This window comes from Escherichia sp. WS2035, from assembly GCF_046487065.1.
In the GTDB taxonomy this organism is placed as follows: Bacteria; Pseudomonadota; Gammaproteobacteria; order Enterobacterales; family Enterobacteriaceae; genus Escherichia; species Escherichia coli.
Genome location: NZ_JBJQKD010000005.1, coordinates 1 through 115,343, shown reverse-complemented (window position 1 = coordinate 115,343; position 115,343 = coordinate 1). Strand labels below are relative to the sequence as shown.

Genomic DNA, 115,343 nt, shown 5'->3' with positions numbered 1-115,343 from the left:
CGCTGTCACTTTGAATATTGCAGTTACGCGTCCAGCCGGTGACGCCGTTTGCGTTATCCCAACCCGGTGTCATGACGACGCTTAGCCCATTGAGACTTTCTTGCCCGGTCAGCGACACCACGCCCTTTGCCACACTCATGGCTGAAACATAGCGGGTGGTGGTAGGCGAAGGAATGCCATTGCTGCCACCGTCGCAGGTATTTAATCCACCATGTTCCAGCGCGCACAACTCTACGGCGGTACGGTAAGGCACAAAGGTTTGTAGCATGTCGGTGAGTGCGGCTTTGCGCAGGTAGTTTTGATAAGCGGGAATACCAATGGCGCTTAAAATGGCAATGATGCCAATAACCACCATCAGTTCAATAAGTGTAAAACCGCGTTGCTTGTCCATCTGTTTCGCTCCTTGATTTGGTTGGCGCTACTTTGGCAAACGCCATCAGCACAAGCGAGGGGCAAAAAACGAAACGGGAAAGCAGCTTCCGAGGTTTTTTACTTCGTTGCAGCGAAAGACAAGAAATTTGCGAGGCGTTACGAAGAAAGTTGGGGAAGGGGAGATTTATCCGCCCGCGATGGAGCGGATAAATCTGTTAGCAATTAGCGAAAACGCATTGAAAGGTCGAGTGCCTGTACGTGTTTAGTTAGTGCACCAACGGAGATAAAGTCCACGCCCGTTTCGGCAAATTCGCGCAGTGTTTTGTCAGTGACGTTGCCAGACACTTCCAGTAGCGCCTTGCCGTTGGTGCGTTTGACGGCTTCGCGCATCTGTTCTGTTTCGAAGTTATCCAGCATGATGATATCGGCACCTGCTTTCAGGGCTTCATCAAGTTCTTCCAGATTCTCTACTTCGACTTCTACTGGCGCATCCGGGTGCAACCAGGACGCTTTTTCGACCGCCTGCCGCACTGAGCCGGAGGCAATAATATGGTTTTCTTTGATCAGGAAGGCATCAGAAAGCCCCAGACGGTGATTCGCTCCGCCGCCGCAAAGTACCGCGTATTTCAGAGCTGAACGCAGGCCGGGTAAGGTTTTGCGCGTATCCAACAGCTGCGTGTTGGTGCCTTCCAGTAATTCGACATAGTGGCGTACCTTACTGGCAACTCCTGAAAGGGTTTGCACAAAATTAAGCGCAGTGCGTTCGCCCGTTAACAGCACGCGAGATGGGCCTTCAAGTTCGAACAAGGGTTGATTGGCGTTGATGACATCGCCGTCATCCACATGCCAGATTATGGTGACATCGTCGCCTGCCAGTTGAATAAACACCTCTTCAACCCAGCGTTTGCCGCAAAATACGCCATTCTCGCGGGTGATCACTGTGGCATGAGAGCGAGAGTTTTCCGGTAAAAGTTTTGCCGTAATGTCATTGTTGGCATCGACTGTTCCGCCTAAATCTTCCCGCAGCGCCTGGGCCACCGCGCCGGGGATATCGAGATTAATGCGTTCCAGCAGCTCGTCACGTCGGGTGTCAGGGTTATAGCGGCGAGGCGGCATGTTAAAACTCCAGATAGCTAACGAATCATAAGGTAGAAACATGCTACTCTGAACCGGGTATTAGCACCACATATAAGGAGATCCTGCATGTTGTTAGAACAGGGGTGGCTGGCTGGCGCGCGCCGCGTTCCCTCACCACATTACGATTGCCGCCCGGATGACGAAACACCCACCCTGCTGGTGGTGCACAATATTAGCCTGCCGCCAGGCGAGTTTGGCGGTCCGTGGATCGACGCATTATTCACTGGAACTATTGATCCGCAGGCGCATCCTTTCTTTGCGGAGATCGCCCATTTGCGCGTCTCCGCTCACTGTTTGATTCGCCGTGATGGTGAAATAGTCCAGTATGTTCCTTTCGATAAACGAGCCTGGCATGCGGGAGTCTCTCAGTATCAGGGGCGCGAACGCTGCAATGATTTTTCTATTGGGATTGAGCTGGAAGGCACCGATACGCTGGCGTATACCGATGCGCAGTATCAACAGCTTGCGGCGGTTACACGGGCACTGATTGATCGCTATCCGGATATCGCTAATAACATGACGGGCCATTGTGATATTGCGCCGGATCGGAAAACCGATCCCGGTCCTGCATTTGATTGGGCACGGTTTCGTGCGCTGGTCAGCAAGGAGACAACATGACGCTATTTACAACCTTACTGGTGTTAATTTTCGAGCGCCTGTTTAAGTTGGGCGAGCACTGGCAGCTTGATCATCGTCTTGAAGCGTTCTTTCGGCGGGTGAAACATTTTTCTCTCGGGCGCACGTTATGCATGACCATTATTGCGATGGGCGTGACTTTTTTACTGTTACGCGCATTGCAGGGTGTATTGTTCAACGTTCCCACGTTGCTGGTGTGGCTGCTGATTGGTTTGCTGTGTATTGGCGCAGGTAAAGTTCGTCTTCATTATCATGCTTATCTGACAGCTGCTTCACGTAATGATAGCCATGCCCATGCCACGATGGCTGGCGAACTCACCATGATTCACGGCGTCCCGGCAGGCTGCGATGAACGTGAGTATTTGCGTGAGCTGCAAAATGCATTGCTGTGGATTAACTTTCGTTTTTATCTTGCTCCGCTGTTCTGGCTGATTGTGGGGGGAACCTGGGGACCCGTTACGCTGATGGGGTATGCGTTTTTGCGTGCATGGCAATACTGGCTGGCGCGATACCAGACGCCGCATCATCGTTTACAGTCCGGCATTGATGCCGTGCTTCATGCACTGGATTGGGTGCCGGTTCGTCTTGCGGGTGTGGTATATGCCTTGATCGGTCATGGTGAGAAAGCGTTACCGGCCTGGTTTGCTTCGCTGGGTGATTTCCATACTTCGCAATATCAGGTATTAACGCGTCTGGCACAGTTCTCTCTGGCGCGTGAACCGCATGTCGATAAGGTGGAGACGCCAAAGGCCGCGGTTTCAATGGCGAAGAAAACCTCGTTCGTGGTCGTGGTGGTAATTGCGCTACTGACGATTTACGGGGCGTTGGTGTAAAGATTATTGCCCTCACCCTGCACGGGTGAGGGCGTAGAGAGATTAATGCGCTTTTACGGCTTTGGCGGTTTTCTCTTTAAACAGATAGCCGATACCTAACACGATCAGCCATACCGGGATCAGGTATACCGAAATCGCCATTCCTGGGGTCATCAGCATAATCACCAGTACCGCCGCCATAAACAGCAGGCAGATCCAGTTACCCAGCGGATAAAGCAGGGCAGGGAAGCGAGTTACCACGCCTTGTTCTTGTTTGGCACGACGGAATTTCATATGCGCCAGACTGATCATCGCCCAGTTGATGACCAGTGCAGATACCACCAGCGCCATTAACAGTCCGAAAGCGGACTCTGGGGCAAGGTAGTTAATCAGTACGCACAATGCCGTAACCAGCGCAGACACCAGAATAGTGTTAACCGGTACGCCGCGTTTATCGACAGACGCCAGCGCTTTTGGCGCGTTCCCTTGTTGTGCCAGACCGAACAGCATACGGCTGTTGCAATATACGCAGCTGTTGTACACGGAGAGCGCAGCAGTCAGTACCACGATATTCAGCGCATTCGCTACAAAGGTATCGCCTAACTCGTGGAAGATCAGCACAAACGGACTGGTATCGGCGGTAACGCGGGTCCACGGCATTAGTGAGAGCAGAACGGCTAACGAGCCAATATAGAAAATCAGGATGCGGTAGATAACCTGGTTAGTTGCTTTCGGGATACTTTGCTCCGGGTTATCAGCTTCTGCTGCGGTGATCCCCACCAGTTCCAGACCACCGAAAGAGAACATGATAATCGCCATCATCATCACCAGACCGGTGAAGCCGTGTGGCAGGAAACCACCCTGATCCCACAGGTTGCTAACGCTCGCCTGCGGGCCGCCGTTGCCGCTGAATAGCAGCCAGGCGCCGAAGATGATCATCGCTACCACCGCGATAACTTTGATAATGGCAAACCAGAACTCCATCTCGCCAAACACTTTTACGTTTGTCAGGTTGATGGCGTTGATCACCACAAAGAACACGGCGGCAGAAACCCAGGTTGGGATTTCCGGATACCAGAACTGAATGTATTTACCCACGGCAGTCAGCTCTGCCATGGCAACTAAAACGTACAGTACCCAGTAGTTCCAGCCAGAGGCGAAACCGGCAAAACTGCCCCAGTATTTATAAGCAAAGTGGCTAAAGGAGCCTGCGACAGGTTCTTCGACCACCATTTCACCTAGCTGACGCATGATCAGAAAGGCGATAAAACCAGCAATGGCGTAACCCAGGATAATCCCTGGCCCTGCGGACTGTATTACGGAGGCGCTACCCAGGAATAGCCCTGTCCCTATCGCGCCACCCAGCGCGATAAGCTGAATATGGCGGTTTTTAAGGCCGCGCTTTAGCTGCTCGCCGTGCTGTTGACCTTCCATTATGAAACCTCGTGTTGTGTTGTTTTTTTGAACTACGCAGCAATGCGTGTGTAATTTTGTAATTCCGTTTGTTGTATTGGTTTCTTTACATTTTATGTAACTGAATTATGATGATAGTACTTTCAACTATCACAAGATAATGGTATACGCGCGAGAATGCACCTGCTTTATGTAGATGTGTTGATTTTCTGGATAAAAAAAAAGCAATTGTAAGTTTTTCATCACATTTAATAGATACTTTAAGTCTGATAACATACTGTTTTAACTAGCTATATACCGGATTTGTCTGCCTGCTGAACACCATGCCTTAGCCACCAGCACAATAATCTTACAAAAGGTCATATAAGAATAAATAGATGTTAATAATACAATGGGTTTGTAACGCGAGTATTTAAATATAATATTGCGAGCTAAGTGAAAACGTTAAGTAATTGAAATAATTTTTCATTAAAAGCGTTTCTTATTGATCGAGAAATAAGTTTTCTATTTAATGCAAATAAGTTAAGGATAAACGGGAATGAAATAAAGTGGGCGATATTGTTTACCTGAGAATAATCGGTGAGAAGCAGGGCGATATTTCTTCAGGCTGTGGGACGTATGCGTCGGTTGGTAATCGCTGGCAGGTTGGCCATGAAGATGAAATTTTTGCCTTTGCACTCACCAACGCCATTACCAGTACTGGTAATGGCGTTAATCTACAGGGGCTACAATTTTGCAAACTCATTGATAAAAGCTCACCGCTACTGTCTAATGCCATCAATCAGAATGAGCGGTTATTTATTGAAATCGATTTGTATCGTATAAATAAAAGCGGGCGATGGGAACGGTATTATTATATTCAGCTAAGAAATGCTTCATTAACTGCTATTCATGTAAACATTTCTGACAATAATCTTCCTACCGAATGTGTAACTGTCGATTATGACTACATATTATGTAAACATCTCATAGCCAATACGGAATTTGACTGGTTGGCCTTTCCTGCTGGCTATAATAGCTTATTTATTCCGCCTAAAAGTCCACCTGCCAGTAATCTTAAGCCTGAACCGCTACCAGTTGTTAACCTTCCACTCTCTTCACCAGCGGTTAACCCGGTCTATGCCAAATCCTGTCTGAAGGTGAAGGGATGTACAGATGCCGGAACGGCAGAAGAACCCGCTGAAAACTTCGGTCAAGTAGCGATTTTCGTTCAGCCAGTGGTTGATGACTGCTGTGGATACCACCATCCCGAGGCTAACGTTATCGGGGAACCCGCAGAAGCTCAAACCATGCTACTGTTCCCGAGTAGTGTGTTGGCGACTCAAATATGGGGAAAATGGTCGCTCAGTGGCGTACTCAGTGCAACCCGCGGCTCTTACATCGGTGCGTTGGCATCTGCTCTGTATATTCCCTCTGCGGGTGAGGGCAGTGCTCGTGTGCCTGGACGTGATGAGTTCTGGTATGAGGAAGAACTGCGGCAGAAAGCACTAGCAGGCAGTACCGCCACCACCCGGGTGCGTTTTTTCTGGGGAACTGACATTCACGGCAAGCCTCAGGTGTATGGTGTTCATACGGGTGAAGGTACGCCGTATGAAAACGTCCGCGTGGCGAACATGCAGTGGAACGAGCAGACGCAGCGTTATGAATTTACCCCCGCTCACGATGTCGATGGCCCCCTGATTACCTGGACGCCGGAAAATCCGGAACATGGGAATGTTCCGGGCCATACCGGTAACGACAGGCCGCCGCTGGAGCAGCCCACCATTCTGGTGACGCCGATTCCGGACGGCACCGATACCTATACCACGCCGCCATTCCCGGTTCCTGATCCGAAAGAATTCAACGATTATATTCTGGTTTTTCCGGCGGGATCCGGTATTAAGCCTATCTATGTTTACCTGAAGGAGGATCCGCGAAAGCTGCCTGGTGTTGTAACAGGGCACGGCGTCCCGCTTTCACCAGGAACTCGCTGGCTGGATATGTCGGTATCCAATAACGGCAACGGCGCACCAATCCCGGCGCATATTGTTGATAAATTGCGCGGACGGGAGTTTAAAACCTTTGATGAGTTTCGCGAGGCGCTGTGGCTGGAGGTGAGTCAGGAACCGGAGTTGATAGCGCAGTTTTCGGAAATTAATCAGTTACGTATTAGTCAGGGCTTTACACCTTTTGCCCCCGACGAAGGACACTATATTGGTCCTAAAGAAACACTTAAAAAATTTCAGATACATCATTTTATTGCTATTGAATATGGCGGCGGCGTATACGATATTGATAATTTACGAATTGTTACCCCCAGACTACACGATGAGATTCACTACAGGAGATAAATATGTTTAAAGAAAAGCTCGAAGATTATACCGAGGAGGAATTTCTTAATTTTTTAGGTGGATTGAGATCATCTATGAAAGATGGAAAGCCATTAAAAGGTAAGGAGCTAGAAATGTACTGGGATTCATTAGTAGATCATTTTATTGAAATTACACAGCATCCGTCAGGGAGCGATCTAATTTTCTACCCTAAAAGTCAAGGAGATGATAAGCCTGAAAACATCCTGAAAATTGTCAAAGAATGGCGGCGTTCACAGGGGTTACCCTTGTTTAAAGACTCTAAATAAAGTAGATAATAAAACTATATATGGAACATCATCGCATCTGGTTAATGCGATGATATTAATGACATAAAATAATAATGTGATTGCTCTTAAAAAACAGGTAAAAATACTGAAGCCTCATTAGGTTATTTTATCATTTTCCCGCTTTTACCGATACCCTTTGGCTGGAGGTGAGTCAGTATCCGGAGTTGATAGCGCAGTTTTCAAGCGGTAATCAAACACGTATAAAACAAGGGTTAATCGCAAAAGCACCACTTGAAGGTTGGCATTATGGCACTAAAGAAATCGTTAAAAAATTCCACATGTATCATCGTGTTGCGATTGAATATAGTGGCGGAATTTACGATATTGATAATTTAAGGAGGGCACACCTCATTTGCATGATGAAATTTATTACAGGAGATAGTTAAATGTATAATTTTAAAGATAAAATAGAAGATTACACAGAGCGGGAATTCATTGAGTTGCTTGGCGAGTTTACAAATCCAACCGGGGATAACGCTCAATTAAAAGGGGAAGAGCTTGACAAATATTGGGATGATCTAGAAGAACATCTTACCAGAATTACACAACATCCGTTGATGAGCGATCTTATCTACTATCCTGCAAAGAAGGGAGATGATGAACCTGAAAACATCCTGAAAATTGTCAAAGAATGGCGGCGTTCACAGGGGCTACCCTTGTTTAAAGACTCTAAATAAAGTAGATAATAAAACTATATATGGAACATCATCGCGTCTGGCTAATGCGATGATGTTAATAACATAAAATAATAATGTGGGTGCTCTTAAAAAACAGGTAAAATACTGAAATTTCATTAGGTTATTTTATCAATTTCCCGCTTTCACCGATACCCTTTGGCTGGAGGTGAGTCAGTATCCGGAGTTGATAGCGCAGTTTTCAACTGGTAACCAAACACGTATAAAACAAGGATTAATCGCAAAAGCGCCTCTTGAAGGTTGGCATTATGGCTCTAAGGAAATTGTTAAAGAATTCCATATATATCATAGTGTTGCGATTGAATGTGGTGGCGAAATTTATGATATTGATAATTAAAGGATTGTTACGCCTCGACTACATCATGAAATTCACTACAGGAGATAATGTATATGCATGATTTAAAATATAAAATATATTTTTACACAGAAGGTGAATTTCTTGAAATGCTTGAGGAGATAGTAAATGCAACTAGCAAAGATAAATCCCTAAAAGGGAAAAAATTAGAAAAATATCTCGATACCTTAGTGGATCATTTCATTAAAATTACTGAACATCCTAAAAAGGGAGATCTCATTTTCTATCCTAATTCCCAAGAAGATGGTGAACCTGAAAACATCCTGAAAATCGTCAAAGAATGGCGGCGTTCACAGGGGCTACCCTTGTTTAAAGACTCTAAATAAAGTAGATAATAAAACTATATATGGAACATCATCGCATCTGGCTAATGCGATGATATTAATGACATAAAATAATAATGTGATTGCTCTTAAAAAACAGGTAAAAATACTGAAGCCTCATTAGGTTATTTTATCATTTTCCCGCTTTTACCGATACCCTTTGGCTGGAGGTGAGTCAGTATCCGGAGTTGATAGCGCAGTTTTCAAGCGGTAATCAAACACGTATAAAACAAGGATTAATCGCAAAAGCACCACTTGAAGGTTGGCATTATGGCACTAAAGAAATCGTTAAAAAATTCCACATATATCATCGTGTTGCGATTGAATATAGTGGCGGAATTTACGATATTGATAATTTAAGGAGGGCACACCTCATTTGCATGATGAAATTTATTACAGGAGATAGTTAAATGTATAATTTTAAAGATAAAATAGAAGATTACACAGAGCGGGAATTCATTGAGTTGCTTGGCGAGTTTACAAATCCAACCGGGGATAACGCTCAATTAAAAGGGGAAGTGCTTGACAAATATTGGGATGATCTAGAAGAACATCTTACCAGAATTACACAACATCCGTTGATGAGCGATCTTATCTACTATCCTGCAAAGAAGGGAGATGATGAACCTGAAAACATCCTGAAAATCGTCAAAGAATGGCGGCGTTCGCAAGGATTGCCTTTGTTCAAAGATTCAGAATGAACTCTAAACAGAATCTGTCACCTGAAAATCATCACGTTCTGGTTAAGTGATGATTTTCGCTACGAGAAGGTTATGGTGGCGATTGCAGTGATAATAAGCAATGTAAAAAGAAAACATAGGTAAATACTACCTTTCTCTCCTTCCCTGAACATTCATTTTACATATTAATTCACATAATTGAATTGTTATGCGTTTTGTTGCTTGGTGAATCGGTTCAGAGGAAATATTTTTTCGTTTCAATTCTGTTAAGGTCACCCCTTGATGGGTAAATTTAACATTTGTGCATAGTTACAACTTTGAAACGTTATATATGTCAAGTTGTTAAAATGTGCGCAGTTTCATGATTTCAATCAAAACCTGTATGGACATAAGGTGAATACTTTGTTACTTTAGCGTCACAGACATGAAATTGGTAAGACCAATTGACTTCGGCAAGTGGCTTAAGACAGGAACTCATGGCCTACAGCAAAATCCGCCAACCAAAACTCTCCGATGTGATTGAGCAGCAACTGGAGTTTTTGATCCTCGAAGGCACTCTCCGCCCGGGCGAAAAACTCCCACCGGAACGCGAACTGGCAAAACAGTTCGACGTCTCCCGTCCCTCTTTGCGTGAGGCGATTCAACGCCTCGAAGCGAAGGGCTTGTTGCTTCGTCGCCAGGGTGGCGGCACTTTTGTCCAGAGCAGCCTCTGGCAAAGCTTCAGCGATCCGCTGGTGGAGCTGCTCTCCGACCATCCTGAATCACAGTATGACTTGCTCGAAACACGACACGCCCTGGAAGGTATCGCCGCTTATTACGCCGCGCTGCGTAGTACCGATGAAGACAAGGAACGCATCCGTGAACTCCACCATGCCATAGAGCTGGCGCAGCAGTCTGGCGATCTGGACGCGGAATCAAATGCCGTACTCCAGTATCAGATTGCCGTCACCGAAGCGGCCCACAATGTGGTTCTGCTTCATCTGCTAAGGTGTATGGAGCCGATGTTGGCTCAGAATGTCCGCCAGAACTTCGAATTGCTCTATTCGCGTCGCGAGATGCTGCCGCTGGTGAGTAGTCACCGCACCCGCATATTTGAAGCGATTATGGCCGGTAAGCCGGAAGAAGCGCGCGAAGCATCGCATCGCCATCTGGCCTTTATCGAAGAAATTTTGCTCGACAGAAGCCGTGAAGAGAGCCGCCGTGAGCGTTCTCTGCGTCGTCTGGAGCAACGAAAGAATTAGTGATTTTTCTGGTAAAAATTATCCAGAAGATGTTGTAAATCAAGCGCATATAAAAGCGCGGCAACTAAACGTAGAACCTGTCTTATTGAGCTTTCCGGCGAGAGTTCAATGGGACAGGTTCCAGAAAACTCAACGTTATTAGATAGATAAGGAATAACCCATGTCAGAACGTTTCCCAAATGACGTGGATCCGATCGAAACTCGCGACTGGCTCCAGGCGATCGAATCGGTCATCCGTGAAGAAGGTGTTGAGCGTGCTCAGTATCTGATCGACCAACTGCTTGCTGAAGCCCGCAAAGGCGGAGTCAACGTAGCTGCAGGCACCGGTATCAGCAACTACATCAACACCATCCCCGTTGAAGAACAACCGGAGTATCCGGGTAATCTGGAACTGGAACGCCGTATTCGTTCAGCTATCCGCTGGAACGCCATCATGACGGTGCTGCGTGCGTCGAAAAAAGACCTCGAACTGGGCGGCCACATGGCGTCCTTCCAGTCTTCCGCAACCATTTATGATGTGTGCTTTAACCACTTCTTCCGTGCACGCAACGAGCAGGATGGCGGCGACCTGGTTTACTTCCAGGGCCACATCTCCCCAGGCGTTTACGCTCGTGCTTTCCTGGAAGGTCGTCTGACTCAGGAGCAGCTGGATAACTTCCGTCAGGAAGTTCACGGCAATGGCCTCTCTTCCTATCCGCACCCGAAACTGATGCCGGAATTCTGGCAGTTCCCGACCGTATCTATGGGGCTGGGTCCGATTGGTGCTATTTACCAGGCTAAATTCCTGAAATATCTGGAACACCGTGGCCTGAAAGATACCTCTAAACAAACCGTTTACGCGTTCCTCGGCGACGGTGAAATGGACGAACCGGAATCCAAAGGTGCGATCACCATCGCTACCCGTGAAAAACTGGATAATCTGGTCTTCGTTATCAACTGTAACCTGCAGCGTCTTGACGGCCCGGTCACCGGTAACGGCAAGATCATCAACGAACTGGAAGGCATCTTCGAAGGTGCTGGCTGGAACGTGATCAAAGTGATGTGGGGTAGCCGTTGGGACGAACTGCTGCGTAAAGATACCAGCGGTAAACTGATCCAGCTGATGAACGAAACCGTTGACGGCGATTACCAGACCTTCAAATCGAAAGATGGTGCGTATGTTCGCGAACACTTCTTCGGTAAATATCCTGAAACCGCAGCACTGGTTGCAGACTGGACTGACGAGCAGATCTGGGCACTGAACCGTGGTGGTCACGATCCGAAGAAAATCTACGCTGCATTCAAGAAAGCGCAGGAAACCAAAGGCAAAGCGACGGTAATCCTTGCTCATACCATTAAAGGTTACGGCATGGGCGACGCGGCTGAAGGTAAAAACATCGCGCACCAGGTTAAGAAAATGAACATGGACGGCGTGCGTCACATCCGCGACCGTTTCAATGTGCCGGTGTCTGATGCAGATATCGAAAAACTGCCGTACATCACCTTCCCGGAAGGTTCTGAAGAGCATACCTATCTGCACGCTCAACGTCAGAAACTGCACGGTTATCTGCCAAGCCGCCAGCCGAACTTCACCGAGAAGCTGGAGCTGCCGAGCCTGCAAGATTTCGGCGCGCTGCTGGAAGAGCAGAGCAAAGAGATCTCTACCACTATCGCTTTCGTTCGTGCTCTGAACGTGATGCTGAAGAACAAGTCGATCAAAGATCGTCTGGTACCGATCATCGCCGACGAAGCGCGTACCTTCGGTATGGAAGGTCTGTTCCGTCAGATTGGTATTTACAGCCCGAACGGTCAGCAGTACACCCCGCAGGACCGCGAGCAGGTTGCTTACTATAAAGAAGACGAGAAAGGTCAGATTCTGCAGGAAGGGATCAACGAGCTGGGCGCAGGTTGTTCCTGGCTGGCAGCGGCGACCTCTTACAGCACCAACAATCTGCCGATGATCCCGTTCTACATCTATTACTCGATGTTCGGTTTCCAGCGTATCGGCGATCTGTGCTGGGCGGCTGGCGACCAGCAAGCGCGTGGCTTCCTGATCGGCGGTACTTCCGGTCGTACCACCCTGAACGGTGAAGGTCTGCAGCACGAAGATGGTCACAGCCATATTCAGTCGCTGACTATCCCGAACTGTATCTCTTACGACCCGGCTTACGCTTACGAAGTTGCTGTCATCATGCATGACGGTCTGGAGCGTATGTACGGTGAAAAACAAGAGAACGTTTACTACTACATCACTACGCTGAACGAAAACTACCACATGCCGGCAATGCCGGAAGGTGCTGAGGAAGGTATCCGTAAAGGTATCTACAAACTCGAAACCATTGAAGGTAGCAAAGGTAAAGTTCAGCTGCTGGGCTCCGGTTCTATCCTGCGTCACGTCCGTGAAGCGGCAGAGATCCTGGCGAAAGATTACGGCGTAGGTTCTGACGTTTATAGCGTGACTTCCTTCACCGAACTGGCGCGTGATGGTCAGGATTGTGAACGCTGGAACATGCTGCACCCGCTGGAAACTCCGCGCGTTCCGTATATCGCTCAGGTGATGAACGACGCTCCGGCAGTGGCATCTACCGACTATATGAAACTGTTCGCTGAGCAGGTCCGTACTTACGTACCGGCTGACGACTACCGCGTACTGGGTACTGATGGCTTCGGTCGTTCCGACAGCCGTGAGAACCTGCGTCACCACTTTGAAGTTGATGCTTCTTATGTCGTGGTTGCGGCGCTGGGCGAACTGGCTAAACGTGGCGAAATCGATAAGAAAGTGGTTGCTGACGCAATCGCCAAATTCAACATCGATGCAGATAAAGTTAACCCGCGTCTGGCGTAAGAGGTAAAAGAATAATGGCTATCGAAATCAAAGTACCGGACATCGGGGCTGATGAAGTTGAAATCACCGAGATCCTGGTCAAAGTGGGCGACAAAGTTGAAGCCGAACAGTCGCTGATCACCGTAGAAGGCGACAAAGCCTCTATGGAAGTACCATCTCCGCAGGCGGGTATCGTTAAAGAGATCAAAGTCTCTGTTGGCGATAAAACCCAGACCGGCGCACTGATTATGATTTTCGATTCCGCCGACGGTGCAGCAGACGCTGCACCTGCTCAGGCAGAAGAGAAGAAAGAAGCCGCTCCGGCAGCAGCACCAGCGGCTGCAGCGGCAAAAGACGTTAACGTTCCGGATATCGGCAGCGACGAAGTTGAAGTGACCGAAATCCTGGTCAAAGTGGGCGACAAAGTTGAAGCTGAACAGTCGCTGATCACCGTAGAAGGCGACAAGGCTTCTATGGAAGTTCCGGCTCCGTTTGCAGGTACCGTGAAAGAGATCAAAGTGAACGTGGGTGACAAAGTGTCTACCGGCTCGCTGATTATGGTCTTCGAAGTCGCGGGTGAAGCTGGCGCGGCAGCTCCGGCGGCTAAACAGGAAGCGGCTCCGGCAGCGGCCTCTGCACCAGCAGCTGGCGTGAAAGAAGTTAACGTTCCGGATATCGGCGGTGACGAAGTTGAAGTGACCGAAGTGATGGTGAAAGTGGGCGACAAAGTTGCCGCTGAACAGTCACTGATCACCGTAGAAGGCGATAAAGCTTCTATGGAAGTTCCGGCTCCGTTTGCAGGCGTCGTGAAGGAACTGAAAGTCAACGTTGGCGATAAAGTGAAAACTGGTTCGCTGATTATGATCTTCGAAGTTGAAGGCGCAGCGCCTGCGGCAGCTCCTGCGAAACAGGAAGCGGCAGCGCCGGCTCCGGCAGCAAAAGCTGAAGCCCCGGCAGCAGCACCGGCTGCGAAAGCCGAAGGCAAATCTGAATTTGCTGAAAACGACGCTTACGTTCACGCGACTCCGCTGATCCGCCGTCTGGCACGCGAGTTTGGCGTTAACCTGGCGAAAGTGAAGGGCACTGGCCGTAAAGGTCGTATCCTGCGCGAAGACGTTCAGGCTTACGTGAAAGAAGCAATCAAACGTGCAGAAGCAGCTCCGGCGGCAACTGGCGGCGGTATCCCAGGCATGCTGCCGTGGCCTAAAGTGGACTTCAGCAAGTTTGGTGAAATCGAAGAAGTGGAACTGGGCCGCATTCAGAAAATCTCTGGTGCTAACCTGAGCCGTAACTGGGTGATGATCCCGCACGTTACTCACTTCGACAAAACCGATATCACTGAGCTGGAAGCGTTCCGTAAACAGCAGAACGAAGAAGCAGCGAAACGTAAGCTGGATGTGAAGATCACCCCGGTTGTCTTCATCATGAAAGCCGTTGCTGCAGCTCTTGAGCAGATGCCTCGCTTCAACAGTTCGCTGTCGGAAGACGGTCAGCGTCTGACCCTGAAGAAATACATCAACATCGGTGTGGCGGTGGATACCCCGAACGGTCTGGTTGTCCCGGTATTCAAAGACGTCAACAAGAAAGGCATCATCGAGCTGTCTCGCGAGCTGATGACTATTTCTAAGAAAGCGCGTGACGGTAAGCTGACTGCGGGCGAAATGCAGGGCGGTTGCTTCACCATCTCGAGCATCGGCGGCCTGGGTACTACCCACTTCGCGCCGATTGTGAATGCGCCGGAAGTGGCTATCCTCGGCGTTTCCAAGTCCGCGATGGAGCCGGTGTGGAATGGTAAAGAGTTCGTGCCGCGTCTGATGCTGCCGATTTCTCTCTCCTTCGACCACCGCGTGATCGACGGTGCTGATGGTGCCCGTTTCATTACCATCATTAACAACACGCTGTCTGACATTCGCCGTCTGGTGATGTAAGTAAAAGAGCCGGCCCAACGGCCGGCTTTTTTCTGGTAATCTCATGAATGTATTGAGGTTATTAGCGAATAGACAAATCGGTTGCCGTTTGTTGTTTAAAAATTGTTAACAATTTTGTAAAATACCGACGGATAGAACGACCCGGTGGATAATGGGCGTCATAAAAAAAACGTCAGACCCGCCGGAGATAAATATATAGAGGTCATGATGAGTACTGAAATCAAAACTCAGGTCGTGGTACTTGGGGCAGGCCCCGCAGGTTACTCCGCTGCCTTCCGTTGCGCTGATTTAGGTCTGGAAACCGTAATCGTAGAACGTTACAACACCCTTGGCGGTGTTTGCCTGAACGTCGGCTGTATCCCTTCTAAAGCACTGCTGCACGTAGCAAAAGTTATCGAAGAAGCCAAAGCGCTGGCTGAACACGGTATCGTCTTCGGCGAACCGAAAACCGATATCGACAAGATTCGTACCTGGAAAGAGAAAGTGATCAATCAGCTGACCGGTGGTCTGGCTGGTATGGCGAAAGGCCGCAAAGTCAAAGTGGTCAACGGTCTGGGTAAATTCACCGGGGCTAACACCCTGGAAGTTGAAGGTGAGAACGGTAAAACCGTGATCAACTTCGACAACGCGATCATTGCAGCGGGTTCTCGCCCGATTCAACTGCCGTTTATTCCGCATGAAGATCCGCGTATCTGGGACTCCACTGACGCGCTGGAACTGAAAGAAGTACCAGAACGCCTGCTGGTAATGGGTGGCGGTATCATCGGTCTGGAAATGGGCACCGTATACCACGCGCTGGGTTCACAGATTGACGTGGTTGAAATGTTCGACCAGGTCATCCCGGCAGCTGATAAAGACATCGTTAAAGTCTTTACCAAGCGTATCAGCAAGAAATTCAACCTGATGCTGGAAACCAAAGTTACCGCCGTTGAAGCGAAAGAAGACGGCATTTATGTGACGATGGAAGGCAAAAAAGCACCCGCTGAACCGCAGCGTTACGACGCCGTGCTGGTAGCGATTGGTCGTGTGCCGAACGGTAAAAACCTCGACGCAGGCAAAGCTGGCGTGGAAGTTGACGACCGTGGTTTCATCCGCGTTGACAAACAGCTGCGTACCAACGTACCGCACATCTTTGCTATCGGCGATATCGTCGGTCAGCCAATGCTGGCACACAAAGGTGTTCACGAAGGTCACGTTGCCGCTGAAGTTATCGCCGGTAAAAAACATTACTTCGATCCGAAAGTTATCCCGTCCATCGCCTATACCGAACCAGAAGTTGCATGGGTAGGTCTGACTGAGAAAGAAGCGAAAGAGAAAGGCATCAGCTACGAAACCGCCACCTTCCCGTGGGCTGCTTCTGGTCGTGCTATCGCTTCCGACTGCGCAGACGGTATGACCAAGCTGATTTTCGACAAAGAATCTCACCGTGTGATCGGTGGTGCGATTGTCGGCACTAACGGCGGCGAGTTGCTGGGTGAAATCGGCTTGGCAATCGAAATGGGTTGTGACGCTGAAGACATCGCACTGACCATCCATGCGCACCCGACTCTGCACGAGTCTGTGGGCCTGGCGGCAGAAGTGTTCGAAGGTAGCATTACCGACCTGCCGAACCCGAAAGCGAAGAAGAAGTAATTTTTCGTTTGCCGGAACATCCGGCAATTAAAAAAGCGGCTAACCACGCCGCTTTTTTTACGTCTGCAATTTACCTTTCCAGTCTTCTTGCCCCACGTTCAGAGAGACGTTCGCGTACTGCTGACCGCTGCTCGTTATTCAGCCTGGCAGTACGGTTACTGTCGTTTAGACGTTGCGGGCGGCTCTCCTGAACTTTCTCCCGAAAAAACGGACGTTGTTCAGGTGATGCCGATTGAACACGCTGGCGGGCGTTATCACGTTGCTCTTGGTTCAGTGGGCGCTGCTGTACTTTTTCCTTAAACACCTGGCGCTGCTCAGGCGACGCGGACTGAATACGCTGACGTGCTGCATCTCTTTGCTGTTGATTCTGCGGGCTAGTCTGCATTTTCTCACGGGCCGCCTGGCGCTGCTCAGGTGAGGCAGACTGATAACGCTGGCGAGCGGCGTCCTTTTGCTGCTGGGTCAGTGGTTGGTGGCGGCTGAACTCGCGGAAGTCGTCATAATTGCCATAGTGTTCCGCTTCATTAAACCGCTGTGCCGCTGCCTGACGTTGGGTATCTCGCGTAATGACGGGGGCGGCGTGTGTTCGTTGCTGAAACTGACTTGCTGCCGCCTGACGCTGGCTGTCGCGCGATAGAGCAGGTAACTGCGTGGCGCTCATTCCGCCGTTGACATCGGTTTGATGAAACCGCTTTGCCATATCCTGATCATGATAGGTCACACCATTACGGTAGTTTGGATTGTGCCGCCATGCCATATTCTTATCAGTAAGATGCTCACCGGTGATACGGTTGAAATTGTTGACGTCGATATTGATGTTGTCGCCGTTGTGTTGCCAGTCATTACCGTCACGATGACCGCCATCGTGGTGATGATAATCATCATCGTCATGATGATGATGGTCATGGTCATGATCGTCGTCGTCCCAGTCGATGCTGCTGAATAGTGCGTATGTGGTAGCAACGCCCATGCTATAGCCGAATCCGCGCACAAAGCTGTCAACAAACGGTTCTCCGGCTGGCGGCGGCAGATAAACTGGTGGATAAGCGGTATTGGCCCAACTGCCGTAAACCACGTTTGGGTTGTAGTTCGGAATATAAACCACATCCGGATTGGCTGGCTCAATGGTTATTACGGTCGGTGCAGGTTCTGCGACGACGGGGCTGGACGTAGAAACGGTATTTGATTGTGTGGCAGGGGCGTTGGCGGGCTGATTTACCGGTACGACTTTTTTCGTTGTCGTGATGATCTTTTGTTCAGTTGATGACTTCAGCGAGCCGGTTTGTTGCGCCAGTTGCCGCAATCGCTGTACCGAGTCCATCACGTCCTGCGGCTGCGCCAGAAAAGCATCGCCCAGGTTTTGCACCCATTGCGGGTTTTCGCCCATCAATGCCATCAACTGTGGAAAGGCCACCAGTGATTTGACGCTGGCGTCCCAGGGCTGGTCAGATACCGCCTGAATAGCAGCATCGCCTTGTTTAAGTGGATTATCGTGCGACCATTGCACTGCTTGAGCAACGTTTGCCGGATAGGTTGATGCCATTAACACTTGTGAAAGCAGAGAGTCGGGGTATAGCGCGACAGGTGCAACCCATTGATCTATTTGAGCAGTGCTGAATGCGGATTTGACGACGGCAGGTGTTACAGGAGGCACGGAAACCGTTGCTGGAAGCGTAACTGCGGAGATGTCAGGCGCAGTCTGTTGTGTCGATTGCGCTTCCACAGGCGCTTCCACTGTGCGGCTTTTTATATATAGCCCGGCAGAGGCGGCACAGAGCCCGGCACTGCAAATTAGCGCCAGCACATGGGGTTTAAACGGCAAAGTCATTTTCATAATTCGGATCTCAAGGAAATCGCAATGGTCGGCGAACTGCCACCCGCAGGTGCTGTGAATCCGAGTATAAAGAGGCCGTAGTTTAAATTTTGACTAATCTTGGGATTCGTTGAGAAAGGTGATTATCACCATGCGAATTAACGAAGTTTTTACGGAGGGAAATAATCTCTAGACCATCCTTAACGATTCAGCCACTTTTTATGTTGCTTTTTTGTAAACAGATTAACACATCGTCAAAATCCTGCTATTCTGCCCGTTGCGGTACTGGGCATTTACCCTACAAACTGCTGTCTCACAGGAGCGTGAAGAGAATCGCCTGCCGCACTATGACAATGAGAGCGAGGAGAACCGTCGTGCTAGAAGAATACCGTAAGCACGTAGCTGAGCGTGCCGCTGAGGGGATTGCGCCCAAACCCCTGGATGCAAACCAAATGGCCGCGCTTGTAGAGCTGCTGAAAAACCCGCCCGCGGGCGAAGAAGAATTCCTGTTAGATCTGTTAACCAACCGTGTTCCCCCTGGCGTCGATGAAGCCGCCTATGTCAAAGCAGGCTTCCTGGCTGCTGTCGCCAAAGGTGAAGCCAAATCCCCACTGCTGACTCCGGAAAAAGCCATTGAACTGCTGGGCACTATGCAGGGTGGTTACAACATTCATCCGCTGATCGACGCGCTGGATGATGCCAAACTGGCACCGATCGCTGCCAAAGCACTTTCTCACACACTGCTGATGTTCGATAACTTCTATGACGTAGAAGAGAAAGCCAAAGCAGGTAACGAATATGCGAAGCAGGTAATGCAGTCCTGGGCGGATGCCGAATGGTTCCTGAATCGCCCGGCGCTGGCTGAAAAACTGACCGTTACCGTCTTCAAAGTGACCGGCGAAACCAACACCGATGACCTTTCTCCGGCACCGGATGCGTGGTCACGCCCGGATATCCCACTGCACGCGCTGGCGATGCTGAAAAACGCCCGTGAAGGTATTGAGCCAGATCAGCCTGGTGTTGTTGGCCCGATCAAACAGATTGAAGCTCTGCAACAGAAAGGTTTCCCGCTGGCGTACGTCGGTGACGTTGTGGGTACGGGGTCATCGCGTAAATCCGCCACGAACTCCGTTCTGTGGTTTATGGGCGATGATATTCCACATGTGCCGAACAAACGCGGCGGTGGTTTGTGCCTCGGCGGTAAAATTGCACCAATCTTCTTTAACACGATGGAAGACGCGGGTGCACTGCCAATCGAAGTCGACGTCTCTAACCTGAACATGGGCGACGTAATTGACGTTTACCCGTACAAAGGTGAAGTGCGTAACCACGAAACCGGCGAACTGCTGGCAACCTTCGAACTGAAAACCGACGTGCTGATTGATGAAGTGCGTGCTGGCGGCCGTATTCCGCTGATTATCGGGCGTGGCCTGACCACCAAAGCGCGTGAAGCACTTGGCCTGCCGCATAGTGATGTGTTCCGTCAGGCGAAAGATGTCGCTGAGAGCGATCGCGGCTTCTCGCTGGCGCAGAAAATGGTAGGCCGTGCCTGTGGCGTGAAAGGCATTCGTCCGGGTGCGTACTGTGAACCGAAAATGACTTCTGTAGGTTCCCAGGACACCACCGGCCCGATGACCCGTGATGAACTGAAAGACCTGGCGTGCCTGGGCTTCTCGGCTGACCTGGTGATGCAGTCTTTCTGCCACACCGCGGCGTATCCGAAGCCAGTTGACGTGAACACGCACCACACGCTGCCGGACTTCATTATGAACCGTGGCGGTGTGTCGCTGCGTCCGGGGGACGGCGTCATTCACTCCTGGCTGAACCGTATGCTGCTGCCGGATACCGTCGGTACCGGTGGTGACTCCCATACCCGTTTCCCGATCGGTATCTCTTTCCCGGCGGGTTCTGGTCTGGTGGCATTTGCAGCCGCAACAGGCGTAATGCCGCTGGATATGCCGGAATCCGTTCTGGTACGCTTCAAAGGCAAAATGCAGCCGGGTATCACCCTGCGCGATCTGGTACACGCCATTCCGCTGTATGCAATCAAACAAGGTCTGCTGACCGTTGAGAAGAAAGGTAAGAAAAACATCTTCTCTGGCCGTATTCTGGAAATTGAAGGTCTGCCGGATCTGAAAGTTGAGCAGGCATTTGAGCTGACCGATGCGTCTGCCGAGCGTTCTGCTGCCGGTTGTACCATCAAGCTGAACAAAGAACCGATCATTGAATACCTGAACTCTAACATCGTCCTGCTGAAGTGGATGATCGCGGAAGGTTACGGCGATCGTCGTACCCTGGAGCGTCGTATTCAGGGCATGGAAAAATGGCTGGCGAATCCTGAGCTGCTGGAAGCCGATGCAGATGCGGAATACGCGGCAGTGATCGACATCGATCTGGCGGATATCAAAGAGCCAATCCTCTGTGCACCGAATGACCCGGACGACGCACGTCCGCTGTCTGCGGTACAGGGCGAGAAGATCGACGAAGTATTTATCGGTTCTTGCATGACTAACATCGGTCACTTCCGTGCTGCTGGTAAACTGCTGGATGCGCACAAAGGTCAGTTGCCGACCCGCCTGTGGGTGGCACCGCCAACGCGTATGGACGCTGCGCAGCTGACCGAAGAAGGCTACTACAGCGTCTTCGGTAAGAGTGGTGCTCGTATCGAGATCCCTGGCTGTTCCCTGTGTATGGGTAACCAGGCGCGTGTAGCAGACGGTGCGACGGTGGTTTCCACCTCTACCCGTAACTTCCCGAACCGTTTGGGTACTGGCGCGAATGTCTTCCTGGCTTCTGCGGAACTGGCTGCTGTTGCGGCGCTGATTGGCAAACTGCCGACGCCGGAAGAGTACCAGACCTACGTGGCGCAAGTAGATAAAACTGCCGTTGATACTTACCGTTATCTGAACTTCGACCAGCTTTCTCAGTACACCGAAAAAGCGGACGGGGTGATTTTCCAGACTGCGGTTTAATAAGTAAGCGCACGCGCTGCGCATAAACGACACAATGCCCGGTGAATGAGATTCCCGGGCATTTTTTATTTCTAAACCATCGCCGTTCCGCTGTTTTTCTCCGGTAAGACTGCGATAATTACATCAATGGCGCAATGCGATTTCGGCGCATTGCCGGGAGCAGAGGAACACACTATGGATTACGAATTTCTGCGCGATATTACCGGAGTGGTAAAGGTGCGCATGTCCATGGGGCATGAAGTGGTCGGGCACTGGTTTAATGAAGAGGTGAAAGAAAACCTGGCCTTGCTTGATGAAGTGGAACAAGCGGCGCACGCATTGAAAGGTAGCGAACGTTCCTGGCAACGGGCAGGGCATGAATACACGCTATGGATGGATGGTGAAGAGGTGATGGTTCGCGCCAATCAACTGGAATTCGCTGGCGATGAAATGGAAGAGGGGATGAACTACTACGATGAAGAGAGCTTGTCACTGTGTGGCGTTGAGGATTTTCTTCAGGTGGTGGCGGCTTACCGTAATTTCGTGCAGCAGAAGTAAGTAAATCAGGCGGAGCCTCCGTGCTCCGCCTGAGACGTTAAACAGCGGGCATATTGCGCCCGTAATAAATCTCGCGCATTTCTTTCCACAGCGCAGCGGTAATTTCCTGGCGCTCGCTGTCGGTTAAATCTTCCGGTTTGGTGTGGAACATGTAGTGCTTAAGGTCGAACTCTTTAAGCAACATCTTGGTATGGAAGATATTCTCCTGATAGACGTTCACATCCACCATGTCATACAGCGCCTTCATATCGTCAGACATAAAGTTCTGAATCGAATTAATCTCATGGTCGATAAAGTGCTTCATACCGTTAATGTCGCGAGTAAAACCGCGCACGCGATAATCAATAGTCACAATATCGGACTCAAGCTGGTGGATCAGGTAATTCAGCGCCTTCAGCGGAGAAATCACGCCGCAGGTAGAGACTTCAATATCGGCGCGGAAGGTACATAAACCGCCTTCAGGATGACTTTCCGGGTAGGTATGTACGCAAATATGACTTTTATCGAGATGGGCAACGACCGTTTCTGGCAGTGGGCCGGGGTGTTCTGTTTTGTCGATAAGTTTCGGGTCGACCGGTTCTTCACTCACCAGAATAGTGACGCTGGCACCTTGTGGTTCGTAATCCTGGCGGGCGATGTTAAGAATATTGGCCCCGATAATGGAACAGGTTTCTGACAGGATTTCGGTCAGACGGTTGGCATTATAGAGTTCATCGATATAAGCAATATAACCGTCGCGCTCTTCGGTAGTTTTGGCGTAGCAGATATCGTAAATACAAAAACTCAGACTTTTGGTCAGATTATTAAAGCCATGCAGTTTCAGTTTTTTCAATTTCTTATCTTCTCCTTAGGACGGCTGTGAAGCCAGTGCATCTTGCAGATACTGGGGTAAGGCAAAAGCTGCCGTATGGACTGCCGGATTGTAATAACGGCATTTCAGGCCAGAAGCGAGAAAACGCGCCTGAATAATTTCGGTTGAAAGATGGCGTAAGGCGTCGTTATCTGTCGCCCATGCAAAGGTCATGATGCCGCCGTAATAGGTCGGGATCGCCGCCTGATAAAAGCCAACATCGCTGAAGTAATGGCTGAGTTTGCGATGACTGTCGATGGCCTCTTCCTGCTGTAAAAAGCAGACGCCGTTCTGCGCAACGAAAATACCGCCAGGATTCAGGCAACGTTTGCAGCCTTCATAAAATGCCGAAGTGAACAGACTTTCGCCGGGACCGATAGGATCGGTGCAGTCGGAGATAATGACATCAAAGGTCTGGCTGGTTTGATTAACGAAATTGACGCCATCGTCGATCACCAGCTTAAAGCGCGGATCGTCGTAACTACCGGCGTTATGGTTGGGAAGATACTGACGGCAGAACGACACGACACCCGCATCGATTTCCACCATCGTGATTGACTCAACGTTTTTATGTCGGGTTACTTCACGCAGCATGGCACCGTCGCCGCCGCCGATAATCAGCACATGTTTCGCGTGACCGTGGGCCAGTAGCGGAACATGGGTCATCATCTCATGATAGATAAACTCGTCGCGCTCGGTGGTTTGTACTACGCCATCCAGCGCCATTACGCGACCAAATGCGGCGTTCTCAAAAATGATCAGATCCTGGTGATCGGTCTTTTCATGATACAGAACGTTATCTACCGCAAAGTACTGCCCAAACTGGTCGTGTAGCGTTTCATGCCACTGTTTTTTTTCGGCCATGGGTTGATACCTCCTTTGTTAACACCCGTAAAAAAATGGCGCAACATAATAGCTAACATTGACCGCGGATGCACGGTCAATATTTCTACAAAAAGGTATCAGGGATTATTTGACGTAGGCAAGCAGGCTTAAGGAATCGCGGGCCAGGGCTTTGCACTTTTTAGCGACGGGAATGCCAATGCCACTGAGATCGCGGTAGCTGTCTTCACCGAGGGCTTTCATGTCGAAGGTGTCGTAATTACTGAGATCCCACTGGTTTTGCTGGGCGAAAAAGACCAGCGCGCGACGAATTTGCCCGTTAGGTAAGTTCTGGTAACCACAATCGTTCTTCAGAAAAACAAAAACTGCCGTTAAATCGGCCATATCTTCGGCTTCAGACTCGCTGAGCGCGTAACTGTTTGCGCAAACGGCCATCAGGCTGCCGAATAACACTGTTCTGAAAAACGTCTTCATTGCTTCTACCAGGGGCTTAAAGAAGATAAACGTTAGCACACTGCGAGCGAGGCGACGACCATTATTGTCGATTAAATTGTGTCTGCGGCTTGACCTTCCCGTAAGGGGAAGGACTATGCTCAACGTTTGATTTTGTTTCGCCTGCTTAAGAATAAGGAAATAACTATGCAACGTCGTGATTTCTTGAAATATTCCGTCGCGCTGGGGGTGGCTTCAGCCTTGCCGCTGTGGAGCCGCGCAGTATTTGCGGCGGAACGCCCAACGTTACCAATCCCTGATTTGCTCACGACCGATGCCCGTAATCGCATTCAGTTAACTATTGGCGCAGGTCAGTCCACCTTTGGCGGGAAAACCGCAACTACCTGGGGCTATAACGGCAATCTGCTGGGGCCGGCGGTGAAATTACAGCGCGGCAAAGCGGTAACGGTTGATATCTACAACCAACTGACGGAAGAGACGACGTTGCACTGGCACGGGCTGGAAGTACCGGGTGAAGTGGACGGCGGCCCGCAGGGAATTATTCCGCCAGGTGGCAAGCGCTCGGTGACGTTGAACGTTGATCAACCTGCCGCTACCTGCTGGTTCCATCCACATCAACATGGCAAGACCGGACGTCAGGTGGCGATGGGGCTGGCTGGTTTGGTGGTGATTGAAGATGACGAGATCCTGAAATTAATGCTGCCAAAACAGTGGGGTATTGATGATGTCCCGGTGATTGTTCAGGATAAAAAATTTAACGCAGACGGGCAGATTGATTATCAACTGGATGTGATGACCGCCGCTGTGGGTTGGTTTGGCGATACGTTGCTGACCAACGGTGCAATCTACCCGCAACACGCTGCCCCGCGTGGCTGGCTGCGCCTGCGTTTGCTCAATGGCTGTAATGCCCGCTCGCTCAATTTCGCCACCAGCGACAATCGCCCGCTTTATGTGATTGCCAGCGACGGCGGTCTGCTACCTGAACCGGTGAAGGTGAACGAGCTGCCAGTGCTGATGGGCGAGCGTTTTGAAGTGCTGGTGGAGGTTAACGATAACAAACCCTTTGACCTGGTGACGCTGCCGGTCAGCCAGATGGGGATGGCGATTGCGCCGTTTGACAAGCCGCATCCGGTAATGCGGATTCAGCCGATTGCCATTAGTGCCTCTGGTGCTTTGCCAGACACATTAAGTAGCCTGCCTGCGTTACCTTCGCTGGAAGGGCTGACGGTACGCAATCTGCAACTTTCTATGGACCCAATGCTCGATATGATGGGGATGCAGATGCTGATGGAGAAATATGGCGATCAGGCCATGGCCGGGATGGATCACAGCCAGATGATGGGCCATATGGGGCACGGCAATATGAATCATATGAACCACAGCGGGAAGTTCGATTTCCACCATGCCAACAAAATCAACGGTCAGGCGTTTGATATGAATAAGCCGATGTTTGCGGCGGCGAAAGGGCAGTACGAACGTTGGGTTATCTCTGGCGTGGGCGACATGATGCTGCATCCGTTCCATATCCACGGTACGCAGTTCCGTATCTTGTCAGAAAATGGCAAACCGCCAGCGACGCATCGCGCAGGCTGGAAAGATACCGTTAAGGTAGAAGGTAATGTCAGCGAAGTGCTGGTGAAGTTTAATCACGATGCACCGAAAGAACATGCTTATATGGCGCACTGCCATCTGCTGGAGCATGAAGATACGGGGATGATGTTAGGGTTTACGGTATAAAAAGACCGTATTCGGAAATATGCCCGGATCTCTCCGGGCATTATGGTTACTTCACATCATCCGGCAGCGCATAAGCCACAATATAGTCGCCCATCTTCGTACCAAATGAACCGTGACCGCCTGCGGAGATCACCACATACTGCTTGCCATTCACTTCATAGGTCATTGGCGTAGCCTGACCACCCGCTGGTAAACGACCCTGCCACAGTTTTTCACCGTTGCTCATGTTGTAAGCGCGCAGGTAGTTATCTGCCGTAGCGGCGATAAACAGCACGTTACCCGCCGTGGAGATTGGCCCGCCAAGCATCGGCATACCCATATTGAACGGCACCGGTACAGGCATCGGGAATGGCATACTGTCCTGCGGCGTACCAATACGTTTTTTCCACACCACTTCATTGGTTTTCAGATCCAATGCTGAGATATAGCCCCATGCTGGCTGTTTACATGGCAGACCAAACGGTGAGAGGAACGGGTTGAGCGTGACACCATACGGTACACCGTACTGTGGCTGGATGCCGGATTCCGTACCCGTGCCTTTGGCATCTTTCGGCTGTTCCATCGGGTTGCCTGGACCGCGTGGGATCAGTTTCGAAACAAACGGCAGTGCCATTGGGTTGGCAATCGCCACTTCACGATTCGGATCAACGGAAATCCCGCCCCATTCGAACATCCCCAGGTTACCCGGGAAGACCAGCGTACCCTGTTCAGATGGCGGCGTAAAAATGCCTTCATAGCGCATCTGGTGGAACATCACGCGGCACACCAACTGGTCAAACATGGTGACACCCCACATATCCGCACCGCTCAAATCTTTCGTCGGACGGAAGCTCAGTTCCGAGAAGGGTTGAGTAGGGGTCACGTAATCGCCTTTGGCAGCACCTTGGGGAACCGGTTTTTCCGGGGCCGGAACCACCAGTTCACCATTACGACGATCGAGCACAAAAATGTTGCCGGTTTTCGCCGGAGCGTAAATAATCGGCACTTTCTGACCATTAACGGTGATGTCCGCCAGCGTCGGCTGTGCCGGAAGATCCATATCCCACAGGTCGTGGTGAACGGTCTGGTAGCTCCACGCCAGTTTCCCGGTAGTGGCATTCAGCGCCAGAATCGAGCTGGCATAACGTTCCTGTTCCGGTGTGCGGTTACCACCCCAAATATCTGGCGTGGTGACGCCCATCGGCAGATAGACCAGATCCAGCTTCGCGTCATAGGCCGCTGGTGCCCACGAGTTTGGTGAGTTAAAGGTAAAGGTATGTTCGTCAGACGGGATCGCATTCGGATCTTTCGCGCCCGGATCAAAAGCCCACAGCAGCTCCCCGGTGTTGACATCAAAACCACGGATCACGCCAGATGTTTCACGGGTTGAGAAGTTATCGGTGACTGAACCGGCCATCACGATGGTTTTATCGGTGATAATCGGCGGCGAAGTCGGCTCATACAGACCCGGTTTGGTGTCCGGCATATTGCTTTGCAGATTGAGCACGCCTTTATTGGCGAAGGTTTCGCACAGCTTGCCGTTTTCAGCGTTAATTGCAATCAGACGACCATCATTGACCGGAAGAATGATACGACGCGGGCAATCCGCCATCACTTCCGGCGAAGCAGTTTCTGCTTTGGCTTCATGATAAGAGACGCCACGGCAGGTTACATGCTGGAAGGACTCGTTGGTTTTCAGCTCAGGATCGTAATGCCATTTCTCTTTACCGCTGGCGGCATCCAGCGCAAACAGACGTTGGTGCGCGGTACACAGGTAAAGGGTGTCGCCCACTTTAATTGGCGTCACTTCATTGGTGATTTCGCCCGGATCGTTCGGCTGCTTCACATCGCCAGTACGGAACACCCAGGCTTCTTTCAGCTTGTGGACGTTATCAGCGTTAATTTGTTTCAGAGGTGAAAAGCGTTGACCTTCCTGATTGCGACCATAGGCAGGCCAGTCCTGATCGGCAACGGGGGAGATGGCTTCTGCTGGCGTGGTATCGGCGCTTAAGGTGCCGCTGATTTCCTGCGGATCGTTAAATCCGGCCCAGGTCAGGATACCACCGCTAATCAGCAGTGCGACCACCAGTGCGGCAACTGCGCCGCTGGCAGGAATGACCAGGCGACGCCAGACAAACGGCAGGATCAGCCAGATGCCGAAGAAGACCAGAATGTCGCTGCGCGGAGTCAGCGCCCAGAAGTCGAAACCAACTTCCCAGACGCCCCAAATCATAGTGCCGAGCAGCAGGGCTGCGTACAGCCAAAGCGCGGCGCGTTTACTGCGCCACAGCATCCAGGCGACGCTGAGCATCACAAGGCCAGCGATAGGGTAGTACCAGGAGCCGCCAATCGCGACCAGCCAGCCTCCGCCAATGAGTAGATACAGCCCGCAAAGCGCTGCAAAAAGGGCTGTTAGCGTGACGAGTAATCGCCGCGAGCCGGTATTGTTAATTGCCATAAAGAGACACCATTTCAATTCATTAATATTTTAGTAGCAATTAATTATAGGTTTTAACATGTGTGATCGTCATCACAATTCGAGCTTTATTAACAGATTCCGCGAATGAATAGTTTTACTGGTATACTGCGTGTCTTGCGCTTTGTTGCGGTGCCAAAACCTGCCCGTGCGAAGTGATTTGTTTTTAAATCATATGGTTATAGATATGAAACATACTGTAGAAGTAATGATCCCCGAAGCGGAGATTAAAGCGCGTATCGCCGAACTGGGTCGTCAGATTACTGAGCGTTACAAAGACAGCGGCAGCGATATGGTGCTGGTGGGTCTGCTGCGTGGCTCATTTATGTTTATGGCGGACCTGTGCCGTGAAGTTCAGGTATCTCATGAAGTCGACTTTATGACCGCCTCCAGCTACGGTAGCGGCATGTCCACCACCCGTGATGTGAAAATCCTCAAAGATCTGGATGAAGATATCCGTGGCAAGGACGTGCTGATTGTTGAAGATATCATCGACTCGGGGAATACACTGTCGAAAGTGCGTGAGATCTTAAGCCTGCGCGAACCGAAGTCGTTGGCGATTTGTACGCTGCTGGATAAACCGTCCCGTCGTGAAGTGAACGTCCCGGTAGAATTTATCGGTTTCTCGATCCCGGATGAGTTTGTGGTGGGTTACGGCATTGATTACGCACAGCGTTACCGTCATCTGCCGTATATCGGCAAAGTGATTCTGCTGGACGAGTAAGTGTGAAGTTGCCGGATGTGTTGCATCCGGCATGGCATTTTTATTTGTGGTTGGCGTGTTTCAGCTTGAGGTTGGAGATCCCGTGACGGTAACGTTGCTCAAGGGTTTCGCGGTTAGTCGCTGTGACATCCAGATCACGCAGCAAGCCGTCGTGAATGCCGTAGGCCCAGCCGTGAATGGTAACTTTCTGCCCGCGTTTCCACGCTGATTGCATAATGGTGGAGTGGCCCAGGTTATACACCTGTTCCATGACGTTCAGTTCACACAAGGTATCCAGACGGCGCTCTTGCGGCATTTCGCCGAGCAATGAGCTATGTTTGAACCAGATATCGCGGATATGCAGCAGCCAGTTGTTGATAAGCCCCAGTTCCGGGTTTTCAACTGCGGCTTGTACGCCGCCGCAACCGTAGTGGCCACAGATAATAATGTGTTCAACTTCGAGTACATCCACTGCATACTGAACCACGGAAAGGCAGTTCAGGTCGGTGTGAATGACCAGGTTAGCAACATTACGGTGAACAAAGAGTTCGCCCGGCTCAAGACCGGTTAAACGTTCTGCAGGAACGCGACTGTCGGAACATCCAATCCATAGAAAGCGCGGTTTTTGCGCTTGTGCCAGTTTCTCAAAAAACCCGGGATCCTCTTCCACCAGCATTTTTGACCATAGTGCATTGTTGCTGATGAGTGTATCTATGTCTTTCATGGAGGTTAACGACCTGTAACCAAATAATTACGTTTGGCTAATATAGGGCAACTCCGGGACGATTTAAACCACAGATAAAGTGTAAGAACGTAAGGTAAGTAAAAATTTATGACCATTGCACTGGAACTTCAACAGCTTAAAAAAACCTATCCAGGCGGCGTTCAGGCGCTTCGTGGAATCGATTTGCAGGTCGAAGCGGGTGATTTTTATGCGCTTCTCGGGCCGAACGGGGCCGGAAAATCGACCACTATCGGTATTATCAGCTCTCTGGTAAATAAAACCTCCGGGCGGGTCAGCGTATTTGGTTACGATCTCGAGAAAGATGTCGTAAACGCTAAACGTCAGTTGGGTCTGGTGCCACAGGAATTTAACTTCAACCCGTTTGAAACCGTGCAGCAAATTGTGGTGAATCAGGCAGGGTACTACGGTGTGGAGCGCAAAGAAGCGTACATTCGCAGCGAAAAGTATCTTAAACAACTCGATCTATGGGGAAAACGCAACGAACGTGCGCGTATGTTATCTGGCGGGATGAAGCGCCGTTTAATGATTGCCCGTGCGTTAATGCATGAACCTAAACTACTGATTCTCGACGAACCGACCGCAGGCGTGGATATTGAACTTCGCCGCTCAATGTGGGGCTTTTTGAAGGATTTAAACGACAAAGGCACCACCATCATTCTCACCACACACTACCTGGAAGAAGCAGAAATGCTGTGCCGCAATATCGGCATTATTCAACACGGTGAGTTGGTGGAAAATACTTCGATGAAGGCGCTGCTGGCGAAGCTGAAATCAGAAACCTTTATTCTCGATCTCGCACCGAAAAGTCCGTTACCGAAGCTCGATGGCTATCAGTATCGACTGGTAGATACCGCCACGCTGGAAGTTGAAGTGCTGCGTGAGCAGGGCATCAACAGCGTATTTACGCAGTTAAGTGAGCAGGGCATTCAGGTATTAAGTATGCGTAACAAAGCTAACCGTCTGGAAGAGCTGTTTGTTTCACTGGTTAATGAAAAACAAGGAGATCGCACATGATGCATCTTTACTGGGTGGCGCTAAAAAGCATCTGGGCGAAAGAGATCCATCGCTTTATGCGTATCTGGGTGCAGACGCTGGTGCCGCCAGTCATCACCATGACCCTTTACTTTATTATCTTCGGTAACCTGATTGGTTCGCGTATTGGCGATATGCATGGCTTCAGCTACATGCAGTTCATCGTACCGGGGCTGATCATGATGTCGGTGATCACCAACGCCTACGCTAACGTCGCGTCATCATTTTTTGGTGCCAAGTTCCAGCGTAATATTGAAGAGCTGCTGGTAGCGCCGGTTCCGACTCATGTCATTATTGCCGGATATGTCGGTGGTGGCGTGGCGCGTGGTCTGTTTGTTGGTATTCTGGTGACGGCAATTTCACTGTTTTTTGTGCCGTTTCAGGTGCATTCGTGGGTATTCGTTGCCTTAACCCTGGTGCTCACTGCGGTGCTATTCTCCCTTGCGGGTTTGCTGAACGGCGTGTTTGCTAAAACGTTCGATGACATCAGCCTGGTGCCAACCTTTGTGTTAACGCCACTCACGTATTTGGGCGGGGTGTTTTACTCCCTGACTTTGTTGCCGCCGTTCTGGCAAGGGCTGTCGCACCTGAACCCAATCGTTTATATGATCAGTGGTTTCCGCTACGGCTTCCTCGGTATCAATGATGTTCCGCTGGTCACTACCTTTGGCGTACTGGTGGTCTTTATTGTGGCGTTTTATTTGATCTGTTGGTCGCTGATCCAACGTGGACGTGGTTTGCGTAGCTAAGGCTATTTCCTCTCCTCTGGATTTGGGGGAGAGGAGTTTTGACGGCTATCACCCTTTATCAACAATGGTCAGGGTAGACTGATTTTCGGCTAAGGAGGAAGGCGATGTTAGGTTGGGTAATTACCTGTCACGATGACCGGGCGCAAGAGATACTGGATGCGCTGGAGAAAAAACATGGGGCACTTCTTCAGTGCCGGGCCGTGAATTTCTGGCGCGGATTAAGCTCTAATATGCTCAGCCGCATGATGTGCGATGCCTTGCATGAAACGGACTCTGGTGAAGGCGTTATTTTCTTAACCGATATAGCCGGAGCGCCACCGTACCGCGTGGCTTCATTATTAAGCCACAAACACTCCCGTTGCGAAGTGATTTCTGGTGTCACGTTACCGTTAATTGAACAGATGATGGCTTGCCGTGAAACCATGACCAGTTCAGCGTTTCGCGAGCGTATTGTCGAACTGGGTGCGCCGGAGGTGAGTAGTCTTTGGCACCAGCAACAAAAAAATCCGCCTTTCGTCCTCAAACATAATTTGTATGAGTATTAACCCGCGATTCTGATGACGCTTTTGCTACAATAAAAGCGTTGTTTCACCCTCGGTTATTTTTTCATGTACAAACAAGCTGTTATTCTCCTGCTGATGCTGTTTACCGCAAGTGTCAGTGCCGCGTTACCTGCCCGTTATATGCAAACCATCGAAAATGCCGCGGTCTGGGCGCAAATTGGTGACAAGATGGTGACGGTGGGGAATATTCGGGCCGGACAAATCATTGCCGTGGAGCCCACTGCCGCAAGTTATTACGTATTTAATTTTGGCCTTGGCAAAGGGTTTATCGATAAAGGGCATCTCGAGCCGGTTCAGGGGCGACAAAAAGTTGAAGACGGTTTGGGTGACCTCAACAAGCCGCTGAGTAATCAGAACTTAGTTACCTGGAAAGATACGCAGGTCTATAACGCGCCGAGTGTGGGCAGTGCGCCATTTGGAGTACTGGCGGACAATTTGCGCTACCCGATTTTGCATAAACTGAAAGACAGGTTAAATCAAACCTGGTATCAGATCCGTATTGGCGATCGACTGGCCTATATCAGCGCGCTGGATGCCCAACCCGATAATGGCCTGCCGGTGCTAACCTATCACCATATTTTGCGCGATGAAGAAAACACCCGTTTTCGCCATACTTCGACGACCACCTCGGTACGCGCTTTCAATAACCAGATGGCCTGGCTGCGCGACAGGGGATACGCGACACTGAGCATGGCGCAGCTGGAAGGTTACGTGAAGAATAAGATCAATCTCCCTGCGCGAGCGGTGGTGATTACCTTTGATGATGGCCTCAAGTCGGTGAGCCGCTATGCGTATCCTGTGTTGAAACAATATGGCATGAAGGCGACGGCGTTTATTGTTACCTCGCGCATCAAACGTCACCCGCAGAAATGGAACCCAAAATCGCTGCAATTTATGAGCGTTTCTGAACTTAACGAAATTCGCGATGTATTTGATTTCCAGTCACATACTCATTTTTTGCATCGGATAGATGGTTATCGGCGGCCTATATTGCTGAGCCGTAGTGAGCACAATATTCTGTTTGATTTTGCACGTTCACGCCGCGCTCTGGCGCAATTTAATCCACATGTTTTGTATCTTTCTTATCCATTTGGCGGATTTAATGACAAAGCCGTGAAGGCAGCAAAAGAAGCCGGATTTCACCTGGCTGTGACGACCATGAAAGGCAAAGTAAAACCGGGGGATAATCCGTTGTTACTAAAACGACTTTATATCTTAAGAACAGATTCGCTGGAGACGATGTCGCGGCTGGTGAGTAACCAGCCGCAGGGATAACAATCAGGCAACCTGTACCGGAATCGCTTTCGCGGTACGTTTCATTTCGTTGTCGCCTTCAAAATAGGCGACGTTGGGTCGCCAGGTGCGAGCTTCTTCATCTGGCATGGTAACGAAGCTGGCGATGATGACAATATCGCCGACGCTGGCGCAGTGGGCCGCCGCACCGTTGACAGAAATAATTCTCGAACCGCGTTCTGCCGCGATGGCATAGGTGGAGAAACGCTTGCCGTTGGTAACATTCCAGATATCAATGGCTTCGTTTTCGAGAATACCGGCTGCGTCAAGAAAATCCTGATCAATGGCGCAAGAACCTTCATAGTGCAGGTCCGCATGAGTCACTTTCACGCGGTGGAGTTTGCCCTGCAGCATCGTGCGAATCATAACTTCTACCTTTCTACCCTGTCGTTAACGAAGCAGGCGATGCCTGCTTTGAGGAAATTCTCACGCAGTATTGCCCGATTTTTGTTTAGTGTCTACTCATCTGACGGCATTTGCATCAGCAGTTTGCGTACCGTGCCGAAGCGTGCCATGTAACGCCTGTAACCAATTGAAATTTATCTGAACGCTGCTCGGTAAACACTAAAGAGGCGGCTGACGACGGCACACCTTGACTGGATACTGCCTTCACGCAAGACAACACGGAAGGCAGGGGAGATGGATGCACCGAGTACCACACCGCATGATGCGGTGTTTAAACAATTTTTAATGCATGCGGAAACGGCTCGCGACTTTCTGGATATCCATTTGCCAGCGGAGCTACGCGAACTGTGTGACCTCGACACGCTGCATCTTGAGTCGGGGAGTTTTATTGAAGAAAGCCTGAAAGGGCACAGCACTGACGTGCTCTATTCCGTACAGATGCAGGGTAGTACGGGTTATCTGCATGTTGTGATTGAACACCAAAGCAAGCCGGATAAGAAAATGACCTTTCGCATGATGCGCTATGCCATTGCCGCCATGCACCGGCATCTGGAGGCGGATCACGATAAGCTGCCGCTGGTGGTGCCGATTCTGTTTTATCAGGGCGAGGCCACACCTTATCCGCTCTCAATGTGCTGGTTTGATATGTTTTACTCGCCGGAGCTGGCGCGACGCGTTTACAACAACCCTTTCCCGCTGGTGGATATCACCATCACGCCGGATGACGAAATCATGCAGCACCGGCGGATTGCGATTCTCGAACTACTGCAAAAGCATATTCGCCAGCGCGACTTAATGTTATTGCTGGAGCAACTGGTCACGCTGATTGACGAAGGGTACACTAGTGGAAGTCAGTTAGTTGCCATGCAAAACTATATGCTGCAACGCGGTCATACTGAACAAGCGGATTTGTTTTATGGTGTGTTGCGAGACAGGGAAACGGGAGGGGAGTCTATGATGACGCTGGCGCAGTGGTTTGAAGAGAGGGGAAGGCAGGAGGTAAGACAGGAGGTAAGACAGGAGGTAATACAAGAGGTTAGACAGGAAGTAAGACAGGAATTCGCCCTGCGTTTTCTGAGTAAAGGGATGTCTCGGGAAGACGTTGCAGAGATGGCAAATTTACCTCTTGCTGAGGTTGATAAGCTGATTAGCTAAGTTATCTGCATTATCAGTTATAGCCAGATAATTGTTATTGTTAACTGACCAGATAATTAAGGGAACATATGGAAATAAAGACACGGAGAGAAACCAGGCAGACGTTGGCGCAGTGGTTTGAAGAGAAGGGATTTCAGAAGGGATATAAAGAGGGACTCCAGAAGGTAAGACTGGCCCTGCGTCTTCTGAGTAAAGGAATGTCTCGGGAAGACGTTGCAGAGATGGCAAATTTACCTCTTGCTGAGATTGATAAAATGATTAACTAAGTTGTCTGCGTTATGAATAATCGCTTACAGATAACGTGGCAATGAATAGCTGGCGCCATCAGCCGTAGCGCCAGTTAAGCATTACGCCAGTTCGACCATTTTGTTGTCGATCAGGCGAGCATCGCCAAGCCAGGCGGCTACCAGAATCACTGCGCGTTTGCTGTTTTCAGAGACTTCCAGCAATGTGTCGGCATCACGAATCTGAATATCATCGGCGCGGAAGCCTTTTTCATTCAGTTCTTGCCCGGCAATGGCAATAATTTCATCGAGATCCCGTTCGCCAGCCTGCAATTTGTCGGCAATCGAACTTAAAACCTTGTACAGACCGGGCGCAATTTTGCGTTGTTCCGCCGTCAGATAACCGTTACGGGAACTCAGCGCCAGACCGTCTTTGGCGCGCATAATCGGTACGCCGATAATCTCAATATCAAAGCCCATATCGGCAACCATTTTGCGGATCAGCGCCAGTTGCTGAAAGTCCTTTTCGCCGAAGCAAGCGATGTCCGGCTGGACCAGGTTGAACAGCTTGCTGACAATAGTCGAAACGCCGCGAAAATGTCCCGGACGGCTGGCACCTTCCAGCATGGTGGAAAGACCAGGAACATCAACATAGGTGTGGGTTTCTGTACCGTTCGGGTAGATCTCTTTTACCGAAGGCGCGAAAACTAAATCCACTTTACGTTTGTTCAGCTTTTCGCAGTCCTCTTGCAAGGTCCGTGGATAACGTGCCAGATCTTCCGGGCGGTCAAACTGCATTGGGTTAACGAAAATACTGACGACGACCACATCGGCGCGGGCTTTGGCTTCGTCGACCAGCTTCATATGGCCGTCGTGCAGGTTACCCATGGTGGGCACCAGCGCCACGCGCTTACCTTCCATACGCAGGCGGCGGATTTGCTGACGCAGCAGCGGCAGGGTTTCGATAATTAACACAACGTCACTCCTCAATGGAAACTGTGTTCTTCGCCCGGATAAACGCCGGACTCCACTTCAGCCATATACTGCCGCACAGCCGCGCGGATGTCGCCCGTTTCGGCGAGGAAATTTTTGGCGAATTTAGGAATATGACCGCCGGTAATGCCGAACGCGTCGTGCATCACGAGGATTTGCCCGTCAGTGACGTTGCCTGCGCCAATACCGATAACCGGGATCGCCAGTGCTTCGGTAATGCGTTTCGCCAGTTCAACCGGCACGCACTCCAGTACCAGCAGTTGTGCCCCAGCAGCTTCTAAGGCTAATGCATCGCTGAGCAGTCGATCGGCCGCTTCATCGCCGCGCCCCTGGACTTTGTAGCCACCGAAAATATTTACTGACTGTGGGGTTAGGCCTAAATGACCACAAACTGGAACGGCACGTTCGGTCAGCATTTGTACGGTTTCTACCAGCCACTCACCGCCTTCAATTTTGACCATGTTGGCTCCGGCACGCATTACCGTTGCGGCGTTTTCAAAGGCTTGTTCCGGCGTGGCATACGCCATAAATGGCAGGTCTGCTAACAGAAGGCAGTTTGGCGCGCCGCGACGCACGGCGGCAGTGTGGTAGGCGATATCAGCAACGGTAACCGGTAGCGTGGAGTCATGCCCCTGAACCGTCATGCCCAGAGAATCGCCGACCAGCATGACGTTAAGTCCTTCTTCGGCAAACAGTTTTGCGAAGCTATAATCGTAAGCAGTGATGGTCGCGAAACGTTTTTTTTCTTGTTTGCATTTTTGCAATGAAGCAATAGTGGTTGGTTTCATAACGTATCCTGATAAGTAATGTCGTGCTGTCTGGCATTTTATCAGCCACATTGGTGGGGGCAATGATTTATCTATTGTGGCACCGCCATTACCAGACGGTGCCACAATGTTATCAGGGATAGGTTACCTGGAAAGTACTGGTGGCTTTAAATTCTCCTGGTTCGATAGCAATATTTCCGTCTTGCTTTAACGTCGCCTGGAAATGAAGTGGATATGTTATACCTTGATCTTCTGGGTAAATTGCATCTGAATCGTGATCCTGAGCCTGACCCGTATTATCTTTATAAACAGAAGTTGAATCATTCGGTTTCAGTATCATTAGGGCACTTTTTCTGTTTGCTAATCCTTCAATCAATACCGCAACGCCTTTTGCTGCGCCGCTTCCAGTAAGAGTGTTACCCAGGAGTTGCTTATTTTCTGTACCCAGCTTCCCTGAAGATAGCTTTGTCTCTATATCGCCAACGCGAACACAGTTCTGGAGAGAAATATCAAAAGGAACCGGAGTAGCACCATTTTTAATCTGCCCTGGTGCATATTCTCCCATTTTTACCGTCGAACCACTTACTGATTTTCCGGTAAGTACAGCAGTAAAGCAGGTGGGGTTAGTTAATTTAACATTGAGTAGATCAAAGTCGATATAAAGGTGATGGCTGTGATCAACAACACGAGAACCGGGACTGTAGGCCTTAAACGCATAAAGATATGTCGAATTACTGGACAATGATACGTCCTGGTTTGTTGTAGGGTTAAAATCGGTATCAGTATAAAATTCAATCGTAAGATCGTGTACAACACCGCCGATGGCCCAGAATCTATCGTACCGCATCGCGTTATCGCAGCCGATATGTTGTAGATCAGGGTCTGTGATGATCCACTGGAATTTTTGTGGTGTGGTATCTCCAATATATAAACCAGAGTCGCTAATAGTTGTTTTTGTTGAATATGCAGACCAAAGTTTTGCAATAAATAGAGTGTAATACAAGCCTGGGACAGAGGTTTTAAATAACTTATGTCCACCATAGGTTTTACCAGAATCAGCCATGGCATTTTCAATATCCATTAGTCCATCTGGATTTGCCCTGTCAGAGGCATTACAGTAAAGAAAACCGCCACCGCTGGCTGTATCTAATTGTTCCCAGCGTAATTTAACACCTGTCGGGCCAAGTTGAGTAGGTTTATAAAAAACTAAATTATTGGTTGTTGATGCATATCTAAAAGTGACCTGAGCCGCAGTGCTCGGGCCGTTGAAATTACCATCGCCTACCCCGGCATTGTTACCAACAAGAAAACTTGTATCCTTACTAATCGCTGTAAAGCAAGAGCAGGATAGTACTAAAAAAACAAAGTATTTGAAGAATGTCTTCATGATTACCCACTATTCGCTGCTGTCATAATAGCAGTCGTTTGTTTTGATATATTATTCGTAGTGCACATCAACTAATATATGACTCATCACCTGGCCAGATATGACATCCAGCGCGGGATCGATTTTTTGCATTCTGGCATAAAATTTCCATGACGAATTATTCAGGGCAGAAGTCATTACTGGATAGATTGAACGAGAATTTCCCGCTGAACTAAGAACATTGAATATATTGGCCGGGTCCTGAATGGAAAAGAGAACGACACCGACATTTTTAGCCCCGGTTGTCACTTCATTGGCAAATATTTGCCTGGAGCCTGCAGCCATGACACCGCTAAGGGCTCTAAAATCAATATGTAACTGATTTAGCACATCGCCAGTTCCCTGTAATGCACAGTCTGAGACAGTGACAGTGAACTCTTTTCCACCTGGTTGATAGCTTTCAGGAGTAACATTACCTGAAAAATATCCCACCCCAACGACACCAAGATCAATATTACCCTGGTTACTGATTCCGCTTTTGCAAGTGCTGTTTTTTACATTAGCAACAAGGTCAATATCCTGTCCAGCGATCGCTGGACAGGTAATGGGAAACAGTAATGACAGAAACAGAATTATTCTCTTCATCAGCTTACGTTGAGTGGGATGCATATATAGTTCCTGAATCTGTCAGTCTGTTAGTTATAGGTTACTGTAAATGTGGCAGGTGCAGAAAATTTACCTGCAGTGACATTACTTACGGTTTTATTTTTTTCAACGACCAGGCGAGCACTCATCGGGTAATAAACAACCGCATTGGCAGCAGTGGAAATAGTTACCTCTTGAGATGCTGGTGTCACACAACTAAATTGTGTTGCTCTCCCTGTTGCCGGAGTTTCGGTGCTCCAGACTTCAACGGCGACGGCACTTGCTTTATCTGTGGCTGTGGAACCATTTGCGAACCCTGCACCGTCATTAGCAGTCCCCTCGCATGTGGCTCGCTTGGTTAATTTTATTTGCGCTTTTTTATTGGGGATACCCGCACAGTCTTTGAATTTGAGTTTGAATGTTTTTACTTTGGTCTTGGCATTGATTTCAGAAATATATACATCACCAAAATCAACAACAGAAATGTCCTGATCAGAGTCATTTACTAATGTAGCGGTACAAGTACCCATTTCTACGGTGGTAATCACGGTCAGCCCAATGCTGTCAGTTGCCGCATAAGAGGGTACGCTGAACAATGAGGCAGCCAAAACGACACTGCTGGATAATCCATAACGTAAATTTTTAAATGTCATCTTAATTATCCTTCTTATTGATAGATGAAATTAAACGTCGCCAGGGCGCGAAAAATCCCCGGCACGCCTTGCCCTGCTGCGGTTTCACGTAGCGCGACAGTCATTTCAAGACCTTTATCGGGCTGCATTTCTTCTGTGCTCCAGCGTATCTTGTCCGCACTGTTGTTAGGTTGAAGGAAAGTGGCATCATCAGTAGTCCGTTTTTTGAAACCCATACCGATATTACTTGTCGTCGAAGATAAATCACCAGACAGCGGTATAATAAGCTTGGATGAGCTTGATAATGCGTTTCCGGTCAGAGTGGTATCAATCCAGCTAATGCCACTGCTGCACCCACTGGCAACCAGTTTAAAATCAGCCTGAGATTCTGTCGTTTTATTCGTGATCTTATCCAGGCCCATCTTAGGGATTCTCAAAGTGTAGTTATTATTGCCATCATTCGTGACATTATTACCAGTAAGTGTGATGTTACAGGTTGTCGCTTTGACAGTGGCTGTAAACTCAACATTAATATCCGTTGCAAATACTGAGGGTGATAATAATACTCCCATCAGTATCGCTATTTTATGTGGCGTTGTTTTTATCATTTGACGTCCCTTGTAGTTACTGAATCTGACACCGAATTCCATTCAGAATAATAGATTGCGCTATTTTTTCTGCTTCTGAACTTTGTTGATAATGCGCAAGACAACTTACAGGTTTACTTTCTTCGAGCCATTTAATGTTGATATTTCCTTGCTGTTCAATACCACGAACAAAAGCCTGTCCACCCTGTCCAACATTACCAATGACATTGCCTTGGTCATCATAAATATCTGCAGCAAATGGAATATTTTTGCCATCACTACGTGTGATGTTCATAATGGCTGATTGCCCTTGCACGGTTTCAAAATCAGCAAAAACGACAGAACCCTGACGAGGCACAGCTACAGCACTGGTACTTTTTAATTCAACATCGTTCTCAAGATCGTTGATATCCAGCGCGATACGGTTTTCATGATAAGGAGAAAGAGCGCTGGTGACACCATAACCCCATCGATCGATAGTACTGTTGCCATAATTTATTCGCGCTCCTTGAGCACCTGGAGCCTGAACTACCGCCAGTGTATCGGAGTCGCTAAAACTGTCATTACTGAAGGTCAGGCCGCCACTATGCAATACAAAACCACCGTCGGTGCTGAGAGAAACTTGACGACTGTTATCGCTGTTTGCAGAAACTGAACCTGCCAGAGTTCCCCACGGTGATTCATAGCTGGCATAACCCCCAACATAACTCAAATCTTTGCTGGCTTTATTCATCGTATAGCCAGTATTCACGCTATAACTGACGCGAGCGTTATCGCTATAGCCACTGCTACTGACGTTGAGTTGGTTATTACCCTTAAAGTCACTGCTCATTTGAGTATCGATACTCTGGAAACCTGAAGTACGTTGTTCAGTGCCAAGTAATTTTTCAATAGGAATGGTGAAACTGAGATAAACGCTATCATCAGCGTCGCCGTCCTCATTCCATGAACGCTGTGCACTGATGCTGTAGCTGCCCCAGGATGCACTGTTACTGTAGCCAATGGAGTAATTGCTACGATTTTGTCCGGAAGCCCAGTAATCGGACCAACTACCAGAAAGATAAAAAGAACCGTAATCTTTTTTTTCAAATTTCAACGGTTGGTTAATACTGACTGTAACCTGATTTTTCATGCGCGAGTAATTACGCATGGATTTCGGTTCAAGATCTTGTTCTGGATGTTTCACTTCATCAATCAGAGTTAGTGCATCATTAAGACCAAGATAATTCTGTGTCGAATAGCGATAGGCCGCGATATTCAGTGAAGTACTTGTTTCTTCGAATAACTTGTTCCAGGAAACACGATAACTTTGCCCCTGGTATGTTTTATCATCCGGTATACGAACATTGGAGTGAGTCACATCGAAAGAAAATGCACCGACCGAAGTATTCAGACCAAGACCTAACAAACCAGCGGTATAGTTATTATCGGTAATCTGAATACCGGTATAACCCGTCAGATAGTTATTCAGACCGTAGTAGTAGCTGGCCTGAAATAAATTAGGCTCATCCTGAATATCATCTTTTAAGACCTGGCCGCCGCTAATATCCCAACGTCCAACGCCAGGGCGTAACATTTGAACGACCGATGAAAAAGGTTGCGAGAATGTCCGCTTTGAGCCATCGGATTCTTCGATGGTAACAATAAGATCACTGCCGTACCCTGATGGACTCAGATCATCAATGACGAAAGCGCCTGGCGGCACCGTCGTTTCATAAATCTTATAGCCACCTTGCGTAATAGTGACTTTGGCGTTGGTATTGGCAACGCCATGAATGATAGGCGCAAAGCTGGCTAATGTCGGAGGCAACATGCGGCTGTCACTGTATAAGCGAATGCCTCGGATACTGACGGAATCAAAGGTTTCGCCCGTCGTATAAGACTCACCAATAATGAATTGAGAGCGTAGTGAGGCGATATCACGCTGTATATACCGATTCTTAAAATCATAATTACCGCCAGAATCGGTCATCCAGTTGTAGTTGCCTGAGGCACGCAGCCGCCATGCACCCAAATTCATCCCACCGTTAAAAGCAGCATAAATGCTGTCATTTTTTCGACCAGGGGTTTCACTATGATATCCGTTGAGGTTGTATGACAACATGGCTGCATTAATGCCATTTTCCCATAACGATGGATCAACATAGTTTTGGTAATTTTTCATTACCCAGGCCTGAGGAACGTCTATATCCAGACGTTGATCGTTAACGTCATAACGAACGGAAGCCTGAGGGATAATTTCCGTCAAATTGAGGCAATTGCCGAGAGCTTCATCCCGGGCAAGCAGAACGGCTTTTTCGCTGTTTATATCGGGAGAATTAATATGGAACTGCAATAAATTTTTAAGTGTGATACAGGCTTGTGCGTTCTTTTTTCCTTCAATTGCGACAAATGTAATGCTTTGGTTAATAACAGGTTGATCGTTGACATAAACACTAACGTCGTACACACCCGGTATAGCGGGGTTACCTTCACTATACCGGCTGAGATCAATATTTGAGGCATTCTGCCCCATCAGGAAGGTATGGTCATATTCAACAAGTTCAGCACAGAAAGCACCATTGCAATACAGCAGCGCGCAAAACGTGGCGATACGGGTCAGATGATTGTGATAATTTTTAGTTGGTTTTATAGTCACGTTATGCTTCCTGCGGAATTATATCCTTGCCTGATTACAGACTGGCATTACCTTCAATGGCACCACCAAAATCATTAATGGCGTAAAAATGCACTTTTGCAGAATTTGCTTTGCCATTAAGGCCAGTGACTTTCATGACTTCATCACTGAATGGTGCAATCATTTTCACATCAATCGGAAAGCGTTTACCGCTGGCTTCTAAATCACCACTGCTAAAAGAGACGTAGTAAGGGGTTGGATTGGCCACTCGTAATGCTGCTTTACCCTCGGAACCTGACCAGGACCATTTCAGGGCTAATGGTGCTTCTGAGGGATTCCCCTTCAATGCTTCCGGGCGATAGAACAGTTTTATACGTGTGCGAAATGCCAATTGCAGCAGGCTTTGATTTGCAACTGTTGCGGCATCTGGTTTTGGAGGAACTTCTAGTACGTTAAACCAGAACACACTTTCTCTGTCTTTTGGCAGGACGCTGCTGGCGGTGTACATCAGTTTGATGGTTTGGCCGCGTTTTGCATCAATGCGTGATACGGGCGGAGTCGCAGTAAAGGGGACGGTAATACTGCCAGGCTCAGCATTGTCATCACCAGTATCCAGCCAACTCTGAACAAGTAATGGGTTATTGCCTTTATTTTCCAGGCGAATGTTGACACTTTTTTGGTCGCTTTTATAGATTACGCGTGTACCGGAAATTACGATATCTGCTATAGCTGACGAGCTAAAAGCTACACAGGTTGCGAAGCATAATGCTGCTGTATATTTAGTGTTGAAAAACATAAACCATTCCTGGTAGAGTTAAAAAAACAGGAAATAGTATGGAGTATCAATATTATTCCCTGTATGTATTCAATTTATGAATATGAATGGAAGTGATTACTGATAAGTAACGGTATATGCAGTGTTAGTTTTTACATAACCTGCTGTGGCTGCCAGACTTGCATCTGCACGAACATAAGACGCTTTAAAATCATAAGTTGCGGATTTGGAAGTTGCATCCAGTGCTTTGGAATAGATATCGCCAGGATTGTTGATTTTAACCTGCTTAATAGTAGAACCTTCAATATTGTGCAGAGCAATATTAACACCGTCAGATGGAGTATTAATTGACATGTCATTATTCAGGGTTCCTTTACTGTTACCAAAGAAGACTGAACCAAAAGTCATTTTTGCTGTGCTGCCTGGTGCCGGATTAGCTTTACTACAGTCAACAGTAATGCTGAATGGTTTAGCCTTAGCACCAACGGTAGTGTCCAGCACACCCTCAGAGATTTCTCCAACGGTTGCAGTTTGCAGCAGGATCAGGCCATCTTTATTACCGCCGTCTACGCGGGTTTCACAGGTATTATCAACAACCAGACCACTGATATTTAACTGACCACCGTCCATATCTGCAGAAGCACTACCTGCAACCATTGCCAGCATAAGACCAGAGAGCGCAAAACCTAATTTTTTAGACATAAAAATCCTTGAATCATATTCCATGAGTTTAACTACAATTGGGCCCTTTCAGGCAGGGATTCCCGATAGAGGAAAAGAGATTAGTTTGTTAATGATGAATGTGAAGATTTACTGAATTTAACATCTGTTCATCACTAAGTAGAATAATGTACACATTTAAATTTAAATATCCACTTAATTCATTTTTAAGCAAAAGTTAATATACACAGCGGGAAAAGTATTGTATGTGAGATGGGGTGGGGGGGCGAAAAAATAATATTAATTATGATTGTAACTGAGAGGGTGTATTAATTTCAATAGGGTGAGGTTATTTTTCGGAATTTATTTATATTCACGTTACTGTTACATTACCATTTATTTAATTCATGAAATTTATTTTTTCTTAATAAGTTTTCTAATATCGTTCCATCAGGAAAGACCAGCTCCGGCGCAATTTCAAACAGTGGCCACAGCATAAAGCCACGATTTTTCATATCGTAGTGCGGAACGGTCAGACGTTCGGTATTTATTACTTCATTACCAAACAGCATGATGTCGAGATCCAGCGTGCGCGGTCCCCAGCGTTCAGCTTTACGGACGCGACCTTGCTGCAATTCGATACGCTGTGTGTGATTGAGTAGCTCTTCAGGGGCAAGAGTGGTTTTCAGCGCGACGGCGGCATTTAAGTAATCGGGTTGATCTTGCGGCCCCAGAGGTGGGGTGCGGTAAAACGAAGAAACGGCAAGAATGCGGCTTTCTGGAATATCGCCTAATGCTTTCAGGGCAGCATTGACCTGCTCCAGCGGAGAGGCCAGATTGCTGCCTATGGCAATATACGCCACTGTCATGTAGTACCCTCACGACGCGGTGCGCGTTTGCGTGGACGACGAGTACGACGACGCGGTGACGGTTCTTCATCCAGTTCGTTAAGCATCCCTTTTTGGTCTGGCGGCGCGGAAACCTGGAACTCACCCCACCATTTCACCAGACGTTGCAGTTCAGCGTTACGCTCAACTTCGGCTCGTAAGGCCAACAGGTCGTATGCCGCACGGAACTTAGGATGCTCCAGCAGTTTCCATGCGCGTTTACCCTGACGACGGGACATACGCAACTGCAACTGCCAGATATCGCGAGTTAGCGTAGTCAGACGTTTCGGGATCGCCAGTGAACGGCAGGCTTCGTCCAGCACGTCGTTCATCGCCAGTGCGAAAGCGTCGTGATAGGTCAGGCCGCTCTCCTGAGCAATTTTCTGTGCCGTCTCCAGCAATGGGTACCAGAACATGGCGGCAAACAGGAACGCCGGGTTCACGCGCATATCGTTATGGATACGCGTATCGGTATTCTTCAGTACCTGCTCAATAATGCGTTCCATCGGGCTGTCGCCATTTTCCGTGAAGTAGCGGGTAATGGTCGGGAACAGCGGCTGGAACAGATGATATTCACACAGCAGCTTATAGGTTTCGTAACCGTAGCCCGCTTGCAACAGTTTCAGCGATTCTTCAAACAGACGTGCCGGTGGGATATCGTTCAGTAAGGTTGCCAGGCGTGGGATCGGCTCGGCGGTTTCCGGGCTGATGCGCATGCCCAATTTGGCGGCAAAACGAACCGCGCGGAGCATACGTACCGGATCTTCACGGTAGCGCGTTTCCGGGTTACCAATCAGACGGATAACGCCGTCTTTCAGATCCTTCATGCCGCCAACGTAATCACGGACGGTAAAATCTGCCACGCTGTAATACAGGCTGTTGATAGTGAAATCGCGGCGCTGGGCGTCTTCTTCGATGGAGCCGAAAATGTTGTCGCGCAGCAACATACCGTTTTGCCCGCGTTGGGAGGTCGTGCGGTCGCTGACGTTACCTTCGTGATGTCCACGGAAGGTCGCAACTTCGATAATCTCCGGGCCAAACATCACATGAGCCAGACGGAAACGGCGACCCACCAGACGGCAGTTACGGAACAGTTTACGTACCTGTTCAGGCGTGGCGTTAGTGGTTACGTCAAAATCTTTCGGCTTTTTGCCAAGTAACAGGTCGCGCACGCCGCCGCCAACCAGCCAGGCTTCGTATCCCGCTTTATTGAGCCTGTACATTACCTTCAGGGCATTTTCACTGATATCTTTGCGGGAAATAGCATGCTGCTCACGCGGGATCACCGTCACCTGTGGACGGGCGACTGCCTGTTCAGCCTCGCTTTCCTCGCGGCTTAGCACCTTGCGGCAAAAATTAGCGACTCGGGTAAAAATAGTACACCTCGGTAGTGTCAAACATCATTCAGGACAAAAAAATAGCGGCTAATCATAGCTCAGCATGACGCATTTGAGAATGTTGAATTTACAATTGCCGACTCAGGCACTGCGGTGAGCCGCCAGTTTTTGACGGCTGACTGAAGGATTTGCTCGACGCTGAAATCCTGCCAGTGTGTTTCTACCTGCTGACCCAGAAAATGAAGTGCCGCGATTAACACCGGGCGCGGATCGCCTTTCGGCAACGCAGGCGCATGATTCTGCTTGGAAAGTTTAGCGCCTTGTGGATTAAGCGCCAGCGGTAAATGGATGTAATCTGGCACTTTCCAGCCAAAAAGCTGGTACAGCGAGATTTGCCGCACAGTCGGTTCGATCAAATCTGCCCCGCGGACAATTTCGCTCACGCCCTGGAAGTGATCATCCACCACCACCGCCAGGTTATAGGCAAACAAACCATCACGGCGATGAATAATAAAATCTTCCCGTGCCAGTTTTTCGTCGGCGTGAATAATGCCTCGCAGCAGGTCAGTAAACTGGGTGACTGGATGCTGCTGGCGGATACGTACTGCGGCGTTGTCTGGTCCATGATGCAAATCCCGGCAATGACCGTCGTAAATACCGCCAATGTTTTGAATACGCGCACGCGTGCAGGTGCAGTAATAACTTAGTCCTTGCTCATGTAACCAGGCGAGTGCTTCGCGATAGGCGTGGTGACGTTGCGATTGCCAGAGAACGTCGCCGTCCCAGTGTAGGCCGTAATGTTCCAGCTGGCGCAGGATAGTCTCTGCGGCACCGGGAACTTCACGAGGCGGGTCGATATCTTCAATGCGTACCAGCCAGCGACCTTGCCGGGCGCGAGCCTGCAAATAGCTGCCAAGCGCAGCAATCAGAGAACCAAAATGAAGCTCGCCGGAAGGAGAGGGGGCGAAGCGACCAATATAGTGTGTGTCTGTCATCTCTTTGAACAAAAAATAAGGCGGGAGCATTTCCCGCCTGTGGTAAACATGATGGAACGGCTGTAATTAGCCAGCCATCTGTTTTTCGCGAATTTCAGCCAGCGTCTTGCAGTCGATGCATAGATCGGCTGTCGGGCGCGCTTCCAGACGGCGAATACCAATTTCAACACCGCAGGATTCGCAGTAGCCGAAATCTTCGTCTTCCACTTTTTTCAGCGTCTTCTCGATCTTTTTGATCAGCTTACGCTCGCGATCGCGGTTACGCAGTTCGAGGCTGAACTCTTCTTCCTGGGCTGCACGGTCTACCGGGTCCGGGAAGTTGGCTGCTTCATCCTGCATATGTGTAACGGTGCGATCGACTTCATCCCTGAGTTGATTACGCCATGCTTCCAGAATACGACGGAAGTGCGCCAGCTGGGCTTCATTCATATACTCTTCGCCCGGCTTCTCCTGATATGGTTCCACCCCAGCGATGGCGAGAATACTCAGGGACGATGTTTTACGGTTTTGCCCTTCTTGCATGTTGCTTCTCCTTAACACGCACTATCGATCCCCATGTTCGGGGGAAAAATGAGGCCGCTATAAATAGCAGATGCTTTTCCGGATAGCAATTATCTAAACGTAACACTTGACAACTGTGTGAGGAAAAGCGTATTTGCGCACGCGACCAGAATGTAAATTAACCAGTTACTTACTCTACTACAATGTAACCGGTAGTGATTTTTTAAGAGCCATGCCTTCGGCAGAAAGTTCCGCTTTGTAAGCCAGAATTTCTACCCCCCTCTGTTGAGCTTCTGACAATAGTTGTGCGTATTTCTCATCGATGTGGCGCGCGGGTGAAAACCGTGTAATGGCTGAATGCAGCACGGCGAAAAAGATAACCGCACGCTGGCCTTCAGCCGCTACGCTCATCAACTCCCGAAGGTGTTTCTGACCTCGTTCAGTGACCGCATCGGGAAAATATCCCTGTTCGTTCTCCGCTAACGTAACCGATTTCACTTCAATATAGCAGTCTGGACGCGAATCCGCCTGCAACATAAAGTCAATACGGCTGCGTTCGGCGCCGTATTTTACTTCGCTTTTCAGCGAGCTATAGCCTGACAGCTCTGAAATTGATTCATTAAGGATAGCCTCTTTCGTCAACCTGTTAGCCCAAAGCGTATTGACGCAAATAATTGCGCCGCTTTGGCTTTGAGTTAATTCCCAGGTGTGTGGGTATTTCCGTTTGGTGTTGTCTGAAGTCGAATACCAGACGGTATCGCCAGGCGTTGCACAACCGGTCATCGCACCCGTATTCGGGCAGTGTAGCGTTAATTCGCGACCATCGGGTGTGATCACATCGGCTAAAAAACGTTTGTAACGCTGAATTAGCGTCGCGCGCTGTAGAGGGGGAGAAAATTCCATTGCGACAATCCTTGTTATTGCGTTAGCGCCCAGCGTTTTAGCGGCGTGTAGCGTGTGCGTCCACGGGCAAACGAGGAGGCGTAAAGGGTGAACTCCGTCACCGTATACGACCAGTTAAAACCTGGCGGCGGGATTGTCACCGCCTCGCTGGCGTCGCGCAATAAGGTAATATGTGGATGAAACGGACGATTGCTTTGAAAACAACCGCTGCGGGCAGCCTGTGAACGGAGCATATTCGCCAGCTGGATTAAGCCGCGTGGCGGCTGTCGCATCCCTAACCACACCACACGCGAACGCAGCCATTGACCGGCGTCATCAAGCGTGAGTGTGAAACCAGGTTGACGAATCCGTCCGGCTAAAAGAGAAAGCGCCTTCTCTTTCTCTGCGCTCACTTCGCCTAAAAATGCCAGAGTCAGATGCAAATTATCGGCGGCGACCGGACGTCCCGCCTCAGGTGGGAAGTGTGTGGCGCGCCAGTGGATAATCTGTTCGCGGATTTCTGCAGGTAAGTCGATAGCAAAGAACAGCCGTTGCGGTTCAGACATGTGAGGCACTCGGTTATGAATTACCGCGATGCTACAATGTGGCGCGAAGAATGTTAACCCTCTGGAGCGTTTTGTGTCGTCGTTGCCCGTTGCTGCCGTCTTACCTGAGTTACTTGCTGCCCTCGATGGTGCATCGCAGGTGTTATTAAGTGCGCCGACCGGGGCCGGGAAATCAACCTGGCTGCCGCTGCAACTGCTGGCGCATCCCGGCATTAACGGGAAAATTATCCTGCTGGAGCCGCGTCGTCTGGCGGCGCGTAACGTTGCGCAACGACTGGCGGAGCTGCTTAACGAAAAGCCAGGCGATACCGTTGGCTACCGGATGCGTGCGCAAAACTGCGTCGGGCCGAATACCCGCCTGGAAGTGGTTACCGAAGGCGTGCTGACGCGGATGATCCAGCGTGACCCGGAACTGAGCGGTGTTGGATTGGTGATCCTTGATGAATTTCATGAGCGCAGCTTGCAGGCGGATTTGGCGTTGGCGCTGTTACTCGATGTGCAACAAGGTCTGCGTGATGACCTTAAACTGCTGATTATGTCGGCTACGCTGGACAACGACCGCTTGCAGCAAATGCTGCCAGAAGCGCCCGTCGTCATCTCAGAAGGGCGCTCGTTTCCAGTTGAACGCCGTTATTTGCCGCTGCCCGCTCATCAGCGTTTTGACGAAGCCGTCGCGGTTGCCACCGCCGAAATGCTGCGTCAGGAAAGTGGATCATTACTGTTATTTTTACCTGGCGTCGGAGAAATTCAGCGTGTGCAGGAACAACTGACTTCACGCATCGGCAGTGATGTGTTGCTCTGCCCGCTGTATGGCGCGTTGTCGCTGAACGATCAGCGAAAAGCGATCCTCCCGGCACCGCAAGGGATGCGTAAAGTGGTGCTGGCGACCAATATTGCTGAAACCAGTTTAACCATCGAAGGTATTCGTCTGGTGGTGGATTGTGCCCAGGAGCGTGTGGCGCGTTTTGATCCGCGTACAGGGCTTACGCGGCTGGTTACTCAACGTGTTAGTCAGGCGTCGATGACGCAACGTGCCGGGCGTGCCGGGCGTCTGGAGCCGGGTATCTGCCTGCATTTAATCGCCAAAGAACAAGCAGAACGCGCTGCCGCGCAAAGTGAACCGGAAATATTACAAAGCGATCTTTCCTGTTTGCTGATGGAATTACTGCAATGGGGATGCAGCGATCCGGCGCAGATGAGCTGGCTGGATCAACCGCCAACGGTGAATCTACTGGCCGCGAAACGCCTGTTACGGATGCTGGGGGCGCTGGACGGTGAACGGCTTAGTGCGCAAGGGCAAAAAATGGCAGCGCTGGGTAACGATCCGCGTTTAGCGGCAATGCTGGTTAGCGCGAAGAACGACGACGAAGCTGCTACCGCGGCAAAAATTGCCGCCATTCTCGAAGAGCCGCCACGGATGGGCAATAGTGACCTGGGCGTGGCGTTTTTGCGCAATCAACCCGCCTGGCAGCAACGTAGTCAGCAACTGTTAAAACGTTTAAACGTACGCGGCGGTGAGGCAGACAGTTCGCTTATCGCGCCGCGACTTGCCGGAGCGTATGCCGATCGTATTGCTCGCCGCCGTGGGCAAGAGGGACGCTATCAACTGGCGAACGGCATGGGGGCGATGCTCGATGCCGACGATGCGCTTAGCCGCCACGAATGGTTGATCGCGCCGTTATTATTGCAGGGCAGTTCTTCGCCGGATGCGCGGATTTTACTGGCGCTGCCGGTCGATATTGATGAGTTAGTACAACGCTGCCCGCAGCTGGTACAGCAGTCTGACACCGTGGAGTGGGATGACGCGCAAGGTACGCTGAAAGCCTGGCGTCGGCTGCAAATCGGTCAGTTGACGGTAAAAGTGCAACCGCTGGCGAAACCCTCGGAAGACGAGTTGCATCAGGCGATGCTTAACGGCATTCGTGATAAAGGTTTAAGCGTGCTCAACTGGACGGCGGAAGCGGAACAGCTACGCTTGCGTTTGTTATGTGCCGCAAAGTGGTTGCCGGAATATGACTGGCCAGCGGTTGATGATGAAAGTTTGTTGGCGACGCTGGAAACGTGGCTACTGCCGCATATGACAGGCGTACATTCGCTACGCGGCCTGAAATCACTCGATATTTATCAGGCACTGCGTGGATTACTTGATTGGGTAATGCAGCAACGTCTGGATAGTGAATTGCCTGCGCATTACACTGTGCCGACGGGAAGCCGGATCGCCATTCGTTACCATGAAGATAACCCGCCCGCGCTGGCGGTGAGAATGCAGGAGATGTTTGGTGAGGCCTCTAATCCGACTATCGCCCAGGGGCGCGTACCGTTGGTGCTGGAGTTGCTTTCCCCTGCCCAAAGGCCGCTGCAAATCACGCGTGATTTGAGCGCCTTCTGGAAAGGAGCGTACCGTGAGGTGCAAAAAGAGATGAAAGGGCGTTATCCCAAACATGTCTGGCCGGACGACCCGGCAAACACCGCACCGACGCGACGAACGAAAAAGTATTCGTGAAGACCAAAGCAAATTTGAGAGATATCTTCTTCTGTCTTGCAACAGAAGAACAGAAAATCGGGCTTTTGCGCCTGAATATTGCGGAGAAAAAGCATGGCCGGGAATGACCGCGAGCCAATTGGACGCAAAGGGAAACCGACGCGTCCGGTCAAACAAAAGGTAAGCCGTCGTCGTTACGAAGATGACGATGATTACGACGATTATGATGACTATGAGGATGAAGAACCGATGCCGCGCAAAGGTAAGGGCAAAGGCAAAGGGCGTAAGCCTCGTGGCAAACGCGGCTGGCTATGGCTGCTGCTAAAACTGGCTATCGTTTTTGCCGTGCTGATCGCCATTTACGGCGTTTATCTCGATCAAAAAATTCGCAGCCGTATTGATGGCAAGGTCTGGCAATTGCCCGCGGCAGTTTATGGTCGAATGGTCAACCTTGAGCCAGACATGACCATCAGCAAGAACGAGATGGTGAAGCTGCTGGAGGCGACCCAGTATCGCCAGGTGTCGAAAATGACCCGTCCTGGTGAGTTTACCGTACAGGCCAACAGCATTGAGATGATCCGCCGTCCGTTTGATTTCCCGGACAGCAAAGAAGGGCAGGTGCGCGCGCGTCTGACCTTTGATGGCGATCATCTGGCGACGATAGTCAATATGGAGAACAACCGTCAGTTCGGTTTCTTCCGTCTTGATCCGCGCCTGATCACCATGATCTCTTCGCCAAACGGTGAGCAGCGTCTGTTTGTGCCGCGCAGTGGTTTCCCGGATTTGCTGGTGGATACTTTGCTGGCGACAGAAGACCGTCATTTCTACGAGCATGATGGGATCAGTCTCTACTCAATCGGACGTGCGGTGCTGGCAAACCTGACTGCCGGACGCACGGTGCAGGGGGCGAGTACGCTGACGCAACAGTTGGTTAAAAACCTGTTTCTCTCCAGCGAGCGTTCTTACTGGCGTAAAGCGAACGAAGCCTACATGGCGCTGATCATGGACGCGCGTTACAGCAAAGACCGTATTCTTGAGCTGTATATGAACGAGGTGTATCTCGGTCAGAGCGGCGACAACGAAATCCGCGGCTTCCCGCTGGCGAGCTTGTATTACTTTGGTCGCCCGGTAGAAGAATTGAGCCTCGATCAGCAGGCGCTGTTGGTGGGTATGGTGAAAGGGGCGTCCATCTACAACCCGTGGCGTAACCCGAAACTGGCGCTGGAGCGACGTAACCTGGTACTACGTTTGCTGCAACAGCAACAAATTATTGATCAAGAACTCTATGACATGTTGAGTGCACGTCCGCTGGGTGTTCAGCCGCGCGGTGGGGTGATCTCTCCTCAGCCAGCCTTTATGCAGCTGGTGCGTCAGGAGCTGCAGGCGAAATTAGGCGATAAGGTAAAAGATCTCTCCGGCGTGAAGATCTTCACTACCTTTGACTCGGTGGCCCAGGACGCGGCAGAAAAAGCCGCCGTGGAAGGCATTCCGGCACTGAAGAAACAGCGTAAGTTGAGCGATCTTGAAACCGCGATTGTGGTTGTTGACCGCTTTAGCGGTGAAGTTCGTGCGATGGTCGGTGGCTCTGAGCCGCAGTTTGCGGGCTACAACCGTGCGATGCAGGCGCGTCGTTCGATTGGTTCCCTTGCAAAACCAGCGACTTATCTAACGGCCTTAAGCCAGCCGAAAATCTATCGTTTGAATACGTGGATTGCCGATGCGCCAATCGCGCTGCGTCAGCCGAATGGCCAGGTCTGGTCACCGCAGAACGATGATCGTCGTTATAGCGAAAGTGGCAGGGTGATGCTGGTAGATGCGTTGACCCGTTCGATGAACGTGCCAACGGTGAATCTGGGCATGGCGTTGGGGCTGCCTGCGGTTACGGATACCTGGATCAAACTGGGTGTGCCGAAAGATCAACTGAATCCAGTTCCAGCAATGTTGTTGGGGGCGTTGAACTTAACGCCAATCGAAGTGGCGCAGGCCTTCCAGACTATCGCCAGCGGTGGTAATCGTGCTCCGCTTTCCGCGCTACGTTCAGTCATCGCAGAAGACGGCAAGGTGTTGTATCAGAGCTTCCCGCAGGCAGAACGCGCTGTTCCGGCGCAGGCGGCGTATCTGACACTATGGACCATGCAGCAGGTTGTACAACGCGGTACGGGACGTCAGCTTGGGGCAAAATACCCGAACCTGCATCTGGCAGGGAAAACAGGGACTACCAACAATAACGTAGATACCTGGTTTGCGGGCATTGATGGGAGCACGGTGACCATCACCTGGGTCGGCCGTGATAACAACCAGCCGACCAAACTGTATGGTGCCAGCGGGGCAATGTCGATTTATCAGCGTTATCTGGCTAACCAGACGCCAACACCGCTGAATCTTGTTCCGCCGGAAGATATTGCAGATATGGGCGTGGACTACGACGGCAACTTTGTTTGCAGCGGTGGTATGCGTGTCTTGCCAGTCTGGACCAGCGATCCGCAATCGCTGTGCCAGCAGAGTGAGATGCAGCAGCAACCGTCAGGCAATCCGTTTGATCAGTCTTCTCAGCCGCAGCAACAGCAACCTGCTCAACAGGAGCAAAAAGACAGCGACGGCGTGGCTGGCTGGATCAAGGAGATGTTTGGTAGTAATTAATATCGTAATCGCTCTCCGCTTATGCGGAGAGCGTAATGAAATCATTTAGATAAACCAAATAAATATTTATTTAATGAATATACGACCATTAATATATATTTTGGGTTTATGTTATATTTTATTACCTTAAACTCTTAAAATAAAAACAAAAACAACACTTTAAAATTCATGTGGTTATTGTTTTATTACTGCAGTTTGTATAGACAGGCTATGTGTTTTTTGTTCTAATCTAAAAATAATATTATTTGGTGGATATATTTCTAATATCAATATTTATCAAGCCCTGACCAGTCGCTCTGGAATGGAATCATGTGTATTACCTCATAATTAAGGGATTTTTATGAATAAAAAATTGCTTTCTCTGTTAGTGTCAGGAAGTCTCATCGCTGTAGTAAGTACCAGTGTATTTGCTACAGATACCGGAGTGGTTAACTTTAACGGTAAAATTGTTGCCGATACTTGCGAAATTAATGTAAACGAGTCTGCCAGTACAACAGGGACAGTCACTTTTGCAGATACTTACCCAGCGGACTATTCTGGAGACGGTAGTATTGGAACGTCAAAAGATTTTAAAATTGAATTAATAAAATGCGATCCGTTGGTGGACAAACTAAACCTGACATTTTCTGGAACGACAACGGATGCAGGTTTCCTGCGTCTGGAAAATAGCGAAGCTGGGGCTGGCAGTGCAACAAATGTGGGTATTACGGTGACAAATAAAAATGGCGGTGCTAACGATGTGAAATTTGATGGTTCAGTTCCCGATGCATCCACTGATGTTGATAATGCCGGGAGCATTACTCCAACAATATTCAATTACACCGCCAATGTTATTCAGGTTGGTAATAACGCGCCGACTGCGGGTAAGTATGCCTCATCTGCGACGTTCGAAGTATTTTATCGCTAATATTCATAGTGTTTGAAAGGACTGTTTGACCACGGAGGGTTATTTATGTCAGTTTTTTCTCGAGTTTGTTTAGGTTTTACGTTTCTTCTTACGGCATTGCAAGTTCAGGCAAGTATTGTTCTTGGCGGTACACGTATTATCTATCCTTCAAATCAAAATGAAGTTCAAATCACATTAAAAAATAAAGATGCATATGCACGCTATTTGGTGCAAAGCTGGGTGAGTAATATTGATGGCTCTAAAGCCCCCTTTCTCATTACGCCTCCAGTTTATAAACTTGAAGAAAATCGGCAAACATTACTCCATATTGTATTTACAGGTGATAAAAACAAACTTCCTCAGGATAGGGAAAGTTTGTTTCTGGCAAACATAAAATCTGTTTCTGCGATGCCAGAAGAACTAAAAGATAGAAATACCTTGCAATTTGCAATGAAAGCCCGGCTTAAATTATTTTGGCGGCCAGCTTCTTTGGATAATAGTGATGCTCTCACTGCATGGGAAAAACTTAAGTTCCATAAAGAAGCGGGGAAGCTCATAGTAAAAAATCCAACGCCTTTTTATATTTCATTCAGTGATCTGACAGTATCGGGAAAAAATATTGTTCCCACCGAGAGCAAATCTGAACCTGGCGCATTATTGATGATGGTAGGACCATTTTCTGAGCAGCGGTTTAGTCTTCCTGTCGGAGCGGGAAGTATTGTTGAATGGTCGGTGATAACTGACTACGGTTCAAGTTCTGGGAAACGACAACAAAAGTTATAAATCACCGAAGTGTATTACTATAAATAACCGATCTGTATTTATAATATTACGGGCGCAAGGGAATTTATGCTGCTACCATTGCATCGCACATTTGTCTTAACTGGGATAACATTTGCATTATCGGCAGTGTATTCATTGAGCTATGCACGAGATGAATTTAACCTTCGTATCCTGGAGCTGGATAGCCCACTTGAAAATACACAAGTGCTGGAGGATTTTGTTAATAATAATAACTTAACTCCGGGAGTATATCTTACCTCTGTTATGTGGGGGCAAGAGTATCTTGATAAGAGAAATATTACCTTCATTCTGTCTTCGGATAAAAAAAGGCTCATCCCTCGTTTTACAAAGGCGGATCTCCGTGAGTTCGGTCTTAAAGTTGACGACATTCCCGCGTTACAAGTAATGGATGATGACACTGAGTTTGGTGATATTGCTCAGATTATTGATGGCGCACGTTATGATTTCCAGTTAGACAGCCAAACGCTGTGTCTGCGGATCCCGCAAATCTATCAGAATGCGCGGGCCGCAGGGAGTATTTCACCGAAATACTGGAGTGATGGTGAGAGTGCGGTTTGGTTAAGTTATTACGCCAGTGGTTCCCGGCAAAACAGTGATGGCGATAACCTGAATTCAAATTGGTTGAATTTAAATTCAGGGATTAATTTAGGCGTATGGCGGCTACGAAATAATACCGTTTACAGTGACTCCAGTTGGGAGTCGATCAGCACCAGTTTGCAACGCGATATCAAAGCATTAAGAAGCCAGATGGAAGTCGGGCAGACGTTCACAAATGGCGATCTTTTTGACAGTGTGCAGATGACAGGTATAAAGCTTGAAACGGACACCAGTATGCTGCCTGACAGCGAACAAGGCTTTGCGCCAGTGGTTCGTGGTATTGCCAACAGCGATGCACAAGTTGTGATTAAACAAAACGGCTATGTTATTTACCAAACGTGGGTATCGGCAGGGCCATTTGAAATTAAAGACTTAAGCCAGGTAACGGCGGGGGCCGATCTGGAAGTCACCATCAAAGAAACCAACGGGCAAGAACACAGTTTTATTCAGGCCAGTTCAACGGTTCCAATTCTACAGCGAGAAGGCGCATTAAAATATAGTCTTGCAACTGGAAAATACCGTGACAACGATAATCATGCTGAGACACCTGTTTTTGGTGTTGCAACCGCGATATATGGCTTGCCCTATGGAATAACGATTTATGGCGGCATACTTGGTGCCTCAATTTATCATTCTGGTGTGACAGGGATTGGCGCTGATTTAGGCCGTCTGGGGTCGGTATCTGTTGATATCACCGCAGCAGAAACGAAGTTTGATGATGGGCGTGATGATGCTACAGGACTGTCATGGCGTGCACAGTATGCGAAAGATTTTCCAGACACTGATACGACAGTAACTCTGGCAAGTTATCGTTATTCTACATCACAATTTTACACTTTCCAGGAAGCACTTGATCAACGTGATACACCTGATGACAAGGGTATTTACAGTTATCGACAGACAAATAATCGGCGTAATCGTTTACAAATTAATCTTTCACAAAATATTGGTCGTTGGGGCTCGGTCTACCTTAACGGTTATCAACAGGATTATTGGGGAATGCATGGGGCCGAACGCAGTATAGGAATGGGATACAGTACGACCTGGAGTAACATTAATTGGTCTGTTAATTACACACTAACGAAAACGCCAGGAATGGCTGGTGAGCAGCAATTTTCATTAACACTCAATATTCCTCTCTCTCGCTGGCTGCCAGATTCATGGGCGATGTATAACGTAAACCGTTCCGATAAAAGTAATACATCACATCAATTGGGAATTGGCGGTACTGCTCTGCAAGATAACAACCTGAGTTATAATTTACAGCAAAGTTATACTGATAATAATGTGGGTTATGATGCCAGCATGAATGGACGTTATCGTAGCTCAGTGGGGGAATTCGGTCTGGGATATAGCTATGATAAAAATAGTCGTCAGTGGAATTACAGTGCGCAAGGTGCGGTGGTTGCTCATGCTCATGGAGTAACATTGGGGCAATCAGTGCAGGATTCATTCGCGATCGTGCATATTAATGAGGGTGCCAATGTAAAAGTACAAAATGCGCAAGGCGTTTATACTGATTATTGGGGAAACGCGATTGTTCCCAATATGACGAATTATCGACATAACGCTATTACTGTGAATACACAGGGGCACGATAGTCTTGATATTTCTGATGCCACACAAGATGTTATTCCTTCGAAAGGGGCTGTTGTTGGTGTCGATTTTGATGCACGTAGCGGAATACGAGCCTTGTTGACATTAGTCCATAATAAAGAACGCGTACCCTTTGGGGCATTGCTGACATTAGGGAATAGTACAGCGATTGTTGGTGAAGATGGGGAGGTTTATATTACTGGTGTGCAAGAATCAATGACATTTACGGTACAGTGGGGAAAAGAGATTAACCAGCAATGTACAGGAGTTGTCACAGTGCCAGAAAAATACACCACGGGTATCTATAAAGCCACAATGGATTGCCGATAACAAATAAGACAGGAAAAAATAATGAAGCCAGGATTCGTCTCTTATATACGAACATTATTGACCATAATATTTCTTAGCTGGGGCGTCATTCCTGAGGTTTTCGCCGGTTGTAACATTTCTGGAAATGGAGGAAATCCGGCAACAGTACAATTCTCCGTGCCTGCGTTGGTTGTTAATAGCGATGCCGTTCCTGGAACGATTATTGCGACAGTAAATGCGAACAGTCCGTCAATTTCAGTTTCCTGTACGGCAAATGGTGAGATCTGGCAAGGATATACCGTATTGACAAACGGTGATATGCGTACTGATAACCCACTTAACAATGTGTTTCAGACTAATGTGCCAGGAATCGGTTTTCGCGCGGCGTGGGCGAATAACACCAGTGCGCAACTCACCGCCGGATATTTAATGACGCCCTGGCATAAAGGCTCGTCAACAGTGATTAAAGGATATGGTTATCCGATTACAATACATGCAGCTATTCAGTTTATTGTCACAGGACCTGTCGGTAATGGGACCATTGATACCAGCAAACTGGTTGCTGACTGGAAGTATGACAATCGTGTTATTGGAGAGCTTCGTTTTAGTTCTGTTCCGGTCAATATTCAACCGGGCACATGCGACCTTATAGAAAAAAATATTACCGTTCCACTCAATGATATTGGCACAGATGATTTTGATGTTAACAATGTGTCACCTGTAGTTTCCGATGATCGGTTTAAAATTCAGATTGAAAAATGTTCTCAGGATGTAAAAGTTGATTACCGCTTTACTTCATCAGGTTCTACTGGAGTAACGGGTAATAATATTCTTAATATTGAGTCTGGTTCAGGAATGGCGGAAGGAGTTGGTCTGCAGATCCTCGATAGTAATAACAATGTGATGGTATTTGATACAGACTATACACCTGTTCAAAAAACGACGTTAAATCAAAATGTTACTATTCCGTTAAAAGCACGCTACATCAAAATGGGTAGCGTCAAAAGTGGTCGGGTTAATTCTGTTGCCACCTTCGAAGTGTATTACCGATAAGCTTTTCCCTTTGCCATAAATGTTAATTTTTGGTAATGGAATTTTTATGGTTTACGGTGCAAAGATTAACATTTTTGATTCATCTGATTGATTCTCGCCCCTTCATGGACGCACAGAGCGTATATCACTTGCGAACCCGCCAGCGTTTCGAATATTATCGCATCTTTATAATAATCATTCTCGTTTACGTTATCATTCACTTTCATCAGAGATATACCAATGGCGCGTTCCAAAACTGCTCAGCCAAAACACTCACTGCGTAAAATCGCAGTTGTAGTAGCCACAGCGGTTAGCGGCATGTCTGTTTATGCACAGGCAGCGGTTGAACCGAAAGAAGACACTATCACCGTTACCGCTGCACCTGCGCCGCAAGAAAGCGCATGGGGGCCAGCTGCAACTATTGCGGCGCGACAGTCCGCTACCGGCACTAAAACTGATACGCCGATTCAAAAAGTACCTCAATCTATTTCTGTCGTCACCGCTGAAGAGATGGCACTGCATCAGCCTAAGTCGGTGAAAGAAGCGCTTAGCTATACCCCTGGCGTTGCTGTGGGAACCCGTGGCGCATCTAATACTTATGATTACCTGATCATCCGCGGATTTGCGGCAGACGGCCAAAGCCAGAACAACTATCTGAATGGCCTGAAGATGCAGGGCAACTTCTATAACGATGCGGTTATTGACCCATATATGCTGGAGCGCGCTGAAATCATGCGTGGCCCGGTTTCCGTGCTGTATGGGAAAAGCAGCCCAGGCGGCCTGTTGAACATGGTCAGCAAGCGCCCGACCACTGAACCGTTGAAAGAAGTTCAGTTTAAGGCCGGGACTGACAGCCTATTCCAGACTGGTTTTGACTTCAGCGATGCGCTGGATGATGACGGCGTTTACTCTTATCGCCTGACCGGCCTTGCGCGTTCTGCGAATGCCCAGCAGAAGGGGGCTGAAGAGCAGCGTTATGCTATTGCTCCAGCGTTTACCTGGCGTCCGAATGATAAAACCAATTTCACTTTCCTTTCTTACTTCCAGAACGAGCCGGAAACCGGTTATTACGGCTGGTTGCCGAAAGAGGGGACTGTCGAACCGCTGCCAAACGGTAAGCGTCTGCCGACCGACTTTAACGAAGGCGCGAAGAACAACACCTATTCTCGTAACGAGAAGATGATTGGTTATAGCTTCGACCACGAATTTAACGACACCTTTACTGTGCGTCAGAACCTGCGCTTTGCACAAAATAAAGTCTCGCAAAAGAGCGTATATGGCTACGGCATGTGCTCAGACCCGCTCTATTCTTCAAACCCCTCTTCGAGTCCATGTGCTAACGTGCCGCAGTCTCAATGGGGCCATACACTGACTCGTCAGTACGTTATCGATAATGAGAAGTTAGAAAACTTCTCTGTTGATACTCAGTTGCAAAGCAAATTCGCAACCGGTTCAGTGGATCACACTCTGCTGACTGGCGTTGACTTTATGCGTATGCGTAATGACATCGATTCCTGGTTTGGTTATGCCGGTTCAGTTGCACCATCTGATATCTATAATTTAGACCGTAGTGACTTTGATTTTGGCGCTCACCCGAATCCGTCTGGTCCATACCGCGTTCTGCTGAAACAGAAACAAACCGGCCTGTATGTTCAGGATCAGGCGCAGTGGGATAAAGTGCTGGTTACGCTTGGCGGTCGCTATGACTGGGCCGATCAGTCATCTTTCAACCGTGATTACGGTAATAAATCTGAACGTGACGACAAAGAGTTCACCTGGCGTGGTGGTGTAAACTACCTGTTCGACAACGGCGTAACGCCTTACTTCAGCTACAGTGAATCATTTGAACCCGCTTCACAGACTGATGCGAACGGCGATCTGTTTGCACCTTCGAAAGGCAAACAGTATGAAGTCGGCGTGAAATATGTGCCAGAAGATCGCCCAATTGTGGTGACTGGCGCACTGTATCAGCTTACCAAAACTAATAACCTGATGGCGGATCCGAACGGTTCACTGTTCTCGGTTGAAGGCGGTGAGATTCGTGCGCGTGGCGTAGAGCTGGAAGCGAAAGCGGCACTGTCGGCGAGTGTTAACTTGGTTGGTTCTTACACCTATACTGACGCGGAATACACCACTGACACCAACTACAAAGGAAATACGCCTGCACAGGTGCCAAAACACATGGCTTCGCTGTGGGCTGACTATACCTTCTTTGACGGTCCGCTTTCAGGTCTGACGCTGGGCACCGGTGGTCGTTATACTGGCTCCAGCTATGGTGATCCGGCTAACTCCTTTAAAGTGGGAAGTTATACGGTCGTGGATGCGTTAGTGCGTTATGATCTGGCGCGAGTCGGCATGGCGGGCTCCAACGTGGCGCTGCATGTCAACAACCTGTTCGATCGTGAATACGTCGCCAGCTGCTTTAACACTTATGGTTGCTTCTGGGGCGCAGAACGTCAGGTCGTTGCAACCGCAACCTTCCGTTTCTAATTTCTCTTTTTGGGGCACGGATTTCCGTGCCCGTTTCACAAGTTGGCTGTTATGCAGGAATACACGAATCATTCCGATACCACTTTTGCACTGCGTAATATCTCCTTTCGTGTGCCCGGGCGCACGCTTTTGCATCCGCTGTCGTTAACCTTTCCTGCCGGGAAAGTGACCGGTCTGATTGGTCACAACGGTTCTGGTAAATCCACTCTGCTCAAAATGCTTGGTCGTCACCAGCCACCGTCGGAAGGGGAGATTCTTATTGATGCCCAACCGCTGGAAAGCTGGAGCAGCAAAGCGTTTGCCCGCAAAGTGGCTTATTTGCCGCAGCAGCTTCCTCCGGCAGAAGGGATGACCGTGCGTGAACTGGTGGCGATTGGTCGTTACCCGTGGCATGGCGCGCTGGGGCGCTTTGGTGTTGCAGATCGCGAAAAGGTCGAGGAAGCTATCTCGCTGGTTGGCTTAAAACCGCTGGCGCATCGGCTGGTCGATAGCCTTTCTGGCGGCGAACGTCAGCGGGCGTGGATCGCCATGCTGGTGGCGCAGGATAGCCGCTGTCTGTTGCTCGACGAACCGACTTCGGCGCTGGATATCGCCCACCAGGTTGATGTACTGGCGCTGGTGCATCGTTTAAGTCAGGAGCGTGGCCTGACGGTCATTGCCGTGCTGCACGATATCAATATGGCGGCGCGCTACTGTGATTATCTGGTCGCCCTACGCGGCGGTGAAATGATTGCTCAGGGAACGCCTGCGGAAATTATGCGCGGCGAAACCCTCGAAATGATTTATGGCATCCCGATGGGTATTCTGCCGCATCCGGCGGGTGCTGCACCTGTGAGTTTTGTTTATTGATGAGCGGCTTACCTCTTATTTCGCGCCGCCGACTGTTAACGGCGATGGCGCTTTCTCCGTTGTTATGGCAGATGAATACCGCCCACGCGGCGGTTATTGATCCCAATCGTATTGTGGCACTGGAGTGGTTGCCGGTGGAGTTACTGCTGGCGCTCGGCATCGTGCCTTACGGCGTGGCGGACACCATCAACTATCGCCTGTGGGTCAGCGAACCGCCATTGCCGGACTCAGTGATTGACGTTGGTTTGCGTACAGAACCCAACCTTGAACTGCTGACCGAAATGAAACCGTCGTTTATGGTCTGGTCTGCAGGATATGGCCCTTCACCAGAAATGCTGGCACGTATTGCGCCGGGGCGCGGATTTAACTTCAGCGACGGCAAACAGCCACTGGCGATGGCGCGTAAATCACTGACGGAAATGGCAGATTTACTTAACCTGCAAAGCGCAGCGGAAACGCATTTAGCGCACTATGAAGACTTTATCCGCAGCATGAAACCCCGCTTTGTGAAGCGTGGTGCACGCCCGTTATTGCTGACGACGCTTATCGATCCGCGCCATATGTTGGTCTTCGGTCCAAACAGCTTGTTCCAGGAAATTCTCGATGAGTACGGCATCCCAAATGCCTGGCAAGGGGAAACCAACTTCTGGGGCAGTACCGCCGTCAGTATCGATCGTCTGGCAGCGTATAAAGACGTTGATGTGCTCTGTTTTGATCACGACAACAGCAAAGACATGGATGCGCTAATGGCAACCCCGCTGTGGCAGGCCATGCCGTTTGTCCGCGCCGGACGCTTTCAGCGCGTACCTGCAGTTTGGTTCTATGGTGCGACGCTTTCTGCAATGCACTTTGTGCGTATTCTGGATAACGCCATCGGAGGTAAAGCGTGAGTAAACGAATTGCGCTTTTTCCGGTGTTATTGCTGGCGCTGCTGGTGGTTGCTGCTGCGGCGTTGACCTGGATGAACTTCTCGCAGGCGCTGCCGCGCAGCCAGTGGGCGCAGGCCGCCTGGTCGCCGGATATTGACGTCATCGAGCAGATGATTTTTCACTACAGCTTGTTGCCGCGTCTGGCGATTTCGCTGCTGGTGGGCGCGGGCCTGGGGATGGTGGGCGTGCTGTTTCAGCAAGTGCTGCGTAACCCGCTGGCGGAACCGACGACGTTGGGTGTTGCAACAGGCGCGCAACTGGGGATTACCGTCACCACGCTCTGGGCGATCCCCGGCGCGATGGCGAGCCAGTTTGCTGCGCTGGCAGGGGCTTGTGTTGTTGGCTTAATCGTCTTTGGCGTCGCGTGGGGGAAACGGCTTTCGCCGGTAACGCTGATCCTCGCGGGGCTGGTAGTGAGCCTTTATTGCGGCGCAATCAATCAGTTACTGGTTATCTTCCATCATGACCAACTGCAAAGCATGTTCCTGTGGAGCACCGGAACGCTGACGCAAACCGACTGGGGCGGCGTTGAGCGTTTATGGCCGCAGCTGCTGGGCGGCGTGATGCTGACGTTATTGCTACTTCGCCCGTTAACTCTGATGGGGCTTGATGATGGCGTGGCGCGCAATCTCGGGCTGGCCTTGTCGCTCGCTCGTCTGGCGGCGTTGTCGCTGGCGATTGTCATCAGTGCGCTGCTGGTGAACGCGGTGGGGATTATCGGCTTTATCGGTTTGTTCGCGCCACTGCTGGCGAAAATGCTGGGGGCGCGGCGTTTGTTGCCACGGTTGATGCTGGCATCGCTGATTGGTGCGTTAATTCTGTGGCTTTCTGATCAAATCATCCTCTGGCTGACTCGCGTGTGGATGGAAGTGTCTACCGGTTCGGTCACTGCGTTGATCGGTGCGCCGCTGCTACTGTGGCTGCTGCCGCGTTTACGCAGCATTAGCGCGCCGGATATGAAGGTCAACGATCGTGTCGCGACTGAACGCCAACACGTGCTGGCGTTTGCTCTCGCGGGCGGCGTGCTGCTGTTGATGGCTGTGGTGGTGGCGCTGTCGTTTGGTCGTGATGCGCACGGCTGGACGTGGGCGAGCGGGGCGTTGCTCGAGGATTTGATGCCCTGGCGCTGGCCGCGAATTATGGCGGCGCTGTTTGCGGGTGTCATGCTGGCGGTGGCGGGCTGTATTATTCAGCGGCTGACCGGAAACCCGATGGCAAGCCCGGAAGTGCTGGGGATTAGCTCCGGCGCGGCGTTTGGCGTGGTGTTAATGCTGTTTCTGGTGCCGGGTAATGCCTTTGGCTGGCTGTTACCCACAGGCAGTCTCGGGGCGGCGGTGACGCTGTTGATCATTATGATCGCCGCCGGACGCGGTGGATTTTCCCCACACCGCATGTTACTGGCGGGGATGGCGTTAAGTACCGCGTTCACCATGCTTTTGATGATGTTGCAGGCAAGTGGTGACCCGCGAATGGCGCAAGTTCTGACCTGGATTTCCGGTTCGACCTACAACGCGACCGATGCGCAGGTCTGGCGTACTGGAATTGTGATGGTGATTTTGCTGGCGATTACCCCGCTGTGCCGCCGCTGGCTGACCATTTTACCGCTGGGTGGTGATACCGCACGAGCCGTGGGGATGGCGCTGACGCCGACGCGAATTGCGCTGCTGCTGTTAGCGGCTTGCCTGACGGCGACCGCGACAATGACCATTGGTCCGTTGAGTTTTGTTGGTTTAATGGCACCGCATATTGCGCGGATGATGGGCTTTCGACGGACGATGCCACACATCGTAATTTCGGCGCTGGTGGGAGGATTACTGCTGGTGTTCGCTGACTGGTGTGGGCGGATGGTATTGTTTCCATTCCAGATCCCAGCGGGGCTGCTGTCGACCTTTATCGGCGCGCCATATTTTATCTATTTGTTGAGAAAGCAGAGCCGTTAATAGGATGCCTCGCCCGGTGGGCGAGGCAAAATCATCACAACTTCGCAAACACCCGACGTGCAGCATCGATGGTGTTATTGATATCTTCCATGCTGTGCGCCACAGACATAAAGCCCGCTTCAAACGCTGACGGTGCCAGATAAACACCTTCGTCCAGCATCATATGGAAGAAACGTTTAAAGCGTTCCACGTCACAGGACATCACATCCTGGTAGCATGTCACGGACTCGGCGTCGGTAAAGAAAATACCGAACATGCCGCCAACGTGGTTTACCACCAGCGGAATTCCGGCTTCTTCTGCCGCTTCCCGCAGACCTTCTGCCAGACGTGTTGTCAGCTCATCCAGCGTCTCGTGAACGCCCGGCTGTGCGACTTCATTCAGACAGGCGAAACCAGCAGCCATCGCAATCGGGTTACCGGAAAGCGTACCCGCCTGATAGACCGGACCGGTCGGGGCCAGCGCATCCATTACATCACGACGACCACCGAATGCGCCTACCGGCATTCCACCGCCGATGATTTTGCCGAGGCAGGTGAGATCCGGTTCCACACCGTAATAATCCTGTGCGCCAGCTAGCGCTACGCGGAAACCGGTCATCACTTCATCGATGATCAGCAACGCGCCAAATTCGTCGCACAGCGCGCGCAGACCTGGCAGGAACTCTGGCAGCGGTGGCACGCAGTTCATATTGCCTGCCACCGGCTCGACGATAATACAGGCAATCTCTTGCGGGTATTGCTCAAACGCGGCGCGTACAGAGGCCAGATCGTTATAAGTACAGGTTAAGGTATGTTTGGCGAAATCTGCCGGAACACCCGGCGAATTTGGCTGGCCTAACGTGAGTGCGCCAGAACCGGCTTTCACCAGCAAGCAGTCAGCGTGACCGTGGTAACAACCTTCAAATTTAATAATTTTGTCGCGACCGGTAAAACCACGGGCCAGGCGGATGGCGCTCATCGTCGCCTCGGTGCCGGAGTTCACCATGCGCACCATATCCATGGTCGGGACCAGTTCGGTCACCAGTTGCGCCATTTTCACTTCCATTTCGGTTGGTGCACCAAAGCTTAAACCACGCTCGGCGGCTTCAATCACGGCATTGCGGATCGCCGGATGGTTATGGCCCAGCACCATCGGCCCCCAGGAACCGACATAATCGATATAGGCTTTGCCATCAACATCGTACAGATAAGCGCCGTCCGCTTTTTCGATAAACAGTGGAGTGCCGCCCACGCCAGTAAAGGCGCGAACAGGGGAGTTCACGCCGCCAGGGATCAGCTCGCGCGCTGCGCTGTAAAGATTTTCAGACTTACTCATGGAGGGTTCCTGATTCGTAGAAAAAGTGAATGGCTGCTATTCTATGTTATTCATAACAAGTTAAATACTCGTCAAACATCAGGCTGCTTGTACTGGTGCAATCCTGATTTCTTAGAGTATAAAAGTTTTGTGCATTTGAAACATTACGCTTTGCAAAGGATTTTCATGGAACGTGCGAGTAAAATGCCGTCATCTTATTTGTATGACCAATAAGTGATCATTGGATGAAAACTGATACTCCCTCTTTAGAAACACCGCAGGCCGCGCGCCTGCGACGCAGACAACTGATTCGCCAACTTCTTGAGCGCGATAAAACCCCGTTAGCCATTTTGTTTATGGCGGCAGTCGTCGGCACGCTTGTCGGGCTGGCTGCGGTTGCTTTTGACAAAGGTGTCGCCTGGTTGCAGAACCAACGTATGGGGGCACTGGTACATACTGCTGATAATTATCCGCTTCTGTTAACCGTCGCTTTTCTCTGTTCGGCGGTGCTGGCGATGTTCGGCTACTTTTTGGTGCGCAAATACGCGCCGGAAGCAGGTGGTTCGGGGATCCCGGAAATTGAAGGGGCGCTGGAAGATCAACGTCCTGTTCGCTGGTGGCGTGTGTTGCCGGTGAAATTCTTTGGTGGGCTGGGGACACTCGGCGGAGGCATGGTGTTGGGGCGCGAAGGGCCAACCGTGCAGATAGGCGGCAATATCGGGCGGATGGTACTCGATGTTTTCCGCCTGAAAGGTGACGAAGCTCGTCATACGCTACTGGCAACCGGTGCTGCTGCGGGGCTGGCTGCGGCCTTTAACGCGCCGCTGGCGGGTATTTTGTTTATTATCGAAGAGATGCGTCCGCAGTTTCGCTATACGTTAATTTCGATTAAAGCGGTATTTATTGGCGTCATTATGTCGACCATTATGTACCGGATTTTTAATCATGAAGTTGCGTTGATTGACGTCGGTAAACTTTCTGATGCGCCGCTTAATACGCTGTGGCTTTATCTGATCCTCGGTATTATTTTTGGCATTTTCGGCCCTATTTTTAATAAATGGGTGCTGGGGATGCAGGATTTGCTGCACCGTGTGCACGGTGGCAATATTACCAAATGGGTACTGATGGGCGGTGCGATTGGCGGTTTGTGTGGATTGCTGGGGTTTGTGGCACCAGCAACTTCGGGCGGCGGTTTTAACCTGATTCCTATCGCTACCGCGGGGAATTTCAGCATGGGAATGCTGGTGTTTATCTTCGTCGCGCGGGTCATTACCACCTTACTCTGCTTCTCTTCCGGCGCGCCGGGCGGTATTTTTGCCCCGATGCTGGCGCTGGGTACTGTGCTGGGAACCGCTTTCGGAATGGTTGCCGTTGAGTTGTTTCCGCAATATCACCTTGAGGCGGGGACGTTTGCTATTGCCGGAATGGGGGCGTTACTGGCGGCATCTATTCGCGCGCCGTTAACGGGGATCATTCTGGTTCTGGAAATGACCGATAACTACCAGCTCATTTTGCCAATGATTATTACCGGTCTTGGCGCAACACTATTAGCACAATTTACCGGTGGGAAACCGCTATACTCGGCGATTCTTGCGCGCACGCTGGCAAAACAGGAAGCTGAGCAACTGGCGCGAAGCAAGGCCGCATCAGCCAGCGAGAATACTTGAACGAAATACCAGGGTATTAGATAATGGCGATTATTATTGGGTTAGAATTTGCCCAATTGCCGATGTCGTTTGGAGCAAAATATGAGTGATGACGTAGCACTGCCGCTGGAGTTTACCGACGCAGCAGCCAACAAAGTTAAAAGCCTGATCGCTGACGAAGATAACCCGAATCTGAAATTACGCGTGTATATCACCGGTGGCGGTTGCAGCGGCTTCCAGTATGGTTTCACCTTTGATGATCAGGTGAACGAAGGCGATATGACCATCGAAAAACAGGGCGTTGGCCTGGTGGTTGATCCGATGAGCCTGCAATATCTGGTCGGCGGTTCCGTTGACTATACCGAAGGTCTGGAAGGTTCTCGTTTCATCGTGACCAACCCGAACGCGAAAAGCACCTGCGGTTGCGGTTCTTCCTTTAGTATCTAATCTGCTGTTCATGTGCCGGATAAACTATCCGGCACATCTCCTCTCTTCAACGACCATTCTCATCCAGCGCAAACGTCGGTAGCTTAAGATGCCAACGAATAGCCGCCAGCCGAATCAATAGCGTCACGACCATGCCCATCATACTGGCTGTTTCCAGTGGTACGGAAAATGTGTAATAAGCCGTAGCGTGGACAATACCGCCGATAATACAGGCAGTTGCGTAGATTTCTGTACGTAAAATCATGGGGATTTCGCGGGCCAGTACATCACGAATGATTCCGCCGCCAACGCCAGTAATGACGCCCATACAAACCGCGATTAACGGACCGGCTTCCGCATTAAAGGCTTTATTCACGCCAATGCCGACAAACACCGCCAGACCAACGGCGTCCAGCACCGGCAACATCCATTTTGGTAAGCGTCTTGGCTGGCGCACCAGCACGATGGTCAGCATGCTGGTGACCATTGCAACGACCAGATCGGTGGGATCTTTCACCCAAAATACCGGGCCGTGATCCAGCGCCATGTCGCGAATTGTTCCGCCGCCTACTGCGGTAACCACGCCCAATACCAGAACACCAAAAGGGTCCATACGCAATTTTCCGGCTAACAAAACGCCAGAGATAGCAAATACCGCTGTGCCGACTATATCCAGCCAATAGACGAGCATTGTTCAATCCCCACTGAGCACCTGAAAAGGTCAGGCACTAATCTACCTGTGAAAGCGCATTACAGAGCTGTTGTGCAGCGAGGATAATACGTGGGCTTGCACGTTCAAACCAGTCACTCGTGAGAGGAATAACGGGAATTTTGAGCTGTTCACCCCAGTATTGTTTGATTTTAGGAATTTGGTCCGGTCCGCCTGTAATGACAATCGCCTGTGGCGAGCGTGCTAACACCTGTTCGCGGCTAACTTGCGGCCAGGGAACCCGGCTGTCTTTAAAGATGTTTTCTCCGCCACAAACTTCGAGTACCTGGTTCTGAATCGACTCTTTTCCACTGGTAAATGGCGGATTAATGCCGAATTGCAGAAAAACACGTTTTTTAGGTTTATCAGCATATTGCGCTTTCAATTGCGCGTACTGATCCAGCAGGGATTGCGCGGCTTGTTCGGCCTTATCCGGTTGCGGACTCCAGGGGGCCAGTTGACGTAACGCATTGGCAATTTGTTCAATGCTTGTCGCATCGACCCACATCACTTTTATTCCCAGCGAAGCCAGCTGGTCAACCTGCCGCTCGGCATTACCTCCACGCCAGGCAATCACCAGATCGGGTTTCAGCGCGACAATGCGTTCCAGATTCATCCCCTGCCAGGTGGAAACCTGCTCAATCTTTTGCGCTTGTGGAGGATAGTCGGAATAGCTGCTGACCCCAACCGGCGTGATCCCGGCGGCAAAGGCAAGTTCAGTGTTGGCGGGAGAAAGCGTGATGACGCGCGGCGCGGCATTGAGCCACAGCGGCGCGAGAAAAGACAGGGCGACCAGCGCCCTGAACAGTGACTTAGCCATGTGCCAGTTTCTGCACCAGTGACTCAACCATCAGGCTGGACTGTTTAGCGGCAACAGCCAGGAACTCATCGAAGCTAAGATGAGACTGTTGATCGGCCACGTCGGAGATGGCGCGTACTACGACAAACGGGACGTTGAAATTGTGGCAGACATGGGCGATTGCCGTCGCTTCCATCTCTACAGCAATGGCCTGTGGGAAGTTGTGGCGGATTTTCGCCAGACCAACAGAACCGTTGATGAAAGCGTCGCCGCTAACAATCAGGCCACGTACAGCGTTAAGATTCAGTTCGGCAATGCAGGCCTCAGCGGCAGCGATCAGTTTATCGTCAGCTTTGAAGCCTGCCGGGCAGCCTGGTAACTGACCGTATTCATAACCAAATGCCGTGACATCCGCGTCGTGATAACGCGCTTCGTCCGAGACAACGATATCGCCCACTTTCAGCGTTGGTGCCAGGCCACCGGCAGAACCGGTGTTAATAATCACATCTGGCTTGCAGTGTTCCAACAGCAAAGTGGCACCCAGCGCCGCAGCGACTTTACCGATGCCCGATTTCAGAAGCGCAACCTCGGTTCCATTCAGTTGGCCGGTATAGATTTCGCAACCGCCCAGACTGATAGTTTGACGGTTTTCGATTTTGTCACGCAGCAGCGTAACTTCTTCTTCCATTGCACCAATGATGCCGATTTTCATAGATTTACTCGCGATAAGCCCGATTTGAAGGCATAGTTTACCATGCGCTTACGGGGAAGCGTATTTCTCACGCGGGAGAGGACATGGCACAGATTGATTTCCGAAAAAAAATAAACTGGCATCGTCGTTACCGTTCACCGCAGGGCGTTAAAACCGAACATGAGATTCTGCGGATCTTCGAGAGCGATCGCGGGCGTATCATCAACTCTCCGGCAATTCGTCGTCTGCAACAAAAGACCCAGGTTTTTCCACTGGAGCGCAATGCCGCCGTGCGCACGCGTCTTACCCACTCGATGGAAGTCCAGCAGGTGGGGCGTTATATCGCTAAAGAGATTTTAAGCCGCCTGAAAGAGCTTAAATTACTGGAGACGTATGGTCTCGATGAACTGACCGGGCCCTTTGAAAGCATTGTTGAGATGTCATGCCTGATGCACGATATCGGCAATCCGCCGTTTGGTCATTTTGGCGAAGCGGCGATAAATGACTGGTTTCGCCAGCGTTTGTACCCGGAAGATGCCGAAAGCCAGCCTCTGACTGACGATCGCTGCAGCGTGGCGGCACTACGTTTACGGGACGGGGAAGAACCGCTTAACGCGCTGCGGCGCAAGATTCGTCAGGACTTATGTCATTTTGAAGGTAACGCACAGGGTATTCGTTTGGTGCATACATTGATGCGGATGAATCTCACCTGGGCGCAGGTTGGCGGTATTTTAAAATATACCCGTCCGGCGTGGTGGCGTGGTGAAACGCCTGAGACACATCACTATTTAATGAAAAAGCCGGGCTATTATCTTTCCGAAGAAGCCTATATTGCCCGGTTGCGTAAAGAACTTAATTTGGCGCTTTACAGTCGTTTTCCGTTAACGTGGATTATGGAAGCTGCCGACGACATCTCCTATTGTGTGGCAGACCTTGAAGATGCGGTAGAGAAAAGGATATTTACCGTTGAGCAGCTTTATCATCATTTGCACGAGGCGTGGGGCCAGCATGAGAAAGGTTCGCTCTTTTCGCTGGTGGTTGAAAATGCCTGGGAAAAATCACGCTCAAATAGTTTAAGCCGCAGTACGGAAGATCAGTTTTTTATGTATTTACGGGTAAACACCCTAAATAAACTGGTACCCTACGCGGCACAACGATTTATTGATAATCTGCCTGCGATTTTCGCCGGAACGTTTAATCATGCATTATTGGAAGATGCCAGCGAATGCAGCGATCTTCTTAAGCTATATAAAAATGTCGCTGTAAAACATGTGTTTAGCCATCCAGATGTCGAGCAGCTTGAATTGCAGGGCTATCGGGTCATTAGCGGATTATTAGAGATTTATCGTCCTTTATTAAACCTGCCGTTATCAGACTTTACTGAACTGGTAGAAAAAGAACGGGTGAAACGTTTCCCTATTGAAACGCGCTTATTCCACAAACTCTCGACGCGCCATCGGCTGGCCTATGTCGAGGCTGTCAGTAAATTACCGTCAGATTCTCCTGAGTTTCCGCTATGGGAATATTATTACCGTTGCCGCCTGCTGCAGGATTATATCAGCGGTATGACCGACCTCTATGCGTGGGATGAATACCGACGTCTGATGGCCGTAGAACAATAACCAGGCTTTTGTAAAGACGAACAATAAATTTTTACCTTTTGCAGAAACTTTAGTTCGGAACTTCGCGCTATAAAACGAATCTGAAGAACACAGCAATTTTGCGTTATCTGTTAATCGAGACTGAAATACATGAAAAAAACCACATTAGCACTGAGTGCACTGGCTCTGAGTTTAGGTTTGGCGTTATCTCCGCTCTCTGCAACGGCGGCTGAGACTTCTTCAGCAACGACAGCCCAGCAGATGCCAAGCCTTGCACCGATGCTCGAAAAGGTGATGCCTTCAGTGGTCAGCATTAACGTAGAAGGTAGCACAACCGTTAATACGCCGCGTATGCCGCGTAATTTCCAGCAGTTCTTCGGTGATGATTCTCCGTTCTGCCAGGAGGGTTCTCCGTTCCAGAGCTCTCCGTTCTGCCAGGGGGGCCCGGGCGGTAATGGCGGCGGCCAGCAACAGAAATTCATGGCGCTGGGTTCCGGCGTCATCATTGATGCCGATAAAGGCTATGTCGTCACCAACAACCACGTTGTTGATAACGCGACGGTGATTAAAGTCCAGCTTAGCGATGGTCGTAAGTTCGACGCGAAGATGGTTGGCAAAGATCCGCGCTCTGATATCGCGTTGATCCAGATCCAGAACCCGAAAAACCTGACCGCAATTAAGATGGCGGATTCTGATGCGCTGCGCGTGGGTGATTACACCGTAGCAATTGGTAACCCGTTCGGCCTGGGCGAGACAGTAACTTCCGGGATTGTCTCTGCGCTGGGACGTAGCGGCCTGAACGCTGAAAACTACGAAAACTTCATCCAGACCGATGCAGCGATCAACCGGGGTAACTCAGGTGGTGCGTTGGTTAACCTGAACGGCGAACTGATTGGTATCAACACCGCGATCCTCGCACCGGACGGCGGAAACATCGGTATCGGTTTTGCTATCCCGAGCAACATGGTGAAAAACCTGACCTCGCAGATGGTGGAATACGGCCAGGTGAAACGTGGTGAGTTGGGTATTATGGGCACTGAGCTGAACTCCGATCTGGCGAAAGCGATGAAAGTTGACGCTCAGCGCGGTGCTTTCGTAAGCCAGGTTCTGCCGAATTCTTCCGCCGCGAAAGCGGGCATTAAAGCGGGTGATGTGATCACCTCACTGAACGGTAAGCCAATCAGCAGCTTTGCCGCACTGCGTGCTCAGGTGGGCACTATGCCGGTAGGTAGCAAACTGACCCTGGGCTTACTGCGCGACGGGAAGCAGGTTAACGTGAACCTGGAACTTCAGCAGAGCAGCCAGAATCAGGTTGATTCCAGCACCATCTTCAACGGCATTGAAGGCGCTGAGATGAGTAACAAAGGCAAAGATCAGGGCGTGGTGGTGAACAACGTGAAAACGGGGACTCCGGCTGCGCAGATCGGCCTGAAGAAAGGTGATGTGATTATTGGCGCGAACCAGCAGGCAGTGAAAAACATCGCTGAACTGCGTAAATTTCTCGACAGCAAACCGTCTGTGCTGGCACTGAACATTCAGCGCGGCGACAGCACTATCTACCTGTTAATGCAGTAATCTCCCTCAACCCCTTCCTGAAAACGGGAAGGGGTTCTCCTTACAATCTGTGAACTTCACCACAACTCCATACATCTTCATCATCCTTTGGGCATTTGCACAATGCCGTACGTTACGTACTTCCTTATGCTAAGCCGTGCATAATGGAGGACTTATGGCTGGTTGGCATCTTGATACCAAAATGGCGCAGGATATTGTGGCACGTACCATGCGCATCATCGATACCAATATCAACGTAATGGATGCCCGCGGGCGAATTATCGGCAGCGGCGATCGTGAGCGTATTGGTGAATTGCACGAAGGAGCATTGCTGGTACTTTCACAAGGACGAGTCGTCGATATCGATGACGCGGTGGCACGTCATCTGCACGGTGTGCGGCAGGGGATTAATCTACCGTTACGGCTGGAAGGTGAAATTGTCGGCGTAATTGGCCTGACAGGTGAACCAGAGAATCTGCGTAAATATGGCGAACTGGTCTGCATGACGGCTGAAATGATGCTGGAACAGTCGCGGTTGATGCACCTGTTGGCGCAGGATAGCCGTTTGCGGGAAGAACTGGTGATGAACCTGATTCAGGCTGAGGAGAATACTCCCGCACTTACTGAATGGGCGCAACGGCTGGGGATCGATCTCAATCAACCGCGAGTGGTGGCTATTGTTGAGGTCGACAGCGGTCAGCTTGGTGTGGACAGCGCAATGGCGGAGTTACAGCAACTGCAAAATGCGCTGACTACGCCCGAGCGTAATAATCTAGTGGCGATTGTCTCGCTAACCGAAATGGTGGTGTTGAAACCGGCGTTGAACTCTTTTGGGCGCTGGGACGCAGAAGATCATCGTAAGCGAGTTGAACAACTGATTACCCGCATGAAAGAGTATGGCCAGCTGCGTTTTCGCGTTTCGCTGGGCAACTATTTTACCGGTCCTGGCAGTATTGCCCGATCCTATCGTACGGCGAAAACGACGATGGTGGTGGGTAAACAGCGGATGCCAGAAAGTCGCTGCTATTTTTATCAGGATCTGATGTTACCTGTGTTACTCGACAGTTTGCGTGGCGACTGGCAGGCCAACGAACTGGCGCGACCGCTGGCGCGGCTGAAAGCGATGGACAATAACGGCTTGCTGCGGCGAACTCTGGCGGCGTGGTTTCGCCACAATGTGCAACCGCTGGCAACGTCAAAGGCGTTGTTTATTCATCGTAATACTCTGGAATATCGGCTTAATCGTATATCGGAACTGACCGGGCTTGATTTGGGCAATTTTGATGACAGGTTGCTGCTGTATGTGGCGTTACAACTGGATGAAGAGCGGTAGGTCGATTACAAAATTACAGCCGGGTGAGACTTTACCCGGCCCACAGAATGACATTATTTACGCGTCAGTTTTTCCAGATCGGCTTCAATCTCGCTGATCTTATTGGTTACTACTGACTCCAGGTGACGTAAGTCATCGAGGATCTTACGCTTAAGATCAACTTCGCTGCGGTCACGCTGGCAGATTTGATCAAGCTCATCAATGATATACCGTAGATTCGGGCTGATTTCCTGGACTTCTTTATAACCCTGCCCCACACCATCAGCGACAACCGTTTTACGCTGACGCGGATATTTAAACTTCACGCTCTTGGCGAAAAACTCGCCTTTGTCTTTCTGGAAATAGATTTTCAGAATATCGTTGTTGGCTTCCTGCCGGAGGCTGTAACGATCAATTTCTTCAGGATTGGTAATACCCAGACTTTTCAGATTGTCGTACATAGCGTTACCTCAAAATGAGTCAGTAAATTGTGCTTATTTTAGCATTTGGCCTGGCCCGCCCGGCTCGACTGTGATCGCAGAAAGCCTTTTTCTTCCAGACTTCTATCATGGCGTAAAAATCAAAAAATTACCTGCTTTATTGTGATGATATTCCATGGGATGGATTAGCACATTTATCTTCATTTTGCGAATTACATGACAGTCCGAAACAAGATGAAAACGTATTTAAAAAAGGGGGAAAATGAGTAGGACGAATTATTCTGAGCCAGAAAGCAATCGGGCAGCGTCGTGCTGCCCGTGTACATACTTTTAGTCGATGGTACGCAGCAGTTCGTTAATACCAACTTTACCGCGAGTTTTCGCGTCAACTTTCTTAACGATAACTGCACAGTAGAGACTGTATTTGCCATCTTTCGACGGCAGATTACCTGAAACAACCACAGACCCTGCCGGAACGCGACCGTAGTGGATTTCGCCGGTTTCACGGTCATAAATACGGGTGCTCTGACCAATGTATACGCCCATAGAGATGACGGAACCTTCTTCGACAATCACCCCTTCAACCACTTCAGAGCGTGCGCCGATGAAGCAGTTATCTTCAATAATGGTCGGGTTAGCCTGCAGCGGCTCCAGCACGCCGCCGATACCCACGCCACCGGAAAGGTGGACGTTTTTACCAATCTGCGCACAGGAACCGACGGTCGCCCAGGTATCAACCATGGTGCCTTCATCAACATATGCGCCGATGTTGACGTAAGACGGCATCAGCACGGTGTTACGGGCAATGAACGCGCCCTGACGCACTGCCGCTGGTGGCACGACGCGGAAGCCTTCTTTCTGGAAACGTGCTTCATCGTAGTTAGCGAATTTCATCGGCACTTTGTCGAAGTAGCGGCTTTCTGCCCCTTCGATCACCTGATTATCATTAATACGGAAAGAGAGCAGCACCGCTTTTTTCAACCACTGATGCGTCACCCACTGACCGTCAATTTTTTCCGCTACACGCAGTGCGCCGGAATCCAGCAGGGCGATCACCTGATTTACCGCTTCGCGGGTAACGGTGTCTGCATTGGCTGGCGTGATCTCGGCACGGCGTTCAAAAGCGGTTTCAATAATGTTCTGTAACTGCTGCATTGTTAAACTCTTTTCATATCAGTAAACACATCACCCTTTATCGTTTGGATTGAGGGCCTCTGTCAACCGCTGATGCACTTCCTGCTGCAACTCGTTATTAAGCGCACGCCGGTCAGCGGTGGCAATTATGAATAAATCTTCTACTCGCTCGCCAATGGTTGTAATTCGGGCGCCATGAAGCGAAATTCCCAGATCGGCAAAAATTTTCCCGACTCGCGCCAGCAGTCCAGGTTGGTCGAGGGCGATCAGTTCGAGGAACGATTTGCGGTCGGTATGGGTCGGCAAAAACGTCACTTCGGTTTCAACAGTAAAATGGCGCAATTTAGCGGGTTGGCGACGGGGCTGCGGTGGCTGCCAGCTACTTTGTGTCAGCACCTGCTCCAGACCAAACCGAATAACCTCATGACGATCTGCGGATAGCGGGCTACCATCGGGTTCCAGCACTATAAAGGTATCCATCGCCATACCGTCGCGAGTGGTGAAAATTTGTGCGTCGTGAACACTTAAATTGCGGCGGTCTAATTCGGCACAGACGGCGGCAAACAGATAGGGGCGGTCCGGGCTCCAGATAAAAATCTCGGTGCCTCCACGCGTAGCCTGCGGGCTAAGCAGTACCAGCGGTTTGCTTAAATCATGCTGTAATAAATGGCGTGCGTGCCAGGCCAGTTGATTTGGGCTATGGCGGACAAAATAGTTAGCGCGACAGCGTGACCAAATTTGGTGCAGCGCCTCTTCGTCGATGTTATCCATGCGCAGTAGTGCCAGCGCCTGGAGTTGGTGATGGCGAACCCGTTCGCGCATATCCGGCGTGTTTTGCATTCCGCGTCGTAGCTGCTTTTCGGTGGCAAAATAGAGTTCGCGCAACAGACTTTGCTTCCAGCTATTCCACAGTGTTTCGTTGGTGGCGCAAATGTCAGCCACTGTCAGGCATACCAGATAGCGCAGACGATTTTCCGTTTGGACTTCTTCGGCAAACTGCTTGATGACTTCCGGGTCCTGAATATCGCGGCGCTGAGCTGTCACCGACATCAGCAAGTGCTGGCGAACCAGCCAGGCGACCAGCTGTGTTTCGCGTGAGTTCAGCCCGTGGAGTTCGGCAAAATGCACTACATCCTGAGCACCGAGAATGGAGTGGTCGCCGCCGCGTCCTTTGGCGATATCGTGAAACAGCGCGGCGATGAAAATCAGCTCAGTTGACGGCAGACGCGGCCAGACGTCCACACACAACGGATGGCGCTGGCGCGTTTCTTCACTGGCAAAACTCTCCAGTTTCAACATCACGCGGATAGTATGTTCATCCACCGTGTAGGCGTGGAACAGATCAAACTGCATCTGCCCGACGATATGCGACCATTGCGGCATATACGCGCCGAGTACGCTATGGCGATGCATTGGCAATAGCCCGCGCCGCACCGCTCCGGGGTGACGCAGAATGCTCAAAAACAGTTTTCGCGCTTCCGGAATATTACACAGAGGTTGTTGCAGATGGCGACGGGCGTGGCGTAACTGGCGTAGCGTGGTGGAGTAAATGCCGGTGATCGCACTGTTGCGCACCATGGTGTAGAACATACGCAAGATGGCTTCCGGCTGGCGCATAAATAGTGTTTCATCACGCAGGTCGATCAGCGTTCCGCGTAGCTGAAACTCATCGTCGATTGGACGTGGTTTTTCGTCGGCGGGAAGGGCGAGGATGGCTTCATCGAACAGTTGCAGCAGCATCTGGTTGAGTTCACTGACGCGGCGTGTAACGCGGAAGTAATCCTTCATCATCCGCTCGACCGGTTCGTTACCTTCACCACTGTAATTCAAACGCTGGGCGACGCTAAGCTGGCGATCGAATAACAGGCGATTATCGTAACGACTGACGACCAGATGCAGGGCAAAGCGAATGCGCCACAATATATGCAGGCATTCGTTTAATTCCGCTCGCTCCGCAGAGGTTAAGAAGCCAAACCCTACCATTTCATCCAGCGATGTTGCGCCAAAATGACGGCGGGCCACCCATTGCAGAGTGTGGATATCGCGCAAGCCGCCGGGGCTACTTTTGATGTCTGGTTCAAGGTTGTAGCTGGTGCCGTGGTAACGCTGATGGCGCTGGTTCTGTTCTTCAACTTTCGCCGCGTAGAACTTGTCGGAAGGCCAGAATCCTTCGCTAAAAATATGTTTTTGCAGTTCGAGGAACAGCGCAACATCGCCAATTAATAAGCGGGATTCGATTAAATTGGTGGCGACGGTTAAATCCGATAACCCTTCCAGCATGCACTCTTCAAGCGTGCGCACGCTATGACCCACTTCCAGCTTTACATCCCAGAGCAGCGTTAACAGCTCGCCCACTTTTTGCGCCTGATCGTCCGGGAGCTTTTTACGGCTTAAAATCAGTAAATCGATGTCAGAAAGTGGATGCAGCTCGCCACGACCGTAGCCACCGACGGCGACCAATGCCAGGTCGGCAATCTGGCTGAATCCCGCTTCAATCCATAATCGTTGAAGAAGCTGGTCGATAAACTCGGTACGCGCCTCAATCAACTGTTCTGCGGAGATACCATTGTCAAAGGCATCACCCAGCCAACGCTGGAAAGTATCGATATGGGCTTTTATCCCACCGACGGTTAATTCATCACGGGGCCAGGCGCATGGATTTTGCGGTTGACCGTGCAGGGGGGGGAGAGCGGTGTTTGCGTACTGTTCTGGAAGGGTATTCATTGTGCGCCACCCATAAGATTAAATTATTGCATTAAAAAAGCCGGCATTCGCCGGCTTCATTTTATTCGTCGTGCGAGATTATCGCCGGGATGGTGTCATCCTTGCGTAGCGTCAGAATTTCGCAGCCGTTATCAGTCACCACAATAGTATGCTCATATTGTGCAGACAAGCTGCGATCTTTGGTTTTTACCGTCCAGCCATCTTTCATGGTGCGGATCTCTTTTTTACCCGCGTTGACCATTGGCTCGATGGTGAATGTCATCCCCGGTTTCAGCACGACGTTGGTTTCACGGGAGTCATAGTGCAGCACCTGCGGTTCTTCGTGGAAGCCGCGACCAATACCGTGTCCGCAATATTCACGAACGACGGAGAAGCCTTCTGCTTCGACAAATTTCTGAATTGCCGCACCGATTTCGCGCAGATTAATGCCTGGTTTTACCATGCGTAGCGCCAGGTACAGGCTTTCTTGCGTGATGCGGCACAGACGTTCGCCCATGATGGTCGGCTTACCGACGATAAACATTTTCGAGGTATCGCCGTGGAAACCATCTTTGATTACGGTGACATCAATGTTAACGATATCGCCATCTTTCAGCAGCTTGGCGTCGTCCGGGATACCGTGGCACACCACTTCATTAATAGAGATGCAAACGGATTTCGGATAGCCGTGATAGCCGAGGCAGGCAGAAACCGCGTGTTGTTCATTAACAATGTAATCATTACAGATGCGATCCAGCTCGCCGGTGCTGACGCCCGGTTTAACATACGGTTCGATCATCTCCAGCACTTCGGCAGCCAGTCGGCCAGCGACGCGCATTTTTTCGATATCTTCTGGGGTCTTGATTGAGATAGCCATTAATTCTGTCCATCAGCGTCGGTGATACCGACAATATATATGTAAGTGCCGTCAATGGTATCACACCCGGGCAAATTGAGAATCATTCTGAATTTCGCCAAACGTGCCACTGAAGGTTTTCTATAATAGAAAATTCAACGTCTGATGCTGTACACAGCGCCAACAATTATTGGTGTCCACGACGTATTTGTGGTATAAAGCGCGCCGGACTTCCGATCCATTTCGTATACACAGACTGGACGGAAGCGACAATCTCACTTTGTGTAACAACACACACGTATCGGCACATATTCCGGGGTGCCCTTTGGGGTCGGTAATATGGGATACGTGGAGGCATAACCCCAACTTTTATATAGAGGTTTTAATCATGGCAACTGTTTCCATGCGCGACATGCTCAAGGCTGGTGTTCACTTCGGTCACCAGACCCGTTACTGGAACCCGAAAATGAAGCCGTTCATCTTCGGTGCGCGTAACAAAGTTCACATCATCAACCTTGAGAAAACTGTACCGATGTTCAACGAAGCTCTGGCTGAACTGAACAAGATTGCTTCTCGCAAAGGTAAAATCCTTTTCGTTGGTACTAAACGCGCTGCAAGCGAAGCGGTGAAAGACGCTGCTCTGAGCTGCGACCAGTTCTTCGTGAACCATCGCTGGCTGGGCGGTATGCTGACTAACTGGAAAACCGTTCGTCAGTCCATCAAACGTCTGAAAGACCTGGAAACTCAGTCTCAGGACGGTACTTTCGACAAGCTGACCAAGAAAGAAGCGCTGATGCGCACTCGTGAGCTGGAGAAACTGGAAAACAGCCTGGGCGGTATCAAAGACATGGGCGGTCTGCCGGACGCTCTGTTTGTAATCGATGCTGACCACGAACACATTGCTATCAAAGAAGCAAACAACCTGGGTATTCCAGTATTTGCTATCGTTGATACCAACTCTGATCCGGACGGTGTTGACTTCGTTATCCCGGGTAACGACGACGCAATCCGTGCTGTGACCCTGTACCTGGGCGCTGTTGCTGCAACCGTACGTGAAGGCCGTTCTCAGGATCTGGCTTCCCAGGCGGAAGAAAGCTTCGTAGAAGCTGAGTAATAAGGCACGCTCGTACGAGCCCTTATAGACCAGGTAGTACACGTTTGGTTAGGGGGCCTGCATATGGCCCCCTTTTTCACTTTTATATCTGTGCGGTTTAATGCCGGGCAGATCACATCTCCGAGGATTTTAGAATGGCTGAAATTACCGCATCCCTGGTAAAAGAGCTGCGTGAGCGTACTGGCGCAGGCATGATGGATTGCAAAAAAGCACTGACTGAAGCTAACGGCGACATCGAGCTGGCAATCGAAAACATGCGTAAGTCCGGTGCTATTAAAGCAGCGAAAAAAGCAGGCAACGTTGCTGCTGACGGCGTGATCAAAACCAAAATCGACGGCAACTACGGCATCATTCTGGAAGTTAACTGCCAGACTGACTTCGTTGCAAAAGACGCTGGTTTCCAGGCGTTCGCAGACAAAGTTCTGGACGCAGCTGTTGCTGGCAAAATCACTGACGTTGAAGTTCTGAAAGCACAGTTCGAAGAAGAACGTGTTGCGCTGGTAGCGAAAATTGGTGAAAACATCAACATTCGCCGCGTTGCTGCGCTGGAAGGCGACGTTCTGGGTTCTTATCAGCACGGTGCGCGTATCGGTGTTCTGGTTGCTGCTAAAGGCGCTGACGAAGAGCTGGTTAAACACATCGCTATGCACGTTGCTGCAAGCAAGCCAGAATTCATCAAACCAGAAGACGTATCCGCTGAAGTGGTAGAAAAAGAATACCAGGTACAGCTGGATATCGCGATGCAGTCTGGTAAGCCGAAAGAAATTGCAGAGAAAATGGTTGAAGGCCGCATGAAGAAATTCACCGGCGAAGTTTCTCTGACCGGTCAGCCGTTCGTTATGGAACCAAGCAAAACTGTTGGTCAGCTGCTGAAAGAGCATAACGCTGAAGTGACTGGCTTTATCCGCTTCGAAGTGGGTGAAGGCATCGAGAAAGTTGAGACTGACTTTGCAGCAGAAGTTGCTGCGATGTCCAAGCAGTCTTAATTATCGAAAAGGAGCCGCCTGAGGGCGGCTTCTTTTTGTGCCCATCTTGTAAATTCAGCTAACCCTTGTGGGGCTGCGCTGAAAAGCGACGTACAATGTCGCTAGTATTAATTCATTTCAATCGTTGACAGTCTCAGGAAAGAAACATGGCTACCAATGCAAAACCCGTCTATAAACGCATTCTGCTTAAGTTGAGTGGCGAAGCTCTGCAGGGCACTGAAGGCTTCGGTATTGATGCAAGCATACTGGATCGCATGGCTCAGGAAATCAAAGAACTGGTTGAACTGGGTATTCAGGTTGGTGTGGTGATTGGTGGGGGTAACCTGTTCCGTGGCGCTGGTCTGGCGAAAGCGGGTATGAACCGCGTTGTGGGCGACCACATGGGGATGCTGGCGACCGTAATGAACGGCCTGGCAATGCGTGATGCACTGCACCGCGCCTATGTGAACGCTCGTCTGATGTCCGCTATTCCATTGAATGGCGTGTGCGACAGCTACAGCTGGGCAGAAGCTATCAGCCTGTTGCGCAACAACCGTGTGGTGATCCTCTCCGCCGGTACAGGTAACCCGTTCTTTACCACCGACTCAGCAGCTTGCCTGCGTGGTATCGAAATTGAAGCCGATGTGGTGCTGAAAGCAACCAAAGTTGACGGCGTGTTTACTGCTGATCCGGCGAAAGATCCAACCGCAACCATGTACGAGCAACTGACTTACAGCGAAGTGCTGGAAAAAGAGCTGAAAGTCATGGACCTGGCGGCCTTCACGCTTGCTCGTGACCATAAATTACCGATTCGTGTTTTCAACATGAACAAACCGGGTGCGCTGCGCCGTGTGGTAATGGGTGAAAAAGAAGGGACTTTAATCACGGAATAATTCCCGTGATGGATAAATAAGGGTAAGATTCCGCGTAAGTATCGCGGGGGATCTTACCCGTAATATGTTTAATCAGGGCTATACTTAGCACACTTCCACTGTGTGTGACTGTCTGGTCTGACTGAGACAAGTTTTCAAGGATTCGTAACGTGATTAGCGATATCAGAAAAGATGCTGAAGTACGCATGGATAAATGCGTAGAAGCGTTCAAAACCCAAATCAGCAAAATACGCACGGGTCGTGCTTCTCCCAGCCTGCTGGATGGCATTGTCGTGGAATATTACGGCACGCCGACGCCGCTGCGTCAGCTGGCAAGCGTAACGGTAGAAGATTCCCGTACTCTGAAAATCAACGTGTTTGATCGTTCAATGTCTCCGGCCGTTGAAAAAGCGATTATGGCGTCCGATCTTGGCCTGAACCCGAACTCTGCGGGTAGCGACATCCGTGTTCCGCTGCCGCCGCTGACGGAAGAACGTCGTAAAGATCTGACCAAAATCGTTCGTGGTGAAGCAGAACAAGCGCGTGTTGCAGTACGTAACGTGCGTCGTGACGCGAACGACAAAGTGAAAGCACTGTTGAAAGATAAAGAGATCAGCGAAGACGACGATCGCCGTTCTCAGGACGATGTACAGAAACTGACTGATGCTGCAATCAAGAAAATTGAAGCGGCGCTGGCAGACAAAGAAGCAGAACTGATGCAGTTCTGATTTCTTGAACGACAAAAACGCCGCTCAGTAGATCCTTGCGGATCGGCTGGCGGCGTTTTGCTTTTTATTCTGTCTCAACTCTGGATGTTTCATGAAGCAACTCACCATTCTGGGCTCGACCGGCTCGATTGGTTGCAGCACGCTGGACGTGGTGCGCCATAATCCCGAACATTTCCGCGTAGTTGCGCTGGTGGCCGGCAAAAATGTCACTCGCATGGTAGAACAGTGCCTGGAATTCTCTCCCCGCTATGCCGTAATGGACGATGAAGCGAGTGCGAAACTTCTTAAAACGATGCTACAGCAACAGGGGAGCCGCACCGAAGTCTTAAGTGGGCAACAAGCCGCTTGCGATATGGCAGCGCTTAAGGATGTTGATCAGGTGATGGCAGCCATTGTTGGCGCTGCTGGACTGTTACCTACGCTTGCTGCGATCCGCGCGGGTAAAACCATTTTGCTGGCCAATAAAGAATCACTGGTTACCTGCGGACGTCTGTTTATGGACGCCGTAAAGCAGAGCAAAGCGCAATTGTTACCGGTCGATAGCGAACATAACGCCATTTTTCAGAGTTTACCGCAACCTATCCAGCATAATCTGGGATACGCTGACCTTGAGCAAAATGGCGTGGTGTCCATTTTACTTACCGGGTCTGGTGGCCCTTTCCGTGAGACGCCATTGCGCGATTTGGCAACAATGACGCCCGATCAAGCCTGCCGTCATCCGAACTGGTCGATGGGACGTAAAATTTCCGTCGATTCGGCTACCATGATGAACAAAGGTCTGGAATACATTGAAGCGCGTTGGCTGTTTAACGCCAGCGCCAGCCAGATGGAAGTGCTGATTCACCCGCAGTCAGTGATTCACTCAATGGTGCGCTACCAGGACGGCAGTGTTCTGGCGCAGCTGGGTGAACCGGATATGCGTACGCCAATTGCTCACACCATGGCATGGCCGAATCGCGTGAACTCTGGCGTGAAGCCGCTTGATTTTTGCAAACTAAGTGCGTTGACATTTGCCGCACCGGATTATGATCGTTATCCATGTCTGAAACTGGCGATGGAGGCGTTTGAACAAGGCCAGGCAGCGACGACAGCATTGAATGCCGCAAATGAAATCACCGTGGCTGCTTTTCTTGCGCAACAAATCCGCTTTACGGATATCGCTGCGTTGAATTTATCCGTACTGGAAAAAATGGATATGCGCGAACCACAATGTGTGGATGATGTGTTATCTGTTGATGCGAACGCGCGTGAAGTCGCCAGAAAAGAGGTGATGCGTCTCGCAAGCTGAGGATAATCCGGCTACAGAGAGTCGCGCTATTTGTTAGCGTAGGGCTTCAGTGATATAGTCTGCGCCATCTGATCGTAAGTAGTTGGCTTTATAAGGTCAGGTATGCCGTGGTTTTACACGGCTTTTTTTTGTATAGGCTTCAGTATTCCTGAGTACCGTAAACCCTGTCAGGGAATAAGAAACGCGTGATGTTGTCTGCTACTCAACCACTTAGCGAAAAATTGCCAGCGCATGGCTGTCGTCATGTTGCGATCATTATGGACGGCAATGGTCGCTGGGCAAAAAAGCAAGGGAAGATTCGTGCCTTTGGGCATAAAGCCGGGGCAAAATCCGTCCGCCGGGCTGTCTCTTTTGCGGCCAACAACGGTATTGAGGCGTTAACGCTGTATGCCTTTAGTAGTGAAAACTGGAACCGACCAGCGCAGGAAGTCAGTGCGTTAATGGAACTGTTTGTGTGGGCGCTAGATAGCGAAGTAAAAAGTCTGCACCGACATAACGTGCGTCTGCGTATTATTGGCGATACCAGTCGCTTTAACTCGCGTTTGCAAGAACGTATTCGTAAATCTGAAGCGCTAACAGCCGGGAATACCGGTCTGACGCTGAATATTGCGGCGAACTACGGTGGACGTTGGGATATAGTCCAGGGAGTCAGGCAACTGGCTGAAAAGGTGCAGCAAGGAAACCTGCAACCAGATCAGATAGATGAAGAGATGCTAAACCAGCATGTCTGTATGCATGAACTGGCCCCTGTAGATTTAGTAATTAGGACTGGGGGGGAGCATCGCATTAGTAACTTTTTGCTTTGGCAAATTGCCTATGCCGAACTTTACTTTACAGATGTTCTCTGGCCCGATTTCGATGAACAAGACTTTGAAGGGGCGTTAAATGCCTTTGCTAATCGAGAGCGTCGTTTCGGCGGCACCGAGCCCGGTGATGAAACAGCCTGATGGGGGTCGCTTTTGCTGAAGTATCGCCTGATATCTGCTTTTGTGTTAATACCCGTCGTCATCGCGGCGTTGTTTCTGTTGCCGCCGGTGGGGTTCGCCATTGTAACGCTGGTGGTCTGTATGCTGGCAGCGTGGGAATGGGGACAGCTTAGCGGTTTTACCACTCGTTCGCAGCGAGTATGGTTGGCGGTGTTATGCGGGTTATTGTTGGCGCTGATGCTTTTTCTGTTGCCGGAATATCACCGAAATATTCATCAACCGCTGGTTGAAATCTCACTTTGGGCTTCGCTGGGTTGGTGGATTGTCGCGCTATTGCTGGTGCTGTTTTACCCAGGTTCCGCAGCAATCTGGCGTAACTCTAAAACATTGCGCATTATTTTTGGCGTGCTAACCATTGTTCCCTTCTTCTGGGGCATGCTGGCGTTACGGGCCTGGCACTACGACGAGAATCATTACAGTGGCGCAATATGGCTGCTCTATGTCATGATCCTGGTATGGGGCGCTGACTCTGGCGCATATATGTTTGGCAAATTGTTTGGTAAACATAAACTGGCACCGAAGGTTTCTCCGGGTAAAACCTGGCAAGGCTTTATCGGTGGACTCGTGACCGCAGCGGTAATCTCATGGGGTTATGGCATGTGGGTGAATCTCGACGTCGCTCCCGTCACCTTACTCATTTGCTCTATTGTCGCAGCGTTAGCCTCAGTGCTCGGCGATCTGACCGAAAGTATGTTTAAGCGTGAAGCGGGAATTAAGGACAGCGGTCATTTAATTCCAGGACACGGTGGTATTTTAGATCGTATTGATAGCCTGACGGCTGCGGTACCGGTCTTTGCTTGCTTGTTGTTACTGGTATTCAGGACGCTTTAACGGAAGGTAATATGCTGAGTTTTCTCTGGGATTTGGCTTCGTTCATCGTTGCACTGGGTGTACTTATCACCGTGCATGAATTTGGTCATTTCTGGGTTGCCCGGCGTTGTGGTGTTCGCGTTGAGCGTTTCTCAATAGGGTTTGGTAAGGCGCTCTGGCGGCGAACTGATAAGCTCGGCACCGAATATGTTATCGCCCTGATCCCGTTGGGCGGTTATGTCAAAATGCTGGATGAGCGCGCAGAACCGGTCGTTCCGGAACTCCGCCACCATGCCTTCAATAATAAATCTGTCGGCCAACGAGCGGCGATTATTGCCGCAGGTCCAGTTGCAAACTTCATTTTTGCTATCTTTGCCTACTGGCTGGTTTTTATTATTGGTGTGCCTGGCGTACGTCCGGTGGTTGGTGAAATAGCAGCCAATTCGATAGCTGCGGAAGCACAAATTGCACCAGGTACGGAACTAAAAGCCGTAGATGGTATCGAAACGCCTGATTGGGATGCCGTGCGTTTGCAGTTGGTCGATAAAATTGGCGATGAAAGCACCACCATTACGGTAGCGCCATTTGGCAGCGACCAACGGCGGGATGTAAAGCTCGATTTACGTCACTGGGCGTTTGAGCCTGATAAAGAAGATCCGGTATCTTCGTTGGGGATTCGTCCTCGTGGGCCGCAAATTGAACCTGTACTGGAAAATGTGCAGCCAAACTCGGCGGCAAGCAAGGCAGGTTTGCAAGCAGGCGACAGGATCGTTAAAGTCGATGGTCAGCCCTTAACGCAGTGGGTGACCTTTGTGATGCTTGTCCGGGATAACCCGGGTAAATCCTTAGCGTTAGAAATCGAAAGACAGGGGAGTCCCTTGTCTTTGACATTAATCCCGGAGAGTAAACCGGGTAATGGTAAAGCGATTGGTTTTGTCGGTATTGAGCCGAAAGTCATTCCTTTGCCTGATGAGTATAAAGTTGTACGCCAGTATGGGCCGTTCAACGCTATCGTCGAAGCCACGGACAAAACGTGGCAGTTGATGAAGCTGACGGTCAGTATGCTGGGAAAATTGATCACCGGTGATGTGAAACTGAACAACCTCAGTGGGCCGATCTCTATCGCCAAGGGGGCTGGGATGACAGCGGAACTCGGGGTAGTTTATTACCTGCCGTTTCTTGCGCTTATTAGCGTGAACTTAGGGATAATTAACCTGTTTCCGTTGCCCGTACTTGACGGGGGGCATCTGCTGTTCCTTGCGATCGAAAAGATCAAGGGCGGACCGGTATCCGAGCGGGTTCAAGACTTTTGTTATCGCATTGGCTCGATTCTGCTGGTGCTGTTAATGGGGCTTGCACTTTTCAATGATTTCTCTCGGTTATGAGAGTTAGTTAGGAAGAACGCATAATAACGATGGCGATGAAAAAGTTGCTCATAGCGTCGCTGCTGTTTAGCAGCGCCACCGTATACGGTGCTGAAGGGTTCGTAGTGAAAGATATTCATTTCGAAGGCCTTCAGCGTGTCGCCGTTGGTGCGGCCCTCCTCAGTATGCCGGTGCGCACAGGCGACACGGTTAATGATGAAGATATCAGTAATACCATTCGCGCTCTGTTTGCTACCGGCAACTTTGAGGATGTTCGCGTCCTTCGTGATGGTGATACCCTTCTGGTTCAGGTAAAAGAACGTCCGACCATTGCCAGCATTACTTTCTCCGGTAACAAATCGGTGAAAGATGACATGCTGAAGCAAAACCTCGAGGCTTCTGGTGTGCGTGTGGGCGAATCCCTCGATCGCACCACCATTGCCGATATCGAGAAAGGTCTGGAAGACTTCTACTACAGCGTCGGTAAATATAGCGCCAGCGTTAAAGCTGTCGTGACCCCGCTGCCGCGCAACCGTGTTGACCTAAAACTGGTGTTCCAGGAAGGTGTGTCAGCTGAAATCCAGCAAATTAACATTGTTGGTAACCATGCTTTCACCACCGATGAACTGATCTCTCATTTCCAACTGCGTGACGAAGTGCCGTGGTGGAACGTGGTAGGCGATCGTAAATACCAGAAACAGAAACTGGCGGGCGACCTTGAAACCCTGCGCAGTTACTATCTGGATCGCGGTTATGCCCGTTTCAACATCGATTCTACCCAGGTCAGTCTGACGCCAGATAAAAAAGGTATTTACGTCACGGTGAACATCACCGAAGGCGATCAGTACAAGCTTTCTGGCGTTGAAGTGAGCGGCAATCTTGCCGGGCACTCCGCTGAAATTGAGCAACTGACTAAGATCGAGCCGGGCGAGCTGTATAACGGCACCAAAGTGACCAAAATGGAAGATGACATTAAAAAGCTTCTTGGTCGCTATGGTTATGCCTATCCGCGCGTACAGTCGATGCCTGAAATTAACGATGCCGACAAAACCGTTAAATTACGCGTGAACGTTGATGCGGGTAACCGTTTCTATGTGCGTAAGATCCGTTTTGAAGGTAACGATACCTCGAAAGATGCTGTCCTGCGTCGCGAAATGCGTCAGATGGAAGGTGCATGGCTGGGGAGCGATCTGGTCGATCAGGGTAAGGAGCGTCTGAACCGTCTGGGCTTCTTTGAAACTGTCGATACCGATACCCAACGTGTTCCGGGGAGCCCGGATCAGGTTGATGTAGTTTACAAGGTGAAAGAACGTAACACCGGTAGCTTCAACTTCGGGATTGGTTACGGTACTGAAAGTGGCGTGAGCTTCCAGGCTGGTGTGCAACAGGATAACTGGTTAGGTACGGGTTATGCTGTTGGTATCAACGGGACCAAAAACGATTACCAGACCTATGCTGAACTGTCGGTAACCAACCCGTACTTCACCGTAGATGGCGTAAGCCTCGGTGGTCGTCTCTTCTATAATGACTTCCAGGCAGATGACGCCGACCTGTCCGACTATACCAACAAGAGTTATGGTACAGACGTGACGTTGGGCTTCCCGATCAACGAATATAACTCGCTGCGTGCAGGTCTGGGTTATGTACATAACTCCCTGTCCAACATGCAGCCTCAGGTTGCGATGTGGCGTTATCTGTACTCTATGGGTGAACATCCGAGCACCTCTGATCAGGATAACAGCTTCAAAACGGACGACTTCACGTTCAACTATGGTTGGACCTATAACAAGCTTGACCGTGGTTACTTCCCGACAGATGGTTCACGTGTCAACCTGACCGGTAAAGTGACCATTCCGGGATCGGATAACGAATACTACAAAGTGACGTTAGACACGGCGACTTATGTGCCGATTGATGACGATCACAAATGGGTTGTTCTGGGTCGTACCCGTTGGGGTTATGGTGATGGTTTAGGCGGCAAAGAGATGCCGTTCTATGAGAACTTCTATGCCGGTGGTTCCAGCACCGTGCGTGGCTTCCAGTCCAATACCATTGGTCCGAAAGCAGTTTACTTCCCGCATCAGGCCAGTAATTATGATCCGGACTATGATTACGAATGTGCGACTCAGGACGGCGCGAAAGATCTGTGTAAATCGGATGATGCTGTAGGCGGTAACGCCATGGCGGTTGCCAGCCTCGAGTTCATCACCCCGACGCCGTTTATTAGCGATAAGTATGCTAACTCGGTTCGTACTTCCTTCTTCTGGGATATGGGTACCGTTTGGGATACAAACTGGGATTCCAGCCAATATTCTGGATATCCGGACTATAGTGATCCAAGCAATATCCGTATGTCTGCGGGTATCGCATTACAATGGATGTCCCCATTGGGGCCGTTGGTGTTCTCCTACGCCCAGCCGTTCAAAAAGTACGATGGAGACAAGGCAGAACAGTTCCAGTTTAACATCGGTAAAACCTGGTAAGTGTTCTCCACAAAGGAATGTAGTGGTAGTGTAGCGATGACTTTAGGCGATCAATATAAGATCGCCGGGCCACGCAAAGAACTGCACCCTCCGGTGCAAATGGGATGGTAAGGAGTTTATTGTGAAAAAGTGGTTATTAGCTGCAGGTCTCGGTTTAGCACTGGCAACTTCTGCTCAGGCGGCTGACAAAATTGCAATCGTCAATATGGGCAGCCTGTTCCAGCAGGTAGCGCAGAAAACCGGTGTTTCTAACACGCTGGAAAACGAGTTCAAAGGCCGTGCCAGCGAACTGCAGCGTATGGAAACCGATCTGCAGGCTAAAATGAAAAAGCTGCAGTCCATGAAAGCGGGCAGCGATCGCACTAAGCTGGAAAAAGACGTGATGGCTCAGCGCCAGACTTTTGCTCAGAAAGCGCAGGCTTTTGAGCAGGATCGCGCACGTCGTTCCAACGAAGAACGCGGCAAACTGGTTACTCGTATCCAGACTGCTGTGAAATCCGTTGCCAACAGCCAGGATATCGATCTGGTTGTTGATGCAAACGCCGTTGCTTACAACAGCAGCGATGTAAAAGACATCACTGCCGACGTACTGAAACAGGTTAAATAAGTAATGCCTTCAATTCGACTGGCTGATTTAGCGCAGCAGTTGGATGCAGAACTACACGGTGATGGCGATATCGTCATCACCGGCGTTGCGTCCATGCAATCTGCACAAACAGGTCACATTACGTTCATGGTTAACCCAAAATACCGTGAGCATTTAGGCTTGTGCCAGGCGTCCGCGGTTGTCATGACCCAGGACGATCTTCCTTTCGCGAAAAGTGCCGCGCTGGTAGTGAAGAATCCCTACCTGACTTACGCGCGCATGGCGCAAATTTTAGATACCACGCCGCAGCCCGCGCAGAACATTGCACCCAGTGCGGTGATTGACGCGACGGCGAAGCTGGGTAACAACGTATCGATTGGCGCTAACGCGGTGATTGAGTCCGGCGTTGAACTGGGCGATAACGTGATTATCGGTGCCGGTTGCTTCGTAGGTAAAAACAGCAAAATCGGTGCAGGTTCGCGTCTCTGGGCGAACGTAACCATTTACCATGAGATCCAGATCGGTCAGAATTGCCTGATCCAGTCCGGAACAGTGGTAGGCGCAGACGGCTTTGGTTATGCCAACGATCGTGGTAACTGGGTGAAGATCCCACAGATTGGTCGGGTAATTATTGGCGATCGCGTGGAGATCGGTGCCTGCACTACTATTGATCGTGGCGCGCTGGATGACACTGTTATTGGCAATGGTGTGATCATTGATAACCAGTGCCAGATTGCACATAACGTCGTGATTGGCGACAATACGGCAGTTGCCGGTGGCGTCATTATGGCGGGCAGCCTGAAAATTGGTCGTTACTGCATGATCGGCGGAGCCAGCGTAATCAACGGGCATATGGAAATATGCGACAAAGTGACGGTTACGGGCATGGGTATGGTGATGCGTCCCATCACTGAACCAGGCGTCTATTCCTCAGGCATTCCGCTGCAACCCAACAAAGTCTGGCGCAAAACCGCTGCACTGGTGATGAACATTGATGACATGAGCAAGCGTCTGAAATCGCTTGAGCGCAAGGTTAATCAACAAGACTAACGTTCCATCTTTTGTTCGCCAAACTTTACGGCCTGTCTCATTCTTACGATTGCGGCAGGCCGTGTTATTATTGTCGTTTCTTATATTTTGACAGGAAGAGTATCTTGACTACTAACACTCATACTCTGCAGATTGAAGAGATTTTAGAACTTCTGCCGCACCGTTTCCCGTTCTTACTGGTGGATCGCGTGCTGGATTTTGAAGAAGGTCGTTTTCTGCGCGCAGTAAAAAATGTCTCTGTCAATGAGCCATTCTTCCAGGGCCATTTCCCTGGAAAACCGATTTTCCCGGGTGTGCTGATTCTGGAAGCAATGGCACAGGCAACAGGTATTCTGGCGTTTAAAAGCGTAGGAAAACTGGAACCGGGTGAGCTGTACTACTTCGCCGGTATTGACGAAGCGCGCTTTAAGCGCCCGGTCGTGCCTGGCGATCAAATGATCATGGAAGTCACTTTCGAAAAAACGCGCCGCGGCCTGACCCGTTTTAAAGGGGTTGCTCTGGTCGACGGTAAAGTAGTTTGCGAAGCAACGATGATGTGTGCTCGTAGCCGGGAGGCCTGATACGTGATTGATAAATCCGCCTTTGTGCATCCAACCGCCATTGTGGAAGAGGGCGCGTCGATTGGCGCGAACGCTCACATTGGTCCTTTTTGTATCGTTGGACCCCATGTCGAAATTGGTGAGGGTACCGTACTGAAATCTCACGTTGTCGTGAATGGTCATACTAAAATTGGCCGCGATAATGAGATTTATCAGTTCGCCTCCATCGGCGAAGTTAACCAGGATCTGAAATATGCTGGCGAACCGACCCGCGTGGAAATCGGCGATCGTAACCGCATTCGCGAAAGCGTCACCATTCATCGTGGCACAGTCCAGGGCGGTGGATTGACGAAGGTGGGCAGCGACAACTTACTGATGATCAACGCGCACATTGCGCACGATTGTACGGTAGGTAACCGCTGCATCCTCGCCAACAACGCAACGCTGGCGGGTCACGTATCGGTTGACGACTTCGCGATCATCGGCGGCATGACCGCAGTCCATCAGTTCTGCATCATTGGTGCGCATGTGATGGTTGGCGGCTGCTCCGGTGTGGCGCAGGACGTCCCTCCTTATGTCATTGCGCAGGGTAACCACGCAACGCCGTTCGGTGTCAATATCGAAGGGCTGAAGCGCCGCGGATTCAGCCGTGAGGCGATTACCGCTATCCGCAATGCGTATAAGCTGATTTATCGTAGCGGTAAGACGCTCGATGAAGTGAAACCGGAAATTGCTGAACTGGCGGAAACATATCCGGAAGTGAAAGCCTTTACCGATTTCTTTGCACGCTCAACGCGCGGTCTGATTCGTTAATGACTGAACAGCGTCCATTAACGATTGCCCTGGTCGCCGGAGAAACCTCCGGCGATATCCTGGGGGCCGGTTTAATCCGCGCTCTGAAAGAACGTGTGCCCAACGCCCGCTTTGTTGGTGTTGCCGGGCCACGAATGCAGGCTGAAGGCTGCGAAGCCTGGTACGAAATGGAAGAACTGGCAGTGATGGGCATTGTTGAAGTGCTCGGTCGTCTGCGTCGCTTACTACATATTCGTGCCGATCTGACAAAGCGTTTTGGCGAACTGAAGCCAGATGTTTTTGTTGGTATTGATGCGCCTGACTTCAATATTACTCTTGAAGGTAACCTCAAAAAGCAGGGTATCAAAACCATTCATTACGTCAGTCCGTCCGTCTGGGCGTGGCGACAGAAACGCGTTTTCAAAATAGGCAGAGCCACCGATCTGGTGCTCGCATTTCTGCCTTTCGAAAAAGCGTTTTATGACAAATACAACGTACCGTGCCGCTTTATCGGTCATACCATGGCTGATGCCATGCCATTAGATCCAGATAAAAATGGTGCCCGTGATGTGCTGGGGATCCCTTACGATGCCCACTGTCTGGCATTGTTGCCGGGCAGCCGTGGTGCAGAAGTCGAAATGCTTAGTGCCGATTTCCTGAAAACGGCCCAGCTTTTGCGCCAGACATATCCGGATCTCGAAATCGTGGTGCCGCTGGTGAATGCCAAACGCCGTGAGCAGTTTGAACGCATCAAAGCTGCAGTCGCGCCAGACCTGTCGGTTCATTTGCTGGATGGAATGGGCCGTGAGGCGATGGTCGCCAGTGATGCGGCGCTACTGGCGTCGGGTACGGCAGCACTGGAGTGTATGCTGGCTAAATGCCCGATGGTAGTGGGATATCGCATGAAGCCTTTCACCTTCTGGCTGGCGAAGCGACTGGTGAAAACTGATTATGTCTCGCTGCCAAATCTGCTGGCGGGCAGAGAGTTAGTCAAAGAGTTATTGCAGGAAGAGTGTGAGCCGCAAAAATTGGCTGCGGCGCTGTTACCGCTGTTGGCGAACGGGAAAACCAGCCATGCGATGCACGACACCTTCCGCGAGCTGCATCAGCAGATCCGCTGCAATGCCGATGAGCAGGCGGCACAAGCCGTTCTGGAGTTAGCACAATGATCGAATTTGTCTATCCGCACACGCAGCTGGTTGCGGGTGTGGATGAAGTCGGACGCGGGCCGTTAGTTGGCGCGGTCGTCACCGCTGCGGTGATCCTTGACCCGGCGCGCCCGATTGCCGGGCTGAATGATTCCAAAAAGCTGAGCGAAAAACGCCGTCTGGCGCTCTGTGAAGAGATCAAAGAGAAAGCGTTGAGCTGGAGTCTGGGCCGCGCGGAACCTCACGAAATCGACGAACTGAATATTTTACATGCGACCATGCTGGCGATGCAGCGTGCCGTCGCTGGACTGCATATTGCGCCGGAATATGTGTTGATTGATGGTAACCGCTGCCCGAAATTACCGATGCCTTCGATGGCTGTGGTGAAAGGCGATAGCCGCGTACCGGAAATCAGTGCCGCGTCTATCCTGGCGAAAGTGACGCGTGACGCCGAAATGGCGGCGCTGGATATTGTTTTCCCGCAATATGGTTTTGCCCAACACAAAGGGTATCCAACCGCTTTTCATCTGGAAAAACTGGCTGAACACGGCGCGACCGAACACCATCGGCGCAGCTTTGGGCCTGTCAAACGCGCACTGGGACTTGCGTCCTGATTCTTGTGTCGAGATTAAGTAAACCGGAATCTGAAGATGTCTGAACCACGTTTCGTACACCTGCGGGTGCACAGTGACTACTCGATGATCGATGGCCTGGCCAAAACCGCACCGCTGGTAAAAAAGGCGGCAGCGTTGGGTATGCCAGCACTGGCGATCACCGATTTCACCAACCTTTGCGGTCTGGTGAAGTTCTACGGAGCGGGACATGGCGCAGGGATTAAGCCCATCGTCGGGGCGGATTTTAACGTCCAGTGCGACCTGCTGGGTGATGAGTTAACTCACCTGACGGTGCTGGCGGCGAACAATACCGGCTATCAGAATCTGACGTTGCTGATCTCAAAAGCGTATCAGCGCGGGTACGGTGCCGCCGGGCCGATCATCGATCGCGACTGGCTTATCGAATTAAACGAAGGGTTGATCCTTCTTTCCGGCGGGCGCATGGGCGACGTTGGACGCAGTCTTTTGCGTGGTAACAGCGCGCTGGTAGATGAGTGTGTCGCGTTTTATGAAGAACACTTCCCGGATCGCTATTTTCTCGAGCTGATCCGCACCGGCAGGCCGGACGAAGAAAGCTATCTGCACGCTGCGGTGGAACTGGCGGAATCACGCGGTTTGCCCGTTGTGGCGACCAACGACGTGCGCTTTATCGACAGCAGCGACTTTGACGCACACGAAATCCGCGTCGCGATCCACGACGGCTTTACCCTCGACGATCCTAAACGCCCGCGTAACTATTCGCCGCAGCAATATATGCGTAGCGAAGAGGAGATGTGCGAGCTTTTTGCCGACATTCCCGAAGCCCTTGCCAACACCGTTGAGATAGCCAAACGTTGTAACGTAACTGTGCGTCTGGGTGAATACTTCTTGCCGCAATTCCCGACCGGGGACATGAGTACCGAAGATTATCTGGTCAAGCGTGCAAAAGAAGGCCTGGAAGAGCGTCTGGCATTTTTATTCCCTGACGAGGAAGAACGTCTTAAGCGTCGTCCGGAGTATGACGAACGTCTGGATACTGAACTTCAGGTTATCAACCAGATGGGCTTCCCGGGTTACTTCCTCATCGTTATGGAATTTATCCAGTGGTCGAAAGATAACGGTGTACCGGTAGGGCCAGGCCGTGGTTCTGGTGCAGGGTCACTGGTGGCCTACGCGTTAAAAATCACCGATCTCGATCCGCTGGAATTTGACCTGCTGTTCGAACGTTTCCTTAACCCGGAACGTGTCTCCATGCCTGACTTCGACGTTGACTTCTGTATGGAGAAACGTGACCAGGTTATCGAACATGTGGCGGACATGTACGGTCGCGATGCGGTATCGCAGATTATCACCTTCGGTACGATGGCGGCGAAAGCGGTGATCCGCGACGTAGGCCGTGTATTGGGGCATCCGTACGGATTTGTCGATCGTATCTCGAAACTGATCCCGCCCGATCCGGGTATGACGCTGGCGAAAGCGTTTGAAGCCGAGCCGCAGCTGCCGGAAATCTACGAAGCGGATGAAGAAGTTAAGGCGCTGATCGACATGGCGCGCAAACTGGAAGGGGTCACCCGTAACGCCGGTAAGCACGCCGGTGGGGTGGTTATCGCGCCGACCAAAATTACTGATTTTGCGCCGCTTTATTGCGATGAAGAGGGCAAACATCCGGTCACCCAGTTTGATAAAAGCGACGTTGAATACGCCGGGCTGGTGAAGTTCGACTTCCTCGGTTTGCGTACGCTCACCATCATCAACTGGGCGCTGGAGATGATCAACAAGCGGCGGGCGAAGAATGGCGAGCCCCCGCTGGATATCGCCGCGATCCCGCTGGATGACAAGAAAAGCTTCGACATGCTGCAACGCTCGGAAACCACGGCGGTATTCCAGCTTGAATCGCGCGGCATGAAAGACCTGATCAAGCGTCTGCAACCTGACTGCTTCGAAGATATGATCGCACTGGTGGCACTGTTCCGCCCCGGCCCGTTGCAATCAGGGATGGTGGATAACTTTATCGACCGTAAACATGGTCGCGAAGAGATCTCCTATCCGGACGTGCAGTGGCAGCATGAAAGCCTGAAACCGGTACTGGAGCCAACCTACGGCATCATCCTGTATCAGGAACAGGTCATGCAGATTGCCCAGGTGCTTTCTGGTTATACCCTCGGTGGCGCGGATATGCTGCGTCGTGCGATGGGTAAGAAAAAGCCGGAAGAGATGGCTAAGCAGCGTTCTGTATTTGCTGAAGGTGCAGAAAAGAACGGAATCAACGCCGAACTGGCGATGAAAATCTTCGACCTGGTGGAGAAATTCGCGGGTTACGGATTTAACAAATCGCACTCGGCGGCCTATGCTTTGGTGTCATATCAAACGTTATGGCTGAAGGCACATTATCCGGCAGAGTTTATGGCGGCGGTAATGACCGCCGATATGGACAACACCGAGAAGGTGGTGGGCCTGGTGGATGAGTGCTGGCGGATGGGGCTGAAAATCCTGCCACCAGATATAAACTCCGGTCTTTACCATTTCCACGTCAACGACGACGGCGAAATCGTGTATGGTATTGGCGCGATCAAAGGGGTAGGTGAAGGCCCGATTGAGGCCATCATCGAAGCCCGTAATAAAGGCGGCTACTTCCGCGAACTGTTTGATCTCTGCGCCCGTACCGACACCAAAAAGTTAAACCGGCGGGTGCTGGAAAAACTGATCATGTCCGGGGCGTTTGACCGTCTTGGGCCACACCGCGCGGCGCTGATGAACTCGCTGGGCGATGCGTTAAAAGCGGCAGATCAACACGCGAAAGCGGAAGCTATCGGTCAGGCCGATATGTTCGGCGTGCTGGCCGAAGAGCCGGAACAAATTGAACAATCCTACGCCAGCTGCCAACCGTGGCCGGAGCAGGTGGTGTTAGATGGGGAACGTGAAACGTTAGGTCTGTACCTCACGGGACACCCTATCAACCAGTATTTAAAAGAAATTGAGCGTTATGTCGGAGGCGTAAGGCTGAAAGACATGCACCCGACAGAACGTGGTAAAGTCATCACGGCTGCGGGGCTCGTTGTTGCCGCGCGGGTTATGGTCACCAAGCGCGGCAATCGTATCGGTATCTGCACGCTGGATGACCGTTCCGGGCGGCTGGAAGTGATGTTGTTTACTGACGCCCTGGATAAATACCAGCAATTGCTGGAAAAAGACCGCATACTTATCGTCAGCGGACAGGTCAGCTTTGATGACTTCAGCGGTGGGCTTAAAATGACTGCTCGCGAAGTGATGGATATTGACGAAGCCCGGGAAAAATATGCTCGCGGGCTTGCTATCTCGCTGACGGACAGGCAAATTGATGACCAGCTTTTAAACCGACTCCGTCAGTCTCTGGAACCCCACCGCTCTGGGACAATTCCAGTACATCTCTACTATCAGAGGGCGGATGCACGCGCGCGATTGCGTTTTGGCGCGACGTGGCGTGTCTCTCCGAGCGATCGTTTATTAAACGATCTCCGTGGCCTCATTGGTTCGGAGCAGGTGGAACTGGAGTTTGACTAATACAGGAATACTATGAGTCTGAATTTCCTTGATTTTGAACAGCCGATTGCAGAGCTGGAAGCGAAAATCGATTCTCTGACTGCGGTTAGCCGTCAGGATGAGAAACTGGATATTAACATCGATGAAGAAGTGCATCGTCTGCGTGAAAAAAGCGTAGAACTGACGCGTAAAATCTTCGCCGATCTCGGTGCATGGCAGATTGCGCAACTGGCACGCCATCCACAGCGTCCTTATACCCTGGATTACGTTCGCCTGGCATTTGATGAATTTGACGAACTGGCTGGCGACCGCGCGTATGCAGACGATAAAGCTATCGTCGGTGGTATCGCCCGTCTCGATGGTCGTCCGGTGATGATCATTGGTCATCAAAAAGGTCGTGAAACCAAAGAAAAAATTCGCCGTAACTTTGGTATGCCAGCGCCAGAAGGTTACCGCAAAGCACTGCGTCTGATGCAAATGGCTGAACGTTTTAAGATGCCTATCATCACCTTTATCGACACCCCGGGGGCATATCCGGGCGTGGGCGCAGAAGAACGTGGTCAGTCGGAAGCCATTGCACGCAACCTGCGTGAAATGTCTCGCCTCGGCGTACCGGTAGTTTGTACGGTTATCGGTGAAGGTGGTTCTGGTGGTGCGCTGGCGATTGGCGTGGGCGATAAAGTGAATATGCTGCAATACAGCACCTATTCCGTTATCTCGCCGGAAGGTTGTGCGTCCATTCTGTGGAAGAGCGCTGACAAAGCGCCGCTGGCGGCTGAAGCGATGGGTATCATCGCTCCGCGTCTGAAAGAGCTGAAACTGATCGACTCCATCATCCCGGAACCGCTGGGCGGTGCTCACCGTAACCCGGAAGCGATGGCGGCGTCTCTGAAAGCGCAGCTGCTGGCGGATCTGGCCGATCTCGACGTGTTAAGCACTGAAGATTTAAAAAATCGTCGTTATCAGCGCCTGATGAGCTACGGCTACGCGTAATCGGCAAATGTTCTGAAAAGGGTCACTTCGGTGGCCCTTTTTTATCGCCACGGTTTGAGCAGGCTATGATTAAGGAAGGATTTTCCAGGAGGAACACATGAACATCATTGCCATTATGGGACCGCATGGCGTCTTTTATAAAGATGAGCCCATCAAAGAACTGGAGTCGGCGCTGGTGGCGCAAGGCTTTCAGATTATCTGGCCACAAAACAGCGTTGATTTGCTGAAGTTTATCGAACATAACCCACGAATTTGCGGCGTGATTTTTGACTGGGATGAGTACAGTCTCGATTTATGTAGCGATATCAATCAACTTAATGAATATCTCCCGCTTTATGCCTTCATCAACACCCACTCGACGATGGATGTCAGCGTGCAGGATATGCGGATGGCGCTCTGGTTTTTTGAATATGCGCTGGGGCAGGCGGAAGATATCGCCATTCGTATGCGTCAGTACACCAACGAATATCTTGATAACATTACGCCGCCGTTTACGAAAGCCTTGTTTACCTACGTCAAAGAGCGGAAGTACACCTTTTGTACGCCGGGGCATATGGGCGGTACCGCATATCAAAAAAGCCCGGTTGGCTGTCTGTTTTATGATTTTTTCGGCGGGAATACCCTCAAGGCGGACGTCTCTATTTCGGTCACCGAGCTTGGTTCGTTGCTCGACCACACCGGGCCACACCTGGAAGCGGAAGAGTACATCGCGCGGACGTTTGGCGCGGAACAGAGTTATATCGTTACTAATGGAACATCGACGTCGAACAAAATTGTGGGTATGTACGCCGCGCCATCCGGCAGTACGCTGTTGATCGACCGCAATTGTCATAAATCGCTGGCGCATCTGTTGATGATGAACGATGTAGTGCCAGTCTGGCTGAAACCGACGCGTAATGCGTTGGGGATTCTGGGTGGGATCCCGCGCGGTGAATTTACTCGCGACAGCATCGAAGAGAAAGTCGCTGCCACCACGCAGGCACAATGGCCGGTTCATGCGGTGATCACCAACTCCACCTATGATGGCTTGCTCTACAACACCGACTGGATCAAACAGACGCTGGATGTCCCGTCGATTCACTTCGATTCTGCCTGGGTGCCGTACACCCATTTTCATCCGATCTACCAGGGTAAAAGTGGTATGAGCGGTGAGCGTGTTGCGGGAAAAGTGATCTTCGAAACGCAGTCGACCCACAAAATGCTGGCGGCGTTGTCCCAGGCGTCGCTGATCCACATTAAAGGCGAGTATGACGAAGAGGCGTTTAACGAAGCCTTTATGATGCATACCACCACCTCGCCCAGTTATCCCATTGTTGCTTCGGTTGAGACGGCGGCGGCGATGCTGCGTGGTAATCCGGGCAAACGGCTGATTAACCGTTCAGTAGAACGAGCGCTGCATTTTCGCAAAGAGGTCCAGCGGCTGCGGGAAGAGTCTGACAGCTGGTTTTTCGATATCTGGCAACCGCCGCAGGTGGATGAAGCCGAATGCTGGCACGTTGCGCCTGGCGAACAGTGGCACGGCTTTAGCGATGCGGATGCCAATCACATGTTTCTCGATCCGGTTAAAGTCACTATTTTGACACCGGGAATGGACGAGCAGGGCAATATGAGCGAGGAGGGGATCCCGGCGGCGCTGGTGGCAAAATTCCTCGACGAACGTGGGATCGTAGTAGAGAAAACCGGCCCTTATAACCTGCTGTTTCTCTTTAGTATTGGCATCGATAAAACCAAAGCAATGGGATTATTGCGTGGGTTGACGGAATTTAAGCGCTCTTACGATCTCAACCTGCGGATCAAAAATATGCTGCCCGATCTCTATGCAGAAGATCCCGATTTCTACCGCAATATGCGTATTCAGGATCTGGCGCAAGGGATCCATAAGCTGATTCGTAAACACGATCTTCCCGGTTTGATGTTGCGGGCATTTGATACCTTGCCGGAGATGATCATGACGCCACATCAGGCATGGCAGAGACAGATTAAAGGCGAAGTAGAAACCATTGCGCTGGAACAACTGGTCGGTAGAGTATCGGCAAATATGATCCTGCCTTATCCACCCGGCGTACCGCTGCTGATGCCGGGAGAAATGCTTACCGAAGAGAGCCGCACGGTACTCGATTTTCTACTGATGCTTTGTTCCGTAGGGCAACATTACCCCGGTTTTGAAACGGATATTCACGGCGCGAAACAGGACGAAGACGGCGTTTACCGCGTACGAGTCCTAAAAATGGCGGGATAACTTGCCAGAGCGGCTTCCGGGCGAGTAACGTGCTGTTAACAAATAAAGGAGACGTTATGCTGGGTTTAAAACAGGTTCACCATATTGCGATTATTGCGACGGATTATGCGATGAGCAAAGCTTTCTACTGCGATATTCTTGGTTTCACGCTGCAAAGCGAAGTCTATCGCGAAGCGCGCGACTCGTGGAAAGGGGATTTGGCGCTTAATGGGCAATATGTGATTGAGCTTTTCTCATTTCCGTTCCCGCCGGAGCGCCCCAGCCGACCGGAAGCTTGCGGCCTGCGTCATCTGGCTTTTAGCGTTGATGATATCGATGCGGCAGTGGCGCACCTTGAAAGCCATAACGTGAAGTGTGAAGCCATCCGTGTCGATCCATACACGCAAAAACGCTTCACGTTCTTTAACGATCCGGACGGGCTGCCGTTGGAACTGTATGAGCAGTAAGGCTTGTCATCGCCGCATTTGCCCGGTAACGTGCCGGGCATTGCTACTGTAAAATCGCACCATCATGACACTCACGCTCAATAGACAACTTCTCTCCTCACGCCAGATTCTGGTGGCCTTTAGCGGCGGCCTTGATTCTACTGTCTTACTGCATCAACTGGTGCAGTGGCGGACGGAAAATCCGGGCGTCACTCTGCGCGCTATCCATGTGCATCACGGTTTAAGCGCCAATGCTGATGCCTGGGTGAAACATTGTGAAAACATCTGCCAACAGTGGCAGGTGCCGCTGGTGGTCGAACGTGTGCAGCTTGCGCAAGAGGGGCTAGGTATTGAGGCCCAGGCGCGGCAGGCACGTTATCAGGCATTTGCCCGTACCTTGTTGCCCGGTGAAGTGCTGGTTACAGCGCAACATCTCGACGATCAATGTGAAACCTTTCTGCTGGCGCTAAAACGCGGTAGCGGCCCTGCCGGGCTTTCGGCTATGGCGGAAGTTTCGGAGTTTGCCGGAACACGGCTTATCCGCCCGTTGCTTGCCCGCACGCGGGGGGAACTGGAGCAGTGGGCGCGTCAGTATGATTTACGCTGGATTGAAGACGAAAGTAATCAAGACGATTCCTACGATCGTAACTTCTTGCGCCTGCGCGTAGTGCCGTTATTGCAGCAGCGTTGGCCGCATTTTGCCGAAGCGACGGCCCGCAGCGCCGCACTTTGCGCCGAACAAGAGAGCCTGCTGGATGAACTGCTGGCGGATGATTTAGCGCACTGCCAAACGCAACAGGGAACGTTAAAGATTGCGCCAATGCTGGCAATGAGCGATGCCCGTCGCGCGGCGATTATCCGCCGCTGGCTGGCAGGGCAGAATGCACCTATGCCTTCCCGCGAGGCGCTGGTGCGGATCTGGCAGGAAGTGGCGCTGGCGCGGGAAGATGCTTCCCCCTGTTTACGTTTGGGCGCGTTTGAAATCCGCCGCTATCAGTCGCAACTGTGGTGGATTAAATCCGTTGCCGGGCAAAGCGAAACCATTGTGCCGTGGCAGACGTGGCTACAACCGCTGGAATTACCGGCGGGGCTGGGAAGTGTACAGCTTACTGCGGGAGGCGATATTCGCCCTCCGCGTGCAGACGAAGCGGTCAGCGTGCGTTTCAAAGCGCCAGGACTGCTGCATATTGTCGGGCGCAACGGTGGACGTAAGCTGAAGAAAATCTGGCAAGAGTTAGGCGTTCCGCCGTGGCTACGTGACACCACGCCACTGCTGTTTTATGGCGAAACGCTGATTGCGGCGGCAGGGGTATTTGTGACGCAAGAAGGTGTGGCTGTAGGTGAGAATGGCGTCAGTTTTGTCTGGCAGAAAACGCTTAGTCAAGTGAAAGCCGGATAAGACGCATCAAACGTCGCATCCGGCGAAAGTCAATCAGGACTCGCTCACCACCACCGTACCGATTTCCGGGTGGCTAAAGCTGGTAATTTTATCCAGACGCAGCTCGCGGGTTGCACCAGCGGCCTCGACGACCAGATACTCCACATTTTTGCGGGAGACTAAATCGCTGGCCTTCGCCTGCAATTTTTCGCCATCTTTCAGCTCAAGTGTCAGCATTAAATGATGCTGGCAGGCGAGCTCAAGATTATCGTAATCATCACAATTGATTGGTTGATACGTATCATTCATTGACATAATCGCTCACCAGTAAGTTTGCCGCAGCGTATGCTGCTTTTTCCCTGACAGCCTCAGAAAGGGCGTCGTCGGCAGCCATTTCATTCAGCACTTTCAAAACGCAGCCCAGCGCGTCCGGAACGTATCCTAAGTCTCCGCTGGCGATTTCCGCGTACCGCTTGCGTATTAACTCACAATATTTTTCCACATGCCCTCCTGTCAGCACTCTGACTTAACCGTGGATGCAAGTCTAAGCCTACGAAGATAAACTCTGTTTCGCAAGGTGACTATACCACACTCATTTCTGCAATATCAGCGCCGCAACTGCACGTATTCCGTTACAATGGCCTCCTGATTCGAAAGGAGTTTTCTTATGGCGCTTAAAGCGACAATTTATAAAGCGACGGTTAATGTGGCCGATCTCGACCGCAACCAGTTTCTCGATGCCTCTCTGACGTTGGCGCGCCATCCTTCAGAAACCCAGGAGCGTATGATGCTGCGCCTGCTGGCGTGGCTAAAATATGCCGATGAACGTCTGCAATTTACCCGTGGTTTGTGTGCCGATGATGAGCCGGAAGCGTGGCTGCGTAACGATCATTTGGGTATTGATTTGTGGATTGAGCTGGGGCTGCCGGATGAGCGACGGATTAAGAAAGCCTGCACCCAGGCCGCAGAAGTGGCGCTGTTTGCCTATAATAGTCGGGCGGCGCAAATCTGGTGGCAGCAAAATCAGAGCAAATGTGCGCAGTTTGCCAATCTTTCCGTCTGGTATCTGGACGACGAGCAGCTGGCGAAAGTGAGCGCCTTTGCCGATCGTACCATGACGCTGCAGGCAACGATTCAGGATGGTGTTATCTGGTTATCGGATGATAAGAATAATCTGGAAGTGAACTTAACCGTCTGGCAACAACCTTCATGATTGTGATTTCCCGACATGTTGCTATCCCTGATGGCGAGTTTGAGATCACCGCCATTCGTGCGCAGGGCGCGGGCGGGCAGCATGTTAATAAGACCTCAACGGCTATTCATCTGCGTTTTGACATTCGGGCGTCCAGCCTGCCAGAGTATTACAAAGAGCGTCTGCTCGCCGCCAGCCATCATTTGATCAGCAGTGACGGAGTGATTGTCATTAAGGCACAGGAATACCGCAGTCAGGAACTGAACCGCGAAGCGGCGCTGGCCCGGCTGGTGGCAGTGATTAAAGATTTAACAACAGAACAAAAAGCCCGAAGACCTACGCGGCCCACCCGTGCATCGAAAGAGCGCAGGCTGGCATCGAAAGCACAAAAATCAAGCGTGAAGGCGATGCGCGGCAAAGTGCGCAGCGGTCGGGAGTAAAAAGAAGGAATGGATGGTGAAAAAAGCGATAGTGACAGCGATGGCTGTAATCAGCCTTTTTACTCTGATGGGATGTAATAATCGGGCCGAAGTCGATACGCTTTCCCCGGCGCAGGCTGCCGAACTGAAACCGATGCCGCAAAGTTGGCGCGGCGTGCTGCCGTGTGCTGATTGCGAAGGAATCGAAACCTCTCTGTTCCTCGAAAAAGATGGAACCTGGGTGATGAATGAACGTTATCTGGGGGCACGTGAAGAGCCTTCCTCTTTCGCTTCCTACGGTACATGGGCGCGAACTGCCGACAAGCTGGTATTAACCGACAGCAAAGGTGAAAAGTCATATTATCGAGCGAAAGGGGATGCACTGGAGATGCTCGATCGTGAAGGTAATCCCATTGAATCGCAGTTCAACTACACGCTGGAACCGGCAAAATCGAGCATGCCAATGACGCCGATGACCCTGCGTGGCATGTATTTCTATATGGCTGATGCGGCGACCTTTACTGATTGCGCGACTGGAAAACGTTTTATGGTGGCGAATAACGCAGAGCTGGAGCGTGGCTACCTGGCTGCGCGCGGCAACGGCGAAAAACCGGTGTTACTGTCAGTAGAAGGTCACTTTACGCTTGAGGCTAATCCGGATACCGGTGCGCCGACCAAAGTATTAGCGCCCGATACGGCAGGTAAATTTTACCCGAACCAGGATTGCAGTAGTTTGGGGCAGTAACCCGTCTTGAGGCAGAAACAAATGAAATATTGCCTCATGCGCTGCGCTTATCAGGCCTAAAGCATACAATGCAATATTTTGAATTAGCACGATTTTGTAGGCCGGATAAGGCGTTCACGCCGCATCCGGCATTTTGCGCACGAGGCTGGCTTTTATCACTGAGTCAGTCCAACAAAGCGACTTGCTTTAATATAAATCCCTGGCTTCAGGTGCCCAATATACTGTAACTGCGTTTCTGGTTTAAATGCAGAGACATCACCACTACGCATATGCATCAGATCGGCAGGGCTAATCCAGCCTGATTGCGCCAGCGTAAGCGGATGCCCGGCTTTGGCAAATGCATCCGTGACAAATTCCGAACAAAACCACGACTTTTTGTCTCCTTCGCCAACGTTACTTAACTGCGCTTTCGCCAGGCCGCTGACGCACTGTTGGCGAAAATCCTCGGAGAACGGATTCAGTGAGCACATCTGGCGAGTCACCATAAATGGAATAAATTCGACAATGCCGCGATAGTTATAACCGCTATCTTTAATTTTATTGGCGAACGCGGTGATTTCTGTGGCTTGTTGCGGGGTAAGGTCCGGGACTCGTAAGACGAAAAGCTTATCACTGTGCTTCATGGCTTTTTTAAGGGAAACAATCTGGACGCCAGCGCCTGTCGCTTCGGCAACGTTATTATTTCCCAAATAGATTGCAACGTGACTCACAGAGGAAGTGCTGAATACGCGGATACCAAATGAGGTTACCCCAAGGCTTGAGGAGAAAAGCAAATCGCCGGGTTTGAGATCTGGTTCCGTTATTTCTTTTATTGATTGTTCGGTGAAAGAGCTTTGATGCTGGAATTTAACAGCCCATGTTTTCGCCTCGGCATTTACCGCTGTGGCTGATGAGTCTGGCTGGCTGATATCAACGGTACAGGCCGAAAGTAAAAGAAAGCAGGGGAGAAGCAGGCGGCAGTACGCCTTTGGTTTATCCATTTTATACAATCCATGTAAAAAAGGGCCCCGAAATTCAGGACCCTTTCTGGCATCAGCCTTTAATCTGTTTCACCAGATAATCGACGATGTCACCAGTCTTAATTAACTGTTTCTCGCCGTTACGACGATATTTATATTCGATATCATCGTTGTCGAGGTTACGGTCGCCCAGCACAATAGTGTGCGGAATACCGATCAGTTCCATATCAGCAAACATCACGCCCGGACGCTCTTTGCGGTCATCCAGCAGCACTTCGATACCTTGTGCGCGCAGTTCGCTGTACAGTTTCTCAGCAAGTTCCTGTACGCGGAAGGATTTGTGCATGTTCATTGGCAGAATCGCCACCTGGAACGGCGCGATAGCGTCAGGCCATACGATGCCGCGTTCGTCGTAGTTCTGCTCAATCGCCGCTGCTACCACACGCGTTACGCCGATACCGTAGCAACCCATCGTCAGGATTTGGTTACGGCCATCTTCACCCTGTACGGAGGCTTTCAGTGCTTCGGAGTACTTGGTACCCAGCTGGAAGATGTGACCGACTTCGATACCACGTTTGATCAGCAGCGTACCCTGACCATCCGGGCTTGGATCGCCAGCCACCACGTTGCGGATATCAGCAATTTCCGGGGTAGCGACATCGCGATCCCAGTTGATACCGAAGTAGTGTTTACCATCGATGTTAGCACCAGCAGCGAAATCACTCATCGCCGCAACGGTACGGTCAATCACCACCGGAATCGGCATGTTTACCGGACCCAGTGAACCCGGACCGGCTTTAACCACGGCACGAATTTCTTCTTCGGTCGCAAAAGTCAGCGGGCTGGCAACCTGCGGCAGTTTTTCTGCTTTAACTTCGTTCAGCTCGTGGTCACCGCGCACCAGCAGCGCAACCAGCGGGAAGCTACTGCCTTCAACGGCTTTAACCAGCAGAGTCTTAACCGTTTTCTCAATCGGCAGATTGAACTGTTCAACCAGTTCCGCGATGGTTTTCGCGTTCGGCGTATCAACCAGCGTCATTTCCTGGGTAGCAGCAGCGCGCGGTTCTTTCGGCGCGATAGCTTCTGCCAGTTCAATGTTCGCTGCGTAGTCAGAAGTATCGGAGAAGACCACATCGTCTTCACCGCTCTGCGCCAGCACCTGAAATTCGTGAGAGGCGCTACCGCCGATAGAACCGGTATCGGCCTGTACGGCGCGGAAATCCAGCCCCATGCGGCTGAAGATTTTGCTGTAGGCCGCATACATTGCATCGTAGGTTTCCTGCAGGGATTCCTGAGAAGTATGGAAAGAGTAAGCATCTTTCATCAGGAATTCGCGGGAACGCATGACGCCAAAACGCGGACGCACTTCGTCGCGGAACTTGGTCTGGATCTGATAGAAGTTCAGCGGCAGTTGTTTGTAAGAGCTCAGCTCGTTACGAATCAGGTCAGTGATAACTTCTTCATGAGTTGGGCCGAGTACGAACGGACGCTCGCCACGGTCAACAAAACGCAGCAGTTCCGGACCGTACTGTTCCCAACGACCACTCTCTTGCCACAAATCGGCTGGCTGAACCACCGGCATTAACACCTCGATCGCACCGGCGTTGTTCATCTCTTCACGCACGATGTTTTCGACTTTTTTCAGAACGCGCACGCCGGTCGGCAGCCAGGTATATAACCCGGAGGCCAGCTTGCGGATCATCCCGGCGCGCAGCATCAGCTGATGGCTGATCACCTCGGCGTCGGCAGGTGTCTCCTTGAGAGTGGAGAGCAGGTATTGGCTAGTACGCATGTTGTTACGGTTCCAGTTGGAAGGTAGAACAGGCTCAAGGCGAGCCTGGGACAAAAAAAGTGATTTAGTTTACCAGTGCAAAAGAAATGTCAAAAGAGAAGGGCGTGAATTTAACGCGGTTCCAGCGCAAAGACTTCAAAACCTGCGTCGGTGACGCGCCAGCGAACGTTAAAATCATGCAACCAGACGGCATAGGTTTTGCCCGTTTCCTCACCTTTACGATAGGCCGGGCGCGGGTCCTGCGCCAGTACTTCGCGGATAAACAGCGTTAACTGCGGATAACGCTTCTCCAGCGTCAAAAGCTGCTTTTCGACCTCTGCGGTAAAACAAACCGCCATTTCTGCCGCTGGCGCACTTTGCGCATAGCTGGCACTGGCATCGGGAAGCGATTCAGCAAAGGGGAGATACGGTTTGATATCCACTACCGGCGTACCATCGACCAGATCCAGACTGCCGAGCTTCAGAATCACGCTGTCTTTATGGCAAACAACCTCTTTCAGCTCTACCAGCGACATACCAATCGGGTTGGGGCGAAAAGTGGAGCGCGTAGCGAAAACACCCATTCTGGCATTACCGCCGAGACGAGGCGGACGCACAGTCGGACGCCAGCCGCCTTCCATCGTTTGATGAAAGACGAAAAGGATCCATAAATGGCTGAATGCTTCCAGGCCGCGAACGGCGTCGGCCTGGTTGTAGGGAGCAATGAGATGTAGTTCGCCGTTGGCGCTTTTTACCAGACCTGGCTGGCGCGGAACGGCGAATTTTTCTTTATAGGGCGAGCGAATAACGCCTATTTGCTCGAACTGGAAACTGCTCATTTCGCCGTGATGTTAAGCGCAGAACCGATACATACAGCCTGACGATAGCAACCTGGCGTACCGCTGGTGACTTCGCAGCTATGCAGTAATACCGCATTGGCTTTCATTTTCGAGGCGTTGATTTGCATCCGCTTACGTGCGGTTGGAATGCTCGGCGGAGAGTCCTGATTAGAGGCCTGGCAAGAGTCGCCACTGACTTCACCGAGATCGCGGAACGGTTTGCCGACTAATTCTTCTGCATTGGTATAAATTCGGACCGGCGTGGCGCGCGGCGCTTTCGGTTTTGCAGGCTCCGCTTTCGGCTGGGGTGCAGTGCTTTGAACGGGTTCGACAGGGGATCTGCTTAACATGGAACAGCCGCTTAGCATGAGTGCTACTAAACAGATCGGTAAAGCACGCATAGTATTTCCTCAATGTATGATCAAAACGTCAATATTGAATCAGGCGCTTGTAAAAATGACAAGACGGGCAAGCGCCCGTCCTGAATGATATTACAAATTGTGGAAACAGCCTAAATATTACCAGCCTTTAACAGCGCCGCCGTTAAACACTTTGTTTGCTGCTTCGTAAACTTCGTCAGACTGATAAGCCTGAACGAATTTCTTCACGTTTTCGGCGTCTTTGTTGTCTTCACGCGTTACGATCAGGTTTACGTACGGGGACTCTTTATCTTCGACAAAGATACCGTCTTTCGCTGGAGTCAGGCCAATCTGGCTGGCATAGGTGGTATTGATAACTGCCAGAGCGATTTGCGCGTCGTCCAGAGAGCGCGGCAGCTGCGGTGCTTCCAGTTCAACAATTTTCAGATTTTTTGGGTTCTCAACAACATCAAGAACGGTCGGCAGCAGGCCAACGCCATCTTTCAGTTTGATCAAGCCCACTTTTTGCAGCAGCAGCAGTGAACGACCAAGGTTAGTTGGGTCGTTTGGCACGGCAACCTGCGAACCATCCTGCAGTTCATCCAGTGATTTGATTTTCTTGGAGTAACCAGCAATCGGATAAACAAATGTGTTGCCTACTGCGACCAGTTTGTAGCCACGATCTTTCAGTTGCTGATCAAGGTACGGTTTATGCTGGAAGGCGTTGGCGTCGATATCGCCTTTGCTCAATGCTTCGTTTGGCAGAACATAGTCGTTGAAGGTTACCAGCTCAACGTCCAGGCCATATTTGTCTTTCGCAACTTTCTGCGCGACTTCTGCAACCTGCTGTTCGGCACCAACAATCACGCCGACTTTAATGTGGTTTGGATCTTTTTCATCCTGACCGCAGCCTACCAGTGCCAGTGATCCAATCAGGGCTCCCACTGCCGCAAAGGTTTTGAATTTGAACGCCATACCTTATTCCTTCTTCAATTATTTATGTTGTGTTGAACGTTACTTGCGAGTGACAGCCCGGACGATGCGGTCGCCTGCGAACTGAATTAAATAAACCAGAATGACCAGCAATACCAGTACCGTATTCATCACCGTCGCGTTGTAGCCGATGTAGCCATACTGATAGCCAATCTGACCTAAACCACCGGCACCGACTGCACCACCCATCGCGGAATAACCGACCAGGGTAATCAGGGTAATAGTTGCCGCATTCACCAGACCCGGCAACGCTTCCGGTAACAGCACTTTACGGACGATCTGCATTGGCGTGGCACCCATTGCGCGGGAGGCTTCAATTAACCCGGTTGGGATCTCCAGAAGAGCGTTCTCGACCATACGGGCAATAAACGGTGCTGCACCAACGGTTAACGGAACAATCGCTGCCTGCAATCCAATCGATGTACCGACAATAACGCGGGTAAACGGAATCATCCATACCAGCAAGATAATGAACGGGATGGAACGGAAAATGTTCACAATCGCAGAAATGGTACGATACAACTTCGCGTTAGCAATAATTTGCCCCGGACGCGTGACATAAAGCAGAACGCCAACCGGCAGACCAATCACAAAGCCAAAAAAACCGGATACGAAGGTCATTGCCAGCGTTTCCCATACGCCACGAACCAGCAGCCACATCATCGGCTCAGACATAACCCAGTACCTCTACTTTTACATGGTGTTCCTGCAGCCAGGCAATGGCGGCTTGCGTATCTTGTTGTGTGCCGTGCATTTCAGTCAGCATAATGCCGAACTTAACGCCACCGGCGTAATCCATCTGCGCGCTAATAATGTTGTTGTTGACGTTGAAACGACGCGCGGTTTCAGAAAGCAGTGGGGCATCGACCGATTGACCGGTAAACTCCAGACGCAGCATCGGCACGCAGTCAGTAAATGGCTCCGCTTGCAGACGTTCCTGGTAATCTTCCGGGATATCCAGATGCAGGGTCGACTGAATAAACTTCTGCGCCAGCGGCGTTTTCGGATGCGAGAACACTTCACTTACCGTGTCCTGCTCGATCAGTTCGCCATTGCTGATGACCGCCACGCAATCACAAATGCGCTTCACAACGTCCATTTCGTGAGTGATCAACAGAATCGTCAAACCCAGACGGCGGTTGATGTCTTTCAGCAGTTCGAGAATAGAACGTGTCGTTGCCGGGTCCAGCGCGCTGGTGGCTTCATCACACAGCAATACTTTGGGATTGCTGGCTAATGCACGGGCAATCGCCACACGTTGTTTCTGCCCACCGGAAAGATTCGACGGGTAGCTATCATGCTTATCGCCAAGACCAACCAATGACAGCAATTCCGTCACGCGACGTTTGATCTCGTCTTTCGGTGTGTTGTCCAGCTCCAGCGGCAGAGCCACGTTGCCAAAAACAGTACGCGAAGAGAGCAGGTTAAAATGCTGGAAAATCATACCAATCTGGCGACGAGCTTTGGTCAACTCGGATTCTGACAGCGTGGTCAGTTCCTGGCCATCGACCAGCACGCTACCCTCGGTTGGGCGCTCCAGCAGGTTTACACAACGTATAAGCGTACTCTTACCCGCGCCTGAGGCACCGATAACGCCATAAATTTGTCCAGCTGGCACATGCAGGCTGACGTTGTTCAACGCCTGGATGGTGCGGGTGCCCTGGTGGAACACTTTGGTGATATTCGAAAGTTTTATCATTGATTATTTATTATCGTCATTAAGTTAGTCGTGGCATTTCGAATGCCTGGAACGGGCAACGCCGTCAATGAAATGGATGTTAAGGCATCCAGACGTCTAAATCAATCAGGTTTATGCGAAGAGCACTTTCTTGCAGGTCGAAACATGCGATACTAGCGTCACATGCCTTATTAAGGAGCTATAAAAGGTGGCGAAGAGCGTACCCGCAATTTTTCTTGACCGTGATGGCACCATTAATGTCGATCACGGTTATGTCCATGAGATCGACAACTTTGAATTTATCGACGGTGTTATTGACGCCATGCGCGAGCTAAAAAAAATGGGCTTTGCGCTGGTGGTAGTAACCAACCAGTCTGGCATTGCTCGCGGTAAATTTACTGAAGCACAGTTTGAAACGCTGACCGAGTGGATGGACTGGTCGCTGGCGGACCGCGATGTCGATCTGGATGGTATCTATTATTGCCCGCATCATCCGCAGGGTAGTGTTGAAGAGTTTCGCCAGGTCTGCGACTGCCGCAAACCACATCCGGGGATGTTTTTGTCAGCACGCGATTATTTGCATATTGATATGGCCGCTTCTTATATGGTGGGCGATAAATTAGAAGATATGCAGGCAGCGGCTGCGGCGAGCGTGGGAACAAAAGTGCTGGTGCGTACGGGTAAACCTATTACGCCTGAAGCAGAAAACGCGGCGGATTGGGTGTTAAATAGCCTGGCAGACCTGCCGCAAGCGATAAAAAAGCAGCAAAAACCGGCGTAATGATTAAAAGATGAGCGGTTGAAATAAAAATGCATTTTTCCGCTTGTCTTCCTGAGACGACTCCCTATAATGCGCCTCCATCGACACGGCGGATGTGAATCACTTCACACAAACAGCCGGTTCGGTTGAAGAGAAAAATCCTGAAATTCAGGGTTGACTCTGAAAGAGGAAAGCGTAATATACGCCACCTCGCGACAGTGAGCTGAAAGCCGCGTCGCAACTGCTCTTTAACAATTTATCAGACAATCTGTGTGGGCACTCGAAGATACGGATTCTTGACGTCGCAAGACGAAAAATGAATACTCAAGTCTCTGAGTGAACACGTAATTCATTACGAAGTTTAATTCACGAGCATCAAACTTTTAAATTGAAGAGTTTGATCATGGCTCAGATTGAACGCTGGCGGCAGGCCTAACACATGCAAGTCGAACGGTAACAGGAAGCAGCTTGCTGCTTTGCTGACGAGTGGCGGACGGGTGAGTAATGTCTGGGAAACTGCCTGATGGAGGGGGATAACTACTGGAAACGGTAGCTAATACCGCATAACGTCGCAAGACCAAAGAGGGGGACCTTCGGGCCTCTTGCCATCGGATGTGCCCAGATGGGATTAGC

Annotated in this window: 107 protein-coding genes and 1 rRNA gene (1 of these 108 running past the window's edge); 66 read left to right on the top strand and 42 right to left on the bottom strand. The window is 50.5% G+C overall.

The features are described from left to right. Together ppdD and nadC are read right to left on the bottom strand one after the other, a co-directional pair. Positions 1-391, bottom strand: the 5' portion of a protein-coding gene (gene ppdD / locus ACJHX4_RS10895) for a prepilin peptidase-dependent pilin (protein WP_000360914.1). 50 nt of this gene lie to the left of the window's left edge; only the first 391 of its 441 coding nucleotides appear in the window; the start codon lies at positions 389-391; its stop codon lies beyond the left edge, outside the window. Positions 392-594: 203 nt separating this feature from the next. After that, positions 595-1,488, bottom strand: coding sequence for a carboxylating nicotinate-nucleotide diphosphorylase (gene nadC, locus ACJHX4_RS10890; protein WP_001135168.1), 894 nt, complete (start codon positions 1,486-1,488; stop codon positions 595-597). A gap of 87 nt (positions 1,489-1,575) precedes the next feature. Here nadC and ampD point away from each other — a divergent pair, with 87 nt between their 5' ends. Together ampD and ampE are read left to right on the top strand one after the other, a co-directional pair. After that, positions 1,576-2,127: a 1,6-anhydro-N-acetylmuramyl-L-alanine amidase AmpD gene (ampD, locus tag ACJHX4_RS10885; protein WP_000923703.1), complete on the top strand. Its 552-nt coding sequence runs from the start codon at positions 1,576-1,578 to the stop codon at positions 2,125-2,127. Then, on the top strand, positions 2,124-2,978 hold the full coding sequence (gene ampE / locus ACJHX4_RS10880) for a beta-lactamase regulator AmpE (protein WP_000171980.1): 855 nt from the start codon (positions 2,124-2,126) through the stop codon (positions 2,976-2,978). The genes ampD and ampE overlap by 4 nt, the downstream gene beginning before the upstream one ends. A gap of 42 nt (positions 2,979-3,020) precedes the next feature. Here ampE and aroP read toward each other — a convergent pair whose 3' ends face one another. Then, positions 3,021-4,391 (bottom strand): aromatic amino acid transporter AroP, encoded by a 1,371-nt coding sequence (gene aroP, locus ACJHX4_RS10875; RefSeq protein ID WP_000399017.1) that lies wholly within the window; start codon positions 4,389-4,391, stop codon positions 3,021-3,023. Between the two features lie 527 nt (positions 4,392-4,918). Here aroP and tssD point away from each other — a divergent pair. From tssD to lpdA, 12 genes are all read left to right on the top strand, one after another. Continuing rightward, positions 4,919-6,700 carry a type VI secretion system tube protein TssD gene (gene tssD, locus ACJHX4_RS10870; protein ID WP_000502513.1) on the top strand — a complete coding sequence of 594 codons (1,782 nt, stop codon included), beginning with the start codon at positions 4,919-4,921 and terminating at the stop codon, positions 6,698-6,700. A 2-nt stretch (positions 6,701-6,702) separates the two neighbouring features. Next, positions 6,703-6,987 carry a bacteriocin immunity protein gene (locus tag ACJHX4_RS10865; RefSeq protein WP_000471924.1) on the top strand — a complete coding sequence of 95 codons (285 nt, stop codon included), beginning with the start codon at positions 6,703-6,705 and terminating at the stop codon, positions 6,985-6,987. Between the two features lie 167 nt (positions 6,988-7,154). Further along, entirely contained in the window at positions 7,155-7,394 is a 240-nt protein-coding gene (locus tag ACJHX4_RS10860) for a hypothetical protein (protein WP_001311381.1), read from the top strand. Further along, a complete protein-coding gene (locus tag ACJHX4_RS10855) occupies positions 7,395-7,685 on the top strand; it encodes a bacteriocin immunity protein (RefSeq protein WP_000282227.1) in 291 nt (96 codons plus the stop codon). Between the two features lie 166 nt (positions 7,686-7,851). Beyond that, the gene (locus ACJHX4_RS10850) at positions 7,852-8,040 is read left to right on the top strand and encodes a hypothetical protein (protein ID WP_000085117.1); all 189 of its coding nucleotides are present in this window, start codon (positions 7,852-7,854) and stop codon (positions 8,038-8,040) included. Positions 8,041-8,093: 53 nt separating this feature from the next. Continuing rightward, entirely contained in the window at positions 8,094-8,384 is a 291-nt protein-coding gene (locus tag ACJHX4_RS10845; RefSeq protein ID WP_000543776.1) for a bacteriocin immunity protein, read from the top strand. A 167-nt stretch (positions 8,385-8,551) separates the two neighbouring features. Next, on the top strand, positions 8,552-8,791 hold the full coding sequence (locus ACJHX4_RS10840) for a hypothetical protein (protein WP_001311382.1): 240 nt from the start codon (positions 8,552-8,554) through the stop codon (positions 8,789-8,791). Next, on the top strand, positions 8,792-9,082 hold the full coding sequence (locus ACJHX4_RS10835) for a bacteriocin immunity protein (RefSeq protein ID WP_000282229.1): 291 nt from the start codon (positions 8,792-8,794) through the stop codon (positions 9,080-9,082). Between the two features lie 455 nt (positions 9,083-9,537). Next, positions 9,538-10,302, top strand: coding sequence for a pyruvate dehydrogenase complex transcriptional repressor PdhR (gene pdhR, locus ACJHX4_RS10830; protein WP_000331776.1), 765 nt, complete (start codon positions 9,538-9,540; stop codon positions 10,300-10,302). A gap of 160 nt (positions 10,303-10,462) precedes the next feature. Next, positions 10,463-13,126, top strand: coding sequence for a pyruvate dehydrogenase (acetyl-transferring), homodimeric type (aceE, locus tag ACJHX4_RS10825; protein ID WP_000003820.1), 2,664 nt, complete (start codon positions 10,463-10,465; stop codon positions 13,124-13,126). A gap of 14 nt (positions 13,127-13,140) precedes the next feature. Then, complete coding sequence (aceF, locus tag ACJHX4_RS10820) at positions 13,141-15,033, top strand: pyruvate dehydrogenase complex dihydrolipoyllysine-residue acetyltransferase (RefSeq protein ID WP_000963539.1); 1,893 nt, start codon at positions 13,141-13,143, stop codon at positions 15,031-15,033. A 207-nt stretch (positions 15,034-15,240) separates the two neighbouring features. Next, on the top strand, positions 15,241-16,665 hold the full coding sequence (lpdA, locus tag ACJHX4_RS10815) for a dihydrolipoyl dehydrogenase (RefSeq protein WP_000102485.1): 1,425 nt from the start codon (positions 15,241-15,243) through the stop codon (positions 16,663-16,665). Between the two features lie 70 nt (positions 16,666-16,735). On the opposite strand, the gene ACJHX4_RS10810 is transcribed toward lpdA, so the two are convergent. Then, a complete protein-coding gene (locus ACJHX4_RS10810; RefSeq protein ID WP_000784417.1) occupies positions 16,736-18,499 on the bottom strand; it encodes a DUF3300 domain-containing protein in 1,764 nt (587 codons plus the stop codon). Between the two features lie 353 nt (positions 18,500-18,852). Between ACJHX4_RS10810 and acnB the strand changes: the two genes are divergently transcribed. Continuing rightward, on the top strand, positions 18,853-21,450 hold the full coding sequence (acnB, locus tag ACJHX4_RS10805; protein ID WP_001295775.1) for a bifunctional aconitate hydratase 2/2-methylisocitrate dehydratase: 2,598 nt from the start codon (positions 18,853-18,855) through the stop codon (positions 21,448-21,450). 174 nt (positions 21,451-21,624) lie between these two features. Continuing rightward, positions 21,625-21,987, top strand: a complete 363-nt coding sequence (gene yacL, locus ACJHX4_RS10800) for a protein YacL (RefSeq protein WP_000384306.1) — start codon at positions 21,625-21,627, stop codon at positions 21,985-21,987. Between the two features lie 37 nt (positions 21,988-22,024). On the opposite strand, the gene speD is transcribed toward yacL, so the two are convergent. From speD to ACJHX4_RS10785, 3 genes are all read right to left on the bottom strand, one after another. Continuing rightward, positions 22,025-22,819: an adenosylmethionine decarboxylase gene (speD, locus tag ACJHX4_RS10795; protein ID WP_000734300.1), complete on the bottom strand. Its 795-nt coding sequence runs from the start codon at positions 22,817-22,819 to the stop codon at positions 22,025-22,027. A 15-nt stretch (positions 22,820-22,834) separates the two neighbouring features. Further along, a complete protein-coding gene (speE, locus tag ACJHX4_RS10790; RefSeq protein ID WP_000818414.1) occupies positions 22,835-23,701 on the bottom strand; it encodes a polyamine aminopropyltransferase in 867 nt (288 codons plus the stop codon). A gap of 105 nt (positions 23,702-23,806) precedes the next feature. Then, complete coding sequence (locus ACJHX4_RS10785) at positions 23,807-24,154, bottom strand: YacC family pilotin-like protein (RefSeq protein WP_001295568.1); 348 nt, start codon at positions 24,152-24,154, stop codon at positions 23,807-23,809. A 165-nt stretch (positions 24,155-24,319) separates the two neighbouring features. Between ACJHX4_RS10785 and cueO the strand changes: the two genes are divergently transcribed. Beyond that, the gene (gene cueO, locus ACJHX4_RS10780; RefSeq protein WP_001189632.1) at positions 24,320-25,870 is read left to right on the top strand and encodes a multicopper oxidase CueO; all 1,551 of its coding nucleotides are present in this window, start codon (positions 24,320-24,322) and stop codon (positions 25,868-25,870) included. Positions 25,871-25,916: 46 nt separating this feature from the next. Here cueO and gcd read toward each other — a convergent pair whose 3' ends face one another. Next, positions 25,917-28,307, bottom strand: coding sequence for a quinoprotein glucose dehydrogenase (gcd, locus tag ACJHX4_RS10775; protein WP_124831065.1), 2,391 nt, complete (start codon positions 28,305-28,307; stop codon positions 25,917-25,919). Positions 28,308-28,512: 205 nt separating this feature from the next. Here gcd and hpt point away from each other — a divergent pair, with 205 nt between their 5' ends. Continuing rightward, the gene (gene hpt, locus ACJHX4_RS10770; protein ID WP_000683335.1) at positions 28,513-29,049 is read left to right on the top strand and encodes a hypoxanthine phosphoribosyltransferase; all 537 of its coding nucleotides are present in this window, start codon (positions 28,513-28,515) and stop codon (positions 29,047-29,049) included. A 40-nt stretch (positions 29,050-29,089) separates the two neighbouring features. On the opposite strand, the gene can is transcribed toward hpt, so the two are convergent. Next, positions 29,090-29,752 (bottom strand): carbonate dehydratase, encoded by a 663-nt coding sequence (gene can / locus ACJHX4_RS10765; RefSeq protein WP_000651599.1) that lies wholly within the window; start codon positions 29,750-29,752, stop codon positions 29,090-29,092. 108 nt (positions 29,753-29,860) lie between these two features. On the opposite strand from can, the gene ACJHX4_RS10760 reads away from it, so the two are divergent. From ACJHX4_RS10760 to ACJHX4_RS10745, 4 genes are all read left to right on the top strand, one after another. Then, on the top strand, positions 29,861-30,787 hold the full coding sequence (locus ACJHX4_RS10760) for an ABC transporter ATP-binding protein (RefSeq protein WP_000150638.1): 927 nt from the start codon (positions 29,861-29,863) through the stop codon (positions 30,785-30,787). Then, a complete protein-coding gene (locus ACJHX4_RS10755; protein ID WP_000972203.1) occupies positions 30,784-31,554 on the top strand; it encodes an ABC transporter permease in 771 nt (256 codons plus the stop codon). The genes ACJHX4_RS10760 and ACJHX4_RS10755 overlap by 4 nt, the downstream gene beginning before the upstream one ends. 104 nt (positions 31,555-31,658) lie before the next feature. Next, the gene (locus tag ACJHX4_RS10750) at positions 31,659-32,099 is read left to right on the top strand and encodes a PTS sugar transporter subunit IIA (protein WP_000901994.1); all 441 of its coding nucleotides are present in this window, start codon (positions 31,659-31,661) and stop codon (positions 32,097-32,099) included. Between the two features lie 63 nt (positions 32,100-32,162). After that, the gene (locus ACJHX4_RS10745) at positions 32,163-33,392 is read left to right on the top strand and encodes a polysaccharide deacetylase family protein (RefSeq protein ID WP_000277941.1); all 1,230 of its coding nucleotides are present in this window, start codon (positions 32,163-32,165) and stop codon (positions 33,390-33,392) included. A 3-nt stretch (positions 33,393-33,395) separates the two neighbouring features. Here the strand turns inward: ACJHX4_RS10745 and panD are convergent, their stop codons facing one another. Then, positions 33,396-33,776 carry an aspartate 1-decarboxylase gene (gene panD, locus ACJHX4_RS10740; protein WP_000621515.1) on the bottom strand — a complete coding sequence of 127 codons (381 nt, stop codon included), beginning with the start codon at positions 33,774-33,776 and terminating at the stop codon, positions 33,396-33,398. 273 nt (positions 33,777-34,049) lie between these two features. On the opposite strand from panD, the gene ACJHX4_RS10735 reads away from it, so the two are divergent. Further along, the gene (locus ACJHX4_RS10735; protein ID WP_000339933.1) at positions 34,050-34,970 is read left to right on the top strand and encodes an Rpn family recombination-promoting nuclease/putative transposase; all 921 of its coding nucleotides are present in this window, start codon (positions 34,050-34,052) and stop codon (positions 34,968-34,970) included. Between the two features lie 68 nt (positions 34,971-35,038). Then, a complete protein-coding gene (locus ACJHX4_RS10730) occupies positions 35,039-35,236 on the top strand; it encodes a hypothetical protein (RefSeq protein ID WP_000404123.1) in 198 nt (65 codons plus the stop codon). Between the two features lie 81 nt (positions 35,237-35,317). On the opposite strand, the gene panC is transcribed toward ACJHX4_RS10730, so the two are convergent. The 15 genes from panC to thpR all read right to left on the bottom strand — a co-directional run bounded on the left by panC (position 35,318) and on the right by thpR (position 49,404). Continuing rightward, positions 35,318-36,169: a pantoate--beta-alanine ligase gene (panC, locus tag ACJHX4_RS10725; RefSeq protein WP_000905361.1), complete on the bottom strand. Its 852-nt coding sequence runs from the start codon at positions 36,167-36,169 to the stop codon at positions 35,318-35,320. Positions 36,170-36,180: 11 nt separating this feature from the next. Continuing rightward, positions 36,181-36,975 carry a 3-methyl-2-oxobutanoate hydroxymethyltransferase gene (gene panB / locus ACJHX4_RS10720; protein ID WP_000805472.1) on the bottom strand — a complete coding sequence of 265 codons (795 nt, stop codon included), beginning with the start codon at positions 36,973-36,975 and terminating at the stop codon, positions 36,181-36,183. Between the two features lie 112 nt (positions 36,976-37,087). After that, entirely contained in the window at positions 37,088-38,341 is a 1,254-nt protein-coding gene (locus ACJHX4_RS10715; RefSeq protein WP_000846606.1) for a fimbrial-like adhesin, read from the bottom strand. A gap of 51 nt (positions 38,342-38,392) precedes the next feature. Then, the gene (locus tag ACJHX4_RS10710) at positions 38,393-38,989 is read right to left on the bottom strand and encodes a fimbrial-like protein (protein WP_000553751.1); all 597 of its coding nucleotides are present in this window, start codon (positions 38,987-38,989) and stop codon (positions 38,393-38,395) included. A gap of 26 nt (positions 38,990-39,015) precedes the next feature. Further along, on the bottom strand, positions 39,016-39,618 hold the full coding sequence (gene yadL / locus ACJHX4_RS10705; RefSeq protein ID WP_000143210.1) for a fimbrial-like protein YadL: 603 nt from the start codon (positions 39,616-39,618) through the stop codon (positions 39,016-39,018). 14 nt (positions 39,619-39,632) lie between these two features. Further along, complete coding sequence (locus ACJHX4_RS10700) at positions 39,633-40,205, bottom strand: fimbrial protein (protein WP_000598298.1); 573 nt, start codon at positions 40,203-40,205, stop codon at positions 39,633-39,635. A 16-nt stretch (positions 40,206-40,221) separates the two neighbouring features. After that, positions 40,222-42,822: a Yad fimbria usher protein HtrE gene (gene htrE / locus ACJHX4_RS10695; protein WP_000153158.1), complete on the bottom strand. Its 2,601-nt coding sequence runs from the start codon at positions 42,820-42,822 to the stop codon at positions 40,222-40,224. Between the two features lie 34 nt (positions 42,823-42,856). Beyond that, positions 42,857-43,597: a fimbrial chaperone gene (locus ACJHX4_RS10690; RefSeq protein ID WP_000465941.1), complete on the bottom strand. Its 741-nt coding sequence runs from the start codon at positions 43,595-43,597 to the stop codon at positions 42,857-42,859. A gap of 96 nt (positions 43,598-43,693) precedes the next feature. Beyond that, positions 43,694-44,278, bottom strand: coding sequence for a fimbrial protein (locus ACJHX4_RS10685; protein WP_000038431.1), 585 nt, complete (start codon positions 44,276-44,278; stop codon positions 43,694-43,696). 347 nt (positions 44,279-44,625) lie between these two features. Further along, a complete protein-coding gene (folK, locus tag ACJHX4_RS10680) occupies positions 44,626-45,105 on the bottom strand; it encodes a 2-amino-4-hydroxy-6-hydroxymethyldihydropteridine diphosphokinase (RefSeq protein WP_000215152.1) in 480 nt (159 codons plus the stop codon). After that, entirely contained in the window at positions 45,102-46,499 is a 1,398-nt protein-coding gene (gene pcnB, locus ACJHX4_RS10675) for a polynucleotide adenylyltransferase PcnB (RefSeq protein ID WP_203401281.1), read from the bottom strand. Before pcnB ends, folK begins: the two co-directional genes overlap by 4 nt. Positions 46,500-46,558: 59 nt before the next feature. Next, positions 46,559-47,455 carry a tRNA glutamyl-Q(34) synthetase GluQRS gene (gene gluQRS, locus ACJHX4_RS10670; RefSeq protein WP_032140777.1) on the bottom strand — a complete coding sequence of 299 codons (897 nt, stop codon included), beginning with the start codon at positions 47,453-47,455 and terminating at the stop codon, positions 46,559-46,561. 66 nt (positions 47,456-47,521) lie between these two features. Beyond that, a complete protein-coding gene (gene dksA / locus ACJHX4_RS10665) occupies positions 47,522-47,977 on the bottom strand; it encodes an RNA polymerase-binding protein DksA (RefSeq protein ID WP_001155227.1) in 456 nt (151 codons plus the stop codon). A 177-nt stretch (positions 47,978-48,154) separates the two neighbouring features. After that, positions 48,155-48,859 (bottom strand): DNA/RNA nuclease SfsA, encoded by a 705-nt coding sequence (gene sfsA, locus ACJHX4_RS10660; RefSeq protein WP_000396050.1) that lies wholly within the window; start codon positions 48,857-48,859, stop codon positions 48,155-48,157. 14 nt (positions 48,860-48,873) lie between these two features. Next, entirely contained in the window at positions 48,874-49,404 is a 531-nt protein-coding gene (gene thpR / locus ACJHX4_RS10655) for an RNA 2',3'-cyclic phosphodiesterase (protein ID WP_001294702.1), read from the bottom strand. Positions 49,405-49,477: 73 nt separating this feature from the next. Between thpR and hrpB the strand changes: the two genes are divergently transcribed. From hrpB to fhuB, 10 genes are all read left to right on the top strand, one after another. Beyond that, entirely contained in the window at positions 49,478-51,907 is a 2,430-nt protein-coding gene (gene hrpB / locus ACJHX4_RS10650; protein ID WP_001295782.1) for an ATP-dependent helicase HrpB, read from the top strand. 93 nt (positions 51,908-52,000) lie between these two features. Beyond that, positions 52,001-54,526, top strand: coding sequence for a bifunctional glycosyl transferase/transpeptidase (gene mrcB, locus ACJHX4_RS10645; protein ID WP_000918160.1), 2,526 nt, complete (start codon positions 52,001-52,003; stop codon positions 54,524-54,526). 340 nt (positions 54,527-54,866) lie between these two features. Further along, positions 54,867-55,433 carry a fimbrial protein gene (locus tag ACJHX4_RS10640; protein ID WP_001035606.1) on the top strand — a complete coding sequence of 189 codons (567 nt, stop codon included), beginning with the start codon at positions 54,867-54,869 and terminating at the stop codon, positions 55,431-55,433. 45 nt (positions 55,434-55,478) lie between these two features. Further along, positions 55,479-56,195: a molecular chaperone gene (locus tag ACJHX4_RS10635; protein WP_000110510.1), complete on the top strand. Its 717-nt coding sequence runs from the start codon at positions 55,479-55,481 to the stop codon at positions 56,193-56,195. Between the two features lie 66 nt (positions 56,196-56,261). After that, entirely contained in the window at positions 56,262-58,739 is a 2,478-nt protein-coding gene (locus ACJHX4_RS10630; protein ID WP_000926360.1) for a fimbria/pilus outer membrane usher protein, read from the top strand. 21 nt (positions 58,740-58,760) lie between these two features. Continuing rightward, complete coding sequence (locus ACJHX4_RS10625; RefSeq protein WP_001295784.1) at positions 58,761-59,771, top strand: fimbrial protein; 1,011 nt, start codon at positions 58,761-58,763, stop codon at positions 59,769-59,771. Between the two features lie 219 nt (positions 59,772-59,990). Then, positions 59,991-62,240 (top strand): ferrichrome porin FhuA, encoded by a 2,250-nt coding sequence (fhuA, locus tag ACJHX4_RS10620; RefSeq protein WP_000124398.1) that lies wholly within the window; start codon positions 59,991-59,993, stop codon positions 62,238-62,240. A 51-nt stretch (positions 62,241-62,291) separates the two neighbouring features. After that, complete coding sequence (gene fhuC, locus ACJHX4_RS10615) at positions 62,292-63,089, top strand: Fe3+-hydroxamate ABC transporter ATP-binding protein FhuC (protein WP_001295786.1); 798 nt, start codon at positions 62,292-62,294, stop codon at positions 63,087-63,089. Continuing rightward, positions 63,089-63,979: a Fe(3+)-hydroxamate ABC transporter substrate-binding protein FhuD gene (gene fhuD / locus ACJHX4_RS10610; protein ID WP_001295787.1), complete on the top strand. Its 891-nt coding sequence runs from the start codon at positions 63,089-63,091 to the stop codon at positions 63,977-63,979. The genes fhuC and fhuD overlap by 1 nt, the downstream gene beginning before the upstream one ends. Beyond that, positions 63,976-65,958 carry a Fe(3+)-hydroxamate ABC transporter permease FhuB gene (gene fhuB, locus ACJHX4_RS10605; RefSeq protein ID WP_000044116.1) on the top strand — a complete coding sequence of 661 codons (1,983 nt, stop codon included), beginning with the start codon at positions 63,976-63,978 and terminating at the stop codon, positions 65,956-65,958. Before fhuD ends, fhuB begins: the two co-directional genes overlap by 4 nt. 34 nt (positions 65,959-65,992) lie before the next feature. Here fhuB and hemL read toward each other — a convergent pair whose 3' ends face one another. Beyond that, positions 65,993-67,273: a glutamate-1-semialdehyde 2,1-aminomutase gene (hemL, locus tag ACJHX4_RS10600; RefSeq protein WP_000045296.1), complete on the bottom strand. Its 1,281-nt coding sequence runs from the start codon at positions 67,271-67,273 to the stop codon at positions 65,993-65,995. Between the two features lie 165 nt (positions 67,274-67,438). Here hemL and yadX point away from each other — a divergent pair, with 165 nt between their 5' ends. The 4 genes from yadX to erpA are packed head-to-tail and all read left to right on the top strand — an operon-like array spanning position 67,439 to position 69,345. Further along, positions 67,439-67,486 carry a protein YadX gene (gene yadX / locus ACJHX4_RS10595; protein ID WP_211180485.1) on the top strand — a complete coding sequence of 16 codons (48 nt, stop codon included), beginning with the start codon at positions 67,439-67,441 and terminating at the stop codon, positions 67,484-67,486. An 11-nt stretch (positions 67,487-67,497) separates the two neighbouring features. Further along, the gene (gene clcA / locus ACJHX4_RS10590) at positions 67,498-68,919 is read left to right on the top strand and encodes a H(+)/Cl(-) exchange transporter ClcA (RefSeq protein WP_000845408.1); all 1,422 of its coding nucleotides are present in this window, start codon (positions 67,498-67,500) and stop codon (positions 68,917-68,919) included. Between the two features lie 23 nt (positions 68,920-68,942). Then, positions 68,943-69,008 (top strand): small protein YadW, encoded by a 66-nt coding sequence (gene yadW, locus ACJHX4_RS10585; protein WP_120795373.1) that lies wholly within the window; start codon positions 68,943-68,945, stop codon positions 69,006-69,008. Next, positions 69,001-69,345 carry an iron-sulfur cluster insertion protein ErpA gene (gene erpA / locus ACJHX4_RS10580; RefSeq protein WP_001295564.1) on the top strand — a complete coding sequence of 115 codons (345 nt, stop codon included), beginning with the start codon at positions 69,001-69,003 and terminating at the stop codon, positions 69,343-69,345. The genes yadW and erpA overlap by 8 nt, the downstream gene beginning before the upstream one ends. A gap of 46 nt (positions 69,346-69,391) precedes the next feature. Here the strand turns inward: erpA and ACJHX4_RS10575 are convergent, their stop codons facing one another. Genes ACJHX4_RS10575 through mtnN form a run of 3 tightly spaced genes read right to left on the bottom strand, consistent with a single transcriptional unit; the run spans position 69,392 to position 71,544 of the window. Then, positions 69,392-70,015: a TRIC cation channel family protein gene (locus ACJHX4_RS10575; RefSeq protein WP_000964221.1), complete on the bottom strand. Its 624-nt coding sequence runs from the start codon at positions 70,013-70,015 to the stop codon at positions 69,392-69,394. Between the two features lie 37 nt (positions 70,016-70,052). Further along, positions 70,053-70,853 (bottom strand): vitamin B12 ABC transporter substrate-binding protein BtuF, encoded by an 801-nt coding sequence (gene btuF / locus ACJHX4_RS10570; RefSeq protein WP_001129927.1) that lies wholly within the window; start codon positions 70,851-70,853, stop codon positions 70,053-70,055. After that, the gene (gene mtnN, locus ACJHX4_RS10565; RefSeq protein ID WP_000689844.1) at positions 70,846-71,544 is read right to left on the bottom strand and encodes a 5'-methylthioadenosine/S-adenosylhomocysteine nucleosidase; all 699 of its coding nucleotides are present in this window, start codon (positions 71,542-71,544) and stop codon (positions 70,846-70,848) included. Before mtnN ends, btuF begins: the two co-directional genes overlap by 8 nt. An 83-nt stretch (positions 71,545-71,627) precedes the next feature. Between mtnN and dgt the strand changes: the two genes are divergently transcribed. The 3 genes from dgt to cdaR all read left to right on the top strand — a co-directional run bounded on the left by dgt (position 71,628) and on the right by cdaR (position 76,011). Beyond that, complete coding sequence (dgt, locus tag ACJHX4_RS10560; protein ID WP_000057107.1) at positions 71,628-73,145, top strand: dGTPase; 1,518 nt, start codon at positions 71,628-71,630, stop codon at positions 73,143-73,145. Positions 73,146-73,274: 129 nt separating this feature from the next. Continuing rightward, positions 73,275-74,699: a serine endoprotease DegP gene (gene degP, locus ACJHX4_RS10555; RefSeq protein WP_001531402.1), complete on the top strand. Its 1,425-nt coding sequence runs from the start codon at positions 73,275-73,277 to the stop codon at positions 74,697-74,699. Positions 74,700-74,853: 154 nt separating this feature from the next. Next, positions 74,854-76,011, top strand: coding sequence for a DNA-binding transcriptional regulator CdaR (gene cdaR, locus ACJHX4_RS10550; protein ID WP_000929439.1), 1,158 nt, complete (start codon positions 74,854-74,856; stop codon positions 76,009-76,011). Positions 76,012-76,064: 53 nt separating this feature from the next. Here the strand turns inward: cdaR and ACJHX4_RS10545 are convergent, their stop codons facing one another. From ACJHX4_RS10545 to map, 4 genes are all read right to left on the bottom strand, one after another. Beyond that, positions 76,065-76,451: a DUF3461 family protein gene (locus ACJHX4_RS10545; protein ID WP_000272188.1), complete on the bottom strand. Its 387-nt coding sequence runs from the start codon at positions 76,449-76,451 to the stop codon at positions 76,065-76,067. Between the two features lie 309 nt (positions 76,452-76,760). After that, entirely contained in the window at positions 76,761-77,585 is an 825-nt protein-coding gene (dapD, locus tag ACJHX4_RS10540) for a 2,3,4,5-tetrahydropyridine-2,6-dicarboxylate N-succinyltransferase (RefSeq protein ID WP_001186656.1), read from the bottom strand. A 30-nt stretch (positions 77,586-77,615) separates the two neighbouring features. Further along, a complete protein-coding gene (gene glnD, locus ACJHX4_RS10535; RefSeq protein ID WP_332279025.1) occupies positions 77,616-80,288 on the bottom strand; it encodes a bifunctional uridylyltransferase/uridylyl-removing protein GlnD in 2,673 nt (890 codons plus the stop codon). Between the two features lie 61 nt (positions 80,289-80,349). Next, complete coding sequence (map, locus tag ACJHX4_RS10530) at positions 80,350-81,144, bottom strand: type I methionyl aminopeptidase (RefSeq protein ID WP_001018194.1); 795 nt, start codon at positions 81,142-81,144, stop codon at positions 80,350-80,352. Positions 81,145-81,511: 367 nt separating this feature from the next. Here map and rpsB point away from each other — a divergent pair, with 367 nt between their 5' ends. The 20 genes from rpsB (at position 81,512) to tilS (ending at position 105,016) form a co-directional block, all read left to right on the top strand. Further along, entirely contained in the window at positions 81,512-82,237 is a 726-nt protein-coding gene (gene rpsB / locus ACJHX4_RS10525) for a 30S ribosomal protein S2 (RefSeq protein WP_000246882.1), read from the top strand. 134 nt (positions 82,238-82,371) lie between these two features. Beyond that, on the top strand, positions 82,372-83,223 hold the full coding sequence (gene tsf / locus ACJHX4_RS10520; protein WP_000818114.1) for a translation elongation factor Ts: 852 nt from the start codon (positions 82,372-82,374) through the stop codon (positions 83,221-83,223). Positions 83,224-83,369: 146 nt separating this feature from the next. After that, positions 83,370-84,095 carry a UMP kinase gene (pyrH, locus tag ACJHX4_RS10515; protein WP_000224573.1) on the top strand — a complete coding sequence of 242 codons (726 nt, stop codon included), beginning with the start codon at positions 83,370-83,372 and terminating at the stop codon, positions 84,093-84,095. Positions 84,096-84,244: 149 nt separating this feature from the next. Further along, positions 84,245-84,802: a ribosome recycling factor gene (gene frr, locus ACJHX4_RS10510; RefSeq protein WP_000622418.1), complete on the top strand. Its 558-nt coding sequence runs from the start codon at positions 84,245-84,247 to the stop codon at positions 84,800-84,802. 91 nt (positions 84,803-84,893) lie between these two features. Further along, positions 84,894-86,090 (top strand): 1-deoxy-D-xylulose-5-phosphate reductoisomerase, encoded by a 1,197-nt coding sequence (gene ispC / locus ACJHX4_RS10505; RefSeq protein WP_000811939.1) that lies wholly within the window; start codon positions 84,894-84,896, stop codon positions 86,088-86,090. Between the two features lie 188 nt (positions 86,091-86,278). Next, positions 86,279-87,037 carry a (2E,6E)-farnesyl-diphosphate-specific ditrans,polycis-undecaprenyl-diphosphate synthase gene (gene ispU, locus ACJHX4_RS10500; protein WP_001295562.1) on the top strand — a complete coding sequence of 253 codons (759 nt, stop codon included), beginning with the start codon at positions 86,279-86,281 and terminating at the stop codon, positions 87,035-87,037. Between the two features lie 12 nt (positions 87,038-87,049). Next, positions 87,050-87,907, top strand: coding sequence for a phosphatidate cytidylyltransferase (gene cdsA / locus ACJHX4_RS10495; RefSeq protein ID WP_000922441.1), 858 nt, complete (start codon positions 87,050-87,052; stop codon positions 87,905-87,907). An 11-nt stretch (positions 87,908-87,918) separates the two neighbouring features. After that, on the top strand, positions 87,919-89,271 hold the full coding sequence (gene rseP, locus ACJHX4_RS10490) for a sigma E protease regulator RseP (RefSeq protein ID WP_001295561.1): 1,353 nt from the start codon (positions 87,919-87,921) through the stop codon (positions 89,269-89,271). Between the two features lie 29 nt (positions 89,272-89,300). Beyond that, positions 89,301-91,733: an outer membrane protein assembly factor BamA gene (gene bamA, locus ACJHX4_RS10485; protein ID WP_001240896.1), complete on the top strand. Its 2,433-nt coding sequence runs from the start codon at positions 89,301-89,303 to the stop codon at positions 91,731-91,733. Positions 91,734-91,854: 121 nt separating this feature from the next. Further along, positions 91,855-92,340, top strand: a complete 486-nt coding sequence (gene skp / locus ACJHX4_RS10480) for a molecular chaperone Skp (RefSeq protein ID WP_000758956.1) — start codon at positions 91,855-91,857, stop codon at positions 92,338-92,340. A gap of 3 nt (positions 92,341-92,343) precedes the next feature. Beyond that, positions 92,344-93,369, top strand: coding sequence for a UDP-3-O-(3-hydroxymyristoyl)glucosamine N-acyltransferase (gene lpxD, locus ACJHX4_RS10475; RefSeq protein ID WP_001139282.1), 1,026 nt, complete (start codon positions 92,344-92,346; stop codon positions 93,367-93,369). Between the two features lie 104 nt (positions 93,370-93,473). Beyond that, positions 93,474-93,929, top strand: a complete 456-nt coding sequence (gene fabZ / locus ACJHX4_RS10470) for a 3-hydroxyacyl-ACP dehydratase FabZ (RefSeq protein WP_000210739.1) — start codon at positions 93,474-93,476, stop codon at positions 93,927-93,929. A gap of 3 nt (positions 93,930-93,932) precedes the next feature. Continuing rightward, complete coding sequence (gene lpxA / locus ACJHX4_RS10465) at positions 93,933-94,721, top strand: acyl-ACP--UDP-N-acetylglucosamine O-acyltransferase (protein ID WP_000565966.1); 789 nt, start codon at positions 93,933-93,935, stop codon at positions 94,719-94,721. Then, positions 94,721-95,869, top strand: coding sequence for a lipid-A-disaccharide synthase (gene lpxB / locus ACJHX4_RS10460; protein ID WP_000139678.1), 1,149 nt, complete (start codon positions 94,721-94,723; stop codon positions 95,867-95,869). The genes lpxA and lpxB overlap by 1 nt, the downstream gene beginning before the upstream one ends. Next, a complete protein-coding gene (gene rnhB / locus ACJHX4_RS10455) occupies positions 95,866-96,462 on the top strand; it encodes a ribonuclease HII (RefSeq protein WP_000569423.1) in 597 nt (198 codons plus the stop codon). Before lpxB ends, rnhB begins: the two co-directional genes overlap by 4 nt. A gap of 36 nt (positions 96,463-96,498) precedes the next feature. Beyond that, positions 96,499-99,981: a DNA polymerase III subunit alpha gene (gene dnaE / locus ACJHX4_RS10450; protein ID WP_001294788.1), complete on the top strand. Its 3,483-nt coding sequence runs from the start codon at positions 96,499-96,501 to the stop codon at positions 99,979-99,981. Between the two features lie 12 nt (positions 99,982-99,993). After that, complete coding sequence (accA, locus tag ACJHX4_RS10445; RefSeq protein ID WP_000055741.1) at positions 99,994-100,953, top strand: acetyl-CoA carboxylase carboxyl transferase subunit alpha; 960 nt, start codon at positions 99,994-99,996, stop codon at positions 100,951-100,953. A gap of 97 nt (positions 100,954-101,050) precedes the next feature. Further along, positions 101,051-103,192 carry a lysine decarboxylase LdcC gene (ldcC, locus tag ACJHX4_RS10440; RefSeq protein ID WP_001021005.1) on the top strand — a complete coding sequence of 714 codons (2,142 nt, stop codon included), beginning with the start codon at positions 101,051-101,053 and terminating at the stop codon, positions 103,190-103,192. A gap of 56 nt (positions 103,193-103,248) precedes the next feature. Further along, a complete protein-coding gene (locus ACJHX4_RS10435) occupies positions 103,249-103,638 on the top strand; it encodes a VOC family protein (protein ID WP_000901082.1) in 390 nt (129 codons plus the stop codon). Positions 103,639-103,702: 64 nt separating this feature from the next. Further along, a complete protein-coding gene (gene tilS / locus ACJHX4_RS10430; protein ID WP_000176523.1) occupies positions 103,703-105,016 on the top strand; it encodes a tRNA lysidine(34) synthetase TilS in 1,314 nt (437 codons plus the stop codon). Between the two features lie 33 nt (positions 105,017-105,049). Here tilS and rof read toward each other — a convergent pair whose 3' ends face one another. Both rof and ACJHX4_RS10420 read right to left on the bottom strand, forming a co-directional pair. Further along, a complete protein-coding gene (gene rof / locus ACJHX4_RS10425; RefSeq protein ID WP_000062311.1) occupies positions 105,050-105,310 on the bottom strand; it encodes a Rho-binding antiterminator in 261 nt (86 codons plus the stop codon). After that, positions 105,297-105,497, bottom strand: coding sequence for a YaeP family protein (locus ACJHX4_RS10420; protein WP_000417058.1), 201 nt, complete (start codon positions 105,495-105,497; stop codon positions 105,297-105,299). The genes rof and ACJHX4_RS10420 overlap by 14 nt, the downstream gene beginning before the upstream one ends. Positions 105,498-105,662: 165 nt before the next feature. On the opposite strand from ACJHX4_RS10420, the gene ACJHX4_RS10415 reads away from it, so the two are divergent. Genes ACJHX4_RS10415 through nlpE form a run of 3 tightly spaced genes read left to right on the top strand, consistent with a single transcriptional unit; the run spans position 105,663 to position 107,351 of the window. Then, positions 105,663-106,208 carry a YaeQ family protein gene (locus ACJHX4_RS10415; RefSeq protein WP_001185283.1) on the top strand — a complete coding sequence of 182 codons (546 nt, stop codon included), beginning with the start codon at positions 105,663-105,665 and terminating at the stop codon, positions 106,206-106,208. Further along, a complete protein-coding gene (arfB, locus tag ACJHX4_RS10410) occupies positions 106,205-106,627 on the top strand; it encodes an alternative ribosome rescue aminoacyl-tRNA hydrolase ArfB (RefSeq protein WP_000635528.1) in 423 nt (140 codons plus the stop codon). Before ACJHX4_RS10415 ends, arfB begins: the two co-directional genes overlap by 4 nt. 13 nt (positions 106,628-106,640) lie before the next feature. Further along, the gene (gene nlpE, locus ACJHX4_RS10405; RefSeq protein WP_000239170.1) at positions 106,641-107,351 is read left to right on the top strand and encodes an envelope stress response activation lipoprotein NlpE; all 711 of its coding nucleotides are present in this window, start codon (positions 106,641-106,643) and stop codon (positions 107,349-107,351) included. A gap of 155 nt (positions 107,352-107,506) precedes the next feature. Here nlpE and ACJHX4_RS10400 read toward each other — a convergent pair whose 3' ends face one another. The 7 genes from ACJHX4_RS10400 to metN all read right to left on the bottom strand — a co-directional run bounded on the left by ACJHX4_RS10400 (position 107,507) and on the right by metN (position 113,971). Then, complete coding sequence (locus ACJHX4_RS10400; protein WP_000360458.1) at positions 107,507-108,331, bottom strand: YaeF family permuted papain-like enzyme; 825 nt, start codon at positions 108,329-108,331, stop codon at positions 107,507-107,509. Between the two features lie 52 nt (positions 108,332-108,383). Continuing rightward, the gene (gene proS, locus ACJHX4_RS10395; RefSeq protein ID WP_001260690.1) at positions 108,384-110,102 is read right to left on the bottom strand and encodes a proline--tRNA ligase; all 1,719 of its coding nucleotides are present in this window, start codon (positions 110,100-110,102) and stop codon (positions 108,384-108,386) included. Positions 110,103-110,212: 110 nt separating this feature from the next. Beyond that, positions 110,213-110,920 carry a tRNA (N6-threonylcarbamoyladenosine(37)-N6)-methyltransferase TrmO gene (tsaA, locus tag ACJHX4_RS10390; protein ID WP_000094006.1) on the bottom strand — a complete coding sequence of 236 codons (708 nt, stop codon included), beginning with the start codon at positions 110,918-110,920 and terminating at the stop codon, positions 110,213-110,215. Beyond that, positions 110,917-111,321: an Rcs stress response system protein RcsF gene (gene rcsF, locus ACJHX4_RS10385; protein WP_001202329.1), complete on the bottom strand. Its 405-nt coding sequence runs from the start codon at positions 111,319-111,321 to the stop codon at positions 110,917-110,919. Before rcsF ends, tsaA begins: the two co-directional genes overlap by 4 nt. Positions 111,322-111,438: 117 nt before the next feature. Next, the gene (gene metQ, locus ACJHX4_RS10380; protein WP_000874226.1) at positions 111,439-112,254 is read right to left on the bottom strand and encodes a methionine ABC transporter substrate-binding lipoprotein MetQ; all 816 of its coding nucleotides are present in this window, start codon (positions 112,252-112,254) and stop codon (positions 111,439-111,441) included. Positions 112,255-112,293: 39 nt separating this feature from the next. Beyond that, positions 112,294-112,947: a methionine ABC transporter permease MetI gene (locus tag ACJHX4_RS10375; RefSeq protein WP_001294595.1), complete on the bottom strand. Its 654-nt coding sequence runs from the start codon at positions 112,945-112,947 to the stop codon at positions 112,294-112,296. Further along, positions 112,940-113,971 carry a methionine ABC transporter ATP-binding protein MetN gene (gene metN, locus ACJHX4_RS10370; RefSeq protein ID WP_000593994.1) on the bottom strand — a complete coding sequence of 344 codons (1,032 nt, stop codon included), beginning with the start codon at positions 113,969-113,971 and terminating at the stop codon, positions 112,940-112,942. The genes ACJHX4_RS10375 and metN overlap by 8 nt, the downstream gene beginning before the upstream one ends. A 187-nt stretch (positions 113,972-114,158) precedes the next feature. Between metN and gmhB the strand changes: the two genes are divergently transcribed. Beyond that, on the top strand, positions 114,159-114,731 hold the full coding sequence (gene gmhB, locus ACJHX4_RS10365) for a D-glycero-beta-D-manno-heptose 1,7-bisphosphate 7-phosphatase (protein ID WP_001140167.1): 573 nt from the start codon (positions 114,159-114,161) through the stop codon (positions 114,729-114,731). A 364-nt stretch (positions 114,732-115,095) separates the two neighbouring features. After that, positions 115,096-115,343 (top strand): 16S ribosomal RNA (locus tag ACJHX4_RS10360); the annotation flags it as partial.

Bases quoted from the DNA above. Each gene is read 5' to 3' on its own strand.
- nadC (WP_001135168.1), bottom strand. From the start codon at position 1,488: ATGCCGCCTCGCCGCTATAACCCTGACACCCGACGTGACGAGCTGCTG.
- ampD (WP_000923703.1), top strand. From the start codon at position 1,576: ATGTTGTTAGAACAGGGGTGGCTGGCTGGCGCGCGCCGCGTTCCCTCA.
- ampE (WP_000171980.1), top strand. From the start codon at position 2,124: ATGACGCTATTTACAACCTTACTGGTGTTAATTTTCGAGCGCCTGTTT.
- aroP (WP_000399017.1), bottom strand. From the start codon at position 4,391: ATGGAAGGTCAACAGCACGGCGAGCAGCTAAAGCGCGGCCTTAAAAAC.
- ACJHX4_RS10865 (WP_000471924.1), top strand. From the start codon at position 6,703: ATGTTTAAAGAAAAGCTCGAAGATTATACCGAGGAGGAATTTCTTAAT.
- ACJHX4_RS10855 (WP_000282227.1), top strand. From the start codon at position 7,395: ATGTATAATTTTAAAGATAAAATAGAAGATTACACAGAGCGGGAATTC.
- ACJHX4_RS10845 (WP_000543776.1), top strand. From the start codon at position 8,094: ATGCATGATTTAAAATATAAAATATATTTTTACACAGAAGGTGAATTT.
- ACJHX4_RS10835 (WP_000282229.1), top strand. From the start codon at position 8,792: ATGTATAATTTTAAAGATAAAATAGAAGATTACACAGAGCGGGAATTC.
- pdhR (WP_000331776.1), top strand. From the start codon at position 9,538: ATGGCCTACAGCAAAATCCGCCAACCAAAACTCTCCGATGTGATTGAG.
- aceE (WP_000003820.1), top strand. From the start codon at position 10,463: ATGTCAGAACGTTTCCCAAATGACGTGGATCCGATCGAAACTCGCGAC.
- aceF (WP_000963539.1), top strand. From the start codon at position 13,141: ATGGCTATCGAAATCAAAGTACCGGACATCGGGGCTGATGAAGTTGAA.
- lpdA (WP_000102485.1), top strand. From the start codon at position 15,241: ATGAGTACTGAAATCAAAACTCAGGTCGTGGTACTTGGGGCAGGCCCC.
- ACJHX4_RS10810 (WP_000784417.1), bottom strand. From the start codon at position 18,499: ATGAAAATGACTTTGCCGTTTAAACCCCATGTGCTGGCGCTAATTTGC.
- yacL (WP_000384306.1), top strand. From the start codon at position 21,625: ATGGATTACGAATTTCTGCGCGATATTACCGGAGTGGTAAAGGTGCGC.
- speE (WP_000818414.1), bottom strand. From the start codon at position 23,701: ATGGCCGAAAAAAAACAGTGGCATGAAACGCTACACGACCAGTTTGGG.
- ACJHX4_RS10785 (WP_001295568.1), bottom strand. From the start codon at position 24,154: ATGAAGACGTTTTTCAGAACAGTGTTATTCGGCAGCCTGATGGCCGTT.
- cueO (WP_001189632.1), top strand. From the start codon at position 24,320: ATGCAACGTCGTGATTTCTTGAAATATTCCGTCGCGCTGGGGGTGGCT.
- gcd (WP_124831065.1), bottom strand. From the start codon at position 28,307: ATGGCAATTAACAATACCGGCTCGCGGCGATTACTCGTCACGCTAACA.
- hpt (WP_000683335.1), top strand. From the start codon at position 28,513: ATGAAACATACTGTAGAAGTAATGATCCCCGAAGCGGAGATTAAAGCG.
- can (WP_000651599.1), bottom strand. From the start codon at position 29,752: ATGAAAGACATAGATACACTCATCAGCAACAATGCACTATGGTCAAAA.
- ACJHX4_RS10760 (WP_000150638.1), top strand. From the start codon at position 29,861: ATGACCATTGCACTGGAACTTCAACAGCTTAAAAAAACCTATCCAGGC.
- ACJHX4_RS10755 (WP_000972203.1), top strand. From the start codon at position 30,784: ATGATGCATCTTTACTGGGTGGCGCTAAAAAGCATCTGGGCGAAAGAG.
- ACJHX4_RS10750 (WP_000901994.1), top strand. From the start codon at position 31,659: ATGTTAGGTTGGGTAATTACCTGTCACGATGACCGGGCGCAAGAGATA.
- ACJHX4_RS10745 (WP_000277941.1), top strand. From the start codon at position 32,163: ATGTACAAACAAGCTGTTATTCTCCTGCTGATGCTGTTTACCGCAAGT.
- panD (WP_000621515.1), bottom strand. From the start codon at position 33,776: ATGATTCGCACGATGCTGCAGGGCAAACTCCACCGCGTGAAAGTGACT.
- ACJHX4_RS10735 (WP_000339933.1), top strand. From the start codon at position 34,050: ATGGATGCACCGAGTACCACACCGCATGATGCGGTGTTTAAACAATTT.
- ACJHX4_RS10730 (WP_000404123.1), top strand. From the start codon at position 35,039: ATGGAAATAAAGACACGGAGAGAAACCAGGCAGACGTTGGCGCAGTGG.
- panB (WP_000805472.1), bottom strand. From the start codon at position 36,975: ATGAAACCAACCACTATTGCTTCATTGCAAAAATGCAAACAAGAAAAA.
- ACJHX4_RS10715 (WP_000846606.1), bottom strand. From the start codon at position 38,341: ATGAAGACATTCTTCAAATACTTTGTTTTTTTAGTACTATCCTGCTCT.
- ACJHX4_RS10710 (WP_000553751.1), bottom strand. From the start codon at position 38,989: ATGCATCCCACTCAACGTAAGCTGATGAAGAGAATAATTCTGTTTCTG.
- yadL (WP_000143210.1), bottom strand. From the start codon at position 39,618: ATGACATTTAAAAATTTACGTTATGGATTATCCAGCAGTGTCGTTTTG.
- ACJHX4_RS10700 (WP_000598298.1), bottom strand. From the start codon at position 40,205: ATGATAAAAACAACGCCACATAAAATAGCGATACTGATGGGAGTATTA.
- ACJHX4_RS10690 (WP_000465941.1), bottom strand. From the start codon at position 43,597: ATGTTTTTCAACACTAAATATACAGCAGCATTATGCTTCGCAACCTGT.
- ACJHX4_RS10685 (WP_000038431.1), bottom strand. From the start codon at position 44,278: ATGTCTAAAAAATTAGGTTTTGCGCTCTCTGGTCTTATGCTGGCAATG.
- folK (WP_000215152.1), bottom strand. From the start codon at position 45,105: ATGACAGTGGCGTATATTGCCATAGGCAGCAATCTGGCCTCTCCGCTG.
- gluQRS (WP_032140777.1), bottom strand. From the start codon at position 47,455: ATGACAGACACACACTATATTGGTCGCTTCGCCCCCTCTCCTTCCGGC.
- dksA (WP_001155227.1), bottom strand. From the start codon at position 47,977: ATGCAAGAAGGGCAAAACCGTAAAACATCGTCCCTGAGTATTCTCGCC.
- sfsA (WP_000396050.1), bottom strand. From the start codon at position 48,859: ATGGAATTTTCTCCCCCTCTACAGCGCGCGACGCTAATTCAGCGTTAC.
- thpR (WP_001294702.1), bottom strand. From the start codon at position 49,404: ATGTCTGAACCGCAACGGCTGTTCTTTGCTATCGACTTACCTGCAGAA.
- mrcB (WP_000918160.1), top strand. From the start codon at position 52,001: ATGGCCGGGAATGACCGCGAGCCAATTGGACGCAAAGGGAAACCGACG.
- ACJHX4_RS10640 (WP_001035606.1), top strand. From the start codon at position 54,867: ATGAATAAAAAATTGCTTTCTCTGTTAGTGTCAGGAAGTCTCATCGCT.
- ACJHX4_RS10635 (WP_000110510.1), top strand. From the start codon at position 55,479: ATGTCAGTTTTTTCTCGAGTTTGTTTAGGTTTTACGTTTCTTCTTACG.
- ACJHX4_RS10630 (WP_000926360.1), top strand. From the start codon at position 56,262: ATGCTGCTACCATTGCATCGCACATTTGTCTTAACTGGGATAACATTT.
- ACJHX4_RS10625 (WP_001295784.1), top strand. From the start codon at position 58,761: ATGAAGCCAGGATTCGTCTCTTATATACGAACATTATTGACCATAATA.
- fhuA (WP_000124398.1), top strand. From the start codon at position 59,991: ATGGCGCGTTCCAAAACTGCTCAGCCAAAACACTCACTGCGTAAAATC.
- fhuC (WP_001295786.1), top strand. From the start codon at position 62,292: ATGCAGGAATACACGAATCATTCCGATACCACTTTTGCACTGCGTAAT.
- fhuD (WP_001295787.1), top strand. From the start codon at position 63,089: ATGAGCGGCTTACCTCTTATTTCGCGCCGCCGACTGTTAACGGCGATG.
- hemL (WP_000045296.1), bottom strand. From the start codon at position 67,273: ATGAGTAAGTCTGAAAATCTTTACAGCGCAGCGCGCGAGCTGATCCCT.
- clcA (WP_000845408.1), top strand. From the start codon at position 67,498: ATGAAAACTGATACTCCCTCTTTAGAAACACCGCAGGCCGCGCGCCTG.
- erpA (WP_001295564.1), top strand. From the start codon at position 69,001: ATGAGTGATGACGTAGCACTGCCGCTGGAGTTTACCGACGCAGCAGCC.
- ACJHX4_RS10575 (WP_000964221.1), bottom strand. From the start codon at position 70,015: ATGCTCGTCTATTGGCTGGATATAGTCGGCACAGCGGTATTTGCTATC.
- btuF (WP_001129927.1), bottom strand. From the start codon at position 70,853: ATGGCTAAGTCACTGTTCAGGGCGCTGGTCGCCCTGTCTTTTCTCGCG.
- mtnN (WP_000689844.1), bottom strand. From the start codon at position 71,544: ATGAAAATCGGCATCATTGGTGCAATGGAAGAAGAAGTTACGCTGCTG.
- dgt (WP_000057107.1), top strand. From the start codon at position 71,628: ATGGCACAGATTGATTTCCGAAAAAAAATAAACTGGCATCGTCGTTAC.
- degP (WP_001531402.1), top strand. From the start codon at position 73,275: ATGAAAAAAACCACATTAGCACTGAGTGCACTGGCTCTGAGTTTAGGT.
- cdaR (WP_000929439.1), top strand. From the start codon at position 74,854: ATGGCTGGTTGGCATCTTGATACCAAAATGGCGCAGGATATTGTGGCA.
- ACJHX4_RS10545 (WP_000272188.1), bottom strand. From the start codon at position 76,451: ATGTACGACAATCTGAAAAGTCTGGGTATTACCAATCCTGAAGAAATT.
- dapD (WP_001186656.1), bottom strand. From the start codon at position 77,585: ATGCAGCAGTTACAGAACATTATTGAAACCGCTTTTGAACGCCGTGCC.
- glnD (WP_332279025.1), bottom strand. From the start codon at position 80,288: ATGAATACCCTTCCAGAACAGTACGCAAACACCGCTCTCCCCCCCCTG.
- map (WP_001018194.1), bottom strand. From the start codon at position 81,144: ATGGCTATCTCAATCAAGACCCCAGAAGATATCGAAAAAATGCGCGTC.
- rpsB (WP_000246882.1), top strand. From the start codon at position 81,512: ATGGCAACTGTTTCCATGCGCGACATGCTCAAGGCTGGTGTTCACTTC.
- tsf (WP_000818114.1), top strand. From the start codon at position 82,372: ATGGCTGAAATTACCGCATCCCTGGTAAAAGAGCTGCGTGAGCGTACT.
- pyrH (WP_000224573.1), top strand. From the start codon at position 83,370: ATGGCTACCAATGCAAAACCCGTCTATAAACGCATTCTGCTTAAGTTG.
- ispC (WP_000811939.1), top strand. From the start codon at position 84,894: ATGAAGCAACTCACCATTCTGGGCTCGACCGGCTCGATTGGTTGCAGC.
- ispU (WP_001295562.1), top strand. From the start codon at position 86,279: ATGTTGTCTGCTACTCAACCACTTAGCGAAAAATTGCCAGCGCATGGC.
- rseP (WP_001295561.1), top strand. From the start codon at position 87,919: ATGCTGAGTTTTCTCTGGGATTTGGCTTCGTTCATCGTTGCACTGGGT.
- bamA (WP_001240896.1), top strand. From the start codon at position 89,301: ATGGCGATGAAAAAGTTGCTCATAGCGTCGCTGCTGTTTAGCAGCGCC.
- lpxD (WP_001139282.1), top strand. From the start codon at position 92,344: ATGCCTTCAATTCGACTGGCTGATTTAGCGCAGCAGTTGGATGCAGAA.
- lpxB (WP_000139678.1), top strand. From the start codon at position 94,721: ATGACTGAACAGCGTCCATTAACGATTGCCCTGGTCGCCGGAGAAACC.
- rnhB (WP_000569423.1), top strand. From the start codon at position 95,866: ATGATCGAATTTGTCTATCCGCACACGCAGCTGGTTGCGGGTGTGGAT.
- dnaE (WP_001294788.1), top strand. From the start codon at position 96,499: ATGTCTGAACCACGTTTCGTACACCTGCGGGTGCACAGTGACTACTCG.
- accA (WP_000055741.1), top strand. From the start codon at position 99,994: ATGAGTCTGAATTTCCTTGATTTTGAACAGCCGATTGCAGAGCTGGAA.
- ldcC (WP_001021005.1), top strand. From the start codon at position 101,051: ATGAACATCATTGCCATTATGGGACCGCATGGCGTCTTTTATAAAGAT.
- ACJHX4_RS10435 (WP_000901082.1), top strand. From the start codon at position 103,249: ATGCTGGGTTTAAAACAGGTTCACCATATTGCGATTATTGCGACGGAT.
- tilS (WP_000176523.1), top strand. From the start codon at position 103,703: ATGACACTCACGCTCAATAGACAACTTCTCTCCTCACGCCAGATTCTG.
- rof (WP_000062311.1), bottom strand. From the start codon at position 105,310: ATGTCAATGAATGATACGTATCAACCAATCAATTGTGATGATTACGAT.
- ACJHX4_RS10415 (WP_001185283.1), top strand. From the start codon at position 105,663: ATGGCGCTTAAAGCGACAATTTATAAAGCGACGGTTAATGTGGCCGAT.
- arfB (WP_000635528.1), top strand. From the start codon at position 106,205: ATGATTGTGATTTCCCGACATGTTGCTATCCCTGATGGCGAGTTTGAG.
- nlpE (WP_000239170.1), top strand. From the start codon at position 106,641: ATGGTGAAAAAAGCGATAGTGACAGCGATGGCTGTAATCAGCCTTTTT.
- ACJHX4_RS10400 (WP_000360458.1), bottom strand. From the start codon at position 108,331: ATGGATAAACCAAAGGCGTACTGCCGCCTGCTTCTCCCCTGCTTTCTT.
- proS (WP_001260690.1), bottom strand. From the start codon at position 110,102: ATGCGTACTAGCCAATACCTGCTCTCCACTCTCAAGGAGACACCTGCC.
- tsaA (WP_000094006.1), bottom strand. From the start codon at position 110,920: ATGAGCAGTTTCCAGTTCGAGCAAATAGGCGTTATTCGCTCGCCCTAT.
- rcsF (WP_001202329.1), bottom strand. From the start codon at position 111,321: ATGCGTGCTTTACCGATCTGTTTAGTAGCACTCATGCTAAGCGGCTGT.
- metQ (WP_000874226.1), bottom strand. From the start codon at position 112,254: ATGGCGTTCAAATTCAAAACCTTTGCGGCAGTGGGAGCCCTGATTGGA.
- ACJHX4_RS10375 (WP_001294595.1), bottom strand. From the start codon at position 112,947: ATGTCTGAGCCGATGATGTGGCTGCTGGTTCGTGGCGTATGGGAAACG.
- metN (WP_000593994.1), bottom strand. From the start codon at position 113,971: ATGATAAAACTTTCGAATATCACCAAAGTGTTCCACCAGGGCACCCGC.